Below are 86,048 nucleotides of genomic sequence, written 5' to 3' on the forward strand. Positions count from 1 at the left end.
TTCATTTACTTTATTCCGTGAGCACTAACTCTGAATCGTGATTCAAAGTCATTCTTTTTGAGAAAAGAACAAACCTTAAACCCATCTGGTCAGTGCCCACACTTATCGGCTGTTAACTTGTTAAAGATCGCTTCGAAATTTCTGCTAACCTTGCTGCTCTTCAAGCTTACTTAAAACCTTGGAGAACCGCTTGTTTGCTTCGTTTCGCGCTGCTTGTCGTGCAGCAGAGAAACGAGATTATGCACATCATCTTTCCACCTGTCAAACACTTTTGCGAAGAAATTTGTATTTTTCTGCAACACAGCAAAAGTGTGTTCCAACCACCCCACAAGACGACGAAAACAAGCCTCTGAAGCACAAGGATTTTTTTCAGAGTTGCACAAAAAACAGGCTCCAGAAGGAGCCCTGAAAATATTTCATTTTTTTGACTCCCAAGCCCTTTAAAAAGAGCTTTGAACCCATTTAATTCCAATTTAATTCAAATTAATTTGGAAAATTCGGTCTTATTTGTTCTTGAAGTCGGGCTTCCGCTTCTCAACGAAGGCCGCCATGCCCTCTTTTTGATCTTCAGTAGCAAACAAACTGTGGAACATGCGGCGCTCAAAAAGCATTCCTTCGGACAAAGACCCTTCAAATGCCCGATTGATGCTTTCCTTGGCCATCATTACAGAGGGATTTGAATAGACGGCAATCACCGTGGCCGCCTCAATGGCCTCGTCCAGGCACTTGTCAGCGGGGACGACACGGGAAACCAGGCCTGCACGCTCGGCTTCTGCGGCATCCATGAGGCGACCAGTCAAACAGAGGTCCATGGCTTTGGCTTTGCTGATTGCACGGGGCAAACGCTGAGTGCCGCCAGCGCCTGGAATAATGCCGAGCTTGATTTCAGGTTGACCAAATTTGGCAGTGTCGGCACAAATAATGAAATCGGTCATCATTGCCAACTCGCAACCACCGCCCAAAGCAAAACCCCGGACAGCGGCAATCACCGGTTTACGAATGTTGCGGATGGTTTCCCAGTTGCGAGTGATGTATTCGCTTTTATAGACATCCATGTAAGTAAATGTGGCCATGGCGCCAATGTCGGCCCCAGCTGCAAAGGCCTTGTCGTTGCCAGTGATGACCATGGCACCGATGTTGTCATCGGAATCGAAGTCCATCAAAGCCTGGCCCAACTCCGTCATCAACTGGTCGTTCAGCGCATTCAGCACTTGGGGGCGGTTCAAGCGCACCAAGCCCACCTTGCCGAGGGTTTCTACAAGGATGGTTTCATAGGTCATGTTCAGTCTCCTGCTTATTAATTAATAGGGATGGAGAAAGTCTAACCGTTCAAATTCGAGGAATTGACGACTGAAAAGAGTTTTGAAGGAAGACGTGACTTTATTTTCTGTCTAGGACAAAATAGGGGCACTTTGGACAAAACAGGCAGTAAAGAATGACAAAGTGCATATTTGTAATGGGCGCCAACAGTGCAATCGCCCAGGAATTGATTCAGTTGTGCGTGAATTCGGGCCAGGAGGTGATTGCTGCGGGACGAAACACTGCGGTACTTGAGGCCCTGTACGGCAGCACGTCGGGCGTACATATAGTAGAAGTTCAGGCTTGTGACTCCAGTTCAGTAGATGCGGCATTTCAGGCTGTGGTTACTGAAGGCCGACAGATTGATGGCTATGCACATTGCGTGGGCTCCATCTTGGTGGCCCCGCTTGTCAAAACCAGCGACGCTCAACTTGACAGCGTGATGCAGGTCAACCTGCTTTCGGCCATGTATGGCTTGAGGGCGTTTTTGAAACAAGCGAAGGCTCAAGGTGTAGGTGGCTCAGCAGTGCTGGTGTCGACCTGCGCAACGGGGATCGGTGTACCCAATCACGAGGCGATTGCAGCGGCGAAGGCTGGCGTTGAAGGCCTGGCCAAATCAGCAGCAGCTACACATGCAACTGACAATATTCGGATTAACGTGGTTGCACCGGGTTTGACTGACTCCCCTATTGCTTCGGCGTTTCTGAAAAGCGACATGATGCGGGCAGCAAGTGCCAAGCAATACCCCCTGCAGGGTGTTAACACACCAGCCGAAGTTGCCCAAGCGATGCATTGGTTGCTAAGCGATGGCGCCAGCAGGATGACCGGCGCCGTATTGAATATCGATGGGGGATTCCGAAATATCCGCCCTCTTGTGAAGTAAACCCCATCCGATTGACAGAAGGGCTAGCAATGCAGTACCAGACACCCAACAAATTTGAACCGAGCCGCCATGCCGCATTGGATGCATTGGCAAAGGTAGACCCGGTACTTTACAGTCGCACCAGGAATTTTCTGGACGGAGCAGTGACAGGCCTGTCCCCATGGATTACTCATGGTTTTTTGAGCGTTCGGGAAGCCACCCAAGTGTTGATGGAGAAATATCGTCTGAGTTTTGAGGACAAGCTGATTTTCGAGTTCGCTTGGCGCGAATTCTTCAAACATGCCCATGCTGAGTTGGGCAATGGGATTCTAAGTGATGTACGCAGACCTGTTTGGTCGGGCAGGTACAACCATCAATTGCCGGACGATATCCGGGAAGGCCGAACCGGAATTGAAGCAATCGATGCCGGAGTGGCCTTGCTTTACGAAACTGGCTATTTGCACAACCATGTGCGAATGTGGATTGCCTCGTATGTAGTACACATGCGCAAGGTGCACTGGAAAGTCGGCGCTGACTGGATGTATGCCCATTTATTGGATGGAGACCTCGCCTCCAACCATTTGAGCTGGCAGTGGGTGGCGGGTACGTTCAGCCACAAACCATACGTGTTTAACTCGGACAATGTGAAAAAATACGCTCCGAAGTGGGATTGTAGCGGTACTGCGATCGACACCGACTATGAAGACCTTGAATCGATCGCTCGGAGCAAACGCGATGTGGGGCGCGAGAGAAATGCGCCACCCGTTGGAGTCGCTGAGCCGACTAGCCACCGCTTCGATCTTGAGCTATTGAGCGACACGCTAAAGCGCAAGACGGTGGATCTTCGCCAGCAGGCTGGTGTTGACTCGTGCAGCGCACTGATGAGCAACTTCAAGAAGATCAATTTGGTTCACCCTTGGGATCTGAAAGCTTGTTTTGATTTGACGCAAAACGGGGAGTTGCGCGTGGGACTGATTGACTGTGCTTTTCACAAAGCGCACCCGTGGAATAAACAGCGATGGGATTTTGTGTTGAACGCCATGGAAACGGGCTGCGACCAGATCTGGGTTGTGAACACGGATGACATTGGACACTGCACAAGCATGCTGGCTGGCTTCATGAAAACCGGTGCCGAGTTTGAATTAAGAGAAACATTGAATTCAGGCTACTTGATGATGGGGCGATGCTTTCCGGTGCGATGGGCGCTAGAGGACAAGCTGCTGCCGAACCCGACCCGCTTTCAACAGAGTTTTTCCCGATTTTATAGAGAAGCCACCTTGATGGCAGGTAGCCTAGAAGAGGCGATACATGGCGGCATTTTGGTGGATTGACAAATGGCACAGGCATTGAAAACGCACTGGATGAATGTTCTTGGTTACGCAGGCTTGATTCCTTTTTTGGGTTTGGCCGTACTGTCCGGGATTTACACCGGCACGGAGACTGCCGACCAACTGGCCAACTACAACCTGATTTATGCCTTGTGCATTGTTTCGTTTCTGGGTGCTGTGCATTGGGGATTGGCCATTTCGCTGAGTAGCCAGGACCAAGCCACTTACCTTGCAGGGTTGGACCAAGCGGAATTTGAAACTCGAAGTTTTATCTGGGGTGTGACGCCCTCGCTGTTGGCCTGGCTGGCAGGCGCATTTTCACCACCCCAGTTCACCCTGTGGATTCTTGTACTGATTCTGGTTTTGGTGTGGCTAGTTGACCAGCGCTTTTTAAAACCCATGAAAGCGTTTGATGCTTACCTGCGCTTGAGAAACCACCTGACTTTGGGTGCAATTCTTGGATTGCTGGTGACCGCCTGCTTTGCCTAATGGTGTAGTCTTGAATCAAGACTGATCAGAAGCAAGGATGGAAAAAGTATGTTCAAGGCTGTATTTCTTCAGAAAAACGAACAAGGCGAATTCAAGGCCAGTGTTCAAGAGCTGGACGAGAGTCAGCTGCCTGGATCTGGCGATGTGCTGGTTCAAATTTCCCACTCTACGCTCAATTACAAAGACGGCCTGGCCATTTGCAACAAGTCGCCCGTGGTGCGCCAGTGGCCCATGGTGGCGGGTATTGACGGCGCGGGTACTGTTCTGGAAAGCGCCCACTCAGGGTTCAAGCCTGGAGATGAAGTGATTCTGAATGGGTTCGGTGTGGGTGAAACGCATTGGGGCTGCTTGGCAGAAAAAGCCAAATTGAAAGGTGACTGGCTGATCAAACGCCCCGAGGGCCTGAGTGCGGCGCAGGCGATGGCAATTGGCACTGCGGGCTACACGGCTATGTTGTGTGTGCTGGGCCTGGAGAAAAGCGGTGTGAAACCGGAGAATGGAGAAGTTTTGGTGACGGGTGCGACCGGTGGTGTCGGCAGCATTGCTATTGTGCTGTTGAACAAGCTTGGATACACCGTTGTTGCCACCAGTGGAAAACCTGAGCAAGCCGAGTTTCTGAAGGGCTTGGGTGCCAGCGAGGTATTGGACCGCAAGTTGCTGAGTGAACCCGGGAAACCCTTGCAACGGGAGCGCTGGGCTGGTGTAGTGGACTGTGTGGGTTCGCACACACTGGCCAATGCCTGTGCACAGACAAGGTACGGCGGTACTGTGACCGCTTGCGGCTTGGCTCAAGGCATGGATTTGCCCTCTTCGGTGGCGCCGTTCATTTTGAGAGGTGTTGCCTTGAAAGGTATTGATTCAGTGATGGCGCCGCTTGCGGTACGTGAAGAGGCATGGCGCAGACTGGCTTCAGACCTCGATTTGAACAAGCTGAATGATTTGACCCGCACCCTTTCATTGGAGGGCGCGATTGAGGCTGCCGCGGAAATTATGGCGGGAACAAACACTGGCCGAGTGTTGATCAAAATTTAATCTACAGACAATTGACATGTTGCATTACCAAATCACGGTGGCAGACCCGAAAGGCCACTATTTCGATGTTCAGCTGCAATTCGAAATTGCACCGCAACAACTACAAGGCCCTGAGGACAAGCGCTGGATTGATTTGAGCTTGCCCACCTGGATTCCGGGTAGCTACCTGATTCGGGAATTTTCCCGAAACGTGCTGTATGTGCGAGCGAGTGTGGGATCGGTTGAAACTGCTTGCAGCCGGGAAAAAAAGGACATTTGGCGTGTTCACGTGGATGCCGCGCAACTTGTGCCGGCTTCGCAATCACTGTTAATTCAGTGCGAATGGCGAGTGTACGCCTGGGATTTGTCAGTGCGCGGTTCACACCTGGATGATACTCATGGTTTTTTCAACGGGACCAGCTTGTTTTTGTGCCCAAAGGGATTTGAACAAGAAGCAGTTGAATTAACCATTTCAAGACCTGGGGAGTATTTGCGGGATTGGCTAATTGCCTGTGGTTTGCCCAGCCAGCCAGGCACATTGAAAGACCGTCATGGTTGCCCGGTGTTGCAGGCGGGAGGCTCAGTCAGGTTTAAGGCGAACGACTTTGACAGCTTGATTGATCACCCAGTGGAAATGGGTGAATTGCAGGTTGAAAGTTTCTCGGCCTTCGGCGTTGAACATGTATTCGCCGTGTATGGCGCCGATACAGACCTGGACTTGCAGCGCATTTGCAATGACATGAAACCGGTGTGCGAAGCGCAAATTGCCCTGTTCGAGCCAGAAACCAGGCAAGCGCCATTTGAACGCTATGTGTTTATGCTGCATGCGACCGACAACGGCTATGGTGGACTGGAACACAGAAACAGCACCGCCCTGCTTTTTAACGCGGGAGAGTTGCCACAACGCGGCGTTGAAAAAGCGCCCAAAGGGTACGAAGGCTTTCTGGGGCTTTGCAGTCATGAGTACTTTCATTCCTGGAACGTGAAGCGGATGAAGCCAGCCGCATTTGTTCCCTACGACTTGACCCGGGAAAACTACACTCGACTACTTTGGATTTTTGAAGGCTTCACTTCCTATTACGACGATGTGATGCTGGCACGCGCCGGCAAATTGAGTGAAGAGGCTTACCTGAAAAGCGTGGGTAGAAACATTGCGCAGGTGATGAAGGGACCTGGCCGCTTGAACCAAAGCGTGGCCGACAGTTCTTTCGATGCCTGGACCAAATACTACCGGCAGGACGAAAACGCACCCAACGCCATTGTGAGTTATTACACCAAAGGCGCGCTGGTGGCTTTGTGTATTGATTCCGCACTTCGACGGCAAACCGGCGGACAAAAATGCCTGGACGATGTGATGCGATTGATGTGGCAAAGAAAGGGATTGAGCGGAGAGGGATTACAGGAAAACGAATTTCCAGGTTTGGTGCTTGAAGCCACCGGAGTTGACCTTGGACAGGAAATTTCGCAATGGACACAGAGCACGGAAGAGCTGCCAGTGGGCGATGCGTTAAAGGCTTATGGTTTTACACTCAACCAAACCCAAAATGATGAGCAGATTTACCTCGGCTTACACGGCCAATTCAAAGCCGAAGGCATGTTGGTAAAACAGGTGATCAACGGCAGCCCAGCGCATGCAAGCGGAATTTCAGCAGGCGATTTACTGGTGGCTTTGGGCGAAAAAAAACTGACCGAAACGCACTACAAACGGCTGTTGGCAGCAAGCAAGCCAGGCGCTGAACTGCGGGCAGTTGCATTTCGAGCGGAGCGATTGCTGGAATTTAAGTTGGTGGCAGGCAAACCGGCGTCCAATGAATGGACGATCCAGAAACTGGAACAGATTGAGGGCGATACTGTTCCTGCTCCATGGCTTTAATAAAAAAGATCGGCCAATGCCTGACCTGGCGAGGGTGCTCTCATGAACGCCTCGCCTACCAAGAACGCATGGACGTCGTTTGATCTCATCAATGCCACATCTTCACGGGTGGCTATGCCACTCTCGGTAATCAACAAATGTTCAGGGCCCACCCTGCCCTTTAGATCGAGCGTGGTTTGCAATGAGGTTTCGAAGGTTCGCAAATTGCGGTTGTTCACGCCGATTAAAGGTGTTTTCAACTGCAAAGCGATGTCCATTTCTTGTGCGTCGTGCACTTCCACCAGCACATCCATACCCAGTTCATTGGCGCACTGCTCGAGTTCCTGCAGCTGAGGCAACTGCAAGGCGGAAACAATCAACAAGATGGCGTCAGCACCCAAACCCCGGGCTTGCACCACCTGATAGGTGTCGATGATGAAGTCTTTGCGAATGCAGGGTAAGCCGCTGGCTTCGCGGGCCATGTCAAGGTACTGGGGCGCGCCTTTGAAGTATTGAATATCGGTGAGAACTGACAGGCAGGTTGCACCATGCTCAGCGTAACTTTTCGCAATTTCAACGGGGTCGAAAGGTTCGCGCAATATGCCTTTGCTGGGGCTGGCACGTTTTACCTCTGCAATGACAGCTGGCAAACCTTTGGCCACTGCAGTTTTCATGGCATTGGCGAAACCCCGCGTCGGTGCCAGCCGCGCGGCTTTGGCCAACCATTGCACTTCAGACAACACCTGTTTGCCCTGCGCAATCTCTTGGCGCTTTGTGGCGAGAATTTGGTCAAGAATGTCGCTCATGATGCTGCCTTATTGCTCAATCGATTTGGTGAAATCGACAAATTCATTCAATTTGCGGATTGCGGCGCCACTGAGCACCGTTGCGCGGGCGATATCGATGCCCTCTTTCAGGCTGCTGGCGACTCCTGATGTATACAGGCCCGCTGCGCTGTTGAGCAACACGATGTCGCCAATGGCACCACCCTTGCCGTTCAATGCATGGAAAATTTTGTCGCGAGACTCTTGAACAGAACCGGCATGCAAGCTGCCATGCGATGCACGAGTGAGGCCGAAATCTTCGGGTTTGATGCTGTAGTGCCTGATTTCACCGTCACGCAGCTCTGCAATTTGTGAGTCGCATTCAATACACAGTTCGTCCATGCCGTTCTCGCCATGAACAATGAGCGCCTGAATAGACCCTAAACGCCGAAGCACCTCGGCCTGCAATTCAAGCAAGTTGGCGCTATATACACCCATGACCTGACGTTTGGCATTGGCTGGATTAGTCAATGGACCCAGAATATTGAACACAGTACGCACACCCAGTTCTTTTCGGACCGGGCCAGCAAAACGCATGGCACTGTGGTGATTTGGGGCAAACATGAAACCAATGCCAACCCGATCAATCGACTGCGCAACCTGCTCTGGTTTAAGGTTGATGTTGGCACCCAGCAATTCAAGCACATCGGCGCTGCCAGAATTGGATGACACACTGCGACCACCGTGCTTGCCAACTTTTGCACCAGCACCAGCCAGCACAAACATACAGGCTGTTGAAATGTTGAATGTTTGTGCACCATCGCCACCGGTGCCGCACAAGTCAACAACCTCGACACCAGCGGGTAATTCAACCGGTGTTACCAGATCTCGCATCACCTGCGCAGCCGCGGCCACTTCCTCTGCTGTTTCGCCTTTGACCCGCAAACCCACCAGCAAGCCGGCAATTTGCGCGGTGGTTAGACCACCACTTAGCAGCGCTTGAAAGGCTTGACGTGTTAAATCGTGCGACAAGTCTTGACCTGCGAGCAGCTGGTTCAGTGTTGCAGAGTAATTAAAAGGTTGGGACATGACGTGTGTGAACAAAAAAGTTGGATATGTTAGGTGCGTGTGGGATTAAGCAGCCACAGGTGATTTAACGCGCTTTAAAAAATTCTTCAGGAGGTCATGACCCCGGTCACTCAAGATCGACTCGGGGTGAAACTGAACCCCTTCAACATCCAGTGTTTTGTGGCGTACACCCATAATTTCTCCATCCGCAGTTTCTGCAGTCACCTCCAGACAATCGGGCAAACTCTCACGCTCAATGGCCAAGGAATGATAACGAATGCATGTCAGCGGATTGGGCAATCCTTCAAACACACCCACATTGGTATGGTGAACCGGGGAAGTTTTACCGTGCATGATGGTTTTTGCACGCACCACTTTGCCACCAAATGCTTCGCCAATGGCCTGATGCCCGAGGCATACCCCGAGAACCGGCACCACACCGGCCATGCGCTGAATCATTTCGATGGACACGCCAGCCTGCGCAGGCGAGCATGGTCCGGGAGATACACACACTGCGCTTGGCCTTAAAGCGAGCGCCTCATCGACGGTGATCGCATCGTTGCGAACAACATGAACCTGTTGCCCCAACTCGCCGAAATACTGCACGAGATTGAAGGTGAAACTGTCGTAGTTGTCGATCATCAACAGCATGGTGGACCTGCATTTCAAATAGAGGGGGAGAAAGAAGCGCGTGTTCGATTAAAATGTTAACACATGCGCCTGCCACGGCTCCTTGCGGGTTGGAACTATCACGACAACTCGCCATCCAGCCCAGCCTGAACCAACTCAGCGGCACGCATCACCGCGCGTGCTTTGTTTTCAGTTTCAAGCCATTCACTTTCAGCAACCGAATCGGCAACTACACCGGCACCGGCCTGAACATACAGGGTTTGGTCTTTCACAACGCCGGTGCGAATTGCGATTGCCACGTCCATGGTGCCAGTGAAGCTGAGATAACCGCATGCCCCGCCATACACTCCGCGTTTGGTGGGCTCGAGCTCGTCGATGATTTCCATGGCCCGAACCTTGGGCGCACCAGAAAGCGTGCCCGCCGGGAAAGTGGCGCGCAGTACGTTCATGGCGCCCATGCCCGGCTTCAAATCGCCCTGCACGTTGCTGACAATATGCATGACATGCGAATAGCGCTCAATGATCATTTTCTCGGTGACCTGCACCGAACCCGTTTGCGCAATGCGGCCCACATCGTTGCGAGCCAGATCAATCAGCATGACATGCTCTGCGATCTCCTTGGGATCGGCCAACAACTCCTCGGCCAGAGCGATGTCTTCTTGAGGTGTTTTGCCGCGCGGACGAGTACCAGCAATGGGGCGCAGTGTGACCAAAGGAGGCTTGCCCTCAACCTGATCTTGTCGCACCAAAATTTCAGGCGATGAACCCACCACCTGAAAGCTGCCGAAGTTGTAGTAGAACAAATACGGCGATGGATTCAAGGAGCGCAAGGCGCGGTACAACATGAGCGCGTCTTGTGTGAAGCGCTTGCTGAGCCTTTGACCCAGAACCACCTGCATCACATCGCCAGCGGCAATGTATTCCTTGGCTTTGGCAACCATGTCAAAGAAATAATCTTTGCCCATGCTGCGTTCGATGGGCGTGCTTTCGCTGTTGCCAGACGCGGGAATGGCGATGGGCTGACGAAGTTGGCCCATCAGCCGCTTAACCTCAGCGACGCCATTTTCATACGCATTGGTTTGCGCTGGATCGACAAACACAATGAGCTGAATGGTGCCCTGGATGTTGTCCACCACCGCCATGCGATCGGTGAACATGAGCAAAATATCGGGAATTCCGAGGTCATCCGCCTTGCGACTTGCCTCCAGGCGGGGCTCCATGTAGCGCACCGTGTCGTACCCGAAGTAGCCGGCGAGCCCGCCAAAAAAACGAGGGCTTCCCTTGACCGGTGGCACTTTGAAACGGGCATGGTATTGCTCGATGAATTGCAGCGGATCACCGTTGAATGTTTCCAGTGTTTCCAGTGCGCCATCCGTGTGTTGCTGTTGCACCAACACCGTGTGCTCGATCACCTTGATTGTGACGCTGGAGGGCAAACCCACGAAGGAATACCGGCCCGAGCGTTCGCCGCCCACCACCGATTCAAGCAAGAAGGTGTTGGGCTTGTTGGCCAGTTTGAAGTACACCGACAAAGGCGTATCGAGGTCAGCATAACAGCGCGCAATTAGTGGGATACGGTTGTAACCTTGTGCAGCAAATGCATCGAATTCAGTTTGAGAAATCATTGTGGTACCCGTGCGCCCAGCAGGCGTTGTGCAGCTTCCTCGATGGTGTTCACGATGCCATCGCACTGTGTTTCATGAACAGATCGCCCTTCGTTGTAACCGTAGGGCAACAGCCAACACTCAACGCCTGCCGCATTGGCAGCCAGCGCATCGTTCACGGAATCGCCGATCATCAAGGCTTGCGAAGGATCCACGCCGAGCAGCTTGCAGGCGTGGGTTACAGGCATGGGGTCAGGTTTTTTTACCGGACAGGTGTCGCCACCCACCACAACCTCGAAGTAATTGGCAATGCCGGTGCGCTCCAACAGGGGTTTTGTGAAACGCTCAGGCTTGTTGGTCACCACCGCAAGCTTGTAACCCCCATTTTTCAACAACTCCAGCCCTTCTTTCACGCCGGGATAAAACACCGAGTGATTGCCGTTGATCTGGGTGTAGTGGTTTTGCCAGTTGGCCATGGCCCGGGCATACAGGTCAGGTGATGCTTTCTCAGTCATGCTGCCAGTCAGGCTTCGGTTAACCAGGTTTTCCGCGCCCTTGCCCACATACACGGCCACTGTTTCCTCAGGCAAAACAGGTTTGCCCAAGTCAACCAACATGGCGTTCACTGCGGCGGCCAGATCGGGTACGGTGTGTAAAAGTGTTCCATCCAGATCGAACAATACTGCTTGCTTGGTCATGATTGTTTATCTCGTAGTGGCGAGCTCGGCGCGCATTTGATCGATCACGGCCTTGTAGTCGGGCTTGCCGAAAATGGCTGAGCCAGCAACAAAGGTGTCAGCACCTGCACGCGCGATTTGCGCTATGTTGTCGGGCTTTACGCCACCATCCACTTCCAGACGAATATTCTGGCCACCCTTGGCCACATGGGCATCAATACGCTTGCGCAATTCGGCCAGCTTGACCAAAGCTTGAGGGATGAAACTTTGACCGCCAAAACCGGGGTTCACTGACATCACCAAAACAAGGTCAAGCTTGTCCATGACGTGATCCACCCAAGAAATTGGGGTGGCCGGGTTCAGCACAATACCGGCCTGACAGCCAGAATCATGGATCAGGCCCAAAGTGCGGTCGAGGTGATCTGTGCCTTCGGGGTGAACACTGATGAGGTTTGCGCCAGCCTTTGCAAAGTCGGGAATAATTCGATCCACAGGGCGAACCATGAGGTGGACATCAATCATTGCGGTGGTGTGGGGGCGCAGGGCTTCGCAAACCAAAGGGCCAATCGTGAGGTTGGGTACATAATGATTGTCCATCACGTCGAAGTGAACCCAGTCCGCGCCAGCTGCAATCACATTTTTCACCTCGTCGCCCAAGCGGGCAAAGTCGGCAGAAAGGATACTGGGGGCGATAACAAACGGGTTCATGGTTGGCCTTCGATGGAGAATTCGACAATCAAAGCAAGAGTTTAAACGAAACTACCCCCACGAAAAGGCTTTGCAAGCGGCTTCGGATTTGTGAAATCGGGGGTTTGAAGTCATACTTGAAATCTACAGCAACATTCACAAGCCACACCGCATGAGCAGCCCGTCACCGTATCAGTTTGAAGTTCGAGTCAGCACCCAGTTTCTGGAAGAGCAAAGTGACAAAGACAAAGGCCCTTATGTGTTCGCCTACACCATTGAAATTGAAAATGTGGGCGAGAGAACTGCGCAATTGTTAAGCCGCCACTGGATTATCACCGATGCGCACAATATTGTTCAGGAGGTGAAAGGCGATGGGGTGGTGGGCGAGCAACCCACTCTGCGACCAGGCGAGCGATTTGAGTACACCAGTGGCTGCCCCTTGCCCACCCCGGTGGGTACAATGAAAGGCAAATACACCTTTGTGGGCGAAGGCGGCGAGCAGTTTGATGTGCCAGTGCCCGAGTTTTTGCTGTCAATGCCCCGGGTGCTGCACTAATCCTTGTCGGGGGGCGTGCTTGGTGCTGATGATTCTTCGTCGGGTTTTTCGACTGGATGATCTACCCTGGCCCTCAACGTCCACCACATAATGAACACGATCAGGCCCAAAGCCAAAACCATTTCCGCAATGAGTAACCACATGTCCAATCCACTCCGTTGTTGGTGGCCCAGCACCGTGCTGGCCGCCTTGATTCTATCTGGATGCGCTACTGCTCCGACCCCGAAAACGGCTGAATGTTCATGCCCGGCAGGAGAAAAACAGGCCCAGACCGAGAAAAAAGATGAAAAACCGGCCCTGCCACTATTTGTGAAGTCTGACTTTTCAAGTTTGCCAGGATGGAGCACCGCCAACCACGGGCGTTTTCTGGAGGCATTTTCAGAGCAGTGCTCAGTCAATGGCAATGCCTTGGCCAAACGCAAAGCCACCCCCACCGGTTTGCTGGAAGCTTGCCGCAAAGCCCGACAAAACCTGAGCGGGAATGCGCTGCTGCCAGCACAAATCTGGATGGAGGCGAACTTTGATGTGTGGCAGCTTCAGCAGGAAGACGGCAAGAAAGAAGGTTTGCTGACCGGTTACTTTGAACCCCTGTTAAAAGGCGCACGCCAGGCACAGGGTGCATACAATGCGCCACTTTACGGCGTGCCCGCGGATTTGATCACCGTGAAGCTAGACGAACAGTACCCGGAACTGAAAGGAAAGCGTCTGCGTGGCCGCCTGCAGGGCAATACGCTGGTTCCTTTCTTTGACAGGGCGGAATGGGAGCGCTTGGGACCAGACCGTGAAAAACCGATTGTTTGGGTAAACGACAAACTGGACGCATTTTTGTTGCAGGTGCAGGGTTCAGGCCGGGTGACCTTGCCAGACGGCAGCGTGATTCGCTTGAGTTACGCCGAGCAGAACGGCCACCCATATAAATCCATTGGGAAAGTGCTGGTGGATCGCGGAGAGTTGACCGCTGCGCAGGCTACCATTCCGGGCATCAGAAACTGGGCAAAAGCCAACCCCGGCAAGCTGGATGATTTGCTGAATGCCAATCCGAGCGTGGTGTTTTTCAAGGAAAACAAAGTACTGCGCCCACAAGAAGGCCCCGTGGGCGCCATGGGTGTTCCCTTGACTGGCCAACTCAGCCTGGCGATTGACCGTGAAAAAATACCTTATGGCAGCCCGATCTGGATTGAATCCAGCAACCCGGTGACCAACGCGCCCATCGCGCAGGGCACCTTGGCACAAGACACCGGCGGCGCCATTCGGGGCCGGGTACGTGCTGACTATTTCTGGGGAACCGGTGAAGAGGCTGGTACAGCCGCTGGCCTGACCCGCCAACCCTTGAAAATGTGGCTGATTTGGCCCAAGGGCACGCCCCTGCCTGAAAGCGGAAGCTGAAAACCCCAAGGCCTTGCATCAGTTTTTATTTGGCCCTTGACGCTGCTGCAATACGGCGATTCAGGTCAGCGGAAGGAATGGCACCGCTGACGCGTGTGCCATCCTGGAAAAATACGGTTGGCGTACCTGATACGCCCATTCCCCGACCCAAACTGACCAGATCTTCAATTGGTGGATTGCAATTGCCGTTTCCAGTGGGAGATTGGTCTTTCAGCATCCAGTCATCCCACATCTTGGACTTGTCACTGGCACACATTACTTTTTGCGCCTTATCGACGGAATCGCGGCCCAGGACTGGATACACGTAGGTGTACACCGTGGTGTCTTGCAGTTTGGTCAAAGTTTCCTTGCGAAAACGTTTGCAATAACCGCAGTTGGGATCTTCAAACACGGCAATTTTCCGGCTGCCGGTCCCGTAAACGGTTTTCAAGGCCAAACCCAATGGAAGATCTTTCTCGAAATTGATGGCATTGAGCTTGTCCAGCCTGGCTTCGGTCAAATTGGCCATGGATTTGCTTTCCATAAGCTCGCCCAAAATGAGATGGCTGCCACTGGCATTGGTGTAAATGATTTTTTTGGTGCCATTGTGATTCACCACCACCTCAAACAAACCATCAATAAACTCGATGTCGCTGACCGATACCACCTTGACACCGGATGCCCCCAAAGACTCATTCACAGCTGCCGTAATGCGCTCAACCTGCGACTTGCTTGCCGCCGCCTGCACAGGCTGAACTGATTGGGACAAGGCCCACGCGCCCGCTGACAAGGCAATTACAGAGAAAACAACAGCACTGCTGCGCTTGCGAAGGGACAAAGGTAGATTGAATTTCATAGGCCTGCTTGGGTAAAAATGATGAATTGTAGTTAGGACACGCTTGAAGGCAATTTGTTCATTGCGCCAGGACTTTTCAGTTGCAGCTAGCGCATGGCTTGTTGGGACAACCAACGTTTGAGCATGGGCAATTGGTTGACAAGGTGCATGCCTTTGTTGCGCACCCAGGCAGCACCTGGCAGGTCGAGACGAAACAAGGTGTGCAGGCCATCGGTAAGAAAATGCACAGGCGTGCAAGCCGCTTTGCGACGACGCTCCCAGGCGCGCCACAATTGCTCGTCAGCAAGGCCCAGGCGCTGCACGGCCAGAAGGCGCTTGCGTGAGGTGAGCAAATTGGCCAACTCGGCTGCGTCCTCAAGCCCGAGGTTCAGACCTTGACCCGCCAGGGGGTGAATGACGTGAGCGGCATCGCCCATCAATACAACGCCGTTGTCGAACCAAACCGGCGCAACACCATGCTTGAGCGGAAATGCATAAGTTTTACCCACTAGCACCAGATCACCGTACAGTTCTTGAACCGCGCCGCCCGAGAGGGACTTCACACGATTGACCATGTCTGCCGGGCTGAGTTGTAGCAACGCCTGGGATTGCGACAAGGGCATGGACCACACCATGGACACATGTGGCCCCGGCAGCGGCAACATGGCCAAGACGGAATCGCCAGCAAACCATTGGCGTGCAGCCCCGTGATGCGGCTTCTCAATGGCGAAGGTGGTAACCACGCCTTCAGCACTGTAGTCATCAAGCGCGAAATCGAGACCAGCCTGCTTGCGGGTTTGGCTTTGCGCACCGTCTGCGGCGATCAGCAGGGGAACACGCACTGTTTTCAGGTTGGTCACCACGGCCCATCCCTCTTTTTCGCGGGAAAGGCCCTCTACCCTTGCATCAAGCCAATCAATGCCGGGCTGGTAGCGCATGGCTGAGAACAACACATCGAAGAGGCAACTTTGCTCAATAATCCAGGTGAGGTAGTCAACCCCAGTGTCACTCGCGTTAAAACGCAAATGGCCCTGCGCATCGCCGCTGGAATCGCCCCACACCTGCATCTCGGTGACGGGCTGCACTTTCTCGCTGGGAATGTTGTCCCATACCCTTAGCCGGTCAAGCACGCGTTGGCTTCGATGTGACAAGGCAAAAACCCGGGGATCGAATCGCTGATCGGGATTGGGCTGAAACTGGGGCGGACGTGCTCCAACCACCAGCACTTTGAAACCAGAACTGGCCAATACCAGAGAAGCAACCAGCCCCACCACACCGCAACCAATAATGGCTACATCGTAGCTGGACGTTTGTAGAGGCTGTACGCTTGTAAGATTGCTCATGGGTCGGGAGGACTGGCTTTATTAATTATTGAACATGCTACAGCGATTTTGCATTTGTTGTTTGCGCAACGTGAAAGTTTCGGATAAACTTGCGGGCTTCGGTAGTGAACACCACCGAAAACGCGTGGCCGAGTAGCTCAGTCGGTAGAGCAGAGGATTGAAAATCCTTGTGTCGGCAGTTCGATTCTGTCCTCGGCCACCACCCACCCCTTGTACTGCCTGGTACACCACAAAAGGGGAGCCTCCTAATGTATTTTCCAAGTGCATTTCAACGCTTTCATTAGCTGCTACACTTGTTCCACAAGAAATAAATCAAAACTGGCGCCACGCCCTGCTTCACAACGCCACACTGTGCACGAATGGATCGATGACCAAGCCCAATGAGGTGGCCGAGGCTTTAAGACTGGCCGAGCTATATCAACTTGCGATTCTTGACACTCAACCCGAGGAGGGTTTTGAGGCAGTGGTTGATTTGGGCGTATCTGCCTTCAATTGCTCAAGTTGCATTGTTTCATTTGTCGACTCGGATCGCCAATGGTTCAAGGCTCGCCGTGGCTTTAACAGCCTGCATGCAGACGAGACCCCGCGCGATATTTCAATTTGCACCCACACAATCAAGAAGGACGAACCCATGGTCATCCCGGACTGCACCCAGGATGAACGCGTGAAAGACAGTCCGCTGGTGACCGGGTCGCCCTGGATTAGGGCCTATTTGGGCGTACCCATCAAAACCCCCACAGGTGCCAGAGTAGGTTCATTCTGCCTGATCGACACAAGCCCCAGAACCTGGAGCAGTGCTGAAATCAAAATGGCGAAATCGATGGCTGCCTTGGTGGAAGTATCGCTGGCCAACCGACAACAACAGGCACAGGGCGCTTATTCACGAGAGCCAATTTTCCAGGATGGACATAGAAGCGACTTTGCAGGCCATGAACAATCCTATGCAAGCTGGAGACGACACAGCGACGAGAGTTTTATTGCATTGTCACCCAACCTGGAGGATTGGCTTTGCTTAAGCCACAGCCCGAGGGTGAGTTGGGCCTGGTTCAACGGCTTGATTGTGAGAGAGCACCGCCACGATGTTGAACTGGCCAGGGAACTTGGCAACGGCCAGGTGTTTCAATATCAAATCCAGTTGCCCAATGGCCGGCTGTTGACCATGAAAGAACGAACCTACAAAACCCCCGAAGAGGAAGGTGAAGCACTGACGGTGGGCTTGCTTCAAAATGTTGCTGTGGCTGCACAGCTGCCGCGCACCGCCGTACAAGACCGCCCCAACCCCCTGGACACCTTGAAAACAAACACCTTGAGTTTTCTTGCGGAATCAACTCGGGGGAAACTGGTGTTGGATTTGAACTTCAAATTAGTGCAACTTGGACAAGTTGACGACAGTGAGCTTCACCGGGTGAAAGACAACCCGTCGGTTCTCGATTTTATATATGAGGAAGACAGGGAAAATTTAGTTCGGGAAATGGAAACGGTATTGGGAACGCGCCTGAAGAAAAAAGCATTCGCCAGAATCAGGCTACCTGACAGCAAACCCGTGTGGGCGCGCTTTGTGATTGACCGCCCCACCCCCGGAATTGAAACCAGCCGCAAGGCACTGGTGCTTCAGTACACCAAGATGGTGAATGAATCGACGATGGTCGACCGCAATCTGTTTGACCAAACCTTGTTGGGGATGACCGAAAAACTAGGAGGCTTGGGCACCTGGTTTTACCATGTCGACAGCGGTTTGCTGAAGGTGAGCGATCAGTTCAAAGCCATCTGCAAAGCCACCGAGCTGCCTTTGGGCAGTATCTTTGAGCTGACAGAACTGTTGACCCGATTGACCGGGAAGAACATGGCATCGACCTTGATCGAGTGCATCAACAACCGCCAGGCCGCCCACATTGAATGCGAGGTGAACTTCGAAAGACTCACTGGGCAACGCTGGTTTCGCTTCAGCTTTCAACCCATTAGCAACGGCCTGGGCAGCAGCAGTGGCTTGTACGGCTCGGTTGAAGACATCACCCACACCAAGCACCTGGCGCAGGAGTTGTCCCGAAAAAGCACAGCACTCAACCAGGTACTGAATACCCTGACCGACGGCACGCTTGAACTGGATGAGGCCTTGCAGGTTGAGGCCATGGATGCGAAAGCTCGGCCTTTGATTTTGGGCAAAGAAACCTTCATTCACCAGGCAGCCATTGCCGATGTGTTGCCAGGATTGGACTTATTGGAGTTTCGAAAACGCCAATCCGAACTTCGACGGCAGGGCACGACAGGAGATTTTGAATTTTTCAACACTCGAACCAATCGTTGGTTGCGATTGAAATTTTTGCCTCGGGAAGACGGGCTGACTATTTTGCTGCGAGACATTACCCAACGCAAAGCGATGTACCGGGATTTGTTCATGGTGGGCTCTGCAATTGAGCAGATTAATGAAGTGATTATGGTGACCAATGACCTTGGCAGCAATGCCACTTCTTTTCAGTGCATTTACCTGAACTCGGCATTTGAAAACGTAACCGGACAAGCTGTGGCAAAGTGGTTGGGCCGTAACCCGTACCCCTTGATTGCAGACCGCCTGCCGCTGCGCGACTTCAGAAAACTACTGGTCTCCCTGTTAAAGCGAGAGAAGCTGACCATCAAAACCCGTTATGAAACCGACAATGGTGCGCATGTACCCTGCGAGATATTGGTGTCGCCTTTTGTCGACAAAGAAACCGGAACGCCTTGGTCTTTGATTGTTTTCAGGCCATCGAGCACCTGATAATGGGCGCAATCAAAAAATAATATGTACTGAGCCTGCTTTTGAACCTTGCCCTCACATTGCCCAAATTGCTAAAGGCCGTGGTACTCGCCACGGGCCTTGCGCTCGCCCATGGGCAAGCCATGGCGGTGGATTATTCGCTTAGCGGATTCGGCACTGTTCAATACACACTGGGCGACAACGAGCAGAAATACCTGCGATTCATCAACGAAGACGGCACCTTCAAAGTCAACTCGATTTTGGGGGCGCAGCTGGATGTCAAGTTCAATCCCCAACTCAGTGCGACCGTTCAATATGTTGTTGCACCGAAGCTGGACAACGACGAAGACGTTGAAATTGACACCCGCTGGGCTTTCGTCACCTACAAGCCCAATGACAACTGGAGCTTTAAGGTTGGCCGCCAGCGACTGAATTTTTATCTGGATTCCGAGAATCTGGACGTTGGCCAAACCTATGTACCCGCGAATTTAAGCCCCGAAATCTACTACAACGCGGGTGTTCTTGGCACAGATGGATTTTCAGCGAGCTACCAGTTTGAAGACACTGGTGGCCGTTATTGGCGGCTGCAGGCAATCGCCGGCAACAGGGATATTATTCAACGCTTATCCAATACCACAGCAGATTTTCCAACCAATCGATATGAAGTGGCCGGTTTTGTCATCGGTGTAGATGGTGACCGATACCGATTGCAACTTGCACATCATGAATCACAGCTGGATCGGGAAATACGCCAGTTCAACGGGCGACGGGTGGTTGGAGGCTCGCTCAATGCGAGACTACATTTCACCAACTTGGGTGCAGAGTACGACTGGCAACGCTACACGCTTCGTGCGGAATTAAGCCAACTCGAATTTTCATCTACCAACAAAGGCGTAATTCCTGACTTTGGACCACAAGTTATTATCGTGGACACTCCCGAGTTTGAAGAGCATGGTGGCAACCTCACACTGATTCGTAAAATTGGTGGGCAGCATGCGATTTACACCAGCTTGGGCCGGTTCATTTCCGAATTTGATGACCAGTACTCGATCGCGATTGGTGGAAAGTATGCGCTGAGTGCATCTGACTCGCTCAAAGCAGAAATTCAACATGTGGTGGAAAAAAATACTCGACCGCAGTTGTCTGACAACCGCATTCCCAACACCACGTTCAATTTCCTGAGCGTGTCTTACAACTGGGTGTGGCAATGATTGCGCGCACGACCAGTTTTGTGAAGGCCGCTGCATCAATTGCCCTGTATTTGATGTTGGGGGTGGTTGGTGCCGCCTCGGCTGAGGTGTATGTGGTGTCGTCGGCAAGCCACCCGGTGAATGAAATCGCGATTCGTGAACTGCGCAGCATTTACAAAGGCCGTTTAAGCCAGGTGAATGGGCACCGCCTGACGCCGCTGAATACAGCCCCGGGCACAGCTGATCGTGATGAGTTTTTACAGCGCATCATGAATTTAAATGAGCTGGACTACACGGGCTACTGGCATGTACGCCGATACACTGGGCAGGGCACGCCACCAGCGGAGGTCGATAGCAAAGAAGAGCTGTTCGCGACATTGAAAGAACAGCCTGATGGAATTGGCTATGTGTGGGTGCCACCGGGCACCAAACCGAAACTGCCAGATGGCTTGAAAGTGATTCGCCTGAAATAAGGCAAAAATCAGATTGGTACGATCTTTTTATTCTTTGGTGTAGCCTTTGCTCAAGGGCAGCCACCACGTGAAACCAAACACCAGTGTTTTCAATACCACTTTGCCCACAGGCAGGTTCAGTGCGCGAAGGCGGTTAATAGCCAGTGGAATTTCAAGCACATGCGCCAGCAAGATGATGGCTGCAAAAATTGTGAGAAAGGGAACATGAAAACCCAGCAACCCCACCAATGGAACGATCAGCCAAAAAACCACCAAGCCCGCTTGAAGCCCGTACCAAACCCGTTGTTCGCCCATGAGTGTGCCCCACTTTTGTTGATGTAGGGGAAAGTGTAACTCAACGGGTCAGCACTGCCGTGTTAAAGCAATCCATGTTATCGACTTGAACATAAACTTCATTGGCTTCCAGCCCCAATACTTCAAGAATTTCATCAAGACTGCTGCCCAACGAGTTCAAACCAGCCCGCAAAACCGGGTTAGTGGCGAGTACGTTGAGAATTCCGTTCAGGGCATTCACACCGGTATTCAAATTGGTCAGCAAATTGCCAACGCCCTGGGAAGCCTCAAAGCTGTAGGAAGTGGTCACGGTTGGATCTGGATAGCCCACCATGGCGATATCATTTGCGCTGCCACTGCCCACATTCGCATTCACTGTACGTTGCCCCAACAGAGGCAAAGAGGGCAAGCGCAGCGCAGCAGCGATTGGGGTCGAATCCAGATCAACTGCAACCGAAGAATCGGACTGAGGCAGCTTGCAGTCAATGTCTTTGATATCGACGGAGCCACCACCGGCAGTCACGGTTAAATCAAGCACACCAATTCGGCTCGAAACCGCAACTTGTTCTGTACGTGCCGTAGCGATTACTCTCCCATCCGTGTTCCGCTTGGTAGCGACAAACAACTGGGGGGGACTCAGCACTGAAACATTCAGGGTGTTACCCAAATTAAGGCGAATGCCATTCCCACCCACCCCACTTGCCGCGGCGAAGCTGGAGGCGAAGGCCAAATTACCCAAGCGAACCGAGGCGCCGGCAAACTCGGAGTCTCCACTGGTATCCGCGGACAATATTTCACTGAGCAAAAAGTCGACTGTGTCTGCCGGACCATTGCCAGGAATTGCAATGACTGGAGCCTCCGGACCTGCAACACTCAGTGCAGCATCCAGCAGGCGGGCAGCGGTAACCTCGGTGTTCAATAAACGCGCCATGTCCAGTTGATCACCAGTTCCAAACACGCCCAACTCAACGCCCAATTGCAGCAAGTCCACCTGGGCGTTTGACGCCAACAGGCCCTGAAACCCCAACAAATTCAAGCGCAATTCGGTACCGATGGCGCTCATCAAGGGTGACAAACTTGATCCATTCAAATTCAAAGCCAATAAATTGGTACCCACCAAACCCGAGATCACCGGGGTGACAGTGGCTTCAGCCACGGCCACAACCGGTTCTGTGCCCAGAAACGCAGCGGGCACATTACGCACCAGACGCACCAACACGGAACGGTCGCAAGCGTTGGCTGGCAGCAAGGTATCTGTGCCCCTGACATTGCAATTGATCGAGATATTGTCAGTGCTGTCGTCAAGGCCATTGCGCCTTGCATAATCAACAGCCGCGGTGAAGCCTTGAGGGGCGTTGCCTATGTCGCTGGCAGCCGCCTTGGCGGCCAGATCAGCAATACGTTGCACTTCCTCCTTCTCCCACACCACTTGCCCCAAACCCAACACGGCCAAGGCACCCACGGTCATCAGCATGATGAATACTGTGAGAATGGTCATGGCTCCGCGCTGGCGGGACGACACTAAAACGAACCTGGAATGTTGTGTGGACATGTCAATGCTGCAATGGCGAACAAGCTTGATTTTGCATGAAAAACCATCAATTTGATATCCGAAGCTGGCGGGAAATCCGCATTCAGATCGTGTTTTCAGTACCGGCTTATTTGCTGTCTTTGAGGAACTTGCCAAGTATTCGTTTGCTGGGTTTGAGGCGACCAACCAATGCTTTGGCCACACTGGCGATGATTTCCATGGGAGCAGCCAGCGGAGAGGTTTGCGCATGCGCGCCCAGTTCAATCAAAGTGGCGGCGTCAATAACACCTGTTTTGCCTTGCAGCAAAACAACACCCAATTCGGGATTGTTGGCCTTGATTTGGTGAAGCAGCGGGGATTGACTGGCTTGCTCCGCATCAATCAACATGACTTTTACTTCATATTGATGAATTGAGTTTTCCGCGAGCTGCAAGCCCGGGCAGGACAGCACACGCTCGAACTGATTGGATGCCGTTAATTGAGCTTCCAGCGCCAAGCGTGAGTCCTTGTTTGAATCGACGATGAGCACCGTAGTCATTGCCCCCTCCCTTTGATGTCTGGAAGTTATTTAGCAATTAAGGTGCCAGAAACACGACGATGAAAAGGCCCGTTTTGGTGCAGGCCCTGATTTAGACCACGAGCTCAGGCCCTGCCAAGCATGGCCTTGATTTCCCGCCACAAACTGTCAATTTCCGCAGCCGATTTGGAATTCGGCGCGAATTCATTGACCGATTTACCCAAGCCGACACTGATCACAAAGTCGTTGCGCTCATGCACAATAGTGCGACAAATTTTGGCAGTGGCCTTGAGCTGTTCAAACACGATTTCCGGGGTGCTACTGAACACAGAAGCACCGTTGATGACCCAGGTTACTTTGCTACCAGCGTCTGATGCCCACTCCAGTGTGCTGCTTGCGCTGTGAATATCCAGCGGACTAGCCTTGGTTGGAATCAACACCAGGTCTGCGTGCTCCATGGCGTCTTTCACCCATTTCTTGTCCGTCGGAGGCATGTCAATAAACACATAGTCATAGCCCTCGTCCTCAAGTTCGGAAAGCGCAATCACGATGTCATTGAAACCCACCTTTCGTACATCTGGATAATCGGCTTCACGCAATGAATCCCAAAAGCGGCTGGAACCCTGGGGATCCAGATCAAGCAAAGCCACTTTCTTTTTGCCCTGCTGGCTGGCCAAGGCAGAAAGATTCAAGGAAAGCGTTGTTTTCCCAGCCCCGCCTTTGCGGCTGCTAATGATGATGGTTTTCATGGGTGGACATCCTGTGCAATAGGAAATTAAAGCAATATCGAGAATTTATTCTAACCTGCCGATGCAGTGGGGAAAAAGTTGTTCGATGCGGCTTGGCCGCAACGGCATTTGAATGCTTTGCCGGGTTTGCCACAGTGGAATTTGATCAGTCAATAATTGGCTTCCCACCCAGCCGTCTTGCCCACCCAGCAGCACAAAATAATTTTCATCGGGATCGGAAAGGTCGGAGAGGTGCCGACTTTGAGAACCGTAGCTGGTCTCATCAAAACCCCGAATCAAGTTGTGTGCGTTTTTCATTAAGGTTTCCCGGGAACCCGCAGCAGGAAACGATTTCGAAGAAAACAACTTACCCAGCAAAGGCACATGCCCAAGCACATGACGCAAGCGGATTTTGTGCAAATTACCCCAAAGTTGCCAATGCTGAGCCTTGCGGTTTGCCTCGTCCACACACAGCGACACAATTTTAGCCCGCTCCGCGTCGGTGAGATTTTCAAGGTCTTCCATCAAACAGGCTGACAGATAAGACCATTGATCCATGAGGCTGGGTGTTCGGCCCGCGTAGCGCAAAACTGACAGTTGCTTTACCAACGCAGCCAATAAAAATTCGAATTGAAGCGCGGCAAAACTGTCGGCGGTGTAGGCACCACCCCACAAATCAATTGAATTGCACAACACAGCCTGTTCACTGTTGCGCAAGTAGGGGCGGCAAAATTCGGCCAGTTGACTCGACAATTGATCGGCCAGCGGTGAAGTAACATCCAATTGCAGTGACAGCAAAGCGTGTGGACTTAATCGCTTTTGAGAATTGAACAAGGCGCGCGCCCGCATGACGCGATCGTCACCATTGAACAGAAACCCCAAGCCGGTTACCTCTGAAGGCCGGTTGTTGGCAGACACAATAAAACCAGCCGCCGGGTTGATCACACTGGGGAAATCGCGGGCACACACCTGCACCGACCAGTGTTCACTGGCCATAGACTCGGCCAACACCCAATCGTCTTCCGGGAAACCGGGCCGCTTGGGCAAGGTGGCTGCCAACACATGACCAATATTTCCAGCCGTATCAGCCCCCAGCACATTGAGCGGAGTGACGCCCACGCCATGCATGGCTTGCTGCAACTGTTCTACCTTCTGCGCCTGCATGCCCTGCAAAAAACTGGTGATTTCATCGGTAGGCCAGTGCCCTGCCCAACGCAACGCCAGGTTGTCTTTGCCGCACAAACGCCCCAAAGCCGCGCAATCTGTAAGCACAGGGCCATGGGGGGAGAACCTGAGTTTTCGAGTTCGAGACCATGAAAAGCGGACCCGAATTTTTACCACCTGCTCGGGCGTATTGTGCAAGGTGCTGTCGTCCAGGCGCACCAGATCTGACGATGCGGCACGCAAATTGGTGCCGCCCCAAGCCAGGTTTGGGTTTCTCCCAAGGCCCAGTATGGGCACGCCCGGAAACATCAAACCCACACACTGGTAAGTGGGCGTGCGCAGCCCCACCATCATCCACACATTGGGCAAGTGCTGACCCAGGTGGGGGTCGTTCACCATGAGCGGCTTGCCGCTTTGTGTGCGTGTGCCATGTACCACGATTGAATTGCTGCCAGAACGAGAGAGACTATTCAGAAACTCGCCAATTTGCTGGGCTGTGCTGGGCTTGCCGGAATTCGGACTGTCGAAACTGGTGGGCACACCTGCCCCCACTCGGCGAAGCCGGTTCCAGCATTCGATGAAGTCACCCGACAGGCGATGCTCAATCAGCGAGAAATAAATAGGCCAGTTCACATCGGCGCCCGCCAGCCGCCCAAACAGCAAAATATCCAAAGGGGTGTACGGTTCAGGTTGAATGCCCAAAAACTTTTCATCGACCCCACGCTTGCGCTGGGCTTGAACACAGTTCAACCCAGCCACAAAGCCTTCGACCCATTCCTGGCTGCTTTTGGGCATATTGGACCAAATCTCAGGTGCGGCACGGCCAAAATTGAGCAAGCGAATCAGGTGGTCCATGTCGACAAAGCCACGCCCACCCATTTCAGCCAGGCGGCCTTGAGCAAGGCGCTTCAGGAACTGCAACTGCGGGCCACGTTGAAACTCTGTGATTGTGCCCAGTGCGAAAGCACCATCGCGGTCCGAACCAGAAAAAACGTAGGGCACAAAAAATTCGTTGAATCGAATGAATGTGCCCGCAGGAAACGGCAAGCTTAAAGCCTTGAATTGTTGCAGCCGGTCTTCAAGTGTGTAGGTGGGATAGCGAACTGACAACCAGCCCATGGAGCTGGACAAGCGGGCCAGCCCCCGCGCGAGTTTGCGAAGCAGGGGGTTTTGGGAAGGACCTAGGGATTTGAGCAAAACAGGTCAGGCTGAAGGATTGTAGATACTCCTGAGGCAACCCTTAAGAGAGGCCGTAGGAAACCAGTTTCCCCAAGCGTTTCTGGAGTTTCTTCTGAAGGCGCTGTTGGCGGGCCGCTTTGAACTGCCCACCCAGCTTGTTAACCCAAACCATGGCTTGGCGCATTGAACACACTCACATTGAATTCACGTCAAAGTGTGAGTGTGCAGCCCTCAGGTTGCAGGGATATGACAGAAAGGGCTTGAAGAAGATTACGCCACTTTCTTTTTGCGCTTTGCAGCGGCCGCCTCGATCTCAGTGTGCATGGCGACAAATTCCTGGCTAAGCTTGTGCGCGGGCATGAAATGAATCATCGGCTTGGCCGCCTCGTGGCTTTCACGAATTTTCACGGAAGAGGACAAGCAGGTGTTCAACACCGGGTGCCCCTCCTCCAACAATTCAGCCACCAGTTTTTGCGGCAGGCTTGCGCGGGGCTGAAACTGGTTGACCACAATGCCCTCCACCTCAAGCGCGGGGTTGTGGTCGGCGCGTATTTCATTAAGCGCATCCATGAGGTTGTACAAGGCTCGACGAGAGAATTCATCACAATCGAAAGGAATGAGCACTGAATCAGCCGCAATAAGCGCAGAGCGCGAGAAGAAGTTCAAAGCGGGGGGCGTGTCGATATAAACACGGTCATATTGACCTTTTAGTTCATCGAGCGCTTCGCGCAGCTTGAAAATTTTGTAGCGAGATTCAAGCTTCACCTGTAGCTCTTCAAGTGCGGGGTGGCTACCGAGCAAATCAAGATTCTCATAGGGTGTTTCAACCACAAATTCAGCGCTTTTTTTGGGGCGAATTTTGAAGTTCAAGGCTTGATCGAAAAAATCAGCCAGGGAATATTCAAGGGGCGCCGAGCCTCGACCCATAATGTATTGAGTGCTATTGCCTTGCGGATCAAGATCGATCAACAGGGTTTTCAAGCCACTGTTGGCTGAAATCGCCGCCAGGTTGCTGGTAATGGTGGATTTGCCAACCCCACCTTTTTGGTTGAAGACCACCCGACGCATGTAAACACTCCCTTTAGACGATTTTTTTCAATACTGTAACAACTTTTTCGAACACTGTGCCATAGGGAGCGCGAAGCAGGGGCGCAGCGTTGAATCTGGATTGCTCCAAGACCGGTTTGAGTTGAGACATGGCATTGAACCCCACCAAACCGTGATAGGCACCCATACCACTGGCACCCACTCCGCCAAATGGCATGTGATCGTTCAGCACATGCCACATGGCGTCGTTTACCGTGACACCACCCGACACGGTTTGACTCAATACCAGTTCCTTTTCAGCCTGTTTGCTGGCAAACAAATAAAGCGCAATCGCTCTTTCTTTGGATTGCACCTGAGCCACAGCCTCCTCGAGTGTCCGATACGCCAGAATTGGCAGAATGGAGCCAAATACTTCTTCCTGCATCACGCGCATATCCGCACTTGGATTGATGACGAGGGTTAAAGGAAACTTTTTGGCTGCTGGCTCGAACACCTCGTGAGCCGGATTAATCTCGATGATTTCAGCCCCCTTTTTCCGGGCATCGTCTACGAGATCGCGCAAACGCGCCATGTGCTTGGAGTTGATGACGCACGACACGTCGGGATTGTTTCGAATAGTGGGATATTGTTTGTGGGAGGCTCGCTTGACCTCGGAGATGAAGCGCCTGAGCTGACTTTCATGCAACATGGCGTAATCGGGTGCTACGCACACCTGCCCCGCATTGATCATTTTACCGTGAGCTGCACATGCAGCGGCCTGCGCCACATTGCCGCTGGGCGCAACAATCAAGGGGGACTTCCCCCCCATTTCCAGGGTCACCGGGGTCAGGTTCTCGGCTGCCGCCTTGGCCACCAGACGCCCTACCCTTTGCGAACCTGTGAACAACAAATGGTCAAAAGGCAGGCGAGAAAAAGCCTCTGCAACAGTTTCATCACCCTCGATCACGGCCACGTGCTCTTCACCGAAATTGTTTTCTAGCAATCGGGCCATGAGTGCCGAGGTTCTCGGGCTGTACTCGCTGGGTTTCAGCATGCAGCAATTGCCCGCAGCCAGCGCTGAAGCCAGGCCTGCAAAACTGAGATACACCGGAAAATTCCACGGTGTAATAATGCCAATAACGCCCAAAGGCTGGGGTTTGATATACGAGACCGACGGGCGAAGTTGTAGTGGCGTGGGCACTTTGCGTGGCTTCATCCACAAACCCACATGCTTGCGACTGTGCCTGACAGCAGACAGGCTACTGACGATGTCGAGCATGGTTGATTCGTGGCGGGAACGATGGCCGAAGTCTTCCGACATGGCGTCGATCAACTCACTTTCATTGCGAAGAATGATTTCTTCAAGCAATTCGAGGTTGCTGACTCGCTCTTGTTTGCTGGGGTGGGGATTGGCCCGATAGGTTCGCTGTTGGCAATCGAACACATCCTGCAATCGTCCACTGACCAGTTGTAGGTTATCGACTCGATCCAACAATCAACTCTCCATATCAATGAGGTTTGATTGTGAGGGCGCTAACAGTTGTACACAACCCCCTCAAATGAACTGTGTTGAAATGAAAAAACGGGCCGATAAAGCCCGTTTTTTCAATAACTTACTAATTACTTACAAAAACTACACCTTCTCACCGCGGCGATCAAGGAAGTAGGCCAAAGCGGGCAGGAAGACTACAGCACCCACCATGTTCCACAAGAACATGAAGGTGAGCAGCAAGCCCATGTCAGCCTGGAACTTGATGGGCGAGAATGCCCAGGTGGCCACACCGATGCCCAGGGTAAGACCGGTAAATACCACGGCTTTACCAGTGGACTTCAAGGTCTCGAAGTAAGCGTCAGCAAATGGCATACCCTCTTTCAAGTACTCCTCAAGCTTGCCATAGATGTAAATGCCGTAGTCCACACCAATGCCGACACCCAGCGCAATCACCGGCAAAGTAGCCACTTTCACGCCAATGCCCAGTGCGACCATCAGCGCTGAACACAACAGGGAGGTGAGCGCCAGGGGCGCGATGATACAAATAACAGTGCGCACCGAACGGAAGGCCAGCCAAACCAGAATAGCCACCACACCGTAAACCCAGATCAGCATCTCGGTTTGGGCGCGCTCCACCACTTCATTGGTCGCTGCTTCAATACCGGCGTTGCCCGCTGCGAGTTTAAACACAGCATCACCAGTGTCGTTCTTGGCAATAAAGTCTTCGGCTGCAGCCACGACACGCTTCAAGGTGTCGGCTTTGTGATCTTCAAGGAACACAATGATTGGCATGAAAGAACAGTCAGAACTGAACAAACCGTCAGAGAGGTTCATGCCACTGATGGTGCCGTTCAACACAAACTGGTTTCGGTTCAATGCATTCCATTTCAAGTCGCCTTCGCTGTAAGCACTGATGACGAACTTGGAACGGTCGGCCAGAGAAATACTGCTTTGCACCCCGGGTACCTGTTCAATGGTCCACTGGAACAAATCCACAGCCGCCAGCGTGTTGTACTTGATACAACCGTCCATCTCGGTTTCAACCATGACCACAAATACATCAGTACTTGTCGAGTAGTTGTCGGTCACATACGCGTTGTCCAGGTTGTAGCGCGAATCCGCGCGCAACTCGGGGGCACCTTTGTCAAGGTCACCAATTTGTACGTTGGCATTGCCCCACAGGCCCACCGCCAACAAGGCCAAAGCAACCGCCAATGCACCTTTGGCCATTTTGGCCTGTGCAAAACCAGCCAGAAAGTGCCACAACTTGTTGCTGCCAGATTCCTCTTGCTGCAACTTCGCCACCGCCTTTTCGTCGACACCGACGTAGCTCATGATCAAGGGCAGCAAGACCAGGTTGGTGAGAATGATGACCGCAACACCCACCGACGCAGCGATGGCCAAATCTCGAATCACGGGAATGTCGATCACCATCAAGGTGGCAAAGCCGAAACCATCCGACACCAGCGCAGTTAGACCGGCAATGTACAAGCCACGGAAGGCCAAACGGGCTGAGTCTAGCCTGTTGTGCCCCTCACCTTGCTTGTGGGCGATGGCACCCACAATTTGTACACCATGGCTAACGCCGATCGCGAACACCAGAAAAGGCACCAACATGGAGTAAGGATCAAGCCCCATGCCCATGGCATTGAGCAAGCCCAACTGCCAAATAACAGCAGTGATTGAACAGGCCAGTGTGGCCAAGGTGCTTTTTATGCTGCGGGAATAGAAAAACAACATGACCAAGGTGATGAGCACCGCGATGCCAAAAAACATCACCACCTGTGTTGCACCTTCAATGAGGTCACCTACAATTTTCGCGAAACCAGTGACGCGGATTTCAATTTTGTCGGAATTAAACTCATTGCGAAGTTCGGTTTCGATTCGCTCGGAGAACTCTTTATAGTCCAGCCGATTGCCTGTTTCAGGATTAATTTCCAGCAAAGGCAGATACACAATTGTGCTTTTGAAGTCGTTGCCCACCAAGCGACCAATTTGCCCGGAAAGCTCAACGTTCTGGCGCACCAGTGCGATGCTTTCAGCATCACCGTTGTAGGTGGCAGGAATGACCTGCCCACCCTCAAGGCCTTCCTCAGTCACCGAAGTCCAACGCACGTTGGCAGTCCAAAGCGATGCCATTTCCGGACGATTCACACCAGGAATGTAAAAGGCCTTGTCGGTCACCTGCTTCAGTGTTTCAAGGTATTCGGCGTTGAAAATATCACCTTCCTTGGTTTGTACCGTGACGCGTACCACGTTGCCGAGACTGGTGAGATCAGCACGGTTTTCAAGAAAGTTGACCACATACTCGTGGTTGGTTGGAATCATTTTTTCAAAGCTGGCCGCCACTTTCAGTTGCGTGGCCTGCCAGGCCAGCACGATTGTTGCGATCAGCATCAGCAACATGACCAAGGGGCGTTTACTGAAAATCAATCGCTCGGCCAAAGGGGCTTTGGTTTTTGTTGAGTCTGGAGAAGTCATTGTTGTGTTGCGTCCGTGTGTTGGGTCCGTTTATTTGAATTCAGACAGGGGCAAGGTTTTGAAACCACGCAGACCCGCCAACAGAATTTCTTGATCATTTAGCTGCACCACACTGGCTGAGGGTAACTTATCTGTTCGACGAGTGACCTGAATGGAGCGAAAGTCGTCTGTACTTCGCGCCAAAATTCCACGCGAACCCACCACCACCATCGAACCATCGGCCAGCACGGTTGCGCCGCTAAAGGTTTCTCGCAGGTTGGTATTCACTTCTTCCCATTGCTCACCGCCAAAAGGCAAGCGGAATGCGTGGCCACGCAAGCCAACGGCGACTACAGTGCGGGTGTCGGGCGCCTCCATCAAAGCAAACACCGAGCCGTCGTAATCGATTTTTTTGTTGGTCCAGGTTTCGCCTTCATCAGCGCTCACCAACACTGTACCCTGCTCACCAGCCACCCAGATTTCTCCGGTTTTGGAAAGCAGCATGGTGTTCAAATGATAGTTGTTGGGGTTGTTGGTGCGGTCGCCCAGATAAACCCAGCTTGCACCTTGGTCGGTACTTTTCAGCAACTGACCATAAGCGCCAGCCACAAACACATTGCCATTGCCGTTCACAATCACATCCAGCAGTGGCTTGGAGGGGCCCACTTCAAGGTCGCCTTGCGCTGTGTCCACCACAAATGCAGCTTCTTCGGCGGCCACTTCCAATGCCTCGCGCACATCTGCGGGTGCGTTCTCAGGAAGGTTGTCCACTTGTTCTTGCAAGGCATCTGCCTTGGCTTGCGCGATATCGAGCACAAACTGATTAATGGTTCCACCATCGATCAACTTGACCCAGTTCACACCACCATCTTCAGTTTTCAGTACTACACCGTCGTGACCCACTGCATAACCCACGGCCTCATTCGCAAAGGCCACCGAGGTCAAGGTCACTGACACAGGCACCTTGCCTGCAGTCCAGGTTTGTCCGTTGTCTTCGCTTTTCAAAATTTGACCGAACTCGCCCGCCGCAAACAGATTTTTACCGACACGCTCGACATCAATCAGCAGGGAACGGGTTGCATTCACGCTCGGAATTGCAGGTATTTGAAGCAGGTCAACTTTGGCTGTCGACAAACTGCCATAGGTGATCAAACCTGCGCACAGCATGGCACCCAGTAGCAGCGTGGAAGCCGCCTTGTTGGAAAAACGATTCCGGAGAAACATTGAAGATCCTTTGAAATTAAAAAAGGCTACAAAGGGACCATGCCCCCTTGTAGCCTGAATTTACTTAGCTATTACTGAACGCCGAGTCGACGCAGGCCAGCCGGCGTGTAGTTGGCGCGGTCTGGTGTGAAGTCGAATACGAAGGGCTGTTCTGCTTCATTGGTCAAACCAATGGTGAGGTAACGGCCCGCTTGCAAGTCGTACAAGACTTCAGCAGCGTAGAAAGGAACCATTTCGTTGTAGTACTGAATGTTGTGGGCTTCAGCCACGCGCCACAATGCGCCCTTGCCATCGTAGTGATCGATGATGGAGGCTTGCCAGTTGTCTTCGTTCACGAAGAATACACGCTTGGCGTAAATATGGCGTGCATCGCTCTTCAAGGTTGCTTCCACTTCCCACACGCGGTGCAACTCATAGCGCAGGTGCTCTGGGTTCATGTGCAGTGGCTGGTGGATTTCCTTGTAAGTCAGCTTGTTGCTGGCCAAACGATAGGAGTTGTACGGAATGTACATTTCCTTCTTGCCTTTCAACTTCCACTCATAACGGTCTGGCGCGCCATTGAACAAATCGTAGTTGTCGGTTGTACGCAAGCCGTCAGCCGCTGTACCTGGTGAGTCGTAGGCCACTTGAGGTGCGCGACGAACACGACGCTGACCCGCGTTGTACTGCCATGCACGGCGACCTTCAGTAACCTGGTCCAGTGTGTCGTGCACCAGCAATACGTTGCCGGACACAGAAACCGGGCTCTTCAAGATTTGATAGAAGTAGAAGTTGATGTTGTCATCTTCGCCAGCCTTGTAAAAATTAGGCAGGTTACGAGGGAACACCAGTGTGTCTTCAATGCGGTTGATAATGAAAGTGCCATCACGCTCAACAGGTACCTGCACGAAATCGCGCTTGGCTGCACCACCGCGATAACGGGTCAAGTGGTTCCAAATCACCTCAACACCATTTTGTGGAATCGGGAAAGGAATGGCCTGCTCGAAACCTACAACGGAGTTGCCGTTGTTTTCTGTTTTGGCTGTTGTGGCATTTTTCTTGGCTGCATCCAATACCTTTTTAGGATAAGCCGTGGTGCGATGCGTTTTGTACACATTCATTTTGAATGTGGGGTACTTTTTCAGCATTTCCAGCTGACCTGGTGACAGGTTGGCTTTGTACTGATCCGCGTTGGCACCGGTGATGGTGAACAAAGGCTTCTCATTGGCAAACGGGTCTACCAAGTGTTGCCCTGGCTTGTAGCCTGCTGGTGCCTTGGTGAGGCCACCGGTGTAGGCTGGAATGGTGCCAGCGGCGTTGCCCGCTTTTTCAGCACCAAATTCAGTCAGGGTTGTGCCCAGCTTTGCCGCTTCTTGCGCGCTGACAGCCGCTTGCGCGGTGCCAACAGCAAACAAGCTTGCCAGAGCCAGTGCTGTGAGCTTTGTTTGAAACTTCAACATAAAAATTCCTCCAGTGTGTCTCTGTTCTTAGAATGAGTAAGATGCGCTCAAAGAGATGAAATCGCGGTCGCGAAGTACATCGTAATCAGCTGCATTGGTGAACGTGGTGTAGTTGATTGATGCACGGGTGTTGGCATCAAATTCAAAGCCCAAGCCCCAACCAATGGACTGACGACCTTCGTTGAATGCCTGACCTGGCTCGGGTGAATAACCATCCACATCATGCGAGAAAGCAATACTCGGGATCAGGTCAGTACCCAAAAATACATCCCGGTAAGTGGCCTGGGTACGAAGACGATAACCCCAAGAAAAATCAGTCACAAATCCATTGAAGTTATTACCAGCGTCCGATGCGCCTCCAAACACCGCTGATCGACCGTAGCGGATACCGCCGTTACGAATGTCTGGTAAACCATCGACGAATACTGCTGCCAGTTCACCAACAAAAACCACCTGACTGGAACCCAATGCTCGGTCAAAAGTTTTGATGAAAGTATTTTGAATTTGCGTCACATCGAATCTATCAAAACCGTTTGCAATTTGACCAGGCACCGTACCCGCCACTCTCTGATTGAGGGCCGCTGGTGCTCGCGGATCCGTACCGCCGCTCAAGCCAGATCGCAACAAATCTGTCGCGTTGATCTGAACTGGTAGGTCTTTAACCATAGAGGCCTCGCCAGACCAGGCCCAACCTCCCACATTGGTGGCGAAGCTCAGACCAAATACTTGTAAATCCTCAGGGTAGTCAATCACATAAGCTGCATCAGACGTTGGTCCGAAAGGTAATGCAGTCGTATTTTTCTTTAGACTCACAAGAGGCAACCTACTGTGGTATTGCATGGCGTAAGCACCAAATTCGGTGTCAACGGTATCCACATAAGTTCTCATCGCCAAACCGAATTGCCCTCCGTCATCAGGCTGACGGTCGACTCCCCTGTTTACAAAGGTTGGGGCTAAGTTGAAAGGAGCAGGATTTCCAGCTTGCAAAGCGAAGTTTGCAGAATCTGGGGCCCCAGGGAAAAAGGCAAGACGTCCACATCCATCGGATGTGAAATCAGAAGACGAGAAATAGGTACCGCAACCTTCAGGCACCGTCTTTCGCCATTTCAATTGCACAAAGCCTTCCAGACTAGTGGTGTCAGTCAGACCTAAGTTGGCGTATAACATTTCAGCCGGCGTAAAACCCTCTTTCAATTCAGCACCAGGGCGGCGGAACGCAGATACGTCAATCGTATTCAAGCCGGCAATTGGGCTCAGAATGAAGGTACTTTCACCCCAGCTGATCACTTGCTTACCCAAACGGAGATCCAGCGGCATCCCGCCGACATTGGTGTTAATGTAGCCAAAAGCATCCAATAAATCGATACCATCGAAACGCGCATAGGGGTTAAAACCACTGTCTTCCAAGCGCTGATTACGGGCATTGCCTGTTGGCTCGTGGCCTTGGAATACGTCTTTCTTGCTCAGCGTGTAGTCATAGAACCACTTCACGCGAGAGAAAAAACCGTAATTGTCTTTCTTCAATTCAAAGTCGTGAACGCCTTTGATAATGGTCGAGAAGGTGTCGCCCTTCTGGAAGTTCAAATTGCCGTCATCTCCGGTATTAGATGCGCCGGTTCCTCTGATACCTTCGGCATTAGTATTTGCAGGGGAGTAAAGCGCCCGATCCTGACCCTCAACACGGAAACTGGTACCCGCCGATACGGTGGAGTTCACGCTAAGGTCGAAATCACCAATTTGAAAATTGGCAGCCTGCACAGGCATCACAGCCGCGGCAAACAGCCCCGCTGCAATCATGTTGCGCACGGCAACGTGTGTTCTTGTTTTAGTAAAAGAATGTTTGTTCATGTAGCCCCCAAATAATCATCGAGTCAGCAGACGAAACACGCCTGCGATTGCCGAACAGCCCCAAGACCGAGGATGTCGGAAAATCAACTGAAAAATCGAATAGTTGTTCCGGCCTGCTAGAGGCGCGAACCAACCTTATGGGGAACTTCGAGAACCTTGAGAAAAATAAGACATGTCACCTCCAGTAATTGCACCTTGATTGATGCTTTTTGCTAATTTTTTGCTTAGTGTAAAGCAGCTTTCCGAAAAATAAAACCGTAATTACAGTTTTAATAATTTAGAGCGCCTTATCTAAAAATGTACCACCGGAGTAACATGAAATGTTGCACGAATTGTCAATACTCGCAAATTAGTAGTAATTTCACTACAGGGCTTGTCAGGACTCGATTCCGAGGTATCGGCTTACCACATTCTGAATTCGCGTTTCAAATTCCTGGGTGCGGAATTTAATTGGGCCCGAGTCGCGCAGGCGGGCATTGTGAAGCGCACCGTAAACCACCTGAATGGCGAAAGCCAAGGCCCGCAAGGGATCTGGGTGAACGGCGCTGTCGATGTGCGGCAGCAGAGGCTTTGAAACTGTGGTGATGAAACCGAAACCCACATCGCGCATGGGAGTGGATTCAATGAAGCCCTTGGATTCGCGAATAAACGCTTCAGTCAAGATTGAACTGTATTCACCCTGAAAAATACCGACTAGAAAACTGACTACTTCGTCGCAGATCAATTTACCGTCCACTCCAACCCAGTTGCGATCGTCAAACTGGCTGGCAGCGCTCATCAGGAGCTCTTGGCAGCTTTCGGCGATCAAGGCATCAAAGTAGCTTTCTTTGTCTTCAAAACGGCTGTAAAACGAGCCCACCGTGCAACCAGCTTCGGTGCAAATGTCTTTGATGGAAATTTCCTCAAGCACGCGGGTGTGTAAAAGCTTGCGCCCGGCCTTAAGAAGATCATGCCGTTTTTGAAGACTGCGCGCCTGCATGGCTGGGCGCACACCTTGGGTATTTTCTATAGCTTCAGCTTTGGCTTGGTTTTTCACTGGAAATAAGAGCGCCCACGTGGAGTGGGCGCTGCATGTAATCAATTAACAGCCGAATTATGGCATTAAATTTTGTAATGTGGGTAAATTCACAGTGCCACGCAGTGCCACCAGCGGCGTGACCAAGTCGCGAGAGGCCGTTGCCAAATACTGTGGGTGGTAGCCATACACCAGCAGACCCAGTGTTTCGCCTTCAGCCAAACGTTCGGCCACGCCGGTCATTTCTACATGGCGCTTGCCAAAACCGCGAACGGGTGTGACTTGGTCATCGATCAGGCGCCAAGCACCATTTCTGTTCACGCCCAGCCCAACGAACAACATGGGATCACAGCCAGGCTCCAAACCCGCCAACCCAATGGGTGACATGGCCGTGGCTGAATAAATTTGACCACACACAGGGTTCATCAACATATCCACAGGTGGTGCGATTTCGAAGGTCGCAGTTGGAATACCTGCCACCACATTCACACCGGCGGGCAATTCAATGGGCATCACCGCAGGTGCAAACGGATAACGCAGAATGCCAGTTGCTGCACTGGTGAGCACATTCAGTGGATCTGCCCCTGGCGTAAAATCAATGGCAACAGGCTGAATATTGCTGTTGGTCGCCTGGCCCTTGGCTTGTGGACCCAGGTTGCTGAAGAATGTGTTTTCGCTCACCCACACTGCAGCATTTTCACTGGCTGTGCCCTGGCCTACGTCGTCATTCAGGCTCAGGCAAACTTTGCCTTTGTTGGCGGCCAAGGTTGTGAACGCATTGGATTCGCTGGCGTTTTTGATCGCAGCAGCTTCCTGGGGCGTAAACAACTTTTCAACAAGGAATGCAAATTGGGCCTCTGGAATACTCAGGTCACCACAAGCAAAAGGGCCACCTGGCTTTTGGAACTCAATTTCATTGAGACCATTTTGTGCGCCCTGCTCAGTCAGATCAGCGAGACCGGGAACCGTCGATGGTGAAAGGGGCAAAATATGACCGCTTTGATGAGTTAGCAAACGTACATCCGCTTTTTTGCCTTTGTCATCCTCAAGCGCTCGGTAGCAACTGAAATTGTGGAACGCGTCGTTGAAGTTGAACAGAGTATCCCGAAAGCCCTGGGTGAAAAGAATATCAACAGGATCGGGCTTCTTCTGGGCCAAACCGGGTGTCACCTCACTTTGAAGGAAGGTTTGCGCACCAGCTGCTTCAGCATCACACCAATAGCTTGGGCTGTGGTAACGGAAAAACTCGAGCGCACCTTCCGGAAAACGATTGGCAGTAGCGCCACGCAACAGGGTTTCGCGGATTAAATTGTCTTGCCCACTGGTTTGCACGGCCATAGGGTCGCCTGCTTGCAACTTGGGGCTCAGCGAGCCCGATTCTCCACCGGCCACCAACAACAAGGCCCAGCCCGATTTTACGGTGCCTGTGGGTTTGATATTGCCTTCGGCGGGTTCAAAGTTTTCAATTCCGTAAGCACCGCCGGGATTCAGGCTGTAACGCAGGTCGTTCCAAGCAATATCGGGAGTCAGTACATCAAGCCGCTTCAGTGGATCAATGTTGTGAATCAGCAATTGATAACCACCGCCGTAGCTGCCCCCCGTTGCGCCCAACACCATATTGAATTTGCGATCGCCCGCAGGCTTTTGGGCTTTGGCGTAGCGCAGCCAGTCCAGGTTGGCCTCGGCCCAGTCCAGAATTTGAAGCAGGTCTTGCCCTTCAAAGTCGGGATCCAGAACGCGGACAGAGCCACCACTCTCTCCAAAACCACGCTGATCGATACTGATGACACCCGCGCCCGCTTCGATCAGGTCTTCCATGATGCCACGTGGGCTGTTTGCGCGTGAACCACCGTAACCATGGCCTTCCAGAACCAATGGATTGCCCTTTTCGCAGTTGAATTTAGCAGGCTCAAACACGGTAAATGCAATATTGTGACCACTGGCGGATTGCAGGTTAACGCTGTAAATGCCACCGCCTTCACGAGGCTGCTCAGTATTGGTGCTGCAAGCGGGGGCGGTGAAGTCGCGGAGAGTGTCTTCGAAGTCCGGGTTCTTGGAACCGGAAAGAACAAGCTCGGGCTGCTCCGTCACCTCGCTGGGGTTAGTGGGATTATTTGGGCCAGCCACACCCGAGGGAGCATCGTCGCTGCCACAGGCTGCAAGGCCCAAGGTGGCGCCCAAAAGGGCAACGAGCAATAGTTTGCTGAAGGGTACTACGGTCATGAGTGTCTCCTGCCATCTCCGCCCTGTGTAAATTGGGCTTTGTGGATTTGTGTTTATATCCACTTGTTACCGGGAGATGACAGGATTTAGATGCGCCCGAAGTGTCGCTAAGCCGACACTAGGTTGACACTAAGCAGCCCCACAACCGATTTATACCTGATGGTACATGCGATACCAGGCGGCAAATTCGGCAATGCCTTGCGCCAAGGGGGTGACCGGCCGGAATTGTGTGGCCAATTGCAAGGCACTAACATCGGCGCAGCTTTGGCTTTTCTCCAGAATTGGACCCGTGATGTATTCCTTCATGGCGGTTTTATCCAAAGCATGTTCAAGCGCTGCGATCAATTCTTCAATCGACACAGGCAGGCTGTTGCCCACATTCAAAATTCGCCAGGGCGCATTGCTGGTGGCTTGATCGGGGGCTTCAACAAGCCACACCGGGTTCGGCTCGGCCGGGGTGTCGCTGGCACGCAATACCGCTTCAACCAAATCGGAAATGTAGGTGTAATCACGGGTATTGCGGCCGTCGTTGTAAATTTGAATAGGCTTGCCTTCAAGAATACGTTTGGTGAAAGCAAACAGCACCGAATCGGGCCGCCCCCAGGGGCCATACACTGAGAAAAACCTAAGACCAGTGGTAGGCAAATTAAACAGGTGGCTGTAGGAATGCGCCATCAATTCGCAGGCACGTTGGGTGGCTGCATCCAGGCGCTGCGGGTGGTTGGCGCTGTCGCGCTCGCTCATGGGTTTTTGAAAACCCGCGCCGTACACGGCATGGCTGCTGGCGTAGGTTAGGTGGTGAATTTTAAAATGGCGGCAGGCTTCCAACAGCGACACAAAACTGTTGATGTTGTTGTGCACGCATTCGGCGGGTTTGTCTTGCGACAAAAATTTGTCGGTTTGGCCCGCCAGGTGAATGACCCGCTGAACCTTGTAAGTTTCAAGGCATTCATGCAGCTGCGTGCTGTCGCAAAGGTCGGCACGCACCGTGTGGTATTTCGAACCCGTGGCCTTGGCGATTTCATCAAGCATGCTCAAGCGCTCGCGTTTTAGCCGGGTGTCGTAATGGCTGTTCAGTGAATCAAAACCAATGACTTTGTCGCCGCGTTCCAGCAATGCCTTGGCCGTGTGAAAACCGATGAAACCGGCATGCCCTGTCACCAGCACAGTTTGCTTCTGGCGGGCCTGTTTCACCAAGCCTGGATCGACCGCCTCAAGCTCGGCCAATTCTTTGGTTTGAAGTTCCTCTGCTTTGGGTGCTGCGTTTTTGAGCTGGTCCGGGGCCGGGAAGGCCTCCATTTTGATTCCCATATTGGTTCTGCGTGCGGGGTAGAGGAACCTAACCTTACCCGAAACCGATTGATTGTCAATCGGCTTGTTAATTCACTGAGCGCCTTTTCAATGCGGGTTCCAACATGGCGAGAAGCCTCTCAAGGCAGTCCGAAACACTGAGTGCTTGAGTTTGCAGCACCAGGTTCGGATTCCCTGGCACCTCGTACGCTGCGCTGATTCCGGTAAACTGTGCGATGTCGCCGCCGCGCGCCTTGCGATACAAGCCTTTGGGATCGCGTTGTTCGCACACTTCCAGGGGCGTGTTCAAATACACCTCAAAAAACTGACCTTCATTGAACAAGGAACGTGCTTTGTTGCGGCTTTCCGCCTGCGGCGAAATAAGCGACACAATGACGACCAAACCAGCGTCGACCATCAATTTACCCACCTGCGCTGTGCGCTGTACATTGGTGGCACGGTCTTCTGGCGAGAAACCAAGATCGCTGTTCAAACCAAGGCGCAAGCTGTCGCCATCTAGCACGGCGGTGTGAATACCCTTGCGACGCAAAGCATCGTCGAGTGCGAATGCAAGCGTGCTTTTCCCCGCACCGCTCAAGCCAGTGAACCACACCACGCATGCGGCATGCTGCTTTAATAATTCATGCTGGCACGGGGAGCTCATTTTGCGCACAGGTGATCAGTTGCGGGTGTTGGGCTTCATCCAGGTTCATGATCACCCCATTTTGACAATCTGGGATGACAACGGTGTCAAAAAACTCGCGTGCAGCACCTTCAAAGGTAACAGCCTGAATAACCTGGCCTGTTTTCAAGTTAACGGCGAGCAGCTGACAACGGTCTGGCATGCGCAGCGCTTTCAAGCGGTCATGCAAGGGAAAGTTGGGTATATAGCCATCGTGCCTCGGTTTGCTGATACCAAAAATTGCATAGTCGCCAAAAAAACTTAACCCCCGGCCATAGCCACCCACGAATGCAATGCAATCATAGCGACCGCTAGCCAAGTCAATACGCCCTATTTCGCCGGCACCGCTGTTTAAAACATACAACTCGCCGTTGTACAAACGTGGGCTGTGTGGCTGAACCAAACCGGTGCACACGGCTTCTTGATCGCTTGTTGACCAAACCTGCCCACTGTTGAATGGCAAGTTGCGCCAACCTTGTGGCTCGGCGGTTGCAGCAAACATGCTGACGTATTTCAATTCACCTTGGTCCATACAAAGGCCATTGAGGTGGCAACAATCCTCAGGGGTTAATTGGGTGATGAACTTGGGTTGCCACACGGGCTTGAAGCTGTGCACCGGGCTGGTGGATGCAATGCAGCTGTAGCGTGCTGCGACAAAAAGTGGCTGCCCATGCTGATCAAAATCAAGTTCATGGGTATCCAGGTCGCCCGTGAAATGAATACTGCGCGGGCTGTAGCTACGCTGGTAAACCGGACTGGACACTTGTGGGTGAGCCAGTAAATCGTAATACAGGCGAATGTCTGTTTTGCAGGCCACCGCCAGGTGGTTGCCGTGAATGGCCATGCCCATGCACAAGGGAAACTTCACCACATGAAAATTCACGCTGCCAGGGTTTGGCGCACTCAATACATGCAAGTCGCCCATGCTACGCGTACCCAATAACACGGTAAAACCGAGTTTGTGCTGCAACTCAATCCACGCAGGGTCACAATGCACCTGCGTGTGCGCTAAAAGGTTGGTTGGCTGAACAAGCTGGTTTTGCACTGTCGCACCTTCGTTTGAAGAATGATAGGAACAGAACCAGATTATTCGAGCCTGAAGGTTTCGCCTTCACCCTTCGCGGTTACCCCATTTTGATCCAGCTGGCTTTGATCGATTTGCCCGCCGCGATCACCTTCACCTGATTGCCTTCGGCATACAGTTCAATGCCCTCGCTGGCGACTGATACTACTTTGGCTTGCCCGGCATTCACGATCACGGTTGCAGTGGCATAGCTGCCATCGAGTGCACTGGTGCTGACGGTGTAGTGACCATCCGATTTGGCAGCAAACAGCACGGCGGGCAAACCCACCCCGGCATAAACCTGAGCCGACCCTGTATTCACTTGTTCGGCCTGCACCGTATTGGCTACAGCTGAATTGGCCTTTAAGTTATTCACTTCCAGGTCTGCAATTCGCGCCATTTCAGCTTCAAGCCGTTGCGAATAAACTGAATTTGCACGCAACTGCTGCGCTGTGAAATTGCTGACCTTCAACTCAACTGCATTCACGGTCAGCAGCGAACCGTCTGCCGACTCGCTGAAGTTTTTCGCCCAGCGCGAATTGATGTTGTTGATCAAATCTGAATTGTTTTTCACCTGTCCATCCAGCGTGAACAAGGCGTCATCCAGCCGCTCAATTGCAACTGAATTGGTTTGAATGGCCACAGCATTCTCGGCAATTTTCTGAATGTTCAAATCAATTGCAGTCTGCATGCCGTCCATGCGTTTGCTGGCATCAGTTCTCCAGCTTTCAAGCGATGTAATGCGAGTGTCGTGTTGATTGATTTGCTCATCGATCACTGTGATTCGCTGGCCTTGATCTGCGACCGTTTTGTCGAGTACTTTGACCTGCTTGCTTAACTGGCCAACACCCATGGCTGCCATGGCACCCAAGGCGCTGTAGTCCACCGACATCATGCCGTCAGCGCGAGTGGCCACCGCCTCAGGAAACAGGCTCTGAATTTCTTGCGCAATCACACCAATGCGACGCCCCAGATTGGGGTTGGCCAGGTATTCATAACTGTAAGTTTGCAGTTGTTCAAGCCGGCTTAAAACAGAACCCGAATCTTGCGCCTGAATATTGGTTTTAAGCCTTCGATCGGAACTGACATTGAAGGCTGTGGCTTGCATGTAACCACTTGCGATGACATCGCCATTGCCTGCTACGCGGAATACAGGATTGAAAGAATCGTCAGCGTTGAGTCGACCCACTTGAAACTCATCGGCACTTAGCTCACCAAACGTCCCAACGTTGTCTCCTATCGCGACTCGCAAGATTGATTGATCAAAAGCTGGATTGAAGCGATGAATGAACAATCTGTCGGTGGACTCTGAGTCTGGCCCAAATTTCAACAATTGACCGGTAGAAATTTGAGCCCCACCCGTTGCATGAAGCGTGGATGAAAAATTGGATACACCCGCGACATGAAAAATGGTGTTGGAGATAGTGTCGTTGCGCGAGGTTGTGCCGATTACAACTTGATCATCAGTCGAAGAAACCACACCGTCTTTTCCGACACCTAATGCACCTAATACGAGCGTATTCGATGTAGTGACTCGAGCAAAAGCGCCCAGTGCAGACGCATAGTTCAAATTGTTCAGCAAAACATCGGTCGAAGTTCCGATACCCATGTTGTAGCTACCAGTAGCATTACCAAACAGCGCGTTTTTACCCAAGGCCAGGTTTGCATTGCCCGTTGTGTTGGAGTACAGGGTATTAAAACCCACAGAAGTATTGTCTAGCCCCGTGGTACTGCCAAACATTGAGAAGGTACCCAAGGCCGTGTTATTCAAGCCCGTGGTGTTGTTCTGCAAGGCGTTGCGCCCCAGAGCCGAGTTGTTGTACCCGGTGGTATTGAAAATAAGGCTGTTGTAACCCAAGGCACTGTTGTTGTAACCGGTGCTGTTGGTGAGCAAGGCATTGCGGCCTACTGCAATGTTGTAATAACCCGTGGTGTTGTTGTACAAGGCACCACGACCCATTGCTGCATTGGAATGGCCTGTCGTGTTCTCGAACAAGGCATTGTCGCCCACCGCTGTATTTTCATTGCCAGTGGTGTTTTTAAGCATGGCGTTAACACCCACGGCTACGTTGCTGGAGCCTGTGGTGTTTGCTTGTAAAGTATTAAAACCCATTGCCACATTTCGCTCGCCCAAAGTGTTACTCAACATCGCGTTGACACCCATAGCGCTGTTAAGATCACCGCCAGTATTGGCAAGCAGAGCATTCACACCAAACGCACTGTTCTGAAAACCATCTGTGTTGTTCAACAATGCATTTGCACCCACTGCGGTGTTGCGGTACCCGGTAGTTGTATTTCGTTGCGAGTTGTAGCCAATTGCAATGTTTTGATAACCAGTGGTGTTGTTGTACAAGGCATCTGGACCAACGGCTACGTTTTGATAACCAGCGGAGTTGGTGTACAAGGCATTGTCGCCCACCGCCACGTTTTGATAACCCGTGGTATTGGAAAACAAGGAATTTGTACCCAGCGCATTGTTTTGTGTGCCGCTGCTGTTACTGAAAAGCGCATTCACCCCAAGCGCATTGTTGCGGTTGCCGGTGGTGTTGGCATTCAGTGCATTTACGCCTACACCGGTGTTGTCATAGCCTGTGGTGGTGTTCACCATGGCGTACACACCGATTGCCGTGTTTGCATAACCTGTGGTGTTGCGGTTTAAACTGTAAGTGCCTACTGCAGTATTGTTTGAACCTGTGCTGTTCAGGGTGAGTGCATTGAAGCCTACACCCGTGTTGAAAATACCTTCGGTATTTATTGCACTGGGCGACAAACTGGTCAGGACTCCCTCGCCAATTGCGATATTGCCTGCACGGGGATCTGCATCCAGTGCGTTTACACCCAGGGCCAAACTGCTTTGCGGGTAGGCAGCGTCCACCGTGCTTGCGAAGGTGAGCGCCGCATCAATATTGGCCTTGTTGACAGGCGCGATTTGTTCACCGTTCACATACAGGCTTTGAACATCGACCCGTCCGGTGAACACTGCAGATTGATCGGCTTTCAGCGTAAGCACTGTGTTATAGGTTTGGTCGCCTACTCCGCCAGAATTGCCTTCACCAACGCGGAATACCAAACCGTCCTCTGCACCACCTGCATCAATTGAAGTTTTCCGCCCACGGGTGTAGATGCGAAGATGATCCCAGCCTGCATCATCTACCGAGGACATCACACGCAAATCACGCAATTGCGTGTAGTTGGTTGCATCGCCCGTGTTCAGAAATACATTGCCCGATGCACGCAACCCGCCAGTCACCTGAAGTTTATTGCCGCTGCCATCATCGCCAGTTGCACCCATCACAATGTTATCGATGGTGCGGCCCAGCACGACCGTGTTGGAAGTGGTTACCAAGGTTTCAGCACCAATTGCCGTGGCATGTGTAAGCTGGACGGTGGTGCCAGGCATGGCGTAAGCACCCAGGAATGTGTTTAAACTGCCGGTTGTATTGGCGTTGGTGGTACTGTCTGAAAACGTGGCATACCCTGCATAGCGACCCAAGGCCGTGTTGTATTGGCCGGTGGTGTTGCCAAGCAAAGCCGCAGCCCCGACGGCGGTGTTTCGGTCACCTGAAGTATTGTTCGCAAGAGAGTAGTCACCCAAAGCAGTGTTGAGCGCACCTGTGGTGTTGGCCTGCAAGCTGCGCTCTCCCAAAGCGGCGTTGGAAAAGCCGGTGGTGTTGGCCTGCAAACTGCGCACGCCCACCGCATTATTGCCATAGCCGGTGGTGTTGGCATACAAAGCGGCTTGACCCACTGCCACGTTTGAGACGCCCGTTGTGTTGAGTGCCAATGCACTCTGCCCCAAGGCACTGTTGTAATCGCCGGTGGTATTACTCAACAAACTCAAAGAGCCAACTGCGGTGTTGTCGCGACCGGTGGTGTTGGCGAACAATGCCTGAGCGCCTAGCGCTGTGTTTTGATAACCTGTGGTGTTGTAGAACAACGCTGCCTGCCCTACTACCGTATTCATATAACCGGTGATGTTGCTGTACATGGCAGCTTGGCCAATTGCAGTATTCTCCTCTCCAGAGGTATTACTGAACATGGCAATTTGACCTAAAGCTGTATTTTTATCGCCAGTGGTCATGCTGTAAGCAACGCCGTCACCCACTGCTGTGTTGTTACTACCCGTTGTATTCCCAAACAAAGCACCATAGCCCACGCCTGTATTTTTGTTTCCAACGGTGTTGTTGAAAAGTGCAATGTTGCCAACTGCAATGTTTTTGAAGCCTGATGTATTTTGATTCAACGCATTAATACCAATAGCTGTATTGGCCCCGCCACCGGATGCAGCACCGGCCATTGCACCAACGCCGATGATTACATTGGGTTCATCTATACCACCTGAAGAGTCGCTCAATAACAAACGAGTTGCGGAAACAGTACCACTTGCAATGACATCGCCATTGCCTGCAACCCGAAACACGGGTGTATAGGTAAGCTGGTCATCCTCCAATCGACCAATCTGAAACTCATCGGCCTGCGGATGCCCGAATGTGTTTGGATTATCCCCAATGACCACACGCATTACGGTTTGATCGTCTGCGAGATTGGATCGATAAATGAACTGTGAATCCGAGTTCTCGAAATCTCCACCGAAGCGCAGTTTCTGATCTGTAGGAACTAATACGCCACCCTGAAAATTGACAGCACCGCTAAAAGTTGCATTTGCAGCGTACAAATCGCCATTCAAATTTACATTGCCCTCCACGTACAACTTGGTGTTTGGAAAGGTATCGTTGCGCACCGTTGAGCCGATGACAATTTGGTCATCGATTGTAGAATAGGTTGAGTTTTTATTAACACCCAAAGCGCCAAGCACCACGGTATCGGAAGTGCCCACGCGCGAATCAGCACCAATCGCACTGGCGTAATTCAAAGCGCCACTCAACACATTGGCTTGATAACCCAGCGCCGAATTTCGATTCCCGCTCACATTGCCCAACAGGGAGTTGGCACCAACCGAAGAGTTCTCGGCACCTGTGGTGTTGAAGTACAAGCCATAGGCTCCTACGGATGCGTTGTAGTAACCTGTTGTGTTGAGGTAAATGGATGCCTGCCCCACACCGGCGTTTTGATGTCCCTCGGTGTTGTAATGCAAGGCAGCCTGGCCCACCATGGCATTTCGATAACCCGTGGTGTTGTAGTACATGGCACCGCGGCCTAATGCCACGTTCCGATAACCAGTAGTGTTATTGTGCAGTGATGCGACCCCTAGCGATGTATTACCACTGCCCGTGGTGTTCATTCGCATGGCATCGTAACCAATCGCGGTGTTTGCCGTGCCTGTGGTATTCGACAACATCGACTGCGAACCCATCGCGGTGTTGTGATAACCTGTGGTGTTGGAATACAGGCTTTTGTAACCCACAGCGGTGTTTTCATCACCATAATCGTTGCTGTACAAAGCTTGATATCCAACACCCGTATTCCAGGTTCCGGATTCGCTGCCATAACCAAGCGTGCTCATTCTTCCCAATACGTCCATGCCTATAGCCACATTGCCCGCACTTTTCAGACCTGCCAGGGCGCCGGTTCCCAGCCCAAGATTGGGTTCGGCATAGAAGGTGGAGCCTGTATCGCTTGCATACTGAAAGGCCAATGTGGCAGGCACCCCCGCTTGGCTAATCGAAGCAACATCAATATTTCCATTGAACATTGCACCTGCAAATGTGGGCGTGCTGGTGGTGGCAATGTCTTGCGGCAAACTGAGCACCACATCGCCATTCATGGCACTTGCAATCACTTGGTTGTTGGTGCCGGTAATACTGAGTACACCTGTGTTGGAAATGGTGATACTGCCAGCACCGTTGAGAACACCAATTCCATCGCCTGCGCTGATTGCGCCCAAAGCAAAACCCGCGCCGGTACCAATCAGCAAACTACCCCGCGCAGCGGCACTTGAATCAACGCCGGTGCCACCAAATGCAGCGCCCAACACACCGCTGTTCACATTGCTTGCATTCAGGTCGGTTAAAGCTGCGCCATTGCCAATAAAACTGTTGGCTGTAACGCTGCTGGTGAATGTGGCAGCGCTTCCAGACAAGGCACCCGTGATGGTTGCACTTGCAGCTTGAAAATCAGCCACAGTGACTTTACCAGTGGTGTAAGCAATTGCACCTGCACCGTTGGCTGCGGAATCGTCATTGAATTTGCTGGCATCCACAGGCTGCCAGGCACCACCCACGTAGCTGTACAATTTGTTGGTTTCCAGCACCAGGCGAATGTCACCTTCCTCACCTGGCATCGCGGTTAATTCGGCATAGGTACCCACAGCACTTTTAAACTGTTTGGACGATGTTTGCGAAGGTGCAGTCACCTGCACATAATCGTCGCCCAAGCCCCTGCGATTGGCGAGAATATAGGCGCAACTCGTTTCCATGCTGCCGTTCAACCCAGGCGACACCACGGCATACACCAACGGATTTGCCACACCCTGCCCAGCCAGAAAACTGCTGTTGGATGTGGAAGCGCTGTTGTCCCACGCACAGTAACCCAGAGGCCTGCCAGCACCATCTCGCTGAGGCAGATTCACCGATGAGGGAACCGAGCCCATGTCCACCGGGTAACCACTTACCACGCCACCCATTTCACTGGCCCGTAATACACCGTTGAATTCGGCCACATAACCTTGCATGCCTTGGCTTACTTGAGCCACAGTATTTTTCAGGGTGAACTGGCGAATCAGCTGCGTTGCGGTAAAGGCGGCCGCAGAATCGCCTGAACGACCCACGGCAGGCGAAATAGCAGCAGCGCCCAAACCAAGTGCTACCAAGTAGGGCAAGGCATGCTTTACGGCCAAAACAATTGGTTTCGGTTTAAAACTGACCGGGTTTACTTTGGACTTGTTCTTTTTCATGTGAACCTCTAGTTCAAAACCGCAAACACAAGTTCATCACCATTGGCGATGATTGAACCGTCGTACTGACGAAGCAAACGTTCTCGGGTGGCGGCTGCGCCACCGCTTAGTCGCGGTATTAATCGAAGCCGTATGCCGCCAGCCTCGGTGTGCTCATACACCCACTCCTCAAAATCGGGTGGGCTGACTGGCAATGGAATTCCGTCTGGCATCAAGGCGAGAGACAAAGGCCCATTCGGCGTGGGGCAGGCCACAGCTGAAATAACTGCGGCATGGCCTGCTGTAGCTGGAGCTGGATAAGCGTGGCGCGTGTTGAATTGACCATGATCCCCATCGGGATACACTGCTGCGCACAACATGATTTTTCCTTTGATGACTTCAAGTTGCACAGCAACCTCATTGACTGTGTCTTGAACCGATTGCCCCTGTTGGGTATTGGTGCTCAAACGTGCATAGGCAGCACCCACAATGGCCAGCAAACCAATGCCGTACAAAATGTAGGAAGCGATGAATCCGCTTTGTTGCTGAAAGGATTTCCTGTTCACGATTTTTTTAACCTCGGTTTCTTGCACGGATTTCGGTGCATACCGGGTTAACGGGTGAATACATACAAGCCCACATCCCTTGCTTTGGTGAAACGTGACGAAAAAAAAGCCCGCTGTTGCGGGCTTGGTGAAGTTGCAGCGATTTAATTTTCCTGAATCACCTTGAAGTAAACATACTTGGTGTCGCTGGTGGCTATACAACCCTCAGGCCAACCCGCTACGCCAGTTACCGAAGAAATACCGCCATCGGTTGTACCGGTAGTCCACACCGACAAAGCGGTGCTCGCAGCTGGAATGGTTGATGCACCGTAAAGCAGGGTATTCACACGACCGCAAACGTCTTGCCTGAGTCCAGGCAGTATTACCATGGGGTCGGCTGCACCGGTTGCCAAGGCATTTCCAACTGTCACTTTATTGATGTACCAGTGACCCGCTGAATTGGCCGTAGGCGACTTGATTGTCGTGTCCTCCCCATTGGCAAAGGCTGTGGTGGGCATGATTTGTGGGGAAGCATATCGAGCGGTGGGATCGAATAGCCCCTGGTTGGCGGTGTTCGAAAAATCAAGTGTCGATTGAACAGCCGACGAACCAAAATCACTCGAGTACCTGGCCACACCGTCGCGCAAATCACTGGCCTGCTTCAAAATTACAGACGCATTGACTTTCGCCTGCTCCACGTCGGTTTGTGAAGTTGGGCTTCGGTTGGCCAGTGCAAAACCACCCAGCACTGCTGTCATCAGGGCAATGCCGAACAGCAAGGCCGCCTGAATAAAACCCGCCTGGTTTTGCTTTCGCAAAAAGGCCGCGGGATTGGAAATAGACTTCATGACGTTCTCCTTAATTACCTGTGTTGCTCAAGCCTTGTTGACTTCACTTAGTTAACCCAACTCCACCTTGGCTTGCCTGCGGGCTTGCTCAAGTTCAGCGTTGAATTTCTCTAAAGCAAGGGCTTGAACAATGTCTTGCTTCAATTCTTCCAAAGTGGGTTTTTTCAGTTGTTTGGTGTCTTCAATCTTCAGCACCAAAAGGCCGTTGCGCAAACGAAGTACCTCACTGAATTCACCCTTTTTCATTTTCGACACCACGCGCCCCAGGTTATAGGGCATTGCCTGAGCCACGGCATAACCGTCACCCTGCTCCACCAGTGGCTTTAACTGATCAAGCGCGTCCTTGTCCCCCTTCTTTAATTTCTCCAGGGTTTGTTGCACATCGTTTTGATCATTGCTCAGGTAGTAACTGACTTTCCACTGCTGAAAATTTTGGTCTAGCACGTTGGCATCGTAGTAAGCTTTCACATCATCATCGCTTACGGCTTTGCGTAACTCTTCCATTCGTTTGGTGGTGTACAGGGTAGAAAGTACCTCTCGCTCTGCCGCACGAAGGGCTGCTTTGGCCTCGTCCACATACATCTCGCGACCCCGCTCTGCAGCCACCACTTTGTTGATGTAGCGGTCAATGACAATGGCCCGGTCCACACCCGATTGCAGCATGCCACCCAATTCCATTTCAGTAATTTTCATGCCATTGATGCTGGCTACTTGACGGTCTGATTGCCCTGAAGAATCACCTGCCGCAAATGCGCTGGCCACAGGCGAAACACTTGGACTGGAAGGGCCCTGAAAAGCAATCCAACCCGCCCAGGACACCAAACCCACCAGGCCTAAAGCTGCTACCCCTAGGGTTAATCTTTGTTTGGCAAATGGTATGCCCACTTTGTTGTCCGATTCATTCATCGCCCTGCCCCCTCAATTTAACTTCCACTTTCTCGGTCATCCCTTTCACAGTTGCCAACGAAGCCTGCCCCGCGCAACCCGCCAGACAAATTTCCTCGGCATGCCACACCACATCTTTCGAAATACCCTGAATACTGTTCAATACGTACATGAACTCGGCGTATTTAGAAGGGTCAGCAATATCAATCTTGATACTGTCGCGATTGGCAACCACCCGAACGTCAGGGCTCAACCTGGCCAACACACGAGCATAATCTTCGTAAACCACCTTACCCACCGGCACACGTTTCAAGGTGAATTCAGGCAGCTCCTGACTTTTCCGTTCAATCTCAGTGGTGCGCAAGAAGTCGTTGACTGAAAAGGCGGCTAGAATCACCATGACCACAGCACACATCATCGCGAACACAGGTGCCAATCCCATTAAGCGACTGGCCTCGGTTATCCACAAAGTACTGTTGTTTTTTAAATCCAGTTTCACTTGACTGACTCCTTCTTGCCTTGTTTACGTACACTAAGCAGCCCTTCCATATCCCTTAGATCGGTGACCACATCGCGCCCCAGGGAATCCAGGTAGTCTTGACTCACCCAACTGGGCAGGATCAATTCAAAAGACTCATCGTCCTCCCCCTTCATGCTGTATTTCTCGATCCACCCCCCCGATCGCACCACGGTTGCAGATACTTTTTGTATTCTGGAAATTTGGCGTGCAAGGGGTTGCTGCACGCTGAGCTTGATCAAGGTGGCGTTCAAATCGTTTTCAACAGCTTGGGCATTCAGCCCCCTTGCAGCCTGGCTGTTGGTGTATGCACTTGCTGCCTGCGCTCCCAAAAACACCATGGATGCTGAAATCAACACGCCAATTGATCCTTTCATCATCAAGGAACTGAAACGTTCAGTAATACCTTGAATGGCCTGGGGAATGCTGGTGAGCGGCTTGCCGCCTTTGTGTTCAATTTCGACAATTTGCAGATCAAGTCCGATCAGATAATCTTTCAGTACATCCTGGTCGTTGCACAACACACGTACGCTACCGCCTTCGATGATCAAGGCAACGGAATAGTCAGCACCGTGCATCAGGTAAATTGCATCGCCCACATGCAGGGGGCCATCGGGCAACACGTCTACAAAAGGCAAATTAAAACCTGGCGCTGAACTAAGCCACGCACTTTCAATGGCGAAGTAGTACACATGGCCCGCACGTTCAGCAAGGTACGCGTGCAGGCGGTTGGTGCCCAATATAGCGTAGGCCTGGTTCATGACCACTTTCTGTGCACTGCCTGTACCCACAGGCAAACGCCCTGCAATCAGGTTGGAGTAAATGCTTTTTAGATTGATTGCGTCCACGGCTTAGGCTCCCGACAACACGACTTCGTTTTGCAAATACACCACGGCCAGGCTGAACAACACCGCAATACCCGAGTACGCAAGAGAGGCAACAAATGCGATGACTGCAAATTTGCGCGCGGCGCTGTTGGCTTTGTCATCCCGGGTTTGTGAAATTGAGGCCAGGCATTCGGCCAGTTGTGCCTGGTCTTTGTGCGCGCGAATCAACAAGCGTTCGCTGCTGTCCAGCAAGGGGTGATTGAAAGCCACAGCAGGCTGCTCTCCAATTTCACTGCGATCGGTGATGGTTTGCCAGAACAGGGATACCGTGGGTGTAATGGTGCCTTTTCGCGCAATTTGCACCGCATTCAAAAAAGCCACGCCACCTGTTAACAAGGAGCCCAATACCCTGGTTGTTGCAGCAATGCCGGAGCAAATCAGCAGCTCACCAATCACGGGTACTTTCTCAAGGATTCCGAATGCTTGCGTGCGGGTTTTTTGATCGGGCGACAACACCAGCATGGTGAAATAAATCAGGATCAGAAAAAAGACAAATGAGAAAACCAGCAAACCATTGTTCACCCATTCAGCCAAGGCAAGAGAGCTGTTGTATTGCGCAACCTTGGCGGGGTCTTCGCTCATCAATGGTGTTGCTTTCAATTGCTCAATCAAACCAAAACGCATGCCGATTACCGTAGACACCGCCATGATCAAATCCAGTGCAGTCCAGGTGACGGCACCAAACATCAGCTTCAGTGTTGCTGAGCCCTTCTCATAAAAACTCACCGCTGTTTCAAGGGCCTCACTCAACTGGCCAGCCGCCTCGCCTGCGCTTAACACTGCGAGTGTGGAATCATCAAACCAGTTCAACAGCTCCACTGCCGCCACAAAACCAAAACCCTGGCGCAATGCATTCAAAGCCTGGTTCAAAATCAAACGCGGCTCGCCCAGCTCACCCAGTATTACCTGCTCCAGCGACTTCTCGGGCGACAAACCCGAGCGCACATTGAATGCAAGCGCCTGCAGAAATTTTTGTTTGTAACTTCGACTTACCTTCGAACCAAACAGGCGAGACAACCTGCCTTTGGCTTGCAGTTCAATCACATCCAGCACCACACCGCCACGGTCAATGACTTGCTGAATTGCCTCACGCTTTCTGGATGCGGTAATCACCAATTGGTGGCGAAAATAACCGCTCAAGCGATCGTCAGGCCGGGCGGTTGCATCCAGCATTTGTGGAGCAAGGTAATCCACACGAAAATTTGAAATTGACATGCTCAGTCCCCCGCCACACCAAGTATCTGAAGAACGCTAGGCCAGTCGACCATGCCTTGGTCCAAAAGGGTTTGCAGGGTTTGAAGCCGGCTGGTGTAGTCAACGCCGTTCTGTTCGCATAAATCAACGGGAAGCTCCAGGTTGTGGCTTTTGAAAGCCTTTACGAAACGGCCCCGCATGGTTTCCTCGGCTGGCACATGCATGGTTTCATGCGCAGCAACCCGACCTGAATACCCCAGGCCAGCGCAGCGAGTGCAACCCACCTTGTGACGCAAACCAGCGCGTGGTTGAATTAAACCACCGGTGAGCCGAAACGCCTGTGACTGAAAGTGTTCAAGCATTTCACCCTGTACGGGTTTGGCACAAGAACACAGGCGGCGTACCAAACGCTGATGGATCACCACACGCAGAAAATGTGCAAGCAAAAATTCAGAATCGGCACGGTGGGCGGGGTCGATCATGGACAAGAAACGTTCACTGACCTGCAACACGCTGTTGGCGTGAATGGTGGAAATCACCAGGTGACCACTTTCGGCAAAAGCCAAGGCAGCGCGGGCTGAGTCTGCATCACGCACCTCACCAAAAATAAGAATGTCCGGGTCTTGGCGAAGTATCGAGCGCTCAAGCTCAATGGCCTTTTGCTTGACCAAGGCCTGCAATTGAATTTGTTTGGCAAAAGGCAAAATGTATTCGACCGGATCCTCCACGGTGATCACATTCATGGCGTCCCGCCGAAAGCCACACGCCACTGTGTATTGCGTGGTGCTTTTGCCCGAGCCCGTCGCGCCGGAAATAAACACCAGCCCCCCGGTTTTGCCGGTTTGGTTGGTGATGCTTTTGATCAACTCGGTCATTTTGGGTTGACCGGGAAACAGGGCACCCAAGCTCGGCAACAGCGAGGCGTCCAATGCACGGAGCACCACCGATTCGCCATCCACCAAGGGTTGCGTGGAAATTCGAAAATCCACCACGCGGCCTTCGTGCTCAACAGTCAGGCGACCATCCTGGGCTGTGCGGCTATTGGATGCATCCATGCCCGCTTCAATCTTGATACGGGCCACCAGCGATTGCATCAACAATTCGGGCAGCAAATGGGTTTGCCGCATCACCGAATCCACCCGGTACGCAATCCAGGCATCGGGATCACCCTTGCGGCTCAGGTGGATGTCGCTCGCGCGAAGCGACAAGGCCTCTTTCAACACGGCGTACACCAGGCTGCGCAATCGCCCGGCCTCCAGCCCTTCATGCCGAAGTACTGTGATCAGACCATTGACCGACCCGGATTGCTCGATGCGCAGCAGCAAGTCACACACCTCTTGGCGGCTGGATGGCAAGAACTTCAGTGCAGAAACAGGAGCACGCAGAATTTGGCGAATTCGATCCTGCTGTGCCGCTTTCAAGGGCTGCGCACAACGCAAGGTAAGCACCCCCTTTGAGAACTCGGTGGGCACACACACAAATCGACGACAAAACTCCAATGGCAAAATGGTTTGCAAGGTGAAATGATCGCCAATGACATTGGAGTCTTCCTGGGAACCGGAGTCGACCAAGTCATCCAGATTCAGAAATCGTGAGCGCAAGGCGAGGCTGCCCAACTCGGCAGTCCGACCCTCTCCACGCAAGTGTGTGTGTTGTTGGCGAAGCAAATTAAGCTGATGGTCATCCAGCCCGGCTTGTACCAAATCTGCTTCAAGTGATTTCATTCGGATTGTTTCCTTCAGTTGGGAAAGCCAGTGCCAAAACCAGGTTGATTGTTGCCACCCAGATTGCCACCAAAACCACCATTGCCACCACCAAACCCGGAGCCAAAGTTGCCACCTTGCTGCCCCCCCAAAGTGCCTGAAGGCGAGAATGTTTGTGTTCGCAGCACGGGCACCAAATGATCAAACTGATCGGTTTCCACTTTCAGCAACTGTGAATCGCTGGGCACTTGCGGCAGCCCACCTGCGCTCGACTCAAGCGCGCCATAAAACACATTGACCCAGGTCCCGTTTTCACTTAACCAATCAACTGTGATGTCTTGCCCGTTGACCGCGGCCCGCAAAGGGTAGCCGCTGACATTTTCTGTCTTGCCCACTCGCAACCGAAGTGCACCCGACGAACGCGACACCGGACGAGGAACCACCACAGCAGGGGGAGGTTCGCCACGGCCATTGCCAGCCTGTTGAGCGGCAGCAGGCTGGCTGACTTGCTGGGGCGTGAAATCGTTTTCAACCCGGCGCATCACAATTGCACCCTGAAAATAGGCGGTTACCTGCATATTGCTGAACAGGTTGATGAGGGGCACCGGCAATACCGGGGAGTTCAAGGCTTGTTGACGAATGTTCAAATCTTCTTGCGTAATTCGTCGCTCGGCCTGCCGGCGCAACTCGGCAGCATCGCCGGTGGCTGCTGGTTCTGCCGGGCGCTGCGTGGCTCCAGCAGAATCTGGCCCACTTGCCGCAGGGGCACCCTGCAACATGGCAGGGCGAATCAAGGGATTGGCAATGGTTTGCTGCGATAACACACCACCCGACCATCCAGCGCAGGTACTGGCCAGGCAATAAGTAACAAGGTGTTTTTGGAAGGCATGCATGAATTCACTGCTCCTGAAACGGGGTCAGTTTCGAGATCATTTGAACTTGCGAGGGCACAAAACCCAGGCTTGTGGACAAACGCAAGGGACCGCCCACGGCCGCTGCCACGGGTTCAACTGCGCTGGGTGCTTTGGGTTCAATTCGGCGTTTGACCGGGGCTGGCGTTTCCAACACGGGCAACTGCGCTGCGGGTTGTTCCAGTTTGGCCACTTCACCGAACAGCAGCAATCGCGGGCGAATGGTCACCACCAGTTCGGTTTGCTTGGTGCTCTCGGTGCGGCTGCGTGTGCCCAGCCCACTTTGAAAATCATCTTGGGCACGCGACACAGTAATACCACCCAGCAAAATAGTGTCGCCCGGGCGACAACGCACTTGGGTCTTCAGCTCACGGTCGGCCACTTCAGGCAAATTCAGATCGACCCCCAGCGCAGTGAAACGCTTGAGCGCCAAGAGCTCGGTGATTGAAATATTGATGCGGGTGTAAATGGTGGAATCGTGTGCTTCGCCTGTTAGCGACACTTCAAGGCCAGTACGCAGATTCTGCGTATCGGCGGTCGATTGCGCCACTCCATTCACAATTTGCGAACCCACACGCGACACAAATGTGGTGGACTGGCCCACCCGAATATTGCCGTTGGTGCCATTCATCAAACCAATTTTTGGTTGGCTCAATGTTTTGACATCGCCTTGCGACTTTAAAAAATCAATCAGGAAATTGGTCGAAAAATTTTCACCAAAAATCAGGGTTTCAATACCAGTGGCAGTGCGTGTCAACTGCGTAATTCGATCAGCTGTGCTTGAAGCGCCCGCAATGGAAGAATCTGGCGCGGTATTGATTCCATTGCCAGTTTTGTACAACTCCCAACGCACCCCCATGTTGTTGGAGTCATTCAGATCAACTTGCAAAACATTCATGTCGTACACGATCAGCGAACGCGTCGCCCGTGCACGCTCCAGATAATTTTGAATGTCATTCAAGGCCCGGCGGTTGGCGCGAAACACCAGTGATCGGTTAATGCGGTCCAGGTAAACATCGCGTGCGCCCAAGTACTGCATGGTGTTGGTAATGCCAGCCATGCTGTCCTCGTTCAGCACAGGCGGCATGGTGACGACAAACTGTTGCTCAGGCATGATCCTCAACACGCCCGACTCAGTCACTGTCCAGAAAAACCCCATGATCTCGCCCAACTTGTTCATCACCTGCGGCAAAGTGCCACTGAGATTGTTCAGCGTAACCACCCCGTAACGGGACGCTGCATCCGCCCCACCCTCAAAACTCAATGGCATGTTGGTGCTGGCGAAAATCAGCTGCAGCACATCGAACAAGCCGCGTTCTGTCACCGACAGGTTCTCGACCATGCGGTTTGGCAACTCGCCTTCGGAAATTTGTGGCCGAACCCAGAAAGTATCGGAGGGCAAACGCTCAATCGGCAAGGTCACCTGGGGTGCTGCCTGACTGGCTCCGGTTATTTCCGGTGCTTTCAGTTTGGCCCGAAACTCATCTTCCTGCCCGAATGGCCTTAGAGATGAGCAAGCCACTGCGCTGAATGCGACAGCCGCGTAAACACCAATTTTGCTTACCGTCAAAGCGGTGTTTAATGCGGTGTTGGGTTTCATTCTGTTGCTCATCCTTTTAAATCGGTACTGTTGAGTATCCCGATGCAGGATGGGTTAAACATCCCTCTAAGGAGTCACCTCGCCGACCCCACCTTTTCGCGGGATAAGGCGGGGTTAACCGACATTGAAGGAGCAATTCATGAATTGGCTTACGATCAAAAACACCTTGGTAGCTTGCGCAGCAGGCTTGTTATTGACAGGTAGCGTCTACGCTCAGGACTCTGCCCCCGTAAAACGAATGAACACACAGGACATTACCTCGAAGGTGGTGTATCACATTGACGGTGCCGAACAACCGCTGAAGGCGCTGCGCAATATTCGCAATCACCTGGATGTTTCACCGAGAACCACCATCATTGTGGTGACCCATGCCAATGGCGTGGACTTTTTAATGGAAGGTGCCAAGCATGCTGAGACGGGCACACAATACGCCCCACTGGTGAGCGCACTGACCGCCCGCGGCGTTGTGTTCGAGATTTGCGAAATTACCCTGAAAAACCGCAATTTAAAAAGAGACCAGTTTGTGCTCGATGCGACATTCACGCCATCAGGCGTGGTTCGTGTGGCCGATCTGCAAACCCAACAGGGTTTTGCCTACATCAAACCTTAATACCCGCTTGCCATGCAATTGAACTCTCACAAGGCCGTATCACCTCTCACCGTGTTGTGGTGCGGGGCATTCATCATGACCATCTCACTGGGCATACGCCACTCATTCGGGCTTTTTTTACAGCCCATGAGTTTGAGCAATGAGTGGGGGCGTGAGGTGTTTGCCTTTTCAATTGCCATGCAAAACCTGGTGTGGGGGGTTGCGCAACCTTTGTGGGCAGAATGGCCGATCGACTGGGGTCAGCCGTCACCATGATTCTGGGTGGTGCACTGTACACACTGGGTTTGTTTTTGATGGCCATGGCCGAGAGCCCAGGCATGCTGACCTTGAGCGCCGGTGTTTTAATTGGTCTGGGTTTAAGCGGAACCACCTTCCCTGTGGTGTTTGGCGCGGTCAGCCGTGCCATGCCCCCTGAAAAACGCAGCATGGCCATGGGCATTTCCATGGCTTTGGGCTCACTGGGGCAGTTCGCGTTTTTGCCCGGTGGTTTGTTTTTGATCAACCAGGTGGGTTGGTCTTCGGCACTCACCATTCTGGCGTGTTTTGCGGTGATTATTCTGGTGCTGGCCTGGCAATTGATTGAACCCAAAGCCAAGCCCCTGAAAACCGATGATGCACCCTGCAGTGCCGAGTGCCCGAACACCGCAGCCAGCCACCAGGAAGCACCTGCAAACAAAGAGCTGGGCATGTGGGCCTCGCTGGGGCAAGCCATACGGCACCGCGCCTTCCTAATGCTGAGCGTAGGTTACTTTGTGTGCGGCTTTCAAATTCTGTTCATCAGCGTACACCTGCCCAGCTATCTTCAAGACAGCGGCATACCTGCCAGTGCGGGCAGCACAGCCTTGGCCTTGATTGGCCTGTTTAATATATTGGGGAGCTACCTGGCCGGCTTGTGGGGTGGCAAGTTCAGAAAACCCATGTTGCTAACCGGCATTTATGGCCTGCGCGGAGTGCTGATTGTGGCTTTCATCCTGACTCCCTTAAGCACATGGAGTGTGTACTTGTTTGCAGCGGGCATGGGCGTGTTGTGGTTATCCACCGTGCCTTTAACCACAGGTACCGTATCAGCCATGTTTGGTGTTAAAAACCTCTCCATGCTAGGTGGGTTGGTATTTATGTTCCACCAAATTGGTGCCTTTGTAGGTGGATGGCTGGGCGGCCTTTTGTTTGATGCCACTGGCAGCTACACACTGGTGTGGTGGATATGTGTGGCTTTAAGTGCAATTGCCGCTGCTGTAAACTGGCCAATCCAGGAACAAACCGCAAGCCCGAATGAACCCACCGCACAAGCCGCCTGAAAACCAACAAACCAGTGCACCACTGATGCCACGCTGGGCCAAAGTGGTGTTGGTGGCGTTCGCATTGCTGGTGATGCTGGGCTATGCAAGCCCCGACATGCGGGCAATGTATGTGGCCGCATGGGCAGCGTGCTTTTGAATACCCAGACTTTTAGCTGAAAAAACCAAACACCCACGGTATTAAAAGCGCACCAAAAATACCGTGCAAACCCATACCCAGACTGGCGTAGCGCCCAGCCTCGGGGTGCACCGAAAATGCCCGTGCTGTGCCAATACCATGCGCGGCAAGCCCCATGGTAAAACCGCGCACCCACCAACGCTTCATGCCCATTGAATTAAACAGCCAGGTGCCCACAGCTGCCCCCAGAATACCTGTCACGATTGCAAACAAAGCCGTGAGCGTGGGCGAGGCGCCAATGCGTTCGCTCACGCCCATGGCGATGGGTGCTGTCACCGATTTGGACCACAGGCTTTGTACAATGTCCAGGTTGGCCCCCAACAGATGGGCCGTACCCAAAGCGCTGCCGATCGACAAAGCACCACCCACCAACAAGGCTGCACTCAACAACACCAAAGTACGAATTGTTTGCCCCTTAACCGCGGTCAGCCCCTGGTAAATGGGTACTGCCAAAGCCACGGTGGCTGTACCCAATAAAAAGTGAACAAACTGGGCACCTTCAAAATACTGCTGATAACTTAAGCCCGTAATTTGCAAAAATGCGGCCAACAACAACACAGCAATCATGACCGGGTTGGTGAATGGGTGTTGCCCACTTTTTTTGTAGCACCAAAGGCCAATTTGATAGGCCAACAAAGTGAGAAACAAAGCGCTGAGCGGGTTACCGCTAAGGTAAACCCAAATTTCAGGAAGCTCCAGCACGCGGCGGGCGGAATCACTCATTCTTGCCACCCTCGCTCACTTCACCCGGCATGAAACGGGCAGCCAGCTTGTCGAGCAACCAGGCAGTACCCACCAAAGTCACCACCACGCTGACCAGCAAGGTCATCAAGATCACCACACCAAATTCGGCCAGCACAGGCCAAAACACCACCACACCCACCGCCGCTGGCACAAACAGCAAACCCAGGTTTGCGGTGAACACATTGGCAGTCGATTGAATATCGGCGGGCACACCGCCCTTGATGAAGAAGAACACCAACAATGCGATCAAACCCAGCACGGGACCGGGAATGGATGGGAACAGGGCGAAACTGAGCAACTCGCCCAAAGCCTGAAAAGCAAGAAGTATCGTCAATGATTTAAGCATGTGGCAGTGTAGCGCCATGAAATTTTTATAGTCAACCTGAAAAAGCGTGAGGCGTTAGAATGAAGTGGACAGCAATTGATTCAGAACAAAACCCAAGGAATACACCATGAACAAATTCAAACTTTCAGCAATCGCCCTTACTTTGTTTGCAGCAGGCTGTGCCAGCAACGGCGGCGGCATATTTCAGCAACCGCAAGCCCCACAACAGCCTGCCCCCGGGTCGCCCGTGGCCGTAGCAGGTTGCCCGGTTGCCCCTGAGCGCAAAGTAGACAACACCAAAACTGCAATTGGTACCGCAGTGGGTGCAATTGGTGGTGCCATTGTGGGCAACAGCATTGACGGCAAAGACACCGTACGCGGTGCGGCCTTGGGTGGCCTGTTCGGCTACCTGGTGGGCAGCCAGATTGCAGTGCGTGAGCAACGCGATGGTTCTGTGATGCTGGACATTCCCGGTGCAGCCTTGTTTGACACCAACAAAACAGCAATCAAATCGCAATTTGCCGGTACATTGGACCAAATTGCAGCCACACTGCGCGATAACCCCAACACCATTGTTTGCGTGATTGGCTACACCGACAGCACCGGCAGCGACGAGTACAACCAAGACCTTTCAGTGCGCCGCGCACAATCGGTGACCAGCTTTCTGACGGGCAAGGGCATTGATGGTGGTCGTTTGACCGCAGCCGGTTTGGGCGAACGTTTCCCGGTGGCCACCAACGACACCGAAGCTGGCCGCACTCAAAACCGTCGCGTTGAAATGTACGTGCGCAACTAAACCGTCCGATGCATAAAAAAAGCCACCTTAGCAGGTGGCTTTTTCATTGCACAAAGAAAACTTATGCAGTTTCTTTCGGCTTGTCGCGCAGCTCACGACGCAAAATTTTGCCCACAGGCGTTTTAGGCAAATCGTCCCGGAACTCTACGAATGACGGGATTTTGTAACCAGTCAGGTTTTGGCGGCAATGCGCGATCAGATCCTCTTTGGTCACACTGGCGTCTTTCTTCACCACGACCAACTTTACTTTCTCGCCAGTCACTGGGTCGGGCACGCCCACCACGCCACATTCCAGAACACCAGGGTGCTGGGCAACCACGTCTTCAATTTCGTTCGGGAACACGTTGAAGCCGCTTACGATAATCATGTCTTTCTTGCGGTCCACAATCTTCACAAAGCCTTGCTCGTCCATGGTGCCAATGTCACCTGTCGCCAACCAACCATCTTTGTCGATTGTTTTGGCGGTTTCTTCAGGGCGGTTCAAGTAACCCAACATCACTTGTGGACCGCGCACACAAATTTCACCAGGTTCATTCAAACCAGCCCACAGACCATCGTCGCGCTTCAAACGCACCTCGGTGCCAGGAATAGGCAAGCCCACATTGCCACGGAATGCAGGGCGATCGCCACCATGCAACGGGGGCACTGTCACCACTGGCGAAGTTTCTGTCATGCCGAAGCCCTCAGATATCGCGCAACCAGTGACTTTGAACCAACGCTCGGCGATAGGCTGTTGCAGTGCCATGCCGCCGCTCATTGCAAACTTCATATCCGAGAAATCGCGATTGCAGAATTCTTCGTTGTTCAGGAAAGCATTGAACAGCGTATTCACCGCTGTGATGACATGGAATTTTTCCTTGCGCAGCACCTTCATCACGGTGCCCACGTCACGCGGGTTGGCAATCAGAATGTTGCGTGCACCGAAGGTCATGAACAACATGCAGTTCACGGCCAGTGCGTAGATATGATAAAGCGGAAGCATGGTGACCACGCAAATCGGGTCTTTGCCAATGGCTTCGCTCATCCAGGCCAGGCCCTGTTCCATGTTGCTCATCAGGTTGCGCTGAGTCAGCATGGCGCCCTTGGACACGCCAGTGGTACCCCCCGTGTATTGCAGCAAAGCCACGTCATCCAGCTTGGGGCTTGGCTTGGGGTAAGAAACACCTTTGCCGGCGGCCAGTGCCTTCTTGATGGGTACGGCTTGCGGCAAATTGTAGGCAGGCACCATCTTCTTGATTTTACGCATCACGAAGTTGACGATGAAGCCCTTCAAGCCACCCAGCAAATCGCCCAGCTGCGTGATAACAATATTCTTGACCTTGGTACCCTCGAGCGATTGCTGCAAAGTGTTGGCAAAGTTCTCGAACACCACAATGGTGGTTGCGCCAGAGTCTTTCAGTTGGTGATTCAGTTCACGCACGGTGTACAGGGGGTTGACGTTGGTGAGCGTGCAACCCAGCTTCATGGCACCCACAAAGCACACTGGAAACTGCACACAGTTCGGTAGCATGATGGCTACAACATCGCCAGCTTTGACACCAATGGACTTCAAGTAGCCGGCAAACTGATCGGACATGTCATCGACCTGTTTGTAGGAGAACTCAGTACCCGCCGAGACGAAGGCTGGACGGTCAGCGTACTTTTTCAAACACTCAGCAACCAATTCCAGCATGCTGGTGTAACGCAGAGGTGGCATGTCGCCTGACACGCCAGGAGGGTAGCTTTTGGTCCAGTAACGGGACTCGAAAAGCTCTTGCGCTTCTTTGCTGACAAAACCATTGAATTGATCGGGCGATACCTTAGGGGCGGCCTCGTCGGGACGTGCTGACATGTACTGATCTCCTGTAAACCGAGCGGATGCGGCCAAGGAGGTGCCACTTTGGGTGGCTTTTTATGTCTCCCCGGCTGAGCCTGCGTGGGCTCGGTTTTTATAAGTGTTGTATAAGACTTCCGGCAAATTCAACAATACCATTCTTCCTGCGATTTTGGTAAGAATCGCGTAAGTTAGCCCAAAGATTTCAGGATTTTAGACGCAGTACTCGATTTACCGGCGCAATTTTCCCATCCGAAAAAACATCAAATATGCAGCAAATTCCTCTGCTTGATCTCGGCACGGGTCAGGACTGGAGTAATGCAGGCATCCGCATTGCCAAACACCTGCTCCCAATGGGCAAGGGGCTGAGAAGCAATCAGCGCCTTCATGTCAGCCAGCATTTGAATTGCGGGCGGGGTGCCTGGCATGGCACCTCGGCTCCAGTGAATATTCACCCACTCTGGCTTGCCCATGGCCTCGCAGGCCACTTTCCAGAACTTGTGCTCGAGCGAGCCCACCGCCAAATGGCGCTGGTCTGCAGTTTTGTACACGTTATAACAAGCCAGGCCACCGCTGAGTAAGTCGTCTTGGTGACGGGCCGGTTTGCCACTGAGCATGATCCACATTTGTTCCATGCTCTCGGGCATGATGTTTTGCTTCCACAGGTTGTGGGTCATGGACACATCCACAAACGTGCCCTGCCCTGTACGCTGGGCTTTCAGCAAAGCTGCCAAGATGCCCTGCACTGCCGCAGACGTGCCACCAAACAAATCACCAAACTGAACAGCAGGCACCGGGATATCGCCGTCGGCTGTTTGCAAACCATCGAGCACGCCACTTAAGGCCATGTAGTTGATGTCGTGACCAGCCTTTTCAGCCAATGTACCTTTCTGGCCATAACCGGTGATGCAACACATCACCAGCTTCGGGTTCAGCGCTTTCAAAGTGTCGTAGTCACAGCCCATGTCCGCCATGACGCCGGGACGGAATCCATCAATCAGCACATCGGCCTTGTCAGCATGATCCTTCAAAGCCTGAATGCCCTCGGGCGTGCGAAAGTCGGCAGTCACAATCTGTTTGCTGCTGTTCAACGCGGCATACAACATGGGCATGCTTTTGGCATCATCCCCATGGGGCGGCTCCATCTTGATGACCTTGGCACCCATTTGCTGCAGGATCAGCGACGTGGCTGGTCCGGGCAAATTGCGCGACAAATCGAGCACGGTGATGCCTTCGAGCAAGGTGGGGTCTTGAATGGGTGACATGTGTGACGGCCTCGGTGATTAATTGTGGGATAACGATGTTGAATTTGAAGAGGAACGATGCAACTCGGCTTGAGGCACCATTCGCTTCGCCCTAAGCAAGGTTTCTCGATCCGGCTTGATGCTTCTGGCTTGGGGCATGCGAAACGCCACGGCGTCTTCGCATCGATTGCTTACAGCAATCGCCCCTCGCTGCGAATCCGCCGGGAAACCTTGCAAAGTCGGGTGAAACGAACGGTGCCCCAAGCCAAGCCAGGGCACCGCTCACATTTGCATACGCCTTAAGAGTTTACAACCCTCAAGCGCTCGCCCTGCACGGCTGCACCATGCGCAACATTGGGCACATTGGCACATTCAAAGCCGGGTGCATAGCTTACCGAGTTGTCACCGAAAAATTCCTGCGGTGTAAACTCGTCTACCATAATGGCTTCAAGGCTGATTCGGTTGGCACGGTCCAACAGCTTTTTGTCCGCTGCGGTAATAATGCCTTTGGCCAACGCAGCTTCTGCCATTTCTTGCACAGAACCTTTGTCCACCAGCTTCGAGCGGCGCGCCTGAATCACTTTCATTTGCACCACTTCAGCTTCTTGCACGGCCTGGAAGGCTGCCATCAAACGCTTCACACCTGTGGTTTGGGCCAACACTTCATCGCTGTCCAAATCCGCCAGGTTGAACTTGGGCATGTACAAGTCGCCTGTGATGCGGCCCAGTTGTGCGCCACTCTTGGTGATTGTTTTGGCCACGGTGGGCACCAAACGATCCAGACCCGAACCCACAATCGGATTCACGCGCAAGCTGAAGTAACCCACTGTGCGCAACAGGAAACCGACTGCGTTGTTGCCAAAATTGGCGTAAATGGATTCAAACGCTTTTTGCACCTTGGCCAAGGCGTATTCGCAAGCGTACTGAACCAATGGCAAGTCCTCTTTAATTTCACCTTCAGCCACATAGCGGCGAACGGTAGAAATGGCGAGCAATTGCCAACCCAAGGCATCAGCAAAATGGCCTGTCAGTTGCTGGCGCGCTTTCAGCTTGCCACCCACGGTAATCAGGGCCATGTCGGTGAGGAATGAATATCGGGATGAAGCCCAGGCCAACTTGCGCAGGTAAGGTGTAACGCCGTCAATCTTCGGTGTGCTGGCCATGTAACCACGGGTCAGCGTAAGACCAACCAAACGGCTAGTGTTCACCACCATGTGGCCAATCCAGCCTTTCAAGGCGCTGCTGAATGTGGGCAGGTCGTTGGCTTCCAGCGCATTCGCAATTTTGAATGCGTAGGGGTGACAACGCACAGCACCTTGCCCAAACGTAATCAGCGAACGGGTCATGATATTCGCGCCCTCAACGGTAATTGCAACCGGGGCTGAACAGTAGCCACGGCCAATCACGTTGTTGGGGCCTTGCATCACACCAGCACCTGCCATCACGTCCATGGCGTTTTTAGCTTGCTCACGTGAAAGTTCGGTGAGGTAGGCTTTCCACACAGCCGACACCACTGGGGGCTGTTCGCCGTTGTCCAGTGCGCTCAACGCGTACACACGCGCAGCTTCGCTAAGGTAGGCCATCGCCGCGATTTCAGCCAGCTTTTCCTGAATACCTTCCATTTCAGCAATCGGCATGCCGAACTGCTGGCGAACACGGGCGTATGCGCCAGAGGCAGCCGCTGCTGCACGGATGCCGCCGACCGCACCAGCCGGCAATGAAACCGCACGGCCACCGGCCAGCTGTTCCATCAACATGCGCCAGCCTTGGCCAGCGCACTCTTTGCCGCCAATAATTTCGTCCGCATCAATCACCACATCGCGGCCAATAATCGGGCCGTTGTAGAACGCATCACCAATCGGCTGGTGGTGTTTGCCCATTTCCAAACCAGGTGTGCCACGGTGTACCAGAGCCACTGTAATGCCGGGCTCTGCACCCTTGCCCAACAGGTTGTCTGGGTCGTGCAGCTTGAATGCCAGCGAAATGAGGTTGGCCACCGGTGCCAAGGTGATGTAGCGCTTGCGGAAGTTCAGCTTGATTTGAACCTTGCCCTCTGCGTTTTTAAATACCACACCGCGCGCCAGAATGGACGCAGCATCGGAGCCTGCTGTGGGTTCGGTCAAACCGAAACAGGGCAGGTATTCACCACTGGCCAGGCGCGGCAGGTAGTGTTCTTTTTGTCCCTGTGTACCGTAATGCTTGATCAACTCAGCTGCCCCCAAGCTGTTGGGAATCACAACCAGTGTTGACAGCAATGGGCTGTGCGATGTGATCATCGCCATGATGGTAGAAATGGCGTTGGCCGAAAATTCCAGACCACCAAACTTTTGGGGAATCAGGAAGGAATAAAAACCGGCAGATGCCAAAAAGTCGACTGCTTTTTTCGGAATGATGCGTGTGGTCGCAATTTCATGCGGGTCGCACATTTCGCACAGTTGCTGCACCGGGCCGTCGATGAAATCGCGCTCGCGCTGATTCAATTTCGAGTACGGCTCGGCAAACATTTTTGCAAAATCGGGCTTGCCGGAAAACACCTGCCCGTCAATCCACACCGTGCCTGCTTCAAGCGCCTGGCGCTCGGTCGGCGAAATTTGCGGCATGGCTTTGGCTTTGATCAAGCCATTCATGATTGCTTTGAATACCATGGTTACTGCTCCTGTTTTCGTCATTCATCGCGAAGCAGGCTGCCCTTGGACAGCTTGCTTCGCAGGGTAAAAAATCAAGCCAGCTTGTCTTCCAGCTTTTTGCCTTGAGCTGCCATTTCCACCAGCATGCTGGCGGGCTTAAAACGTTCGCCATACAGAGCGGCCAGTTCTTCGCAACGCTTAACGAATTGAGGCAATCCTTTCGCGTTGATGAACTGCAACATACCGCCTGTGAATGGCGCGAAGCCCAAACCGAAAATGGAACCGATGTTGCCATCCGCCACGGAACGCAGCACTTTTTCCTGCAGGCAGCGTGCGGCTTCATTGGCCTGGATATACATGAGGCGGTCTTGAATTTCCTGTGAACTTGGCTGCTCTTTGGCCAGCGGGAATTCTTCGCTCAAACCCTTCCACAAAGTTTTGCCTGCGGGGGTGTAGTCATAGAAGCCCTTGCCGTCTTTCTTGCCGATACGGCCATGCTTTTCAGCCACAGTAATCAGTGTTTTGTAACCTGGGTGATCGGGGAAAGTTTGGCCCGCGGCTTCCATGTCTTTTTTGGTTTGCTTCATGATCAGCAAACTCAAGCTGAGCGACACTTCGTCGTACAAAGCCAATGGTGGCATGGGCATGCCGGCTTCCAGACCTGCCATTTCGATGGAACGCGGGTGAACACCCTCGCCCACCATGGCGGCTGCTTCCATCAGGAAGGTGCCAAACACACGGCTGGTGAAGAAGCCGCGACTGTCGTTCACCACAATCGGTGTTTTGCCGATTTGCTGAACATAGTCAAAGCCCTTGGCCAGTGTTTCATCGTCGGTTTTTGCACCCATGATGATTTCAACCAGCGGCATTTTGTCCACGGGGCTAAAGAAGTGCAAACCGATGAACTGGTTGGGGCGCTTGGATGCTTCGGCCAAGCCAGTAATTGGCAAGGTCGATGTGTTGGACGCATACACGGCTGTTGCTGGAATAACCGCTTCAGCTTTCGCAGTGACATCGGCCTTCACGGCGCGGTCTTCGAACACAGCTTCAATCACCAAATCGGCGCCTTCCAGCTTGGAATAGTCGGTGGTGGCGGTAATCAGGTTCAGCAACGCTTCTTTCTTTTCTGGGGTGCTGCGCTTTTTGGCAATGGCTTTGTCCAGCAGGTTGGTGCTGTAGGCCTTGCCCTTGTCTGCACCTTCCTGAGTGGCGTCGATCAACACCACTTCAATGCCCACTTTCGCAGACACATAGGCAATGCCCGCACCCATCATGCCTGCACCGAGCACGCCAATTTTCTTGACCTTGCTTTTGGCGGGTGCGCTTGGGCGGCTTTGGCCTTTCTTGATGCTGTTGAGCTGATACCACAGCGTGTTCATCATGTTCTTGCTTTCTTGCGACAACACGCAGGCAGCAAAGTAACGGCTTTCCACTTTCAAACCAGTGTCGATATCGGTGATACCGCCCTCGAACACGCAGCTTGCAATGTGAGTCAGCGCGGGGTAGTTGCCGAATGCCTTGGCGTTGGCCATGCTCGGTGCAATTGCCCAAATTTGCGCAATGGCTGGGTGCTTGGAATCGCCACCGGGAAATTTGAAACCCTTCACATCCCAAGGCTGCAAGGCCTTGGGGTTGGCGATGGCCCAGGCTTTGGCCTTGGCAATCATGTCCTCTATGCTGTCAGCCGTGTCCTGGATGATGCCCTTCTTCACCGCCTGCTCTACGCGCAGCTCGGTGCCCTGGGTCATCATTTCCAGTGCGCCCTGAATGCCAATCATGCGGGGCAAACGCTGCGTGCCGCCACCGCCGGGCAACAAGCCCAACTTCACTTCGGGCAAACCGAATTTGGCTTTGGGGTTGTTCAGCGCGATGCGGTGGTTACAAGCCATGGCCAGTTCAAGGCCGCCACCCAGTGCGGTGCCGTTCAAGGCGCACACAATGGGCTTCTCGCACTTTTCCATGCGACGCAACAGGGTTTTGAAGGCTTCTGCCAAATCAAAGGCCTGCTGTGGATCGGTGATCTTGTAAACCGTGTCCAAGTCGGCACCGGCCAGAAATTCTGGCTTGCCAGAAGTCAGCACCACACCCTTCACAGCTGCGTCGGTTTCAATGCGGGTCAGGGCTTCCGCAAACGGGCCCATCAATTCTTCGTTCAATACGTTCATGGAACGGCCAGGCATGTCGAGTGTGACTACCGCGATGCCATCCTGACCGAGTTCAAATTTCACTGCACTCATTGTTGTTTCTCCTTCGGCCAATTAAATGCGTTCGATGATGGTGGCAATACCCATGCCGCCGCCCACACACAGTGTGGCCAGGCCCAGGGTTTTGTCTTGCCGCTCAAGTTCATCGAGCAAAGTGCCCAAAATAATTGCGCCAGTTGCGCCCAGTGGGTGGCCCATGGCGATCGATCCGCCGTTCACGTTCACGCGGTCCAGGCTGACACCCAGGTTGCGTGCGGTTTGCATGGGTACCACAGCGAATGCCTCGTTGATTTCCCACAAATCGATATCAGAAGCTTTCAAGCCTGCTTTTTGCAGCGCCTTCAAACAGGCTGGCGTTGGGCCAGTCAACATGATGGTGGGCTCAGAGCCAATCACCGCTGCCGCACGAATGCGTGCACGTGGCTTCAAACCAGCCTTGCGGCCGGCTTCCTCGCTGCCCACCAACACCAAGGCTGCACCGTCAACGATGCCTGACGAGTTACCCGCATGGTGAATGTGGTTGATGCTTTCAACGGTGGTGTACTTGCGCAGGGCGGTTGCGTTGAAACCCATGCTGCCCATCATTGCAAATGAGGGCTGCAAAGTGGCCAGGCTTTCCACGGTGGCATTGCCACGAATGAATTCGTCGTGGTCGAGCATGATCAAACCATTCAGGTCCTTCACAGGCACGCGGCTTTTGTTGAAACGGCCTTCGGCTTGGGCCTTGGCAGCACGGCGCTGGCTTTCCACGGCGTACGTGTCTACATCGGTGCGGCTGAAGCCTTCCAGCGTACCGATCAAATCGGCAGAAATGCTTGGGGAATAAAGCCAAGTTTGTCGTTGATGCGGGGGTCCATGAACCAGGCACCGCCATCGCTGCCCATGGTCCAGCGGCTCATGCTTTCTACGCCACCCGCAACCACCATGTCTTCCAGACCGCTGCCTACCTTGGCTGCTGCCAGGTTCACTGATTCAAGGCCTGAAGCGCAGAAGCGTGACTGGGTAACACCTGCCACTGTTTCGGCCCAACCTGCATCCAGAACAGCTGTGCGTGCAATGTCAGCGCCCTGCTCGCCCACTGGGGTTACACAACCCAGCACCACATCGTCGACGAGGCTGGTGTCGAGATCATTGCGCTGTTGCAAAGCGGTCAGCAGGTTGTTCAGCAACCAAACTGGTGTGGCCTGGTGCAGGCTGCCGTCTTTCTTACCTTTGCCCCGTGGGGTTCTTACTGCGTCAAATATCAGTGCCGATGGCATCTGTGCCTCCTGGATTTTCTGGATTCGGTAATGAAAATTACCGAAGGTATCGTGAATTCTTCACGGTCCAGAATGGCGATGTGCAAACGCACAATCAACCCAAGAAGTTACTTTAGAGTGTCACCTCTATGCATATGGTAATTTGGCTTACCGTTTTTCATCCCCTGTGTAGCGGCGCGCTGAATCATGCATGAAAAACCGGTCTTGAATCGGCGGCTGCAAGCCCAATTCCTTTACGACGCGCAACAACGGCATGTCGCGAGTCCACAGCGTAGTTCCCGGCGACAACAGCACGGAGGCCAACAGGTGCGTGTCCACATAACCCAAGCCCTGTGCATGCAATTTGCGCAACTCGATCAGTTCAAGCACCTCGGCTGGCGAAGCAGGCACTGAGGGCTGCAAATCGGCCAGCCAATTCAGAATGCGATCACGGTCTTGAAGGTTGGCCAGTGCCATTTCACCCAGCACAAAAGGATGACCCAACACACAGCCCTCGTTCAGCAGGCGAACCAGTTGGGGTTCGGACTGATGAAAATGATCCACCCACACGGTGGTGTCGACGAGTACCTTCACAACTGCCACTGCCTGCGAGGAATGTTTTGTAATTCGGGTTGGGTGCCCCCCAACAAGGCCAGCCTGCGGGCGCTTTCCCGCTGTATTAGTGCGCGCAGGGCTTCGCGCAGCAGTTCATTTCGCTCGCCAAGACCGGAAAGCTGCTGGGCTTTGGTTAATAATTCATCATCAAGGTTAACGGTTGTTCTCATGGTGTTGGGTGCTTGTGGTTGACCGCACCAACATTAGCACCAGATGATTCGCCTTTTGATTCACCCCATTGAACCCACGGCAAGTGGGTCCGGTCACTATGAACGCAAGCGCAAGCAACAACAAAGTCGATGTGAATGCCAACCCCGCCAACATGCGAAAGGCCACGCTGGACCGCATAGAAAATGCAGTGCTGGAGCTGTTTACCAACCATGACTTCAACAGCGTGCCTTTAATTGAGGTGGCCCGCACCGCCAATGTCTCACTGCAAACCATTTACAAATACTTTGGCAGCAAGGAACAATTGGTGGCCTATGTGCTGGACGCCACATTGAGCAGGTTGGCCAACCGCATGATCGACCACCTTGAAGGCATTGAAGATTACCGGGAACGCCTGCGCAAAACCCTGTGGGTGATGCTGGACTACTTTGACAAGCACCCCAAGGTGATATTGCTGTTGACCGTATCAATCCCGGCCAGCCGCTACCAGGACTTGCCCGTGTATGAAAGCCCGGAGTTGATGGGGGCTTTTCTGGGCATGCTGAAAGAAGGTCAGCACAAGGGCGTATTTAACGACACCGTTTCAAGCAAGATGCTGCTGGACGTGTTCATGGGCGTATTCGGGCGCGTGGCTCAAATGCACTTTTTGCGCAAGGAAAGCCACAAACTGATTGACCAGTTTGACGACCTGTTTGGAATTTTATGGGGTGCATTGAAAGCGAACTGAAGGCGAACTGACATGGAACCTTGATCACTGATTGGGCACACAATACAAATCAAGCCACCACAATCTGCATGTCGAGTTCTGTTGAAGGTTTCACTGCCGCGGGCTGGAGTCAGCTTGCTGCGCAGGCTGCAAAAACCATGCACACTGATGCGGGTGGCATCGACTTGCCCGCAATTGCACCAAGCGGTGCAGCCTGGACAGCTTTCAAGCAATCTCCCGAATTACGCGCAGCCTACACTGCGCAACTGAACACCACCATCAAGAATATTCAGCAGTTTGTGGGGCAACACGCGAGTACGGGTGCACAACGGCAAAAAGCAATTGGTAATTTGAATCACTTTCTTCAAACCCGGGTCAATTGCAATGCCGACAAGCTTTCACCGTTGGTCGTCAACGAAAGCCGGCGCAACCTGAACCTGTTTGCACAACAACTGAACAACCCGAACATTCCAGCAGACAAAAAACTGTCTTGCGCACTGGCCTTGGCAGAGGGGCTGGGCGTGTGCAATGAAGGCGAAACGCTGAACATTCTTGAAAACACCAGAGACCTGTGCAGCCAGCAAACAGGCTTGGCCGGGGTGTTGACCCGCGCCAAAAACAACCTTATCGAGCAACACCTTCAACAATTGGTAAGGCATGAAGACAAGCCACGTTTAAATGACAAACTTGCCCTGCAACTTGAAATTCACCATATTCAAGCCCTGAAGAATCATGTGGCAGGGCAATGGGGATTGGAAGTAGTTGAGGACCGGTACGCCACACAGGCTTACCAAAACCAGGCGGGCCCGATGGCTGAAGAACTACTTCGGCAAACCATTACACCCGCCGTGCTGGCCAATACAGTTGCCGAACAAATTGCCCAAACGTTTTGCAACCACACCCACAGTAAATTAAGTACCGGCATCCCGACTGAACAACTGAAAACCGAGCCTTTGCGCCGGGCCATTCAGGCCGAATTCGGATCGGAAATTGAACTGGAAAACTGCCTTGAATTCAATGCCGACTACACCCAGGTGAAATTAAAGCCATTGGCCGAAATTTCACTGCATGTCATTGAAAAATGCCAAGACCTGGGCTTGATAAACCCACATGCCAATCCCGTTGGTGTGCTGAAACAAAGCACCCCCGATCTTCAAGCGTGCATCAAGCAGGTGGGCTTCCTGCGCGGCACACCTGCCAACAACCCCGCATATTCGCCCATGTTGTGTAACTTCTGGGCAGGCTACACAAAAACTGTGGTGTCCGATTCCGAGAAAAAACGACATCAGAAGGAGAACTCTCCCGCCGACGTGGTCCGCATTCTGAGAAAGCTTGATATCCAGACCTGATTGAATTTGCACCAGTACGGTGCAAAAATTGCCTAAAAAGCGGGCATCGTTTTTGCAACTTATGCCCCACTTTTAACCAAAAACCTCAAAATTCACCAAAATGGAACAAATTACTCTCGCACTGGACACTCTTTTTGTGCTTCTAGGCGCCATCATGGTGCTTGCAATGCACGCCGGTTTTGCATTTCTGGAAGTGGGCACGGTGCGCCACAAGAACCAGGTCAATGCCCTTGTCAAAATTCTGGCTGATTTTTCAGTCAGCACCATCAGCTACTTCTTCATCGGTTATGCCATTGCTTATGGCGTGGGTTTTTACGAACCAGCCACCGTGCTTAATGAAGGCAACGGCTATTCGCTGGTGAAGTTTTTCTTCCTGCTCACCTTCGCGGCCGCCATTCCTGCCATTGTGTCGGGTGGCATTGCCGAGCGCGCGCGCTTTGTGCCCCAATTGGTGGCCACCGCGGCTTTGGTGGGTTTGGTTTACCCCGTGTTTGAAGGCATGGTGTGGAACGGCAACTATGGCTTTCAGGAATGGCTGACTGCCAGCTTCGGCGCCCCCTTCATGGACTTCGCAGGCAGCGTGGTGGTTCACGCTGTGGGTGGCTGGATCGCCTTGGCCGCCGTGTTGCTGCTGGGCTCACGCCGTGGCCGCTATACCAAAGACGGGCGCATCAGCTCGCACCCGCCCTCATCCATCCCCTTCCTGGCGCTGGGCAGTTGGGTGCTGGCAGTGGGTTGGTTCGGTTTTAACGTGATGAGCGCCCAGAAAATTGAAGGCATTTCAGGCTTGGTGGCCGTAAACAGCCTGATGGCCATGGTGGGCGGCACCCTGGGTGCCTTGGCTGCGGGCCGCAACGACCCAGGCTTTGCCTACAACGGCCCATTGGCCGGTTTGGTGGCCGTGTGTGCGGGCAGCAATATCATGCACCCGCTGGGGTCGCTGGCTGTGGGCTCCATCGCAGGCGTGCTGTTTGTGTACATGTTCACTTTCACGCAAAACCGCTTGAAGGTTGACGATGTATTGGGTGTGTGGCCATTGCATGGCATTTGCGGCGCCTTTGGTGGTATTGCAGCAGGCGTATTTGGCCAGCAAGCCTTGGGCGGCATGGGCGGAGTGTCGTTCATGAGCCAGTTGATCGGCACTGTGGCCGGCGTGGCATTCGCTTTGCTGGGTGGCTTCGTGGTGTATGGCCTGTTAAAAATGACTGTGGGTATTCGCCTGAATGAAGAAGAGGAATTCAACGGTGCCGACCTGACCATTCACAAGGTCAGCGCCAGCCCCGAACGCGAAACCAGCAGCTGGTAATTTACAGGCAAATTTTTATCTCGACATGATCTCCAGGGCTTCTGAATAGAAGTCCCTGCGGATCAACACAAACACAATCAGTGCGCTAAAGGCCATCAACAAACCGGGATGAATCATCCAGGTGACCGAGGCAATACCGAAATAATAACTGCGCAAGCCTCGGTTGAATTCATCACCGGCCAGGCTGTTGATGCGCGCCATGCGCGACACATAGGCTTCGTTGTAATCCTTGTCCGGATTACCGTCGGGTGCAGCACCTACCAAAATGGTCAGCAGGTTGAATTGGCGCAAACTCCAGGTGAATTTAAAGTAAGCCACCACAAACACGGTGAGCACCAATAGCACCTTGATTTCCATTAACCCACGGCTAACCTCCCGGCTAAACGGCAAGTCGCTGGTAATGTTGACCAACTGATCGAGCGTACCCAACAGGGCGAACAAACCGGCAATGATATAAATCGTTGTGTTGGCATAAAAAGTAACACTGTTGACCAGGTTACCGATCAACGCGGTGTCGCCCACGCGGTTGCTGCGAGAAAGCATTTCACGTGCCCACAGTTTGCGGAACTCATGCGTTTTTTGCGCCAAACCATGGCGACCAAAGCGGCTGCGACCATCGAACACGTAGTTGTAACCCCGAAAGCAAATCACAAAAAATGCAACCGCGATCCAGTCGAATACGGTGAGCAGGGAAATTGCGGTTTGAACAGCAGTCATGACGACACTCCAACAACTGAGAACAATTGACGCCAATTGTGCGCCGCTTCGGCGTGGCTGAAACGGTTCGCGGAAGCAAAAGCCTTTTTGCTTAAGCCTTCATGAAATTCGTAACTGTCAAAAACAGAAAGTATGTGATCCGCGAGCGTATCTGTATCCCCAAATGGCGCTAGCAAACCAGTTTCACCGTGCACAATCAAATGCGAGGGTCCATACGGCACGTCAAAAGCAATTGCAGGGCATGCGTGGCAAATACTTTCCATAATGGCCAGTGAGTAAGCCTCGGCCTGGCTGGTCAACAGCGACAAACCTGCACGCATGTAATGGGCCGCAGGATCGTCTGTCCAGTCATTCAAACCAACATGGTTCTGCAAGCCCAACGATTCAAGCTGTGTCTTCAAATCAGACAAGAGGGAACTACCCGCCACTGCAAAACCGTAAAAATCAAGACGCGCCTCGGGATACTTCGCCACCACTTTGGCGAAAGCTGCGATTGCCAGGTGATGATTTTTCTCGGGGCTGTATCTGGCCATGGAAACAATTCGAAATCGGTCCCGAGTCTTGAACTCCGGAATTGAGTTTTTTATCTCACATGAATGGCCGATGGGAAATAGTTGCCCAGCCCCATATCGTGCAGTGATGTCATTCATTTGTTGATCGGTCAACGTAATGACTGCATCCGGACGCTTGATGTCGTGCAAGATATCCCTGAAATTGGAGTTGGTTGGACTCGTGGCCATATCTGCCACAGTGTGTGTATGAAGGGCGTGAATAATCGGCACCACTGCCACCTGCCCGGGCGATTCCCGATGCAAATGATCACGCGCAGCCACTGCAGGCAAGTACCAATACCGATTTTTGTCCACGATGAGCACATGTTTACCGCCCCGCTTTTTCAACATGGAAACCAAGGCGTAAGTCAGCCATTCCGATTCACTGTGCAAACAAGCCACGAGCACCCCGGTTGAATTGTGAATGCGAACATCCGATAGCAGTTGTTTTTTGTCGATTCGCTTGTAAAGCTTGGCAATCGCCAATGTGCCATCGGGGCGCAAGTAATGTTCATGGTTCACCGCGCCATCTGAATCTAGGTACTGCATGCAACTTAAAAATCCACGGCAATCGTAATAGTCCTTCCTGAACTTCACCCCGTCAGAAAAATGATTGATGTGAATCAGCGCGTCGTTCACAGGATTGCGAACCACGTACATCAGCAGTTGTCCTTGCAGGCTCGTTACGCGAATATCTCGCCTGCCGGCGACCAGCTGGCTGCGGAGCATTGGATTCTCAAAGAGCGACTGACCAGTGTTCAGCTGAGTTGAAACCAACTCTGCATCCTGAAAATAATCGTGAACAGACCGGCACACTGAAGACTCGGGCAAAGCCTTGTTGGCCACCAACTTCTCGATTGACTCATGCAATCGTGGGTTATAGCGACAGGTCAACAACACTGGTCGCACATGCATCTCTTGCTCAAAAACCCGATATCGAAGCAAAGCTGCATTCTCAACGCCCGAACGCTGAAAACCAAAGTTCTGGTTCAGAAACCAAAAATTGGTCTCTTGAACTTTGGCGTTCAATGCCTTGTTTGGCTTGGCCGGTTCCAGATTCTGAGACAAGGCACCCTGCACCAAAAACTTCCGGTAAGCCACCAAACCCGATACATAGTGCTCTACATCATCAATACGCACCCGGTAAGCATGATGCCGAATAAAAAACGAACCGTTCAGCGTGTCGGGTTTCGCAAAATACATGGCCCATTCAGGCCAAAAATAACCGGTTGTCAAATAATTGGCGCGCCAGTGCAGGGCTCGATAAAACTTCTCGGTGTCCACCTGTGCATACAGATCAGCAAACTCAGGCATGGTTTGCAAACGAGAGAGCATTTGTTCGGCGGCCATCATCAACTCGAGCAAGGTCGGGAAAGTGGTGATGCGTGTCAGCACGAAATCCAGGTGATTTGCGAAATTGCGAATTCCGAACTCAAAGTACTCTCGCTTGGGCCTGTACTGGGTAAGCTCGTTCACGCAGTAGCTCATCCAGTGATCATTCGCTTTCCAGTGACGGGCTTCAATAAAATATTCAAAAGCCAACTCCACCGCTTGAAGCCACCTTGCCCTGCGGGTAATTTTGTACAAACGCATGAGGGCGAATGCGGCTTCACCATCGTAATAAATAATCCTGAATTGTTCTTTGATGGAAAGGTCAGGATAGTTAAGCACATGCACAAAGCGGCGAGTGCTCGGATTAAGCATGGCAACCAGGCCTTGGGCCAGTTGCTCCATCAATTCAATGTATTCCGCGGTGCCGGTCAGTTCGGTGTACTTGGCCAACGCGAGAATACACACCGCATTGCCACCCAGCTTGATTTCATTGCCGGTGTCGACCAAAAAGGCCGCCTGAATTCCACCGCTTAATTCAACCCGCTTGATCAACTCCTGCGTCAAGCAAAGTAGCGAACGTTCAATCGCCGACTTCAAAAAAGCGCTTTGTGTGACTTCCCATGCCTCAATCATGGCGTAGGTAGAACTTGCATGGCGAAGGGTGTTGTAGGTTGGAATTTCCTTGTTGAAGCATGGAAACAATCCATACACGAACTGGCCGCTGTCCTTGACTTGCCGGGCCAGAAATTCGCTGGCATTGAACACCAGCTGCCTGCAGGAATCTGCATCCAGATCGGGGAGCGTGCGACGCCCTACAGCCACACCGTGAGGCTCCAGGCCATGCACGGTTTCATCCTTACCGATGTAAGCACCTTGCGTCAAAAACAGATACACCGGCTGATCATCATCATGATTCAACACGAATGGTTGACCATATTTCTTTCTGGCGTACTTTTCGAAATTTATAACATGGAGCTTCGCAAACTCTTCCTCTGAGCCGCCGTACAACATGGCGTTGCCGTTGAGCTCGCCCCACAAAAAAGAATGTTTGAACTGCGGATCCAGGGCGATTCCATAACCGAAGTAATTTCGTTTTGTTGTTGACAGCAGCGCCTTTAGCTCCGCCCAGCTTGTTGTTTGAATTTCGCTAACCCGATCTACGCGTACATGCTCAAAATCGAGCAATGTTTTGCGAAAGGAAGTGGACGCATGGGAACTTAGCGCATTCCAGCTGGCTTCAAACGACTGACCCACAAATGTTTCTACGCTTGCGCGCTCAAGCCCATTGGAAGTAGACAACATCAAGACGCAGGGTTCGTGGTCGCGGACCGAGCTCACACCGGCAAACCAACTACCCAGTTTTTCAAGTCTGACAGGATTGATCATGGTGTCCTGCGATCAGTCAAAAGAGAATTGATAAAGCACATCCACTGCATTGTCCGCACCGGCTCGTGCGATGAAACTCAACTTGCGAGAGTATTGATAGTTCAATTTCAGAATACTGGCAGCCGTTGTTACAGATTGATCAAAACTCAGGTAAACACGATCGCTGAATCGCTTTCCCAGCGACACAATACGCTGGGAGAGCAAGGGGTCGTCCGATCCAATCACGTTTGCAGAGGCATCTGCACCGGGCGCAATAGCCACCTTGCTGCCCACTGCGCGGGAATCCGCTGCAGTCAGGGAACCAGTACTTAAACTCAAATCATCAATCCCGATTGATTTCGCAATTTTGCGCGTGGTGCTTTCGTCTTCATCACCAAAAATTGCCGCAGCTGCTGTCAGCAACAAAGTGGAATCACGATCTGCTGAACCACTGCCGCGCCCAAGGATCATCCACGACAGCTTTTCAGAATCAGGGACTGCCGGTTCACTCACCAGACTAACCTTGGGTCGCTGCGCCGTACCAGTCACTTCAACACCCGCTTCAACTGCAACGCCTTTGCGCACCGCACGAACATTCAGTCCAGGGTTGTCCAGAGGGCCCTGGAAATTAACCACGCCGCGCTCGATTGACAGGTCTTGCCCGTATGCACGGTAGGTACCACTCACTGTTTGAATGGTGCCAGTTGCGCTCAAACGCCGGCCTGATCGGCGCTGCCCACTGCCACCTACCCCTTCAAGCATCACCAAACGCAAACCACCCTCAAGTCGACTTCGCAAGCCCTCAGCATTCACGTAAAAGCGTTCGCCCAGATTGGCGCGCAACTGTAGATCAATTGGCAAACCCTGCCCGGCCAGTTCACTGCGCCCCTGAATAAACACATCGTCGCCCAAGGTTTGTGGACCACTTTCGGGCATCTCAAAATATGCGCCAAGGGTATCCACTTCCCCCCGAATTTTTAAGGGTTGGCCCTCGACACTGGGTTGCTGCACAGTGACAGTCGAGTTCACCATCATCCATCGGTCAGGGCGCTGCAACAAGGGAACCCTGTCCATGGACAGTCTTATTTCACCATTCAGACCTGTCAAATTCCAGACACCCTCTGCCTTCACTTTCCCGTTGCCCTGGATGAGAGGACCCAACTCCTCGATGTAGCGCCGGGGCGGGCGACGGTTGTATACCGTGAATTCAAATGTGTCGATACTGGCCTTGTCGGTGGTGAAGTCAACCACCACGTTGCCGTCTTCAAAGCGTACTCCTTGATCCAGCTGAAACACATCCAGATCCATTGCAAACAAACGCCCCTGAACATCTGGGTTGTTTGCAGTACCTGCAATCGCCATTGCAACCTGGCCTGCACCGCTGGTTCTAACCCCACCGCTGATCATGGGCCCAAGCCAGTTAAGCTCTGTAAAGCCGGCTGCCACAGAGCCCTGCATGGCTTGATCACCAGCAATTTCCCAAGCCTTGGTTTTCGGATTCTGTTGAACCGGCAATTTCAAGTTTGCAGTCACCGCACCGAAATCGTCAGCAAGAATGTTCAAATCCACACTGGCCGCCTCTCGGTTAAAGTCAAGATTTGCAGTCAGGGTTCGAATATCCACGTCCACTTGTGAATCCTCCAGAATCTGCAAACCACCTGACACATGCCGGATATTCACACGACCATCCACCTTGTTGGGATTGGCCAGGTAGGTCCAGTTTACTTTCGCGATCAGGTCTTTGGGCTCTACCGTCAATTGCTTGCGCAATATTGGCGACATGCGTGGGAAGTAAAACTGGGGCATTTCACCCTCAACACGAACCTCCCTGTTCGCAATGCGAAGAATTCTGTTGTTCAACACCGAGGTGTCTTCACCTTTGAGAACAAAATCTGCAAGTTCGACATACCCCGGTGCAAGAACAAGTGGTGCCGGTGCCTGAAGTGAAAAGCTGCGGGCAGGCAACCACATTCCCTCCACTTTCAGTTGGGTAAGCTGTCCTTTCCAGCCTGAAACCGATTTCGGTGTGCGCAAAACACCGATCCCACCCTCAAAAGCAAACTCGCCTTTCAATTGACGCAAGCGGCTAAATGGCTGCAAGCCACTGGAAAATACACCCCGTAACTCATGCTGATTGCGAATGCCTCGAAGCGTCAGTTTTAATTCATTCAAGGTGTTGGTTGCCGCGCCAGGCACCTTCACTTGGCTCGCCACAATGTCACCAACCCAAGGTGAATCTGGCGTCGAACCAAGGTTGAACTGTCCGGACACAGTCTCGATTTGAATGGTGTCATCCAGTTTCAATTGGCGAACGTCGACATTGCCTTCACCCGAGAAGTTTCCGTCAAATCCACGCAGCTTTCCTTTCAATCGCGCCGTTCCCGAAAGTGGCATTTGAATCAGTTTTCCGAGGCGCGGCAGCTCATCCAGGTTCACATCCAAATCCACGAAATCAGACTGTGTTCCGTAACTCCCTTGGGCTTTCACTGTGTTGCCCACCACGTCCAGATCCAGCAGCACATTGCTTAAGCGCGACACGCCGCCAGTGGCTTTTGCAACCAGTGTAAGTGGGGCATTGGCCAAACGGGAATTCACCAAATCAAGATTGAAGTCACCCAAAGGATCAACCGTTCCAGCCTGTCCGCTTTGAACCAGAACACCCTTGAAAGAGGCTTTCCCGTTCAAGTCACCTTGCAAGAAAGGACTGGCATCCGGAACGTAGTTGGCCGGGTTGATCTTCATCAATTCAATCTGAACGTCAGTTGGCATTTTCCCAAGCAAATCCACATGCAACTTCCCGCGAAGCTCAGCTTGCCGGTCGCGAACCAAAAGGCGATCTACCCGCAACTGCGTACCGTTTTTAGTGCCTTGAATAGAGGATGTCAATGCGAGTCGTTGAGGCAAAGTGGCAAACACTGACGCATCTACATTGCTTGTCTTGACATCAAAATTCACGTCTCCGGCCAATACATCAAGCGTGGGCACTTGATCAACCGGCTGCTTGGGCGCGCGCCATTGCATGACAGCGCTCGCATTGCCAGCCTGACGTTTTCCATCGGCCAACTGAAGCTGATCCACCCACAAATCGAGTTGTTCGGGAAGTTGATTTTGTAGAACCAACTTGAAACGGGTTTGCATGAAAGCCAGTGGCAAACCCCCAGACTGAACAGTTGAAGGCTGCGCATTCCGAACCGAGAAGTTACCAATACTTTCGGAGAAATCTTCATTGGGCTCAACGGTTGCAACAATCGCTAGCGAGGCGCGCGGTGCCCCATCCAGCCAATTGGATGGATCAAAATTTTCCGCGTTTATACGCACAGTTTCAAATGGGGTTGAACCCCACAACGTAAGCACCGCATTGGCTTGCACACCCTGGGTTTGATCTGCCCTTTCTGGGTTTTCCCCTTTGGCATCCAGGGCAAGCTCCAAGCGCTCCAGGGAACCTGTTGCCGCCAGCGTGGCATTCAGTAACACATCCTCCAAATTGCGCTGTGCATTCACAGACCCAGTGATTTGATAAGGCTTTGCCAAAGTCATTTCGAGTGTGGAATCGACCTGTGTGTCACGCACACTCAAGGAAAAATTATGAACGCTTAGCTGTTCCGATTGAACCGAAGCCTTCACATACACCTGCTTCAATTCTTCACCATTCACCAACAATTGCCGCATGCTGAAATTCTGTAAATCCAGATCAACTGGCAGGCTGATTTTTTCCGGCAATACCAAAGGTGTATCGTCTTCAGAAGGCGGTGAATCGACGCGCACAACCTGTGCGGACAAATTGGTGATTCGAATCAATCGATTCAAGGCACCCGACCAGTCAATTACCAGCTGAATTTGCTCAGCTTCAACCTTGGTGTTCTCTTGCTGCCATCGAATAAACTCCAGGTCAAACCCTTGCCACAACGTGCCCTGAATGCGGCCAAACTCAAGTTGTTGGTCCGTATTGGCATTCACCCAGTCCTGCGCTTGAGCAACAGTAAACCGAAGGCCTTGTTCCGAGTGAACCACCCACAAAATTCCGGCTGTAGCAGCCACCATTGCCGCCAGCAGCAATGTACAAAAGGCAAAGAAACCGCGCTTCAAAATGCCACCCCCAGCGCGAAGTGAATTCTTAAATTGTCCTGGTCTGCGGCTTTGGCCACATCGAAAGCGATAGGACCGGCAGGCGTTTTGTATCGAACCCCCACACCAATTGCTGGTTTGGGATCAAAGTCGCTCCAGTTGTCTGATACATCACCCACGTCCGTAAAAACTGCGGCGCCAAGCGGCCCCCCATCAAACCAGCGTGTGTACTCAAGGCTACCGATCATCACGCGACGACCGCCCACCAAAACCCCCTGATCAATAACACCCAGGTCAAGAAAGTCGAACCCGCGCAGGCTGTTGGTGCCCCCGGCGCGAAAGAGGTAATCCTGTGGAATATCCCGGCGTGCACTGGCCACCACCGTACCAGCCTCGAATCGGGCAGAAAATAAATTCTCCCGGGACGGTGACCAAAATTTTTGTACTCGCCCGTACAAACGCACAAAATCCTGATCGGAGGCAAACTGTTCTGCAGCAACAGCCAGTTGACCAAAGGCAATATATCCTTCAGAGGGATTCAATCGGTCGTCAACAGCATTTCTTGTCCAGGATGAACTTGCAACCAGCGCCTGGGTTTGTCCAAAATTGATGCCAAGCGCCCTTCGCTCTTCCAGCTGAAAATTCAGACCCAAACGGTAATCATTGATGCCTTTGTTGAACTCCCTGATCACGCCCACAGAAGAGCGATCCACTTCAAGGTTCGATATTTCCTGATGATCAATTGCAACCCCAACCGAATCGGTAATGCCGCGGGTTGACGGGGGAAGAAATACATCGGCATAAGCCGATTGACGCTTTTGCTCAACCCGAACACCAGTGACAAGTGAATAAGCCCGATCAAACAAGTTATTGAATTGATAAGTAGCCTCGGTCCGAAACCCGGTGTTGGAGCTGTAACCTGCACCCAACCCCAGACGCTTGCTGTCACTTTCCATCACCGTGACTTCGATTGGAACATTCACGGGCTGTCGGTCATCTGCGTCAATTTTCACGTCCACAGCTGAGAAGTAGGTTGTTCCTTGAAGATCCGCCAGCAAAGTCAACAGCCGTTCCTGTTCATATCGATCGCCGGGACGAATGGTGTTGTAACGTGAAACCAGGTCTTTGGGGTATTTGTTCAGCCCTTCTATTTGCAACTCGCCAAAAGTAAACACAGGGCCACTGTCGTAAACCACGCGCAATGCAACTGTGTTTTTCTCGGGGTCGACATCGGCAACGCTTTCTGAAAGAGTTGCCGCAGCGAAATCTTTGGCCAGCATGTCTCGCAAAAGACTGTCTTTGCTGGCACTCCAATCCGCTTGATTAAAGGGTTGACCAACCCCCAACAGCCACAAGGTTTTCAGCCGCTCACGGCGCTGCGCAAATTCATCCTGGTTGATTTCGCCATCGAATTCAATATCCACCGAGACAATTTTACTTTGCACCCCCGGCTCGATTTTGATGTTCAGCGGAGGTGCCACATCCTCAGGAACTGTTTCATCAACAATTCGCTGAATGGAGGGGGAAAAATAACCTTCAGTACCCAAGGCATCTCGAATGGCGGGCCGCAATCTCCTGAAGAGTTGCCATGCATCCCCGTTGTCATTCACCTGTGCAGTCAAGCGAATTTGTCGCGTGGACTGCTCAATCAAATCGTTGAACTCAGAAGCAGTTTGATAATTCACAATCGGTGGATCAAACTCGGTCACCGTGTCTTGAGCGTAAACCAAGCCAATGGGTAGGCCTATTGCACAGCAAGTGGCACAAAGCCAGCGAACAGCCCTGCTTTTGTGGTTAGCCAAAAACTTCTTCATGCTTTCCTGAATGGATTAATCGATTCTCCCTAGATTGACACTTTGACACCCCGGCAAGACATCGTGAATTGGTCAAGCCCAAATTGCCAATAAAAATACACAAATTTACCCTGAGGCCGACTCAATCTCATTGAAAGTCAGGCGGGGGTTCAAAAACTACAATCTCTCATCCGAATATTTACGGGGAACCCCCCACCAAAATGGGTCCCCCAAGGAGACAAGCGCAAGGAAAAAAATCTCTGTTAAATGACATGAATTTGACATCCAGCAACTGCAAACCAAGGCAATACATTGGACCAATTATTGCAATAAACAACCACAGAACCATCGCCAATAAACAATCAATTCTCAATTATTTAATTTCTATTTAACAATTGTATTTGTCTTTCCCGGCGAACGAAAATTAATCATGCAGATATTTGTATTTTCCTGAATCCGATTGAATCGGCTGTGAGTAAAACGCTTATAGCAGTGGATTTGCCTACGAAACTCTCTAGCCCCAAGGAAATGTGAATCATGGAAAACGCCAACCCCGACGTGGGAATAATTAAATCGCCAGCCGGTCTTCAGGTAGAACGCGGCGGCAAGATCGTTGAGCTAAGTCAGGGCGATGCCTTGAAGTGGAATGACGTTGTAACCAACACTGGCACCCAGACCGTTGAAGTATTAATGCCTGCGGTGTCCGCCGGACATGGTGACACGCTGCTGCAACTTGCACCCAACGCGTCAGCCAAGCTGGAACAGATTACTTCCACCGTTGCGGATGGTGCAACCCGAACAGAGGTTGTCGCGCTGAGCGAAGGCGTGGAGTTGTACGACATTGACAATGATGTCAGTTCGGCAATCCTGACCCCATACGAAGGGACAATGTCAGGCTTGGTTGGTGCCGGTCTGTTGGCCGGCGGTAGCGCTGGCGCCGGTGTAGGCGCAGCTATTGGTGGCGCCGCCCTCGGTGCAATCGCGCTAAGCGACGACGGTGACGACACAGTAACTACAGTTGACCCAAGCGACGACAGCGATTCCGACTCCGATTCTGACTCCGATTCTGACTCCGACAGCGACTCCGACTCCGACAGCGATTCCGACTCTGACAGCGATTCCGACTCTGACAGCGATTCCGACTCTGACAGCGATTCCGAC

Annotated in this window: 67 protein-coding genes, 1 tRNA gene and 1 pseudogene; 20 read left to right on the plus strand and 49 right to left on the minus strand. The window is 52.5% G+C overall.

The window, feature by feature from the left end; translation table 11 throughout:
• Positions 1-503: 503 nt before the first annotated feature.
• Positions 504-1,280 carry an enoyl-CoA hydratase gene (locus BSZ31_RS01870; RefSeq protein ID WP_105027295.1) on the minus strand — a complete coding sequence of 259 codons (777 nt, stop codon included), beginning with the start codon at positions 1,278-1,280 and terminating at the stop codon, positions 504-506.
• A gap of 155 nt (positions 1,281-1,435) precedes the next feature.
• Between BSZ31_RS01870 and BSZ31_RS01875 the strand changes: the two genes are divergently transcribed.
• From BSZ31_RS01875 to BSZ31_RS01895, 5 genes are read left to right on the plus strand one after another with little or no spacing between them, the layout of a single operon-like run.
• Positions 1,436-2,182 carry an SDR family NAD(P)-dependent oxidoreductase gene (locus BSZ31_RS01875; RefSeq protein ID WP_105027296.1) on the plus strand — a complete coding sequence of 249 codons (747 nt, stop codon included), beginning with the start codon at positions 1,436-1,438 and terminating at the stop codon, positions 2,180-2,182.
• Between the two features lie 29 nt (positions 2,183-2,211).
• Positions 2,212-3,492, plus strand: a complete 1,281-nt coding sequence (locus BSZ31_RS01880) for an FAD-binding domain-containing protein (protein ID WP_105027297.1) — start codon at positions 2,212-2,214, stop codon at positions 3,490-3,492.
• A 3-nt stretch (positions 3,493-3,495) separates the two neighbouring features.
• Positions 3,496-3,978, plus strand: a complete 483-nt coding sequence (locus BSZ31_RS01885) for a DUF3429 domain-containing protein (protein WP_105027298.1) — start codon at positions 3,496-3,498, stop codon at positions 3,976-3,978.
• A 48-nt stretch (positions 3,979-4,026) separates the two neighbouring features.
• Complete coding sequence (locus BSZ31_RS01890; protein ID WP_105027299.1) at positions 4,027-5,010, plus strand: MDR family oxidoreductase; 984 nt, start codon at positions 4,027-4,029, stop codon at positions 5,008-5,010.
• A 16-nt stretch (positions 5,011-5,026) separates the two neighbouring features.
• Positions 5,027-6,862 carry a M61 family metallopeptidase gene (locus BSZ31_RS01895; RefSeq protein WP_105027300.1) on the plus strand — a complete coding sequence of 612 codons (1,836 nt, stop codon included), beginning with the start codon at positions 5,027-5,029 and terminating at the stop codon, positions 6,860-6,862.
• Here BSZ31_RS01895 and trpC read toward each other — a convergent pair.
• The 6 genes from trpC to rpe form a co-directional block, all read right to left on the minus strand.
• Positions 6,859-7,647 (minus strand): indole-3-glycerol phosphate synthase TrpC, encoded by a 789-nt coding sequence (gene trpC, locus BSZ31_RS01900; protein WP_105027301.1) that lies wholly within the window; start codon positions 7,645-7,647, stop codon positions 6,859-6,861. The two genes, BSZ31_RS01895 and trpC, sit on opposite strands and share 4 nt — an antisense overlap.
• A 9-nt stretch (positions 7,648-7,656) precedes the next feature.
• Positions 7,657-8,694, minus strand: coding sequence for an anthranilate phosphoribosyltransferase (gene trpD / locus BSZ31_RS01905; protein WP_105027302.1), 1,038 nt, complete (start codon positions 8,692-8,694; stop codon positions 7,657-7,659).
• A gap of 45 nt (positions 8,695-8,739) precedes the next feature.
• Positions 8,740-9,324, minus strand: a complete 585-nt coding sequence (locus tag BSZ31_RS01910; protein WP_105027303.1) for an aminodeoxychorismate/anthranilate synthase component II — start codon at positions 9,322-9,324, stop codon at positions 8,740-8,742.
• A 98-nt stretch (positions 9,325-9,422) separates the two neighbouring features.
• Entirely contained in the window at positions 9,423-10,925 is a 1,503-nt protein-coding gene (trpE, locus tag BSZ31_RS01915; protein WP_105029703.1) for an anthranilate synthase component I, read from the minus strand.
• Positions 10,925-11,605 (minus strand): phosphoglycolate phosphatase, encoded by a 681-nt coding sequence (locus tag BSZ31_RS01920; protein ID WP_105027304.1) that lies wholly within the window; start codon positions 11,603-11,605, stop codon positions 10,925-10,927. Before BSZ31_RS01920 ends, trpE begins: the two co-directional genes overlap by 1 nt.
• 6 nt (positions 11,606-11,611) lie before the next feature.
• Complete coding sequence (gene rpe, locus BSZ31_RS01925) at positions 11,612-12,292, minus strand: ribulose-phosphate 3-epimerase (protein WP_105027305.1); 681 nt, start codon at positions 12,290-12,292, stop codon at positions 11,612-11,614.
• 151 nt (positions 12,293-12,443) lie between these two features.
• Between rpe and apaG the strand changes: the two genes are divergently transcribed.
• Positions 12,444-12,827 (plus strand): Co2+/Mg2+ efflux protein ApaG, encoded by a 384-nt coding sequence (apaG, locus tag BSZ31_RS01930; protein WP_105027306.1) that lies wholly within the window; start codon positions 12,444-12,446, stop codon positions 12,825-12,827.
• On the opposite strand, the gene BSZ31_RS16810 is transcribed toward apaG, so the two are convergent.
• On the minus strand, positions 12,824-12,970 hold the full coding sequence (locus BSZ31_RS16810) for a hypothetical protein (protein ID WP_168426807.1): 147 nt from the start codon (positions 12,968-12,970) through the stop codon (positions 12,824-12,826). The genes apaG and BSZ31_RS16810 overlap by 4 nt on opposite strands.
• On the opposite strand from BSZ31_RS16810, the gene BSZ31_RS01935 reads away from it, so the two are divergent.
• A complete protein-coding gene (locus BSZ31_RS01935; RefSeq protein ID WP_168426808.1) occupies positions 12,969-14,213 on the plus strand; it encodes a murein transglycosylase A in 1,245 nt (414 codons plus the stop codon). The two genes, BSZ31_RS16810 and BSZ31_RS01935, sit on opposite strands and share 2 nt — an antisense overlap.
• 25 nt (positions 14,214-14,238) lie before the next feature.
• Here the strand turns inward: BSZ31_RS01935 and BSZ31_RS01940 are convergent, their stop codons facing one another.
• Both BSZ31_RS01940 and BSZ31_RS01945 read right to left on the minus strand, forming a co-directional pair.
• Positions 14,239-15,048 (minus strand): DsbC family protein, encoded by an 810-nt coding sequence (locus tag BSZ31_RS01940; protein ID WP_105027308.1) that lies wholly within the window; start codon positions 15,046-15,048, stop codon positions 14,239-14,241.
• An 86-nt stretch (positions 15,049-15,134) separates the two neighbouring features.
• Positions 15,135-16,370, minus strand: a complete 1,236-nt coding sequence (locus tag BSZ31_RS01945) for an FAD-dependent monooxygenase (protein ID WP_105027309.1) — start codon at positions 16,368-16,370, stop codon at positions 15,135-15,137.
• Positions 16,371-16,496: 126 nt separating this feature from the next.
• On the opposite strand from BSZ31_RS01945, the gene BSZ31_RS01950 reads away from it, so the two are divergent.
• The 4 genes from BSZ31_RS01950 (at position 16,497) to BSZ31_RS01965 (ending at position 20,767) form a co-directional block, all read left to right on the plus strand.
• Positions 16,497-16,572: transfer RNA gene (locus BSZ31_RS01950), tRNA-Phe, on the plus strand.
• 165 nt (positions 16,573-16,737) lie between these two features.
• Positions 16,738-19,125 (plus strand): GAF domain-containing protein, encoded by a 2,388-nt coding sequence (locus BSZ31_RS01955; protein WP_105027310.1) that lies wholly within the window; start codon positions 16,738-16,740, stop codon positions 19,123-19,125.
• Between the two features lie 41 nt (positions 19,126-19,166).
• Positions 19,167-20,315 (plus strand): hypothetical protein, encoded by a 1,149-nt coding sequence (locus BSZ31_RS01960; protein ID WP_105027311.1) that lies wholly within the window; start codon positions 19,167-19,169, stop codon positions 20,313-20,315.
• The gene (locus tag BSZ31_RS01965; RefSeq protein ID WP_105027312.1) at positions 20,312-20,767 is read left to right on the plus strand and encodes a hypothetical protein; all 456 of its coding nucleotides are present in this window, start codon (positions 20,312-20,314) and stop codon (positions 20,765-20,767) included. The genes BSZ31_RS01960 and BSZ31_RS01965 overlap by 4 nt, the downstream gene beginning before the upstream one ends.
• 27 nt (positions 20,768-20,794) lie before the next feature.
• Here BSZ31_RS01965 and BSZ31_RS01970 read toward each other — a convergent pair whose 3' ends face one another.
• The 26 genes from BSZ31_RS01970 to BSZ31_RS02095 all read right to left on the minus strand — a co-directional run bounded on the left by BSZ31_RS01970 (position 20,795) and on the right by BSZ31_RS02095 (position 57,843).
• Complete coding sequence (locus BSZ31_RS01970) at positions 20,795-21,061, minus strand: hypothetical protein (RefSeq protein WP_105027313.1); 267 nt, start codon at positions 21,059-21,061, stop codon at positions 20,795-20,797.
• A gap of 40 nt (positions 21,062-21,101) precedes the next feature.
• Positions 21,102-22,538, minus strand: a complete 1,437-nt coding sequence (locus tag BSZ31_RS01975; protein WP_105027314.1) for a pilus assembly protein TadG-related protein — start codon at positions 22,536-22,538, stop codon at positions 21,102-21,104.
• 160 nt (positions 22,539-22,698) lie between these two features.
• Positions 22,699-23,109: a response regulator gene (locus BSZ31_RS01980; protein ID WP_105027315.1), complete on the minus strand. Its 411-nt coding sequence runs from the start codon at positions 23,107-23,109 to the stop codon at positions 22,699-22,701.
• 104 nt (positions 23,110-23,213) lie between these two features.
• Entirely contained in the window at positions 23,214-23,837 is a 624-nt protein-coding gene (locus BSZ31_RS01985) for a ParA family protein (protein ID WP_105027316.1), read from the minus strand.
• Positions 23,838-23,882: 45 nt separating this feature from the next.
• Positions 23,883-26,111 (minus strand): penicillin acylase family protein, encoded by a 2,229-nt coding sequence (locus tag BSZ31_RS01990; RefSeq protein ID WP_146106556.1) that lies wholly within the window; start codon positions 26,109-26,111, stop codon positions 23,883-23,885.
• Positions 26,112-26,429: 318 nt separating this feature from the next.
• Positions 26,430-27,227 (minus strand): ParA family protein, encoded by a 798-nt coding sequence (locus BSZ31_RS01995; protein ID WP_105027318.1) that lies wholly within the window; start codon positions 27,225-27,227, stop codon positions 26,430-26,432.
• A 13-nt stretch (positions 27,228-27,240) separates the two neighbouring features.
• A complete protein-coding gene (locus BSZ31_RS02000; RefSeq protein WP_105027319.1) occupies positions 27,241-28,680 on the minus strand; it encodes a coniferyl aldehyde dehydrogenase in 1,440 nt (479 codons plus the stop codon).
• Positions 28,681-28,818: 138 nt separating this feature from the next.
• Positions 28,819-31,158: an RND family transporter gene (locus BSZ31_RS02005; protein ID WP_105027320.1), complete on the minus strand. Its 2,340-nt coding sequence runs from the start codon at positions 31,156-31,158 to the stop codon at positions 28,819-28,821.
• Positions 31,159-31,188: 30 nt separating this feature from the next.
• A complete protein-coding gene (locus tag BSZ31_RS02010) occupies positions 31,189-32,361 on the minus strand; it encodes a YCF48-related protein (RefSeq protein WP_105027321.1) in 1,173 nt (390 codons plus the stop codon).
• 71 nt (positions 32,362-32,432) lie between these two features.
• Complete coding sequence (locus BSZ31_RS02015) at positions 32,433-33,800, minus strand: DUF1329 domain-containing protein (protein ID WP_105027322.1); 1,368 nt, start codon at positions 33,798-33,800, stop codon at positions 32,433-32,435.
• Positions 33,801-33,827: 27 nt separating this feature from the next.
• Positions 33,828-35,648, minus strand: a complete 1,821-nt coding sequence (locus BSZ31_RS02020) for a DUF1302 domain-containing protein (RefSeq protein ID WP_105027323.1) — start codon at positions 35,646-35,648, stop codon at positions 33,828-33,830.
• Between the two features lie 376 nt (positions 35,649-36,024).
• Complete coding sequence (locus tag BSZ31_RS02025; RefSeq protein ID WP_105027324.1) at positions 36,025-36,684, minus strand: TetR/AcrR family transcriptional regulator; 660 nt, start codon at positions 36,682-36,684, stop codon at positions 36,025-36,027.
• A gap of 57 nt (positions 36,685-36,741) precedes the next feature.
• Complete coding sequence (locus tag BSZ31_RS02030; RefSeq protein WP_105027325.1) at positions 36,742-38,886, minus strand: CocE/NonD family hydrolase; 2,145 nt, start codon at positions 38,884-38,886, stop codon at positions 36,742-36,744.
• Positions 38,887-39,036: 150 nt separating this feature from the next.
• Positions 39,037-40,197 carry an NAD-dependent epimerase/dehydratase family protein gene (locus BSZ31_RS02035; protein WP_105027326.1) on the minus strand — a complete coding sequence of 387 codons (1,161 nt, stop codon included), beginning with the start codon at positions 40,195-40,197 and terminating at the stop codon, positions 39,037-39,039.
• 67 nt (positions 40,198-40,264) lie between these two features.
• Positions 40,265-40,840, minus strand: coding sequence for an adenylyl-sulfate kinase (cysC, locus tag BSZ31_RS02040; protein ID WP_105027327.1), 576 nt, complete (start codon positions 40,838-40,840; stop codon positions 40,265-40,267).
• Positions 40,818-41,903, minus strand: a complete 1,086-nt coding sequence (locus tag BSZ31_RS02045) for a TIGR03032 family protein (RefSeq protein WP_168426809.1) — start codon at positions 41,901-41,903, stop codon at positions 40,818-40,820. Before BSZ31_RS02045 ends, cysC begins: the two co-directional genes overlap by 23 nt.
• 79 nt (positions 41,904-41,982) lie before the next feature.
• On the minus strand, positions 41,983-48,774 hold the full coding sequence (locus BSZ31_RS02050) for a tail fiber domain-containing protein (protein ID WP_105027329.1): 6,792 nt from the start codon (positions 48,772-48,774) through the stop codon (positions 41,983-41,985).
• An 8-nt stretch (positions 48,775-48,782) separates the two neighbouring features.
• Positions 48,783-49,319, minus strand: a complete 537-nt coding sequence (locus BSZ31_RS02055; protein WP_146106557.1) for a hypothetical protein — start codon at positions 49,317-49,319, stop codon at positions 48,783-48,785.
• 143 nt (positions 49,320-49,462) lie between these two features.
• Positions 49,463-50,146, minus strand: a complete 684-nt coding sequence (locus BSZ31_RS02060) for a hypothetical protein (RefSeq protein WP_105027331.1) — start codon at positions 50,144-50,146, stop codon at positions 49,463-49,465.
• Positions 50,147-50,197: 51 nt separating this feature from the next.
• Complete coding sequence (locus tag BSZ31_RS02065; RefSeq protein ID WP_105027332.1) at positions 50,198-51,052, minus strand: peptidyl-prolyl cis-trans isomerase; 855 nt, start codon at positions 51,050-51,052, stop codon at positions 50,198-50,200.
• On the minus strand, positions 51,045-51,530 hold the full coding sequence (locus tag BSZ31_RS02070) for a hypothetical protein (RefSeq protein WP_105027333.1): 486 nt from the start codon (positions 51,528-51,530) through the stop codon (positions 51,045-51,047). The genes BSZ31_RS02065 and BSZ31_RS02070 overlap by 8 nt, the downstream gene beginning before the upstream one ends.
• Positions 51,527-52,396, minus strand: coding sequence for a hypothetical protein (locus BSZ31_RS02075; RefSeq protein ID WP_105027334.1), 870 nt, complete (start codon positions 52,394-52,396; stop codon positions 51,527-51,529). The genes BSZ31_RS02070 and BSZ31_RS02075 overlap by 4 nt, the downstream gene beginning before the upstream one ends.
• A 3-nt stretch (positions 52,397-52,399) precedes the next feature.
• Positions 52,400-53,650, minus strand: coding sequence for a type II secretion system F family protein (locus BSZ31_RS02080; protein ID WP_105027335.1), 1,251 nt, complete (start codon positions 53,648-53,650; stop codon positions 52,400-52,402).
• Between the two features lie 2 nt (positions 53,651-53,652).
• Positions 53,653-55,353: a GspE/PulE family protein gene (locus BSZ31_RS02085; RefSeq protein WP_105027336.1), complete on the minus strand. Its 1,701-nt coding sequence runs from the start codon at positions 55,351-55,353 to the stop codon at positions 53,653-53,655.
• 14 nt (positions 55,354-55,367) lie between these two features.
• Positions 55,368-56,225, minus strand: coding sequence for a hypothetical protein (locus BSZ31_RS16985; RefSeq protein ID WP_206018525.1), 858 nt, complete (start codon positions 56,223-56,225; stop codon positions 55,368-55,370).
• A 4-nt stretch (positions 56,226-56,229) separates the two neighbouring features.
• On the minus strand, positions 56,230-57,843 hold the full coding sequence (locus BSZ31_RS02095; protein ID WP_168426810.1) for a type II secretion system protein GspD: 1,614 nt from the start codon (positions 57,841-57,843) through the stop codon (positions 56,230-56,232).
• 139 nt (positions 57,844-57,982) lie between these two features.
• Here BSZ31_RS02095 and BSZ31_RS02100 point away from each other — a divergent pair, with 139 nt between their 5' ends.
• The 4 genes from BSZ31_RS02100 to BSZ31_RS16815 all read left to right on the plus strand — a co-directional run bounded on the left by BSZ31_RS02100 (position 57,983) and on the right by BSZ31_RS16815 (position 59,890).
• A complete protein-coding gene (locus BSZ31_RS02100; RefSeq protein WP_105027338.1) occupies positions 57,983-58,453 on the plus strand; it encodes a DsrE family protein in 471 nt (156 codons plus the stop codon).
• Positions 58,454-58,528: 75 nt separating this feature from the next.
• The gene (locus BSZ31_RS17725; protein ID WP_369907253.1) at positions 58,529-58,708 is read left to right on the plus strand and encodes a hypothetical protein; all 180 of its coding nucleotides are present in this window, start codon (positions 58,529-58,531) and stop codon (positions 58,706-58,708) included.
• Positions 58,675-59,751 carry an MFS transporter gene (locus tag BSZ31_RS02105; protein ID WP_369907254.1) on the plus strand — a complete coding sequence of 359 codons (1,077 nt, stop codon included), beginning with the start codon at positions 58,675-58,677 and terminating at the stop codon, positions 59,749-59,751. Before BSZ31_RS17725 ends, BSZ31_RS02105 begins: the two co-directional genes overlap by 34 nt.
• Positions 59,726-59,890: a hypothetical protein gene (locus BSZ31_RS16815; protein WP_168426811.1), complete on the plus strand. Its 165-nt coding sequence runs from the start codon at positions 59,726-59,728 to the stop codon at positions 59,888-59,890. Before BSZ31_RS02105 ends, BSZ31_RS16815 begins: the two co-directional genes overlap by 26 nt.
• A gap of 12 nt (positions 59,891-59,902) precedes the next feature.
• On the opposite strand, the gene BSZ31_RS02110 is transcribed toward BSZ31_RS16815, so the two are convergent.
• Both BSZ31_RS02110 and BSZ31_RS02115 read right to left on the minus strand, forming a co-directional pair.
• On the minus strand, positions 59,903-60,652 hold the full coding sequence (locus BSZ31_RS02110; protein ID WP_105027339.1) for an LrgB family protein: 750 nt from the start codon (positions 60,650-60,652) through the stop codon (positions 59,903-59,905).
• Complete coding sequence (locus tag BSZ31_RS02115; protein WP_105027340.1) at positions 60,645-61,019, minus strand: CidA/LrgA family protein; 375 nt, start codon at positions 61,017-61,019, stop codon at positions 60,645-60,647. The genes BSZ31_RS02110 and BSZ31_RS02115 overlap by 8 nt, the downstream gene beginning before the upstream one ends.
• A 106-nt stretch (positions 61,020-61,125) precedes the next feature.
• Here BSZ31_RS02115 and BSZ31_RS02120 point away from each other — a divergent pair, with 106 nt between their 5' ends.
• Positions 61,126-61,794, plus strand: coding sequence for an OmpA family protein (locus BSZ31_RS02120; RefSeq protein WP_105027341.1), 669 nt, complete (start codon positions 61,126-61,128; stop codon positions 61,792-61,794).
• A gap of 61 nt (positions 61,795-61,855) precedes the next feature.
• On the opposite strand, the gene BSZ31_RS02125 is transcribed toward BSZ31_RS02120, so the two are convergent.
• From BSZ31_RS02125 to BSZ31_RS02155, 7 genes and pseudogenes are all read right to left on the minus strand, one after another.
• Complete coding sequence (locus tag BSZ31_RS02125; RefSeq protein WP_105027342.1) at positions 61,856-63,625, minus strand: AMP-binding protein; 1,770 nt, start codon at positions 63,623-63,625, stop codon at positions 61,856-61,858.
• 245 nt (positions 63,626-63,870) lie between these two features.
• Complete coding sequence (locus BSZ31_RS02130; protein ID WP_105027343.1) at positions 63,871-64,872, minus strand: CaiB/BaiF CoA-transferase family protein; 1,002 nt, start codon at positions 64,870-64,872, stop codon at positions 63,871-63,873.
• 278 nt (positions 64,873-65,150) lie between these two features.
• Complete coding sequence (locus BSZ31_RS02135) at positions 65,151-67,496, minus strand: acyl-CoA dehydrogenase (RefSeq protein ID WP_168426812.1); 2,346 nt, start codon at positions 67,494-67,496, stop codon at positions 65,151-65,153.
• A gap of 74 nt (positions 67,497-67,570) precedes the next feature.
• Complete coding sequence (locus tag BSZ31_RS02140) at positions 67,571-69,715, minus strand: 3-hydroxyacyl-CoA dehydrogenase NAD-binding domain-containing protein (protein WP_105027345.1); 2,145 nt, start codon at positions 69,713-69,715, stop codon at positions 67,571-67,573.
• 21 nt (positions 69,716-69,736) lie between these two features.
• Positions 69,737-70,941 (minus strand): annotated as a pseudogene (locus BSZ31_RS02145) (acetyl-CoA C-acetyltransferase).
• A 147-nt stretch (positions 70,942-71,088) separates the two neighbouring features.
• A complete protein-coding gene (locus BSZ31_RS02150; protein WP_206018526.1) occupies positions 71,089-71,514 on the minus strand; it encodes a type II toxin-antitoxin system VapC family toxin in 426 nt (141 codons plus the stop codon).
• Entirely contained in the window at positions 71,511-71,705 is a 195-nt protein-coding gene (locus BSZ31_RS02155; RefSeq protein WP_105027346.1) for a type II toxin-antitoxin system VapB family antitoxin, read from the minus strand. Before BSZ31_RS02155 ends, BSZ31_RS02150 begins: the two co-directional genes overlap by 4 nt.
• A gap of 98 nt (positions 71,706-71,803) precedes the next feature.
• Between BSZ31_RS02155 and BSZ31_RS02160 the strand changes: the two genes are divergently transcribed.
• The 3 genes from BSZ31_RS02160 (at position 71,804) to BSZ31_RS02170 (ending at position 75,064) form a co-directional block, all read left to right on the plus strand.
• Positions 71,804-72,430 (plus strand): TetR/AcrR family transcriptional regulator, encoded by a 627-nt coding sequence (locus BSZ31_RS02160; protein WP_105027347.1) that lies wholly within the window; start codon positions 71,804-71,806, stop codon positions 72,428-72,430.
• A 68-nt stretch (positions 72,431-72,498) separates the two neighbouring features.
• On the plus strand, positions 72,499-73,758 hold the full coding sequence (locus BSZ31_RS02165) for a hypothetical protein (RefSeq protein ID WP_146106558.1): 1,260 nt from the start codon (positions 72,499-72,501) through the stop codon (positions 73,756-73,758).
• Positions 73,759-73,858: 100 nt separating this feature from the next.
• Positions 73,859-75,064, plus strand: coding sequence for an ammonium transporter (locus BSZ31_RS02170; protein ID WP_105027349.1), 1,206 nt, complete (start codon positions 73,859-73,861; stop codon positions 75,062-75,064).
• Between the two features lie 15 nt (positions 75,065-75,079).
• Here BSZ31_RS02170 and BSZ31_RS02175 read toward each other — a convergent pair whose 3' ends face one another.
• Genes BSZ31_RS02175 through BSZ31_RS02190 form a run of 4 tightly spaced genes read right to left on the minus strand, consistent with a single transcriptional unit; the run spans position 75,080 to position 84,908 of the window.
• On the minus strand, positions 75,080-75,781 hold the full coding sequence (locus BSZ31_RS02175; protein WP_105027350.1) for a DUF599 domain-containing protein: 702 nt from the start codon (positions 75,779-75,781) through the stop codon (positions 75,080-75,082).
• Positions 75,778-79,050 carry a glycosyltransferase gene (locus tag BSZ31_RS02180; protein WP_105027351.1) on the minus strand — a complete coding sequence of 1,091 codons (3,273 nt, stop codon included), beginning with the start codon at positions 79,048-79,050 and terminating at the stop codon, positions 75,778-75,780. Before BSZ31_RS02180 ends, BSZ31_RS02175 begins: the two co-directional genes overlap by 4 nt.
• Positions 79,051-79,062: 12 nt before the next feature.
• Positions 79,063-83,115 (minus strand): translocation/assembly module TamB domain-containing protein, encoded by a 4,053-nt coding sequence (locus tag BSZ31_RS02185; RefSeq protein ID WP_105027352.1) that lies wholly within the window; start codon positions 83,113-83,115, stop codon positions 79,063-79,065.
• Positions 83,112-84,908 (minus strand): autotransporter assembly complex family protein, encoded by a 1,797-nt coding sequence (locus BSZ31_RS02190; protein ID WP_105027353.1) that lies wholly within the window; start codon positions 84,906-84,908, stop codon positions 83,112-83,114. The genes BSZ31_RS02185 and BSZ31_RS02190 overlap by 4 nt, the downstream gene beginning before the upstream one ends.
• 516 nt (positions 84,909-85,424) lie before the next feature.
• On the opposite strand from BSZ31_RS02190, the gene BSZ31_RS16990 reads away from it, so the two are divergent.
• Positions 85,425-86,048 (plus strand): hypothetical protein (locus tag BSZ31_RS16990; protein WP_206018527.1); only part of this gene is annotated, 624 nt, incomplete at its 3' end.

Source organism: Limnobacter sp. SAORIC-690, from assembly GCF_002954425.1.
Lineage (GTDB): Bacteria > Pseudomonadota > Gammaproteobacteria > Burkholderiales > Burkholderiaceae_B > Limnobacter > Limnobacter profundi.

Excerpts from the sequence above, each read along its gene's own strand:
- BSZ31_RS01870 (WP_105027295.1), bottom strand. The coding sequence starts at position 1,280 with ATGACCTATGAAACCATCCTTGTAGAAACCCTCGGCAAGGTGGGCTTG.
- BSZ31_RS01875 (WP_105027296.1), top strand. The coding sequence starts at position 1,436 with ATGACAAAGTGCATATTTGTAATGGGCGCCAACAGTGCAATCGCCCAG.
- BSZ31_RS01880 (WP_105027297.1), top strand. The coding sequence starts at position 2,212 with ATGCAGTACCAGACACCCAACAAATTTGAACCGAGCCGCCATGCCGCA.
- BSZ31_RS01885 (WP_105027298.1), top strand. The coding sequence starts at position 3,496 with ATGGCACAGGCATTGAAAACGCACTGGATGAATGTTCTTGGTTACGCA.
- BSZ31_RS01890 (WP_105027299.1), top strand. The coding sequence starts at position 4,027 with ATGTTCAAGGCTGTATTTCTTCAGAAAAACGAACAAGGCGAATTCAAG.
- BSZ31_RS01895 (WP_105027300.1), top strand. The coding sequence starts at position 5,027 with ATGTTGCATTACCAAATCACGGTGGCAGACCCGAAAGGCCACTATTTC.
- trpC (WP_105027301.1), bottom strand. The coding sequence starts at position 7,647 with ATGAGCGACATTCTTGACCAAATTCTCGCCACAAAGCGCCAAGAGATT.
- trpD (WP_105027302.1), bottom strand. The coding sequence starts at position 8,694 with ATGTCCCAACCTTTTAATTACTCTGCAACACTGAACCAGCTGCTCGCA.
- BSZ31_RS01910 (WP_105027303.1), bottom strand. The coding sequence starts at position 9,324 with ATGCTGTTGATGATCGACAACTACGACAGTTTCACCTTCAATCTCGTG.
- BSZ31_RS01920 (WP_105027304.1), bottom strand. The coding sequence starts at position 11,605 with ATGACCAAGCAAGCAGTATTGTTCGATCTGGATGGAACACTTTTACAC.
- rpe (WP_105027305.1), bottom strand. The coding sequence starts at position 12,292 with ATGAACCCGTTTGTTATCGCCCCCAGTATCCTTTCTGCCGACTTTGCC.
- apaG (WP_105027306.1), top strand. The coding sequence starts at position 12,444 with ATGAGCAGCCCGTCACCGTATCAGTTTGAAGTTCGAGTCAGCACCCAG.
- BSZ31_RS01935 (WP_168426808.1), top strand. The coding sequence starts at position 12,969 with ATGTCCAATCCACTCCGTTGTTGGTGGCCCAGCACCGTGCTGGCCGCC.
- BSZ31_RS16810 (WP_168426807.1), bottom strand. The coding sequence starts at position 12,970 with ATGTGGTTACTCATTGCGGAAATGGTTTTGGCTTTGGGCCTGATCGTG.
- BSZ31_RS01940 (WP_105027308.1), bottom strand. The coding sequence starts at position 15,048 with ATGAAATTCAATCTACCTTTGTCCCTTCGCAAGCGCAGCAGTGCTGTT.
- BSZ31_RS01945 (WP_105027309.1), bottom strand. The coding sequence starts at position 16,370 with ATGAGCAATCTTACAAGCGTACAGCCTCTACAAACGTCCAGCTACGAT.
- BSZ31_RS01955 (WP_105027310.1), top strand. The coding sequence starts at position 16,738 with ATGACCAAGCCCAATGAGGTGGCCGAGGCTTTAAGACTGGCCGAGCTA.
- BSZ31_RS01965 (WP_105027312.1), top strand. The coding sequence starts at position 20,312 with ATGATTGCGCGCACGACCAGTTTTGTGAAGGCCGCTGCATCAATTGCC.
- BSZ31_RS01970 (WP_105027313.1), bottom strand. The coding sequence starts at position 21,061 with ATGGGCGAACAACGGGTTTGGTACGGGCTTCAAGCGGGCTTGGTGGTT.
- BSZ31_RS01975 (WP_105027314.1), bottom strand. The coding sequence starts at position 22,538 with ATGACCATTCTCACAGTATTCATCATGCTGATGACCGTGGGTGCCTTG.
- BSZ31_RS01980 (WP_105027315.1), bottom strand. The coding sequence starts at position 23,109 with ATGACTACGGTGCTCATCGTCGATTCAAACAAGGACTCACGCTTGGCG.
- BSZ31_RS01985 (WP_105027316.1), bottom strand. The coding sequence starts at position 23,837 with ATGAAAACCATCATCATTAGCAGCCGCAAAGGCGGGGCTGGGAAAACA.
- BSZ31_RS01995 (WP_105027318.1), bottom strand. The coding sequence starts at position 27,227 with ATGCGTCGGGTGGTCTTCAACCAAAAAGGTGGGGTTGGCAAATCCACC.
- BSZ31_RS02005 (WP_105027320.1), bottom strand. The coding sequence starts at position 31,158 with ATGACTTCTCCAGACTCAACAAAAACCAAAGCCCCTTTGGCCGAGCGA.
- BSZ31_RS02010 (WP_105027321.1), bottom strand. The coding sequence starts at position 32,361 with ATGTTTCTCCGGAATCGTTTTTCCAACAAGGCGGCTTCCACGCTGCTA.
- BSZ31_RS02015 (WP_105027322.1), bottom strand. The coding sequence starts at position 33,800 with ATGTTGAAGTTTCAAACAAAGCTCACAGCACTGGCTCTGGCAAGCTTG.
- BSZ31_RS02020 (WP_105027323.1), bottom strand. The coding sequence starts at position 35,648 with ATGAACAAACATTCTTTTACTAAAACAAGAACACACGTTGCCGTGCGC.
- BSZ31_RS02030 (WP_105027325.1), bottom strand. The coding sequence starts at position 38,886 with ATGACCGTAGTACCCTTCAGCAAACTATTGCTCGTTGCCCTTTTGGGC.
- BSZ31_RS02035 (WP_105027326.1), bottom strand. The coding sequence starts at position 40,197 with ATGGGAATCAAAATGGAGGCCTTCCCGGCCCCGGACCAGCTCAAAAAC.
- cysC (WP_105027327.1), bottom strand. The coding sequence starts at position 40,840 with ATGAGCTCCCCGTGCCAGCATGAATTATTAAAGCAGCATGCCGCATGC.
- BSZ31_RS02050 (WP_105027329.1), bottom strand. The coding sequence starts at position 48,774 with ATGAAAAAGAACAAGTCCAAAGTAAACCCGGTCAGTTTTAAACCGAAA.
- BSZ31_RS02060 (WP_105027331.1), bottom strand. The coding sequence starts at position 50,146 with ATGAAGTCTATTTCCAATCCCGCGGCCTTTTTGCGAAAGCAAAACCAG.
- BSZ31_RS02065 (WP_105027332.1), bottom strand. The coding sequence starts at position 51,052 with ATGAATGAATCGGACAACAAAGTGGGCATACCATTTGCCAAACAAAGA.
- BSZ31_RS02080 (WP_105027335.1), bottom strand. The coding sequence starts at position 53,650 with ATGTCAATTTCAAATTTTCGTGTGGATTACCTTGCTCCACAAATGCTG.
- BSZ31_RS02085 (WP_105027336.1), bottom strand. The coding sequence starts at position 55,353 with ATGAAATCACTTGAAGCAGATTTGGTACAAGCCGGGCTGGATGACCAT.
- BSZ31_RS16985 (WP_206018525.1), bottom strand. The coding sequence starts at position 56,225 with ATGCATGCCTTCCAAAAACACCTTGTTACTTATTGCCTGGCCAGTACC.
- BSZ31_RS02095 (WP_168426810.1), bottom strand. The coding sequence starts at position 57,843 with ATGAAACCCAACACCGCATTAAACACCGCTTTGACGGTAAGCAAAATT.
- BSZ31_RS02100 (WP_105027338.1), top strand. The coding sequence starts at position 57,983 with ATGAATTGGCTTACGATCAAAAACACCTTGGTAGCTTGCGCAGCAGGC.
- BSZ31_RS17725 (WP_369907253.1), top strand. The coding sequence starts at position 58,529 with ATGACCATCTCACTGGGCATACGCCACTCATTCGGGCTTTTTTTACAG.
- BSZ31_RS02105 (WP_369907254.1), top strand. The coding sequence starts at position 58,675 with ATGGCCGATCGACTGGGGTCAGCCGTCACCATGATTCTGGGTGGTGCA.
- BSZ31_RS16815 (WP_168426811.1), top strand. The coding sequence starts at position 59,726 with ATGAACCCACCGCACAAGCCGCCTGAAAACCAACAAACCAGTGCACCA.
- BSZ31_RS02110 (WP_105027339.1), bottom strand. The coding sequence starts at position 60,652 with ATGAGTGATTCCGCCCGCCGCGTGCTGGAGCTTCCTGAAATTTGGGTT.
- BSZ31_RS02115 (WP_105027340.1), bottom strand. The coding sequence starts at position 61,019 with ATGCTTAAATCATTGACGATACTTCTTGCTTTTCAGGCTTTGGGCGAG.
- BSZ31_RS02120 (WP_105027341.1), top strand. The coding sequence starts at position 61,126 with ATGAACAAATTCAAACTTTCAGCAATCGCCCTTACTTTGTTTGCAGCA.
- BSZ31_RS02125 (WP_105027342.1), bottom strand. The coding sequence starts at position 63,625 with ATGTCAGCACGTCCCGACGAGGCCGCCCCTAAGGTATCGCCCGATCAA.
- BSZ31_RS02130 (WP_105027343.1), bottom strand. The coding sequence starts at position 64,872 with ATGTCACCCATTCAAGACCCCACCTTGCTCGAAGGCATCACCGTGCTC.
- BSZ31_RS02135 (WP_168426812.1), bottom strand. The coding sequence starts at position 67,496 with ATGGTATTCAAAGCAATCATGAATGGCTTGATCAAAGCCAAAGCCATG.
- BSZ31_RS02140 (WP_105027345.1), bottom strand. The coding sequence starts at position 69,715 with ATGAGTGCAGTGAAATTTGAACTCGGTCAGGATGGCATCGCGGTAGTC.
- BSZ31_RS02155 (WP_105027346.1), bottom strand. The coding sequence starts at position 71,705 with ATGAGAACAACCGTTAACCTTGATGATGAATTATTAACCAAAGCCCAG.
- BSZ31_RS02160 (WP_105027347.1), top strand. The coding sequence starts at position 71,804 with ATGAACGCAAGCGCAAGCAACAACAAAGTCGATGTGAATGCCAACCCC.
- BSZ31_RS02165 (WP_146106558.1), top strand. The coding sequence starts at position 72,499 with ATGTCGAGTTCTGTTGAAGGTTTCACTGCCGCGGGCTGGAGTCAGCTT.
- BSZ31_RS02170 (WP_105027349.1), top strand. The coding sequence starts at position 73,859 with ATGGAACAAATTACTCTCGCACTGGACACTCTTTTTGTGCTTCTAGGC.
- BSZ31_RS02175 (WP_105027350.1), bottom strand. The coding sequence starts at position 75,781 with ATGACTGCTGTTCAAACCGCAATTTCCCTGCTCACCGTATTCGACTGG.
- BSZ31_RS02180 (WP_105027351.1), bottom strand. The coding sequence starts at position 79,050 with ATGATCAATCCTGTCAGACTTGAAAAACTGGGTAGTTGGTTTGCCGGT.
- BSZ31_RS02190 (WP_105027353.1), bottom strand. The coding sequence starts at position 84,908 with ATGAAGAAGTTTTTGGCTAACCACAAAAGCAGGGCTGTTCGCTGGCTT.